We start from the raw sequence: 115,343 nt of genomic DNA on the forward strand, positions 1-115,343 counted from the left end.
CGAGTTTCGCGCCGGGCGGCCGGATACCGGCCTTATCGACCGGGCAATCGATCAATTGACGACGCCTGTGGTGCCGAGTGACGAGGCGCTGGCACTGGCGGCGATCGCCGCCACCGGCGTGCTGCAGCCGATGAAATCCGACGATCCCTGGTCGTCGCTCGGTCACTGGCAGATCTGGGGGGATGCTCATAGAAGCATTGCCGTCGACCACGCCGGCGGGCGATCGGTCGTCACGCTTGCCGCGCGCGGGCGCGATCAGTTCGCAGTGCGGGCTGGCGAAAGCACCTTTCCGGTGCTTGTGCTCGATCGGTTCGACGATGGCGCCCGTGTGGAGATCTCCGGCGAGCAACGCGTCTTCCGCTTCCTGCGCGAGCATGAAACCATCACGCTCTTCGTCAGTGGCGAGACCTTCGTTCTTCGCCTTCCCGATGCGCTCGCCACCGCCCACGCCGGTGAGGCGGCGGAGGACGAGCTTGCCGCTCCGATGCCCGGCATCGTCAAGCTCATCCATGTTCGCGCCGGCGACGTGGTCACGAAGGGCCAACCGCTCGTGGTGATGGAAGCGATGAAAATGGAGCTGACGCTGGCAGCGTCGCGTGCGGGCGTCATCGAGAGCGCGCTGGTAACGCCAGGCGAACAGGTAAGCGCCGGCGCGATCCTCGTCGTGTTGCAACCGGAGCGCAGCGAATGAGCGTGCTGGCGCCAGAACATGTCACACTTGTCGAAATGGCGCCACGCGACGGCTTGCAGAACGAGAAGCGGCTTGTCGACACGAAGGACAAGATCCACCTTGTCGATCTGCTGTCGGACTGTGGTTACCAGCGCATAGAGGTCACGAGCTTCGTCAGCCCGAAATGGGTGCCGCAAATGGCGGATGCGTCGGCTGTCATGGCCGGGATAAAGCGTCGACCGGGTACGCGCTACGCGGCGCTGACGCCGAACATGCAGGGCTTCGATGCGGCTCTGGCGGCCAAGGCCGACGAGGTTGCGATCTTCGCCTCGGCGTCTGAGACCTTCTCGCAGAAGAACATCAATTGTTCGATTGCCGAAAGCATCGAGCGCTTTCGCCCGGTTGCAGAGGCCTGCCGCGCCAGTGCTGTGCCGTTGCGAGGCTATGTCAGCTGCGTTGTCGAGTGCCCCTATGAAGGCGCGATCGCGCCGGAGAGCGCTGCCCAAGTGGCCGCCGCCTTGATGGTGCTTGGCTGTTACGAGATCAGCCTTGGCGACACGATCGGGCGCGGCACGCCCGAGGCGGTCGACGCGATGTTGGCGGCCGTGCTGGCTCATGTTCCGGCCGAACAATTGGCGGGCCATTTTCACGACACGTCCGGGCGAGCGCTCGACAATATCGGAGTCGCGCTCGAGCGCGGCTTGCGTGTCTTCGACGCTTCTGCCGGTGGCCTTGGCGGCTGCCCCTATGCGCCGGGCGCCGCAGGGAATGTCGATACGCTTGATGTCAATGCCTTTGTCATCGGGCGCGGGTTTTCGACGGGGCTGGATGCGGCAAGGCTCGAAGATGCGGCCGCCTTCGCACGATCGCTGAGGAGTGCTGGCTGATGTTCGAAACGATCCGATACGCCGTCGATGCGAAGGGCGTCGCCCGCCTGACGCTGGCGCAACCGCAGAAGCACAACGCGCTTTCCGCAATCATGATCGGTGAACTGACTGAGGCGGCGGAGCGACTGTCAGTGGATGTCACCGTCCGCGTCGTGGTGCTCGATGCCGAAGGCCGCAGTTTCTGCGCCGGCGGCGATCTCAACTGGATGCGCGAGCAGTTCGACGCGGACCGGCCGACCCGGATCGCCGAGGCGACCCGTCTGGCGTTGATGTTCAAGGCGCTGAACGAGATCGCCAAGCCGGTCATCGCACGGGTGCACGGCAATGCCTTCGGCGGCGGCGTCGGCCTCATGAGCATCTGCGATGCCGTCATTGCGTCGTCCGATGCGCGCTTCGGCCTGACCGAAACCCGGCTCGGCCTCATTCCGGCGACCATCAGCCCCTACGTCGTTGCCCGCATCGGCGAGGGCAGGGCGCGGCCTCTGTTCATGTCCGCACGCCTGTTCAGCGCCGAAGAGGCAAGGGATGCCGGTCTGGTGACGGCCATTGCTGCCCCCGATGCGCTTGATGCGGCAATTGCGGCCGAGGTCGAACCCTATCTCCAGACAGCGCCCGGTGCGACCGGACGGGCGAAACGGCTTGCCCGTTCGCTCGGACAGCCGATCACCGAAGAGACTATTGCCGCGACGATCGAGCAGCTTGCCGATTGCTGGGAGTCCGATGAGGCGCGCGAAGGCGTTGCCGCCTTCTTCGAACGGCGCGAGCCCTCTTGGCGACAGGCATCGCTTCCTTGATTTGAGCAGATTTTGAGCCTATTTTGATCAGGTGATGATCAAGATAAGATCGGAATGCGCCATGTCAGCCGTCGGCTTCAACATCTCTGCCTCCCATTTCGGCGAAAGCCAGTCGTCGTTTCTGTCTGCCCGGCTGGTCGCGGATCGTCTGGGCGTGACACTTGCGGAACTGGCGAAGCTGATCGACGTCGCACGCAACACGCTGACGGCGAAGTCGAGCGCGCGCAAGGTCGACGCGGCTCTCAGCAAAGTCGTGCGTATCCTCGCCATGGCTGCCGAAATGGCGGGCGACGAGAGCCGGGCCGTGATCTGGTTCAAGCACCAGCCGATCCCCGGATGGGCGGGCAAGACTGCCTATGATCTTGCCCGAGAGGGCAAGGCAGACAAGGTGCTTGCCTATCTCGAGGCCGTGCGTTCGGGTGTCTACGCCTGATGTCGGAGAGTGAGCCGGTGCGCCTCTGGCGCGCCTATGTGCCCCGCTGGGCCCACGCTCCGCTTTCGGGCGATGGTGCCGCGCGCTTCGGCGGCCGCTGGAACCCGGTCGGCCTGCCGACGATTTACGCGGCGCGCGAACTGTCGACCGCCTGGGCGGAATATAACCAGAGCTTTGTCCAGCATCCCGCTTTGATCGCTCAGCTTGAACTGCGGCATGCGTGGCTGGCCGATATGATGGCGCCGGATGTGCTTGCGGATTTCGGCGTTACTGATGATATCCACCGGGAGGAGTGGCGCGACGCACTGGATCAAGGCGTGGTGCCGGCGACGCACCGTCTGCAGGCGGAGTTGACCAGCCGTGGTTTCGATGGGCTGATCTACCCGTCCTTCATGTCCCCGGGCGGCAGCTGCGTCGCGCTCTGGCGATGGAATGCCGGCGGGGCGGAGTTGACGGTGATCAATCCGGAAAGCCGCTTGCCGAAGACGCCGGCGTCCTGGCTCTGAGGCCGATACGCCCAGTCAAAAAACCTTGCCGGGGTTCAGGATGCCCTTCGGGTCAAGCGCGTGCTTGATCCGGCGCATGACCTCAAGCTCAGCCGCACTTCGCGAATGGCCGAGGAACTCCCGCTTCAAGGTGCCGATGCCGTGTTCGGCGGAGATCGAGCCGCGATAGCGCCGAACGATGTCATAGACGATGCCGTCGACCGCGTGCTGCGTGCTCTCGTCGCTTCCCGGCGTGGAAAAAGCGATGTGCAGATTGCTGTCGGCAACATGCCCGAAGAAGGAGATGTGCGCCTGCGGGAAACGGGCGGCGAGCGCCGCGCCGCATTCGGCCGCGAAACGGCCGATTTCGCCGATCGGCAGGCTGACGTCGAGATTGATCAGCGCCGGCAGCAAGCGGTCCATCGCGTGGCCCTCGCGCACCTGCCAGAAGAGCCGGCTTTCTTTCTCCGACTGGGCGATCAGAGCATTGACGATGACATCGTCTTCCAGTGCGGCGCCGAGGAAGGTCTCAAATTCCTCGCTGTCGGTCTCGTGGCCCTGGACATCCTGTTCCACGATCACCGCAAAGGCGGGGGACGTCTCGAAAAAGCGCTGTCCCTCCGCCTCGCAGTTGAAGTGAAAATAGTCTTCCCACATGGCCTCGAAGGCCGAGAGGCCAGGAAGTCCTCTTTGTGCTCGCGCCAGGAAGGCGACGACCTGGTCATAGGTCTGAAGCGCGCAGAGCGCCGTCAGCCGTCCGGACGGCCGCGGCTTCAACCGCAGGACGGCGCGTGTGATGACGCCGAGCGTGCCCTCCGAACCGATGAAATACTGGCGCAGATCATAGCCGGTGTTGTTCTTGATCATCTTGCTGAGCGACGAGAGGATCGTGCCATCGGCAAGCACGGTTTCAAGCCCCAGGACGTTGTCACGCGTGACGCCATGGCCGATGACGCGGATGCCGCCGGCATTGGTGGCGAGATTGCCGCCGATCTGGCAGGAGCCGCGGGCGCCGAGGTCTATCGGCAGCAGGAAGCCTGCATCGTCGGCGGCGCGCTGGGCGACCTCGAGCGGCGTGCCGGCAAGGACGGTCATGGTTGCGGAAAGCGGATCGATTTCCTCAACGCCGGTCAGGCGTTCGAGCGAGATGGAAATCGCGTCCTCGTCCGGGTTCGCGCCGCCGGCAAGGCCGGTCAGCCCACCTTGTACGACGACCGCCTGGCCATGGGCGTTGCATATGCGGAGGGTCGCTGCGACTTCCTCTGTGTTCGCAGGGCGGATGACGGCCTTCGGAAGATAACGTCCGGTGAGGCTGGCGTCGCTGCGATAGCGCTCGCCGATGTCAGTGCCGGTCAGCACGGCATCGCCGAGTGCCTGTTTCAGATCGTCAATAACGGACATGCGCCTCGTCTCCCGCTTCTCTCACCGCATGAGGTGCTGTAGCGCATCTCGGCAGAAACGGGAAATGGCTTGGAGGCGAGATGAGGATCGGGCGCTGAGAAGCCGTCAGGTCCCGGTGCGTGCCAGTTCGAACGGTTGGACCGGCGCCTCCGCCTCGACGTCTGCGCTTGGCACCTCGTTGCCCGCCTTCTCGTCCCTGAACAACTTCCACTTTGTCGGGCGGAATGCGACCCTTGCGCGGTCCTGTGTTGTGGTGCGTTCGGGCGGCAGTTCGATTTCGGCATGCGGATGGTTGCGGCCGAGGTCGAGTTCGAGATGGCGGGTACCGGCGACGCGGCGGCTGGCGGTGACCAGGCCGGCGAGACAGCCGCCGCAGCCATCGATCAGCTCGATGTCGTGCGGGCGGAAGTAGAGGGTGGCCGGGCCGTCGGGCTCGGTCGGGGCTCTGAGGCCGATCGGCCGGTCCTCGAACCAGATCTCGCCGTTGGCAAGGGTGACGGCAAGCGCGTTCGACTGGCCGATGAAGCCGTAGACGAACGGCGACACCGGATGGTCGTAGATCTCGTCGGGGGTGCCGACCTGTTCGATCGTGCCCTTGCTCATCACCACCACCCGGTCGGCAAGCTCCAGCGCCTCTTCCTGGTCATGGGTGACGAAGATGGTGGTGTGGCCGGTGCGGTCGTGGATCTCGCGCAGCCAGCGCCTGAGTTCCTTCCTGACCTGGGCATCGAGTGCGCCGAAGGGCTCGTCGAGCAGAAGCACGTTCGGCTCGACCGCCATGGCGCGGGCGAGCGCCACGCGCTGGCGCTGGCCGCCCGACAGCTGCGCCGGATAACGCTTCTCAAGCCCGGAGAGCTGGACGAGATCGATGAGATCAAGCGCGCGCTTGCGGATGTCGGCCGCCGGTGGCCGGCGGTTGGCCGGACGCACCTTCAGCCCGAAGGCGACATTGTCGAGCACCGTCATGTGACGGAACAGGGCATAGTGCTGGAACACGAAGCCGATGTTGCGCTCTTGCACGGTCTTTTGCGAGGCATCCTCGTCGCCGAAGAAGATCGTGCCGTCGGTCGGGCTTTCGAGACCGGCGACCAGCCGCAACAGCGTCGTCTTGCCCGAGCCGGAGGGGCCCAAGAGCGCGATCAGCTCGCCCGAGCGGATGTTGAGCGAGACATCGTCGAGCGCCGGAAAGCGGCCGAATTCCTTGCGTATGTTCTGAACGCGGACTTCCATGACGATCCGGACCTTTCAATGCCTGCGGCTGGCGGCGATCTCGGCGCTGTAGCGAAGCTCGAGCGCCGTTTTCAAGACGAGGGTGACCAGCGCCAGCAGCGCCAGCAACGTCGCAACCGCAAAGGCGGCGACGAAGTTATATTCATTATAGAGGATTTCCACCTGCAACGGCATGGTGTTGGTCTGGCCACGAATATGGCCCGAGACCACCGACACCGCGCCGAACTCGCCCATGGCGCGGGCGTTGCACAGGAGCACGCCGTAAAGCAGCCCCCATTTGATGTTGGGCAGCGTCACATGCCAGAAGGTCTGCCAGCCGGATGCGCCCAAGGACAGCGCCGCCTCCTCGTCGCTGGTGCCCTGTTCCTGCATCAGCGGGATCAGCTCGCGGGCAACGAAGGGGAAGGTGACGAAGACGGTGGCCAGCACCAGCCCCGGCACGGCAAACAGGATCTGGATGCCATGGCTCTGCAGCCACGGGCCGATGAGGCTGTGCGAGCCGAACAGAAGCACGAAGACCAGACCGGAGATCACCGGCGAGACCGAGAACGGCAGGTCGATCAACGTCGTCAGGAAGGCCTTGCCGATGAACTCGAACTTGGCGATCGCCCAGGCGGCGGCGACGCCGAAGACGAGGTTGAGCGGCACGGCGATGGCGGCGACAATCAGCGTCAGGCGGATGGCGGAAAAGGTCTCGGCATCGCCAAGCGCCGACAGGAACTCGGCCGGTCCCTTGCGCAGCGCCTCGGTAAAGACGGCGGCCAGCGGCAGCAGCAGGAACAAGGCGACGAAGGCAAGCGCTGCAGCGATCAGGCTTAAGCGAGCAAAGCGGCTTTCCGAGGTGGCGGCGCGCACGTGATGGGCGGCTGTAGCGAGATCAGGCGACATAGACATATCTCCGCCGGCTCCAGGCCTGGATCGAGTTGATGACGAGCAGCATGGCAAAGGAGATCACCAGCATCACCGCGGCAATGGCGGTGGCGGCGGGATAATTAAACTCTTCCAGCCGGATGACGATCAAGAGCGGGGCGATCTCGGAGACGTAGGGCAGGTTGCCGGCGATGAAGATCACCGAGCCGTATTCGCCGACGCCGCGGGCAAAGGCGAGCGCAAAGCCGGTCAGCCCAGCCGGCAGCAGTCCCGGCAACAGCACCCGGCGGATCGTCTGGAAGCGGCTGGCGCCGAGCGTGGCGGCGGCCTCCTCCACTTCCTTGTCGATCTCCTCCATGATCGGCTGCACGGTCCGGACGACGAAGGGCAGGCCGACGAAGATCAGCGCGATGACGATGCCGACGGGGGTAAAGGCGATCTTGATGCCAAGTGGGGCCAGCAGCGCGCCGATCCAGCCGTTCGGGGCATACAGTGTCGCCAGCGCAATGCCGGCGACCGCCGTCGGCAGCGCAAAAGGCAGGTCGACCATGGCGTCGATCACCCGCTTGCCGGGGAAACGATAGCGCACCAGCACCCAGGCGAGGATGACGCCGAAGATCAGATTGACGATGGCGGCGACAAAGGCCGTGCCGAAACTGATCCTGAGTGCATTGAGCGTGCGGGTGTCGAGTGCCAGCGTCATGAACTGCGACCAGCCAAGGCCGCTCGAGCGCCAGATCAGGCCCGACAGCGGAATGAGGATGATCAGCACCAGCCAGAATAGCGTGACGCCGAGCGCCAGACCGAACCCCGGAAGCACGCTCGGCTGACGAAACCGCCAGCGCCTGTTGTGGCCATGCTCTCTCAAATCCAACTCACCTCTCATGCCCAAGGCAAAAAACCCAAGCGGTCCTCAATGATGCCCGCAATCCCCATGTGGGCCCACTGCACAATTTCCTCCTCAAATCGGAAACGGTTTTACGAGGAAATTTGCAGCAAGTTCAAAGCGCTACAGCGTCCCTTTACGCGTCATATTTGACGCGCGGCGCTGTAGCACGGGATCGGCCGGATCGAATGGTCCGGCCGATCTTCTCATGTCATGAACAGGGTCGATTATTGCCCCGGCTTGTAGATCTGGTCGAACACACCACCGTCGCCGAAGAACTTCGGTTGCGCTTCCTTCCAGCCGCCAAAGTCCTCGATCGTCACCAGCTTGAGATCACCGAAGCGAGCGACATCCTTGGGGTCGGCAGCCGCCGGCTTGAACGGGCGATAGTAATGCTTCGCAGCGATTTTCTGGCCGGCGTCGCTGTAGAGGTAACCGAGATAGGCCTCGGCGACCTTGCGCGTACCCTTGGCATCGACATTGCCGTCAACCAGCGCGACCGGCGGCTCGGCCTTGATCGAGATCGACGGCGTGATGATGTCGAAATTATCCGGGCCGAGTTCCTCGAGCGAAAGATAGGCTTCGTTTTCCCAGGCGAGCAGCACGTCGCCAAGGCCGCGCTGGACGAAGGTCGTGGTCGAGCCGCGCGCACCGGTATCGAGCACCGGCACATGCTTGAACAGATCGGTAACGAATGCCTGCGCCTTGGCATCGTCGCCGCCATTGGCCGCACGTGCGTAGGCCCAGGCTGCCAGGAAGTTCCAGCGCGCGCCGCCCGAGGTCTTCGGGTTCGGCGTGATCACCTGGATGTCGTCCTTGACGAGATCGCCCCAGTCCTTGATGCCTTTCGGGTTGCCCTTGCGCACCAGGAAGACGATCGTCGACGTGTAGGGTGCGCTGTTATTTTCGAACTTGGTCTTCCAGTCTGCCGGGATCTTTCCGGTTTCCTTGGCGATCGCGTCGATGTCCGCCTCAAGCGCCAGCGTCACGACGTCGGCCTGCAGTCCGTCGATCACGGAGCGGGCCTGCTTGCCGGAGCCGCCATGCGATGTCTGGATCGTCACGGTTTCGCCGGTGTCCGCCTTCCACTTTTCAGCGAAGGCAGCGTTGAAGTCCTTGTAAAGTTCACGTGTCGGGTCATAGGACACGTTCAGGATCGTCGTGTCGGCAAAAGCCACACTTGCAGCACCAAGCTGCAGGCCTCCGACTACAATTGCCAGTCCCACAATTCCGGTAATTCGTCCAAAGCCCATCTCGACCTCCATCGGTTACCAGATAAAACTATCAATTTAATTGACTGCTTCAACGCAAACTGATGATGCGGGAGGTGGCTATCGGGAAAAGTCCTATCGTTGTTGTGCCTTTTTAAGGAACGGTTTGCCCAACGCCCGTCTGGTCGCCGATCTCCTGTTAGTGGCGAACCGGGCGGAGAATAGCATGAGCCCTTTGACGCGCACATCAAAATTCCGGATGGGCTATGTGATCGGGCGGCCGTATGGACGCGGTTTGGGCACGGGACTGCTAGGGATGCGACCCTTCTGGGACGAAGCGGGGCCTAGGAAAACTCAGCCAAAGAACGGTTGCCGCAGCAACAAACCCGCTAGAGCACGTGGCCACGGGCGACGATCGGCCAGATGGCCTTCGGCTCGTCGCCCTCGACGATATGCACGGCGTCGACCATGTTGGTCACGACGCAGGCATGATTGGGAACGATGCGCAGCTGCTGCCCGACCGTCAGGCCGATCGGTCCGTCGGTCACAAGTCGGCCGTGTTCCTCCGAGAGCTGGTCTATGCGGATGTCGTCGCGGCCAAGCACATGGCCATAGCCGGTGAGGCCTAGGAGGTCGGCGGTCAGAACCTTGCTGCCCGCATCGATGATCGCACGGTGCTCAGAAGGCACCGAGACGACGGTCGCCAGTACGGTGAGGGCGCAGTCGTCCCAGGTTGCGACGCCGCGCGAAACGAGGGAGCGGTCGTTGTAGATATAGGTGCCGGGCCGATATTCGGATGCAATCGGCGCGCCGGCCGAATGCATCATGCTCGGCGTGCCGCCCGAGGTGATCGCAGGCACGGTCAGGCCGTCCGCCTCGATCAGGCGCTTGGCCTCGCTCATGAAGGCCTGAACCTTTGCCTCGCCGGCGATTGGCGGATAGGTCATCAGGCCGGCGAATTCGATACCCTTGGCATCATTGATCAGGCGGGCCAGACGGGCGGCTTCCACGGGCGAAGCGACGCCACAACGGTCCGCGCCGGTGTTGCATTCGACGAACACCCGAAGCGGCTTGCCCTTGGTCGAGAAGTGACGGGAAAGTCCATTGATGACCGTCTCGTTGTCGGCGACGACTGCCAGCGCGATGCGTCCATTAAGGCGCTCGAGCCGGTCGAGCTTGGGCGTTCCGAGAATGTTGTAGGTGATGAGGACATCGTTGATCCGCGCACTACCGTCCACCATCGCTTCAGCTTCGGTCACCTTCTGGCAGGTGATGCCGATGGCGCCGGCGTCGAGCTGCAGCTCGGCCATCTGCGGCAACTTGTGGGTCTTGATATGCGGCCGAACGCGGATGCCGTTGATGTCCGCGTAGTCCTGGAACGTGCGGATGTTGCGCTTGGCGATCTCGATATCGACCAGCACGGCGGGCGTTTCGATCGGCAGGGGCATCGCTCATCACTTCCTTTTGTCGGGCGCGGCACACGGGGAAGCTACATCATCCACCCTTGACAAGTTATGACCGTCGGCATTTCATACGTCAATCCATTATTCAGGATTGTAATACTGTATAATGGAATAATGACGGGAACCCAAAAATGGGAGAATGCAGATGATCAAGACAGTTCTCGCGGCTGCCGCCATCGCAGCCGCCTCCATTACCTTGCCGGCACAGGCGCAGCAGCCAGCGAGCAAACTCGACGAAATTCTCGCGCGCGGTCATCTCGTGCTCGGCACCGGCAGCACCAATGCACCGTGGCACTTCAAGAGCGCCGAAGACAAGCTGCAGGGCTTCGATGTCGACATGGGCCGGATCATCGCCAAGGCGCTGTTCGGCGACCCGGAAAAGATCGAATACGTCAACCAGTCATCAGACGCCCGTATCCCGAACATCACCACCAACAAGGTGGACATCACCTGCCAGTTCATGACGGTGACCGGCGAGCGCGCCCAGCAGATCGCCTTCACCATCCCCTATTATCGCGAAGGCGTCGGCCTGATGCTGAAGTCGGACGGCAAATATGCCGACTATGCGGCGCTGAAGGCGGCGGGTTCATCGGTGACCGTGTCGGTTCTGCAGAACGTCTATGCCGAGGCGATGGTTCATGCGGCATTGCCGGAAGCGACCGTCGATCAGTATGAATCTGTCGACCTCATCTATCAGGCGCTCGAATCCGGCCGGGCCGATACTGTGGCCACCGACCAGTCGTCGCTTGCCTGGTACATGACCCAGAACCCCGATCGCTACAAGGACGCCGGCTATGGCTGGAACCCGCAGACCTATGCCTGCGGCGTCAAGCGCGGGGATCAGGACTGGCTGAACTTCGTCAACACCGCGCTGCACGAAGCCATGACCGGGGTGGATTTCGATTTCTATGCGAAGTCGTTCAAGACCTGGTTCGGCAAGGACCTGACGCCGCCGCAGATCGGCTTTCCGGTCGAATTCAAGTAGGCGCTTCCGTTCGGTCGATCCCGTACTCGTGCGGGATCGACGCCTGTCCTGTCGGCATGGATGGCTGAAGACATGGGTTATCAGTTGAATTTCGCCGCAGTCTGGCGGTCTTTCGACCTTCTGCTCGAAGGTCTGGCTCTCAGTCTCGGCCTCGCCTTCGCGGCGATCCTCGCCGGTTGTCTCATCGGCCTCGTCACCGCCTTCGGGCTGGTGTCGAAGTCCATGGTTCTACGCAAGCCGGCCGGCTTCTATGTGACCGCGATCCGCAACACGCCGATCCTGGTGCTGGTGCTGTTCAGCTACTTTGCCCTGCCGCAGCTTGGCGTCAGGCTAGGTAAGATCGAGAGTTTCGTGCTGACGCTGGCGATCTATTCCGGCGCCTATCTCGCCGAGGTGTTCCGCGGCGGGTTGCTTTCCGTGCCTCCTGGCCAAAGGGAGGCGGGACTGGCGATCGGGCTCACGGAAATGCAGATCCGCACCTCGATTATCCTGCCGCTGATGCTGCGCAATGTACTTCCCTCGCTCGGCAGCACGATGATCTCCCTGTTCAAGGATACCTCGCTTGCAGCCGCGATCGCCGTTCCCGAACTGACCTTCGAGGCGCGCAAGATCAATGTCGAAAGCTTCCGGGTGATTGAGACGTGGATCGTCGCCAGCTGCCTCTATGTCGCCACCTGTTCGCTTCTCGCCGCATTGATGCGCGCGGTCGAGCGCCGACTTGCCGTGCCGAGGTGATCGCCATGGATCTTTCCGCATTCCTCGACCAGCTCTGGATCGCCCGCATCCCCCTTCTCAAGGGTCTCGGCGTATCGGTTTCCATTTCTTTCCTGTCCATCGTTGTCGGGACGGTGCTCGGCGTCTTCGTCGGTCTCGCCCTGACCTACGGCTACAAACCCGTGCGCTTCATCGTGCGCGGCTATACCGACTTCATCCGCGGCACGCCGGTACTGGTGCTGGTTCTCGCCAGCTACTACGTGCTCAGCACCATCGGCATTGATCTCGGGCCGTTCCAGGCCGGCATCCTTGCCCTTTCGGTTTTCTGCAGCTCGCATGTGGGTGAACTGGTCCGCGGCGCGCTTCAGGCGATCCCCAAGGGACAGACGGAGGCGGCCAAGGCGATCGGCCTGACATTCCCGCAGACTTTTGCCTATATCCTTGGTCCTCAGGCTTTGCGGCAGGCCTTGCCGGCCTGGGTGAATACCGCCGCCGAAATGGTCAAGGCTTCGACGCTGCTGTCGATCATCGGCGTCGCCGAGCTTTTGCTGCGCACGCAGGAGCTGATCTCGCGCACTTTCATGAGCCTCGAGTTCTATTTCTTCGCCGGCTTCCTCTATTTTGTCATCAACTACAGCATCGAGCGCTTCGGCCGTTACGTCGAGCGCAAGACAGCCGTCCCATCGTGAGGCACCGGATCCGATGACCCAGGCACTTCTTGAAATCCGCGACCTCCACAAGCGTTATGGCCCCGTCGAGGTGCTGAAGGGCGTCGATTGCACAATGGCGCAGGGCGAGGTCATTTCGATCATCGGCTCCAGCGGCTCGGGCAAGACGACGATGCTGCGCTGCATCAACATGCTGGAGGAGTTCCAGGGCGGGTCGATCCGCATTGACGGCCAGGAGATCGGCTATGACACCGTCGCCGGCGTCAGGCGGCGCAAGCGGGAAAAGGAAATCGCCCGCCAGCGGGCAATGACCGGCATGGCGTTCCAGCAGTTCAACCTCTTTCCGCACATGAGCGCGGCGAAGAACGTCATGCTCGGCCTTATCAAGGTGCGCGGCATGGGGCGGGACGAAGCACTGTCGGTGGCCGAGAAATGGCTCGACCGGGTGGGGTTGCTCTCGCACAGGGATCATTATCCCGGCCAGCTTTCGGGCGGTCAGCAGCAGCGCGTAGCGATCGCCCGGGCGATTGCCATGAACCCGAAGCTGATGCTGTTCGACGAGGTGACCTCTGCGCTCGATCCGGAGCTTGTCAACGAGGTGCTGCAGGTGATCAAGGGGCTGGCGGAGGACGGGATGAGCATGTTGCTCGTGACGCACGAGATGCGGTTTGCCTACGAGGTGTCTTCCCGGGTGATCTTCATGAACCAGGGGCGCATCGGCGAAGAGGGCAATCCGCGGGAGATGTTCCTGAAGCCGCAGACTGAGCGCCTGGCCGAATTCCTGAAAACCTCGTCGTTCAACTGATGCACAAATACCGTTGGCAGGGGCGGTCGTGGCATCCGGGCATGAGGGCCGCGGAACAGTGCTTGCGGCGCCTCCGCCGCAGGTCGACATATCGAACGTCACTTCGCCACTCGCTTTGGGTACGCGATAGGCGCCGGGACCGAGCGAGCCCCTTTCCGCATCAACCGGAAAGCAAGGACCGACCGGTTTCCGGGTCGAACAGATGCAAGGCGCCCTCGTCGAAAGCGAATGTTCGCTCCGCATCGATGGCCAGCTGCGTGCGCGGCGGCAGGCAGGCGGTGATGCGCTGGTCGCCGATGCGCGCCGTCACCACCAGTTCCGGGCCGGTCAGCTCGACAACCTCGACGCGCGCCGTCAGCCGCAGTGCATTGGACTCGGCTGTTGCCAGCCGCAGCGCCTCCGGGCGGATGCCGACCTTGACGCGTTGGCCATTCTGCACCTTGCCATGAAAACGCGCCGGCAGGGCGATCGGCTGGTCGCCGCCTTCCACGCGCAAACTGCTGTCTGATACTTCAGCCTCAAAAATGTTCATCGGCGGCGAGCCGACGAAGCCCGCGACATAAAGCGTGGCCGGGCGATCGTAGATCTCTTCCGGCGTGCCGAGCTGTTCGATGCGGCCGTCGCGCATGACGGCGATGCGCGTAGCAAGCGTCATCGCCTCGATCTGGTCATGGGTGACATAAACAACCGTCGTCTTCAGCAATTGGTGCAGGCGCTTCAGCTCGGTGCGCATCTCCATCCGCAGCTTGGCATCGAGGTTCGACAGCGGCTCGTCGAAGAGGAAAACCTGCGGGTTTCGCACGAGCGCCCGGCCGATGGCGACGCGCTGTCGCTGGCCGCCAGAGAGCTGGCTCGGCTTGCGCTCAAGCAGGTTTTCGATCTGCAGCAGCTTCGCTGTCTCAATGACCGCCTTTTCCCGTTCCGGCGCCGGAACTTTACGCATTTCGAGGCCGAAACCGATGTTGCGGGCAACGCTCATGTTTGGGTAGAGCGCATAGGATTGGAACACCATGGCGATGTCGCGATCCTTTGGGTGCATCCCGATGATCGACCGAGGCCCGATGCGGATATCGCCACCGCTCGGCTCGGCAAGGCCGGCGATGATATTGAGCAGGGTCGACTTGCCGCAGCCCGAAGAGCCGAGCAGCACGAGAAACTCGCCGCTTTCCAGCGCGATGTCGATGCCCTTCAGCGTTTCGACTTCGCCGTAGCGCTTGTGGATGTTGTGGATCTCAAGCGCGCTCATGCGATCGTCTCCTGAAGAAAGGCGGACAAGGGTTTTCCATAGCTGCGCGGCAGCGTCGAGATTGCCTCAGAGGCGATGGTGACGCCGGTGCGAAGGCAGTTTTCCAGCGGCATTCCGGCGGCAAGGGCTGCAAGGAACCCGGCGTTGAACACGTCGCCCGCGCCGATCGTGTCGATCACTTTGACCGTGGGCGCGACGATGGAGACGATGTCTCCGGTCGGGCCGAGGGCAAGGGCGCCGTTCGGCCCGCGCTTGACGACGACGATCGCGTCGGCCGGCATGTGGGACTTGAGCGCGCGCGCTGCCTCTGCCGCATCGACAAGGCCCGTCAGCGTCGTCGTCTCGACCTCGTTGAAGAGCGCGAGCCGACAGCGTTTCAGCCAGCCGATCGTCGCCGCGCAGTTGGCATCCGTCCAGCCGTCGAGCGGCCAGCCGGTGTCGAGTGCCACGGCGATGTCATGCGCCTCGGCCCAGTCGAAGACATCGTCATAGGCGGCGGTCAGCGCGTCGGTGAGGAAGGAGCCGGCAAGCAGCGCCAGACCGCCACGCAGGTGCTCGCCGTCGAGCATTGTCCGGATTTCGTCGAAATTTAAGAGCGGTAGGTGTCCACGGGTGGTGAAGAAGGTGCGCTCGCCGTCCGGATGGGTAATGCCGACCGACAGCGTCGTGCCGACGTTTTCGACCGGCCAGCCACTGGCCCGCTCGGCAAAGGCGTCTTTCAGCCAGGTGCCGAACTGGTCGTTACCGATGTTGGCGGCGATCGCATAATCGACACCGAGCGAATCCCAGGCAAGCGCGCTGTTGCCGGCGCAGCCGCCGACGCGCAGCTCATCGTGATCGACGATGACTTCGGTGCCGGCCTTTGGCCAGGGTGCGGCCGGCCCGAGGATCAGATCGACGTTGACGTTGCCGATGACGACAAGAGGACGCATGCTTCATTCGCTCCGGGTAATCTTGGTCGATCGGACCGGCGTTCCGGCATCGACGACACGCGCCTCGGCAAAGGCGATCATGAACAACTGCGCCACCGGCAGCATCGCAAAGATCGCGGCCATGCCGGCGGCCGGTTTGAAGGAAAGCGTGGTCACGCCAGCGATTGGTGCCTCGCCGGAGGCATCAAAGACGACAACCGGAGAACCGGCTTCGGCTGCGGAAACCGCCATGACGCTGACGAGGCCGGCAGTTGCATCGGCGGCGCGAAACAAGACGACGCCGACCGACGGGCCGAGCATTTCCATTGGCCCGTGCCGCAGCTGCCCGCCTTCGAGCGAGAAGCAGGGCAGCCGGGACAACTCGGTCAGACCGAGCCCGATCGCTTCGGCAAGTCCCTGAAGTTGGCGGCCGGACGTTACCACGGCGCGGACATCCGCAAGCGCTGCGAGCGCCGACGTTGTGTCGGGCGTCTGCGGTGCTTCGATCGCCTGCAGTGCCGCGGATGCGTCGTCTCCGAGGGCGGCAAGGATCGAGAGGTGCAGCGCGAAGCTGATCGTCAGGCTGCGTGTCGCGGCAAATGCCTTTTCGGTGCCACCGACCCCGACCAGCGATGGGGCGCTGCGGGCCAAGAAGGAACCCTCTTCGAGGGTCAGGCCGAAGGTGTCGCCGGTCGCCCCATTGGTCTCGGCGAACCAGCGCAGAACTTCCGCACTTTCACCGGACTGCGATGTGACGAGGATCGTCTTGCCTTCGATCGCCAGCGGCTGGCCCAGCTGTTCGGACAGCGGCAGCGCGATAGCATCGATGCCGTGGGCCCGGTAGAGCGGTTCGAGCGCGCGACCAACCGCATGCGAGCCGCCCATTCCGAGCAGTAGCAGCTTGCCGGTCGATCTGAGCGATGCAGCGATCCTGCCGGTGAGCGCCTGTGCGGCGTGGAACGAGGCGACGGCGTCTGAAGCCTGACGGGCCATTTCACGGTCGATTGCAATGAGCCCGGCCGGGCGGTTTCTGGTATCGCTCATGGTCATCCCTTGACGCCGCCACTGGTGAGCCCGGAGATCAGGGCTTTTTGCATGATGAGGCCGATCAGCACCGGAGGCAGGGCGGCTAGCACGCCGGCGGTCGCAATCAGTCCGTAGTCGGAAACGCGGCCGCCGGCGAGATCGGCGATGGCGACCGTCAGGGTTTTTGCGCGCAGGTCCGAGGTGAACAGCAGCGCATAGAAGAATTCGTCCCAGGCAAGCAGAAAGGCAAAGAGTGCCGAGGTCGCCATCACGGGGGCGGCGAGCGGCAGGGTGATCAGCCTGAGGATCTGATCCAGCCTGGCGCCGTCGATCATGGCAGCGCTCTCGATCTCCTTGGGAATGGAATCGAAGCCGGACTTCAGCAGCCAGGTGGTGAAGGGCGCAAGGATGGTGAGATAGACGAGTGCAAGGCCGAAGACCGAATTCAACAGGCCGAGAGTGGCAAGGCCCATATAGAGCGGCACCGCAAGCGCCACCGGCGGCAGCATGTAGGTGGCGATCACCGCGTAAAGCGACCAGGAGACGGTGGGCGTGCGCGACACGGCCCAGGCCGAGGGAATGGCGACGGCGATGGCGGCAAGCGTCGCCATGCCGGCGACCTTCAGGCTGTTGAAGAGCGAAGCGACGAAGGCCGCGCCGGCGGTGTTTTCGAGCGTGGTCAGCAGCAGCCCATAGCGCGACAGATCGATCTCATCAGGCCACCAGTTGAGCGGCTTTGCCGAAAGGTCGGCCGCAGACGAGATGCTCATGACGAAGAGCCACACAACAGGCGCCAGGATGACGGCCGTCAGCAACAGGGCGCAGGCGTAGATGAAGGCAGTGAACAGTGGGCTCTGGCGTTCCATCAGGTGGCTCCCGCGGCTTTGCGCACAAGTGCGGCATAGGCGACCGCAAGTACGGTCACCAGCAGTGTGACGATCAGCGCCAGCGAGGCGCCGGACCCTGCCCGCTGAAACGAGAAAGCTTCCTGATAGACGAGGATCGACAGCGTGCGCGTGCTGTTGGCCGGGCCGCCGCGTGTCATGACCCAGATGAGGTCGAAGACCTTGAAGGCTTCGATCGTGCGCAGCACCAGCGCCACGAGCAACGGGCCGGCGAGATAGGGCATGATGACATAGCGGAAGCGGTTGAACGGGCCTGCGCCATCGACGAGCGAGGCGGCCGTGATGTCGCGCGGCACCGCCTGGAGAGCTGCAAGCGCGATCAGGGCAACGAGCGGAAAGTTCTTCCAGCAGTCGGCGACGATCAGGGCTGTCAGCGCCGAGCCAGGCTCGCCGAGCCAGGAGCGATAGCTGTCGATCAGGCCGATCTGCGTCAGGGCCGCGTTCAGTGCACCATATTCCGGATTGTAGATCAGCCGCCACAGCGTCGCGTTGACGACCGTCGGCAGCGCCCAGGGCAGGATCATCAAGGCGCGCAATGCCGTGCGGCCGCGGAATTGCTGATTGAGCAGCAGGGCCGCCAGCACGCCGATCACCATTTCGGCGGTCACCGAGACAACCGCAAACCATGTGGTCGTGACCAAGGCCCGCAGGAAGTTCGAACCGCCGAGCACCTTGGCATAGTTGTCGAGGCCGACGAAGCTGCCTTCGGTGCCGACGAGCTTTGCGTCAGTGAACGAAAGCCTGACGGTGTCGACCAACGGCCAACCGATGACAGCGATCATGACTGCGAGCAGCGGCAGCATCAGCAGCCACGCGCGTGTTGTTATCCAGGTACCGGACATGGGATGGAAACCTTTTAGGCCATCTACAGCGCCGCGCATCAGATATGACGCGCAAAGCACGCTGTAGCGCTTTAAACCTGCCGCATAATTCCTTAAGTCGATTCCGATTTAAGGAATTATGCCGTGGGCTCATGCTATTGCCGGTGAAACCGTTCCGGCAAGTCCCGGGCGGCAGGGCCACCCGGGAGGTCGAAGCCGTGGGATCAGAGACCGCTGTTTTCGGCGGCGGTCTTGAGTGCATCCTCGGCGGAGGCCTGTCCAAGCAACGCTTCCTGGATCGCCTGCTGCAGGGCTGTCGAAAGCTCCTGGTACTTCGGCGTCGTCGGGCGCGGATACATGGCGGCAAGGCCGAGCTTGGCGGCGGCGATCAGCTCTTCCTGGCCCTTGGTGACATTGGCGTCTTCATAGGACGAGGCCCAGATCGGCAGGCTCAGCTTGGCATAGGCATTCTGCGTCGGCTGCGATGTCATGTGGACGATGTACTTCCACGCTTCGTCCGGGTGCTTGCTGGTCGAGGTGATGCCGAGGCCCATCGACCCGTTGACGGCCGACACCTCGCTCTTGCCCGCAACACCCGGTGCCGGCACGACGCCGACCTTGCCGGCAACCTTGCTTTCCTTCGGGTCGTTGGCGAGGTTGTACATGTAGGTCCAGTTGAGCGCGAAGGCTGCTTCACCGTTCTGGAAGACCTTGCGAACGTCTTCCTCGAGGAATTCCTTCGAGTTCGGATTTGTCAGGCCCGAAGAATAGCTCGTGACCATGTAGTTGAGCGCGTCGAGACCGCCGCCGGACGTGAAGGCAGGCTTGCCGCCGTCGATGAACTTGCCGCCATAGGCGCTAACAAGCGTGGTGTAGTCGCAGATAGCGGCTTCGGCCTGCGACCAGCTCCAGGCGATAGGCGTTGCGAGCAACCCCTTGTCCTTGATGATCTTGGCCTGTTCCGTCAGTTCGTCCCAGGTTTTCGGCGGCGCCTTGATGCCGGCCTTCTCGAGGATTTCCTTGTTGTAGAACAGGTATTTGGTATCGAGGATCCACGGCATGCCGTAGCGCTTGGCGTCATATTCGACCGTGGTCCAGGCGCCCGGCAGCACGCCGGATTTCATCTCGTCGGTGATCCGGTCGGAGACATCGACCAGCACCTTGTTGGCGGCGTATTCGGCCGGCCAGATCACGTCGAAGAGCACGACGTCGTAACCGCCGCCGGAGCCTTGGGCCAGCACGGTCTTGTCATGCAAGCCTTCGTAAGGAACGAATTCGAGGTTCACCTTCACATCCGGGTTGGCCTTGGTGAAGGCCTCGGTCATCGCACGCACGTCGGCTTCGCTATAGGCCGCCTGCGCCATGAACAGCGCATTGAGTGTGGTTTCAGCATAGGCGTGGCCGGCAAAGGACAAGCCGAGCAAGGTTGCGCTGAGCAACGTGGTTTTAATGGATTTCAACATTCCTGCCTCCAATAACTGAGCGGTTCAGTTTTGCCGATACACCTCCCCGGTGCACCGAATATAAGAAATCCGCCCGCTTGCGGACGGCCGTCGACATATCTATCGGAGCGCTGGTGACGACCTTTGGCCATGACCTTCGTTCCCCTGGAGCTCTTTGCGGCTCTCAATTAAGTCAATTGTCTTGACTTATTTCTTGTTCAATATTCTAACAGTGTCAAGAGGGTTTTGAGGATGAATGATTTACGCCCGATCCGGGCAAAGAGCGGCACCAACCAGGAAGGGGCGAGCGCCCACAACCGTCGTGTCATGATCGACGCGTTGCGGTTGAACGGGCAGCTGTCCCGCGCCGATCTTGCCCGTGCGACGGCGCTGACGAAGCAGACGGTTTCAAACATCATCGAAGAGCTTGAGCGTGACGGGCTGGTTCAGTCGCTGGCAGTCGTTCGCAGCGGCCGGGGACAGCCGTCAACGCCCTATCGTCTGGTTGCCGAGGGCGCCTTCGCGATCGGCCTGCAGATCGACAGGCACGTCACACGCACCATCGCCGTCGACCTGGTGGGGACGGTCCTGGCGCGCCGGGAGGCCAACCTTCCGGCGGGCGGGCCGGCGACCGGCGTGAAAACCATTCTCGACCTGATCGAAAAGACCCGAAGCGACCTGGCGTCGATCGCGCCGCAATCGGAGGATCGCCTCGTCGGGCTCGGTGCGGCGATGCCCGGTCCCTTCGGTATCGACGCCGACGCTGACGATCCCTGGATGATGGCGGCGTGGCAGAATTTCCCGCTGCTCGAAACGCTTGCTGCAGGCACAGGTCTCGATGTCGGCCTGCAGAACGACTCGGCCGCTGCAGCGACGGCCGAGCGCCTGGTCGGCGCCGCCCATGGCGTCGATCACGCGATCTGCATCTATCTCGGCTACGGCCTTGGCGCGGGGCTGATCCTCAACGGCGAGCTTTATCGCGGTGCCAATGGCAATGCCGGCGAGATCGGCATGATTCTCAGCCTGCCGCGCGGTGCTGCCGAGCATGAGCGCACCCCGCTTGAATACCGCGCGTCGATCGCCTCTCTGTGCAAGCTACTCGCGCTCGATCCTGCCGATCCGGACCTCTATGCCCACATTGATGCGGCCGTGGAGAGTGAAGATATCAGGTTGCCCGGTTGGCTGGATGCGGCCGTCTACGAACTGCGCGCGGCTGTCCAGGCACTCGAAACCATCTTCGACCCGCAGACGGTGATCCTGTGCGGCGGGCTTCCGCCCGGCCTGGCGCGGCTGGTCACGGATGCGATGCAACCGCTGCTTCCGTCACTCGCCGATCGCCGTGATCGCAGTCTGCCGCGCCTGCAGGTCGGCTTCACCGATCCCTGGGCGGTCGCGATCGGCGCTGCCGCCGAGCCGATCAGCCGCACATTTGACCCGCGCTTTTCGGCAATCCTGAAGACCCGCGCCGCCGACCATTCCTGAGGCTGCGGCTTGCGGCGCGTCATCGGCGCCGATCAGGTCCCCGGCTCGTCAAGGCGTGCAAGTTCGGCATATTCGGCCGCGAGAAAGTCGAGCAGAGCCCTGACCGAGGGAAGCAGGCCGCGCCGCGATGGAAAGGCTGCGTGAATGATGCCTGATCGGGGCGCCCAGTCGGGCAGCACGTCGACCAGCGTTCCGTCCTTCAGGTCCTGCCTGACGACCATGGTCGGCAGCTGGGTGACGCCGACGCCTTTCAGGGCGGCGAGGCGCAGGGCCACCATATCTTCGGTGACAAGCCGCGGGTGATGGCGGACAATGGCATTGGCACCATCAGGACCGTCCAGACACCACTCATGCTCCTGCCGGTTGGAATTCCATGCCAGGCTCGGAAGGGCCGTGAGATCGGCGGGCTTCAGCGGTCGTGCATCCTGACCGAGCAGTCCGGGGCTGGCGACCAGGCGCTGCCCGCTTTCAGCCAGCCTCTTGATCACGAGATCGCTCTCCTCGAGCGGTGGAAAACGAACGCGGATGGCCACGTCTATGCCTTCGCGCAGCACATCCACTTGCCTATTGGTGCTTTCGAGCACCACCTCGACCTTCGGGCAGCCGGCCATGAAGCGGGCAATCATCTCGCCGACCTGGAAATAGAGGACCGAGGAGGGACAACTGACATGCACGACGCCCTGCGGTTCGGAGCGCATACGGTCGATCACCTCCTGCGCGGCTTCCGCCTCGACCAGCATCGCCACACAATGGCGATAGTACTCCCTGCCGATATCCGTCACGACGAAGTGGCGCGTCGAACGCTGAACAAGGCGGACGCCAAGCTGTTCTTCCAGCAAGCCGATGCGGCGGCTCAGCCGCGAACGCGGCATATTGAGCTTGCGCGCGGCCGCAGCAAAACCGTTCTGCTCGACGACATCGACGAAAAGCTTAAGATCGTTCAGGTCCTGCATGGCGGATGATTGTCCTATTGATAGGACACTATAGTCCGATTTGGCTGTCTACCGCCAGATTTGTCGCGAGAATATGTTCCTCCCAACGTCATCGCTTGCAAGGCGATGCACAAGGAGAAACACCAATGCGCAAGATACTCGGCATTTTTGGAAACGCCCGGCAGCACTGGGTTGGCGATGGTTTTCCGGTCCGTTCGCTGCTGTCCCATGACAGCGTCGGCGAACATGCAAGCCCGTTCCTGCTGCTCGACTATGCAGGCCCGACAGAATTTGCACCGGACAGCCGGCCGCGTGGCGTCGGCGTGCATCCGCATCGCGGCTTCGAGACGGTGACCATCGTCTATCGCGGCGAAGTGGATCATCGCGACTCGGCAGGCAATGGCGGCCATATCGGTCCCGGCGACGTGCAATGGATGACGGCCGGCGGCGGCATCCTGCACGAAGAATACCATTCCGACGCCTTCACCAAACAGGGCGGGACGCTGGAGATGGTCCAGCTCTGGGTCAACCTGCCGGCGCGCGCCAAATCCGCAAAGCCTGGTTACCAGGCGCTGGTCAACGGCGACATTCCGACGGTGACGCTGCCGGAGGATGCCGGGACGTTGCGGGTGATCGCCGGCGCGTTCGACGGTCGCAATGGACCTGCGAAGACATTTACCCCGATCAATCTTTGGGACCTCCGCCTGAAACGGGGTGGCTCTCTTGCACTCGACCTGCCTGAGAGCCATTCGGTCGGCCTGGCGGTGCTACACGGCACCGTGCTGGTGAACGGCAGCGATCTGATCGGCGAAGCCCAGTTCGGCCTCCTCGGCCGCGAAGGCGGCGCCATTACGCTCGACGCCAGCTCCGATGCGACCGTTCTCGTCTTGAGCGGCGAGCCGATCGATGAACCCGTGGTCATGCACGGCCCCTTCGTGATGAACACGGTCGACGAAATCCGCCAGGCCTTCGCCGACTTCCAGAACGGGCGCTTCGGCGCTGTGTCCGAACCGGCACTTTGAGTTCTCGGGGGCTCGGAACTCCGCGCCGAGCCCATGACGGCCGATCAACGGCCAGAGCACGCGGACATGACGAAAGATGAAGGAGTCTTCACTATGGCAAAAACCTACAAGCGTCTTGACAAGGATCAGGCTGCGGTTCTGCTCGTCGACCACCAGGCGGGCCTGCTCTCGCTGGTCAGGGATATCGATCCCGACAAGTTCAAGAACAACGTCCTGGCACTCGCGGACCTCGCGAAATACTTCAAGCTGCCGACGGTTCTGACGACCAGCTTCGAGGATGGCCCGAACGGCCCGATCGTGCCGGAACTGAAGGAAATGTTCCCGGATGCACCGTTCATCCCCCGCCCCGGACAGATCAATGCCTGGGACAATGAAGACTTCGTCAAGGCGATCAAGGCCACCGGCAAGAAGCAGCTGATCATTGCCGGCGTCGTCACCGAGGTCTGCGTTGCATTCCCGGCCCTGTCCGCCCTCGAGGAAGGTTTTGACGTCTTCGTCGTCACTGACGCGTCAGGCACGTTCAACGAGATCACCCGCCATTCGGCCTGGGATCGCATGTCGCAGGCCGGTGCCCAGCTGATGACCTGGTTTGGTCTCGCCTGCGAGCTGCATCGCGATTGGCGCAACGACGTCGAGGGGCTGGGAACGCTGTTCTCCAACCATATCCCCGACTACCGCAACCTGATCAGCAGCTACACCACCACCAAGGCTTCCCGCTAATTGCGGTCTGGCAACAGGAGAATACCCATGACGAACGTCAACAATGTCGCCAACTTCAACGGCGCTCGCCCGGTCATCGATCCCGATGATGCGGTCATGCTTCTGATCGATCACCAGAGCGGGCTGTTCCAGACCGTCAACGACATGCCGATGCCGAAGCTGCGCGCCCATGCGGCAGCCCTTGCCAGCATGGCGACGCTGACGAAGATGCCTGTGATCACCACGGCGTCGGTGCCGCAGGGGCCGAACGGTCCGTTGATCCCGGAAATCCATGCGAATGCGCCGCATGCCACGTACATTGCGCGTCGCGGCGAGATCAACGCCTGGGACAATCCGGACTTCGTGGCCGCCGTAAAGGCGACGGGCCGCAAGACGCTGATCATTGCCGGCACCATCACCAGCGTCTGCATGGCATTCCCGGCCATCAGCGCCGTCCATGAAGGCTACAAGGTCTTCGCCGTCGTCGATGCTTCGGGTACCTACTCGAAAATGGCGCAGGAGATCACGCTTGCCCGCGTCGTCCAGGCGGGCGTTGTCCCGATGGACACGGCGGCCGTCGCATCCGAGCTGCAGCGCACCTGGCATCGTGACGACGCGCAGCAATGGGCCGAGATCTACACCAAGATCTTCCCGGAATATCAGTTGCTGATCGAAAGCTACCTGAAGGCACAGCAGGTCGAGAAAGAGCACGAGCAATTGGATTCAGCCCGCGGCTGAACCAGCACGCACTGAGAAAACGTCGCCGGCGGGAAAATCCCTGCCGGCGACATCTGTCGTTATTTCAGGTCGATCTGCAGTACCGTCTGCAGCAGGACGTCGGTACCGCGCGCGCATTCCTCAGGCGAGGAATATTCCGCCTCGTTGTGCGACAGCCCGTCCTTGGAAGGCACGAAGATCATGGCCGTCGGGCAGATGCCGGCGATATGGGCTGCATCGTGACCGGCACCGGAGACCACTTCGGTTGCGGAATAGCTGAGTGCCTCGGCGCTGGCACGCACTGCATCGACGATATCGGGATCGAAGACAACCGGCTGCTTCGACCAGATGTGTTTGAGCCCGATCTCGGCATCGATCGCTGCGACAGCCTGCTCCAGCGCGGCCTGCATTTGGTTCAGGCCTGCTTCCGAAGGGTGACGCATATCGATCTGCAATTGCACTGTGCCCGGCACGACATTGCGGGAATTGGGGCCGACCGTGGCAAAGCCTGTTGTCCCGACACCGGGCGAATGACGGCGGGCGATGTCGCGCACGGCAAGCACGATCTCTGAGGCCGCGACCAGCGCGTCGTCGCGCTGCGCCATCGGGGTGCTGCCCGAATGCGCCTCCGTCCCGGTAATGGAGACGTCGAACCAGCGCACGCCCTGCACGCCTGTGACGATGCCGATTTCCGTCGCCGCCGCTTCCAGGAGCGGGCCCTGCTCGATGTGGAGTTCGACATAGGCGGCAAAGCCCACATGTCCGACAGGGATTTCGCCGCGATAGCCGATCGTTTCGAGCGCCGTCTTCACGGTCGTCCCGTCCCGGTCAGTCAGGGCCTCGATCGCTTCCAGGCAGGATGCGCCGGAAAAGACGCCGGACCCCATCATCGCCGGCGAGAAGCGCGAGCCTTCCTCGTTCGTCCAGTTGACGACGGTCAGGCCATGCCGCAGCACTGTGCCGGTCTCCTTCAGCGTGCGGATCAGTTCAACCCCGGCAAGAACGCCGAGGACGCCATCGAACCTGCCGCCCTGCGGCTGGGTATCAAGGTGGCTGCCGACGGCGATAGGCGGCAGTGATGGATCTTCGCCGGGGTAGGTGGCGAAGATATTGCCGATCCCGTCGACGTCGATCGTGCAACCAAGCGAGCGGCATTCGCCGACGAACCAGTCGCGGACCTGCCGGTCCTCTTCCGTCAGTGTCAGCCGGGTGACGCCGCCCTTGTCGGTGCCACCGAAGCGAGCGGTCGTGACGATATCAGCCCATAGCCGGTCGCCGTTGATCCGGGGCATGTTGGTGCCGGCGGCCGGGGTTTTGCTTGGCTGTCCCGCCGTGGTCATTTCTGCTCTCCGGTTGCTTCAGCATTCAGGCGGTAGCGGAAATCGCAATGGGACGCGCCCTGCATCACCGTTTGCGTGCGCTCGAGCGTGATGCGCGGATCGTAGCCGGTGCAGAACACGCCGTCGCGGTTGCAGGAAAGCAGGTGGCCGATATGGCCGAGCCCCATCTCGCGATAGGTCTCGGCGTAGCGACAGCGCTTGACGTTGTAGTGGAATTCGTCGTCGGTCGCCTTCGTCACCTCGATCGTCAGGGCATCATCCTGCGTCCAGAGATCCTGCAACTCCTGGAATGTCCGCAGGTTGGTACCGCCAGGCGTTTTCGCCGCAAACGCCTTGCCGGCCTCGATCGCGGCGCGGCTGACGGCCTTGTCGAGAATAGCCTGGGCGCGCTCCTCGCCGATCTCTTCGCGCATTGCCTCATAGATCGGCGCGATAATGCCCGCCTCTATGCGTCGCCGTGCGAGAATGCCCAACTCGCCTTCCATCGCGGCGCGTGATGTCGCCGCGTCCCCGGTCTTGTCCTCGTTTGTCATGAAGATACCCTGCCTCCCTGTCCAACAGATGGTTGGTTCGATTGAGCGACAGAGTATACCGTGACCGCGGAGACAGGGTTGCAAATCCGTCCCATTCACAAGGGCTGTTGCGCAAATATTTCGCGCCCAGCTGCATTTCTCGCGGAATTATTCTTGGTCGGTTGCGGTTGGCAGCGCGGCTTGCAGGTGCCGACGCAGGGCTTGGAGCCGCATCGATCACCTCAGCCAATCGGTCATCGCTGACTGTTTGAAACGAACCATTTGTAATAGGGATTGGCCGGCTCGACCTGCATCAGCAGCTCCATGTCGCGAGCCCATTCGGCGCGGTAGCCGGCATAGGCATTGAGCGAGGCCTGGTAGAAGAGCAGCAGCCGGTTGTGCGCCTCGGCAATCGATGCTTTCGCTGCGGGGTCGGCGGCAAGGAGCGGGAGTTCCGTCCGCAGGGCGATCAGCGCCGGAAGGGTGCGCTGCAACTCGTCGGGGCGCACCCAGCTTGCATATTCGATCCGAGGCTGGTCGTCGGTCACCGGAAGTGCAGAACCCGCGTAACGTTCCAGCCCCGTGCGGTCCATCATCCAGGTCGCCAGCAGATCCGCGGGGCTGGAAATGCCGACCTCGCCGAGGGCTGCGGCAATCGAGCGCTCTTTCATCCGGTCGGCAATTCGTGTCGCGTCGAGCTGTTGCGGTTCGAGCGAGCCGATGAGCAGCATCTCGTGCAGTTCCGTCGACCAGAGCGTAGCTTCGGGGAAGGTGTCGAGGAAGCTCCTGACGAGGGAGCGGGTGTCTTCGTCGTTCTGGGTTGCGATCGGCAGCCATTGCGCGACCATGCCATTCTCAGCCAGGCGGTCGCGCGCGAGGCGGTAGAAGTCCGACGAGTAGAGATTGACGACGCCGGCCGCCGATGGCGGCGGCGGCTCCAGGGTGATGAGGTCGTAGCGTTCCTGGCTGCGCAGCAGTTCGCGGCGCCCGTCGCGCAGCCGGACCTCAAGTCGGGGATCCTTGGCTGCGTCATAATTGCCCTTGAACAGGCTTGTTGCACGCGCAACGGAGGGCAATAGCTCCGCTGCCACGCGGCGTTCCAGCCCGGGATAGGCGAGCAGCGAGCCGGCGGTAATGCCGGTTCCAAGCCCGATCACCAGCGCCGACTTCGGTTCGCCCTTGTGGATGAGGAGCGGCAACAAAGCCTGCAGCCGCATGTAGCGCAGCGACGGCATGGCATCGCCGGTGTTGGAAACACCCTGGATATAGAGCCGGCGGAAGCGGCGGTCGGCTTGCCCCTGCTCGATAACCGCGACCGTGGCGCCGAGGCCCTCTTCGTAGGAAATGATTCTACCGTCGCTGCGCGACTTCGTCAGCAGAGTGGCGAGCCGGTCCGATGGCACGAGGACCGCAAGCAAAAGCGTGAGGGCGCCGAGCACGGGCACGACCAGGCGAGAGCCGGCAAGCACGCTGCCTTTGCCCCTGAAGATTGCGACAAGGCCGATCACGGCGGCGACGACCGCCAATATGGCAAAGCTGCGGATGATGCCGAGTGCCGGGATCAGCAGAAAGCCCGTGACCAGGGTTCCTGCGATGCCGCCGAGCGTGTTGAACGCCAGCACACGGCCGGTATCGCGCCCGACATGGGCGGGGTTGACCGCAAGGCGCAACGCGACTGGAAAGGCAGCACCGAGGATCAGCGTCGGAACGAAAACGATGCTCAGCGCCGCCACGACAAACCGCGCGCTCATGCCGGCAAAGATGCTGCCCGTCATGGCTGCGACCGTAGCTTCGGCATTCGTCTGCCAGGCGGTGAGCCAGGTGCCGAGCACAGCCAGTTCGAAAAGGGCGACGAGGCCGGCGGCGGTAATCAGCAGGCCGAACGCGGTCCAGGGATCGGCAAGCCGATCGGTCCGCCGCGCAAAGAGTGCTGCGCCCAGCGCAAGGCCGGCAAGGTAGGTGGCAAGCACAACGGAGAAGGCAAAGGAGCGGGTGGAGATAAATTGCACGATCGCCTGCGACCAGGCGACCTCGTAGCCGAGCGCGACGCCGCCGGCGAGCGCGTAGAGAACAAGCGCCAGGCGAGACCCACCTTCGCCAGTGGACGATGCCGGCGATGCGTCCGGCGCGGAGACGGCGAAAGCCGAACTGCGCAAGAAGCCGATAGCAGCGGCGGTTAGCCCGAGAGCGGCGGCGGCAAGGCCGGTGGCCTGGACCCCAAGCGCTGGAATGATGACGAAGGAGACGGCGAGGCAGCCGACGATCGCGCCAAGCGTATTGGCAGCGTAGAGGCGTCCGCCTTTGGTCCCGATCCCGCCGGGAGCCGACTGCAGGCCGCGCAGAAGAACAGGCAGCGTGCCGCCCATCAGAAAGGCTGGTGTGGCGACGAGCAGGATCAGCATCCCCCACGCGACAACAGGCAAGCTCGACTCGATCGAGACGAAGAGAGGCGCGATCCGCGCCAGTGCAAATGTGGCGACAACGCCGAGCAGGGCGACGCCGGTCTCAAGCAGCGCATAGAGGCGCAAGGGACGGTGGGCACGATCACCGAAGCGACCAATGGCGAAGCTGCCGAGGGCAAGGCCGAGAAAGAAGGCGCTGACGCCGGCGCTGACCGCATGGACATCGACACCGGTGACGAGCGAGAGTTGCTTGATCCAGAGAACCTGAAAGATCAGCGCGGCCGCGCCGGAAAGGAAAAGCATGAACCCGGCCACTGCGGGGCTGATGGCAAAGGCCCGTTGCTGCATGCCCTGTCTCTCGTTAGCCCCGTCGACATCGACCGAGCGTACGGGCGCGGAACTCTTTGCGGTCAATCCGGCTCACCATAGATTCTAAATGCAAAGAAAGAAAAGGCGGCGCTCGGGTGAGCGCCGCCTTCGTCAGCTTATTGGGCGGCCGGGGCCTTTTTCATGATTTCGTCGATCTTGGCATGCACGCCTTCCTCGACCTGGTCGACCGAGAAGCTCGCTGGCTTCTGGCTCGGCGGATACTCGATGAAGGTTTCCAGGAAGGTTGCGGCCTTCATGGTGGCTATCCCTGCAAGATAGACGTTCTTCGTCCTCCAGTCGTCGTACTGGTCGGAGACGATGTCGGCCCGCTCATAGGGGTCCATGCGCAGGTTGAAGATCTTCGGCACACGCAGGCAGGTGAACGGATCCTGCCAGACGTCGAAGCCACCGGGCTTGCGCATTTCGCAGAAGACCGCTTTCCAGTTGTCCCAGCGAATGGCCACGAGCTTGGCGTCGTCGTTGAAGTAGAAGAACTCGTTGCGCGCGCCCTTCGGCTGCTCGCCTAGAAGGTAGGGAAGCTGGTTGTAGCCGTCGAGGTGAACCTTGAAGTCCTTGTCGCCGAGCTTGGTGCCCGTCAACAGCCGGTCCTTGACGTCCTTGTCACCGGCAGCGGCAAGCAAGGTCGGGAACCAGTCGAGACCGGAAACCATCTCGTTGGAAACACCGGGCTTGATCTTGCCCGGCCAGCGCACCATCGCCGGCACGCGGAAGGCGCCTTCCCAGTTGGTGTCCTTCTCGCTGCGGAACGGGGTTGTCGCCGCGTCCGGCCAGGAGAACTGATTGGGCCCGTTGTCGGTGGCGTAAACGACGATGGTGTTCTCGGCGATCTTCAGGTCGTCGAGTGCCTTCAACAGCTTGCCGACATCGTTGTCGTGCTCGATCATGCCGTCGGCATAGTCGTTGCCCGGCATGCCGCTCTGTCCCTTATATTCCGGCCGGATATGGGTGAACAGATGCATGCGCGTCGTGTTCATCCAGGTGAAGAAGGGCTTGCCTTCCTTGACCTGCTTTTCCATGAAGCCGATGGCTGCTGCCGTGGTCTCGTCGTCGATCGTTTCCATGCGCTTGGTGTTGAGTGCGCCGGTATCCTCAATCTTGCCGTCGGCGAACGAATGCAGCACGCCGCGGGGCGTGGCCGCCTTGACGAAAGGATCATTGGGATCCTTCGGCCAGTAGGGGCGCTCCGGCTCTTCCTCGGCATTGAGGTGATAGAGGTTGCCGAAGAATTCGTCGAAACCGTGCGCTGTCGGGAGGAAACGATCCTGGTCGCCCAGGTGGTTCTTGCCGAACTGGCCCGTCGCATAGCCGAGCGGCTTCAGCGCCTGGGCGATCGTTACGTCTCGGTCCTGGATGCCGACGGGCGCTCCGGGAACGCCGACCTTCGACATGCCGGTACGAAGCACCGACTGGCCGGTGATGAAAGTGGAGCGGCCGGCGGTGCAGCTGTTCTCGGCGTAGTAGTCCGTAAACATCATGCCTTCAGAGGCAAGCCGGTCGATATTGGGCGTCTTGTAGCCCATGACACCCATGGAATAGGCGCTGATGTTGGTCTGGCCGATATCGTCGCCGAAGATGACGAGGATATTGGGCTTGGCCGCATCCTGGGCCATTGCTGGCATTACCGATGCCGATAGCGTCGACATCAGCACGGTGCCCGCAAGCGCAAGCGCTTTCGGCTTGATGGACCTTCGAACTGCTGAAGCAGCCAGCAGTCCGATGGCATTCTTCATATCAATGGGCATCTCATGTCTCCTCGAGGCACGATGGATTGCTTTTAGTCAGGTAGGCAAAGTCTCGGAATGTACCGTTGAACTTTGGGTTGAAGCGGGTGTTACGGGCAAGTACGTAACAGTTACGAAGGATCGTAACGCCCGGTCCGGCAGCGCTAGCGACTGGTTGGTAAATCGGCGTCGAACGCCGGATTGAGATCGGGGAGTTCATTGGCCGGCACCGGCTCGTCGTCGAAGATTTGCTCGAGCCAGCGGCTTCTGGCTTTGCCAAGGCCGGCTCTAAGCGGCAGGAGATTCGGCTTCTGCGCCGCGTCCTGCTGGTCTCGATAAAGCGACTGCTGGTGGTTGGCGAAGGCGGCCCTTGTCTCCGGGTCGGCGAAGCGATCGAGCCACTGGGTCATTGGAACATTCCCCGTCTTGCGCGACCATGCGTCGATCGCCGCCTCGAACCGCTCTGCGTCGCCGCTGCGGCATCCCTCGTCGACGCGATGGAAAGCCGTTGCCTCGGACTGCGCCTTGCGCGTCCGTATTTCGTCAAACCATGCCTGGATACGGCCGGCCATAACGGCGGCAAAGTGGATCAGGAGCGCCAGTGCCACCACCACCAGGCCTGCGCCGACCCACCACTGCCAGTCGAATGGCGCATTCTCCGGCGGCGGGTGCGGCGGGGCAAGGGCGGTCGCATCTGCAGGTGCTGCCACAACCGAAACCTTGGCCAACGGCGCTTCGGCCGTTTGCGTCTTGCCGCGCGACGGATTGAACCACTGCAGGCTGATTGCGGGGATCGTGTAGGTCCCGGCTTTCGCGAAGACATAGGTGGCCGTGTCCTTGCGGACGCCGCCCAGGAACACGCCGCGATCCGACCTATGCTCGGAGAGCAAGGGGTCGTGGACATAGACTTTGACACCCGCCGGTGCTTCGAAGGACGGCTCCGGGATCATCATCGCCGCCAGTCCATCCGCTTCGACGGTAACGGTGCGAACCAGAGCGTCGCCGGCACGCAGGCTTGCCGGATCACGATCAAAGACCTGCGTGATCGTCACTTTCGCGGCGGTGACGCCGGCCTTGCCGTCAGCGCCGCCGGGTACCGCCGTCACTGTCAGCCGCAGCGTCGGCAATTTCACCCGCCCTTGCGTGGTTTCGCCGGGAACGGCCGCATAACCGAACGGGATATCGACAGGCGGCAAAGTGTAGTCTCCCGCCGCCTGCGGGGCGATGACGTAGGTCTTGCGGATACCGGAGAAATCGACACCATCGATTGTCTCGTTGAGGTTCAGACCGCGATCGTCTGGCATCGTCACGATCGTGCCGGGAAGGTCGAACAGCGGAAACTGTGGCGGCGACAGAAAGTAGTTCGGCGCGAAAACGTCGACGTCGACCTCAACCTGCTGTCCGGCGTAGATCGTTCCCTTGGTGGCGAGCGTGGCGCGGGCGAATGGATCGGCTGCCAGCGCGACGTTCGCCAGCGACAGCCAGAGCGCGAAAATCCCCAGGAGAATCGCGTAGATGCGAAGCTTCATGGTTTCGCATCCTTCGCTTCGATCGCGAACTTCCTTGCCAGCAGATCGGCCGGGGAAACCTGGATATTACGCATCCACATCTCGGCGGTTTGCGGCGCTCCCGCCACCGTGCCCTCCTTGCCCTTCTTGCCCTTGTCGTCGAACTGGATCTGATCCGGATCGAGCCCGGCCGCCTCCTGCTGGGCATCCTGATCCTGCTTGTGCTTGTCTGCCTTGCGTTTCTCGGCCACTGCCAGGTTCTGCCTGGCTTCGGGCCAGTCTGGGCGGCGTTTGAGCGCCTGCTGGTAGGCGGCAATCGCCTCCTCAGCCTTGTCGAGATGCATCAGGGCGTTGCCCTGGTTATAGTAGCTTTCGGCCGTATCGCCCTGCGCAAAGGCATCGATGGCATCCTGATAGCGTCCGATACGAAAGAGGGCGACGCCCTGCCAGGCCGGGTCCTGGAAATCGCCGGCCGCTCCCTGGAAATCGCCGCGATCGATGGCCCGCTGGCCCTGCTGGTCCGGGGTGAACCAGAGATCGGCAAAGCTGCGATCGGCTGCCTCGGCCTTTACCCCTGGCAGCACCGTGCCGACGGCTATCAGATAGACCGCCCAACGGACTGTCCAGCCGCGGCGGAACCACAACGCGGCAAGGAGTGCGATCGGGATGGTCAGCCACCAGCCGGCATCGTACCAGCGCGTCAGGCCTTCGGCGGTCTTTTGCGCGAAGCTGCTCTGGATCCGCCTGATGATCCAGCGCACGTCGCTATCGTCGGGCGTGACTGTTGCGACCTGCGCTTTCGACGCCGCCTGCAATGCTTTCAGCGCATCGACGTCGAGTTTGGCACGGACCCGCGCACCCGTCGCGTCGGTGAGGAACTGGCCATCGGCCGTCTTCACCGGGCCGCCATCGGCGGTGCCGATGCCGAGCACCATCAGGTCGTTGCGGCCCTGATATCGCGCAAAGGCGTCGAATGCCGTGCGCTCGACGCCATCGGTCATGAACAGGATCGTGCCCGGTACGGTCTCGCTGGAAAGCGCATCCTCGGCGACCTGCAGCGCCCTGCCGGTGTCTCGGCCGGTTACCGGCATGATGCTCGGCGAGAGGGCGGCCAGATAGGTCTTGATGAGGTTTGCATCGTCGGTGAGCGGCAGCACCATGTGTGCTGTGCCGGCATAGGCAAATAGGGCAGTACGCGCGCCCTTTCGCAGAGAAAGGATATCCTGCACCTTCAACTTGGCTCGCTCGAGCCGCGTCGGCGAGACATCAGTGGCGTTCATCGTTTCGGTCAGGTCGATCGCGATCGCCAGCGGCGCCGTATCCTCGACGAAGGGCGGCTTTTCACGCTGCCATGTCGGCCCGGCAGCCGCAATCGCGGCGATCGCGATCAGCACGGCCGTCAGGTGAACAGGTTGCAGCCGTCGCCTTCCGCCTTTCTCGATCAGCAGGTGGTCGAGAAGATGTGGCGCGATCATGCCCTGCCATTGTGAGCGCACGTCGGTGCGACGGCCGATCAACATCACAAGCAGGGGCGCCGCCAGCAGCGCCAGCAGCCAGAGCGGCCTGAGGAAATGGAAGTCGGCGATCATGCTCCCGCCTCCCTTTCGCGACGCCGGTCTGCGCGGGCCGACAGCAGCCACATGATTGCGTGATAGACGAGGACGAGGATCAACGCCGCGCCCAGCGGATAGTGGAACAGTTCGATGCGCGGCCGCCAGGACAGGGTCTTCTGGTTTTCCGGCGTCAACTGATCGAGAAGCTCGTAGATATTCTGCAGCGAGGCCTGGTCCTGGCCGAAGAAATATCGTCCATGTGTCGCCGTCGCGATCTGTTGCAGGACTGACGTGTCGAGCTTCTGTTCCCCTTGCGCATTGGGATCGCCGATGCCGACCGTGTGGATGACGATGTGTTTTTCGGCGGCAATGCCGGCGGCCTTGTCGGGCGGCATCTTGCTCGCGGTGTCGTTGCCATCGGTCAGTAGGATCAGCACCTTGTCCGGTGCCGTGCTTTGGTCGAACATCTTGATCGCAAGGCCGATCGCATCGCCGATCGCGGTGCGTGGACCCGCCATTCCCGGCAGGCTGTCGGCCAGCATCGCCTTGACCGTCTTGTGGTCGAGCGTGAACGGCACGAGCGGGTAGGGGGCATCGCCAAAGGCGATGAGGCCGAGACGGTCTTCGGGGCGCTTGTCGATAAAATCGGCGACGACCGTGTGCACGGCATCGACCCGGGCCTGCAGATTGCCGGCCGGATCGTGAAAGTCGCGCGTGTCCATCGATTGCGACAGGTCGATTGCCAGCATGAGATCGCGTTGCGGTTCGGTCTTTTCGATCGGCGGCTCGATATATTGCGGCCGCGCCAGTGCCAGTACGATCAGGCCCCAGCAGATCGGCGCAATCAGCTTCTGCCCAAAGTTCGACTTGGGCACGACCGATCCTTCGGTCGCGCCGATGCCCGCCGCTGCGGTGATGTCCTTGAAAAATGGGATCCGGACCGCCGCCGATTGCTCGCGATAGGCCGGAAGCAGCCACCAGATGACGGCCGGAAGTGGCAGCAGGACGAGCAGCCAGGAATGATCAAGGACGTACATGGTGCGCCTCGATCCAATATCGTGCCGCCGCAACATGGGCTTTCGCTTCGGCCTCGGGAACAGATGCCAAAACCACCGGCCCGCGGTACTCAGCCTCTTCGAAGAAATGCGCCGCGGTTGTGGGAAAGACTGGGCCACCGGAATGGGCGTCGAGGAAGCCGGTCCAGCCCTTGCCGCTCAGATTGGCGATCGTCTCGCGTGGCCAGACCGCAAGCGCGGTGCGCTTGAGAAGGGCGGGCAGGGCAGCGAGCGCATCGCCACGTGTTTGAGCAGCACCAATGCGCTGTTCTATCTGGCGAAGCTCGCCAAGCGCCTCGCGGCGGTAACGATTGAGCTCGCGGTGGCGATACCAGCGCCGGAGCGCGAAGGCGATTGCCAGCAGAACAAGTCCGGCGAGTACCGCCCAGGCCCAGGTCTGCGGCAGCATCGAGACGGGCGGTGGCAAGGCGATATCGGCAAGGCCGCGGAGCGCGGCAGCGAGGCCGGGATCGACCGCTGGCGTGGTCCCTTCCATCGCTACCGTCTCCGCTGACGCCAGGCCAACTGGCCGAGCATGGTGCGCAATTGCGGTGCAATCTCTTCCGCCGAGGAAATCGGCAGCATCGGCAGCCCCAGGTCCTCCTGCCATGCCTGAAGCGCGCGGCCGCGCTTGCGCGCGAAGCTGTCGATCGCCTCGCGGACGTTTGCATGACCGAATTGAAGCTCTGCCTGTTGCGCGCCGCCGCTGACGACGATGTCGCCCTTGCGCGGCAATTCCAGCATGAAGGGGTCGTAGATCAGGATGGCGATCACGTCATTATGGGCAGAGAGCTTGAGCAGCATGTCGCGCGTTTCCAGACCATGCCCGTCGAAATCGCTGATGACGATGATCAGATGGTCATGTTTGGCGATGTTGGCAACGGCCGAAAGCACGAGGTCCAGTTGCTCGTCGCCTCTTGCAACCTTGGAGGTTGCGGTGAGTGCGGTGTTGTGGCGAACGATGACGTCGGCAAACCGAATGACGGCCTCGCGGCTGCGATAGGGCCTGATCTCGTCGACGGTCTCATCTCCGAATACAAAGCCGCCGACCCGATCGCCAAGCGCCGTGATGCGCCAGGCGCAAAGGGCGGCCACTTCCGCCGCGGCAACCGACTTCATGGCGCGACGGCTGCCGAAGAACATGTTGATGCGCTGGTCGACGATCACAAGCGCCGGCCGATCCTTCTCCTCGTCATAAACCCGCACGACCGGTTTGCCGGTCCGCGCCGTCACCCTCCAATCGATGGTGCGGATATCGTCGCCAGGCAGGTATTCGCGAAGCTCCTCGAAGGAAAGCCCACGACCACGCATGCGCGATTCATGGCGTCCTGCCAGCAATCGCCGGACCGGCGCCTTACGCAGGAAGGTCAGGTCACGGGCTGTCGCCTCAAGGCCGACCAGTTCGTCGACGGAGGTGTAAGCGCCCGATGCCTCCACCTTCGGAGGATGGGCAATGCCTTTCGACCGGGCGAATGCGGACAGGGATATTGCCATCGGGCCTCTCCATCTCTCAGGCGACAGCGACCTGCTGCACGATCCGGTCTATGACCTGGTTGGCCGTCGTGCCGCCCGCATGGGCTTCATAGGAGAGGACGAGCCGGTGGCGGAAGACGTCGTGCACAGTCGCCTGCACGTCATCCGGCGTCACGAAGTCTCTTCCCTTCAGCCAGGCATGGGCGCGCGAGACCTTGTCGAGACCGATGACGCCGCGCGGACTGATGCCCACCTGGATCCATTTGGCCACGTCCTTGTCGAGCTTGTCCGGGTAACGTGTCGCCATAACCAGGGCTACGATATAGTCCTCGATCGCGCTCGAGACGGTCACTGCCGAGATTTCCTTGCGTGCCGTAAACACCGCATCCTGAGCCAGCTTTTCGTTGGACTTCACTTTCGAGGCGGCAGCCGTTTCTTCCGACCGCACCAGCCGCATGATCTCGGCCTCCGATTTGGCGTCGGGATAATCGACCTGGATGTGCATGAGGAAACGATCGAGCTGCGCCTCAGGCAAGGGGTAGGTGCCTTCCTGCTCGATCGGGTTTTGCGTTGCCATCACCATGAAGAGGTCGGGAAGCTCGTGACTGTCGCCACCGACAGTCACTTGCCGCTCCTCCATCGCCTCGAGCAGGGCGGACTGCACTTTCGCCGGTGCGCGGTTGACTTCGTCGGCAAGGATGAGATTGGCGAAGATCGGGCCTTGCTGAAAGCGGAACTCGCCCTTGCCGCCTTCGGTGAAATAGACCTCCGAGCCGGTGATGTCGGAGGGCAAAAGGTCCGGTGTGAACTGGATGCGTGACAGCTCGGCGTCGAGGTTCTTCGCCATGCTCTTGATGGCCCGCGTCTTGGCAAGCCCGGGCAGGCCTTCGACCAGCAGATGGCCGTTGCTCAGGAGACCGAGTAGCAGGCGTTCGATCATGCCCTGTTGACCAACGATGGCTTCGCCGATCCGCTTGCCGAGCTGTTCGATGTCGTCACGTGTACCCATTGAGATTTAGCCCCTCCCGCCGGCCCGGCGGCGCCAACCCTTGTGAACTCTCATTTGTGAACTCTGAGGGAGATTAAGGTTACATGCGGCCCGTTGGAAAGAACGTAACAGTAACGAAGCGGGCGATTGTGGTTCTCGATCAATCCACGGGCGGGGCAAACGGGCCCGAATTCGATTCGTGCGCCGTCGTAACAGTTACGTACTTTGGAGTCGGAAAGTTTGCGTCTAGACTTCGGGCTATCAGGATGGACGCGACATCCGCCCGGGAGATCGAAGCCGCATGCAAACACTATCCACAAGGCCGACCCTCGACGAAACGCCAATGGCGATCAGCGCGCGCGAGCCGATCTGGATCGAAGGCGGCACCTTCACGATGGGGTCCGACCATCATTACCCCGAAGAGAAACCGGCTCACCCGGTGAAGGTCGACGGATTCTGGATCGACGTCACGCCTGTCACCAACCGGCAGTTTGGTGCATTCGTCGAGGCGACCGGCTACGTCACCGTTGCCGAGAAGGCGCCTGACCCGAAGGAATACCCGGGTGCACTGCCGGAAATGATGCGGCCGGGGTCGGTGATTTTCGATCCGCCGAAGCGCGTCACCAGCCGTGACCCCTCGCAATGGTGGAACTTCAAGTTCGGTGCCGACTGGAAAAGGCCATATGGCCGGCAGAGCAACATTCGCGGCAAGCTCGACCATCCCGCCGTGCAGATTTCCTATGTCGATGCCATGGCCTATGCGAAATGGGCCGGCAAGGATCTGCCGACGGAAGCCGAGTGGGAGTTCGCCGCCAAGGGCGGCCTGAATGACGCGGAATATGCGTGGGGCGCCGAACTTGTTCCGGAGGGCCGCTTCATGGCCAACACCTGGCACGGTGCCTTCCCGACCGAGAACCTGCGCCCTGACGGCTTCGAGCGCACGTCGCCGGTCGCCAGCTTCCCGCCCAGCGGCTATGGCCTTTACGACATGATCGGCAATGTCTGGGAATGGACAAGCGACTACTGGTCGAGCAACCACCCGGAGCCTGCGCAAAAAAGCTGCTGCATCCCCTCCAATCCGCGCGGCGGCGGCGCTGAGGCAAGCTACGACCCACGGCAGCCGGAGATCCTGATCGCGCGGCGGGTGGTGAAGGGCGGATCGCATCTCTGCGCGCCGAACTATTGCCGTCGCTACCGCCCCGCGGCCCGTCACGCGCATGAGGAAAATGCGGCAACGACCCATATCGGCTTTCGCTGCATTCGCCGGCCGTAGACGTCTAACACCGACAGTCTTGTTTCAGTTGAGGAGGACACCCGATGATTTTGAGGGCAGGAGAGTTCGCGTCGATTGATGTGGATACGCATCGGAAGGGCTGGTGGCGGACCTTTATGGGAGTTGCGGCATCATTCGCATTGATGCTGGCCGCGCCGGCGCTTGTGGTGGCCGCTGATGCACCTCCGGCTGGCCTTCCTTCCTGGAACGACGGTGAGGCGAAATCGGCAATCATCGACTTCGTGACGCGGGTGACGACCGAAGGCGGCCCTGATTATGTCACTGAAGTGGACCGTATCGCCGTGTTTGACAACGACGGTACGCTCTGGACCGAGCAGCCGATGTATTTCCAGGGCATGTTCATCAACGATCGCATCAAGGCTATGGCCCCGGATCACCCGGAATGGAAGGACAAGGAGCCGTTCGCATCGCTGCTGAAGGGCGACATTGCCGGCGTGGCTGCGGCCGGCGAGAAAGGTCTTGTCGAGCTCGCGATGGCGACACATGCAGGGATGACGACGGACGAATTCACGAAGATCGTCAAGGATTGGTTCGCAACCGCGAAACACCCGCGTTTCGACCGGCCCTATAACGAGATTACCTACCTGCCGATGAGGGAGGTATTGGATTATCTGCGGGAAAACGGCTTCAAGACCTATATCGTTTCGGGCGGCGGCATCGAATTCATGCGGCCGATGACCGAGCAGATGTACGGGATACCGCCGGAACAGGTTGTCGGCAGCACCATAACCACCAAGTATGAACTTCAAGGTGACACCCCGGTGCTCATGCGCGAACCGAAGGTGGATTTCATCGACGATGGCCCCGGCAAGCCGGTCGGCATCAACAAGTTCATTGGTCGCCGCCCGATCTTTGTCGCCGGCAATTCCGACGGCGACTACGAGATGCTGCGGTGGGTTACCTCTGGCGCAGGGCCGAGCTTCGGGATGATCGTGCACCACACCGACGACGAGCGGGAATGGGCCTATGACCGCCAGTCGCATGTCGGCAAGCTCGACAAGGCGATGAACGAGGCGGAGCAGCGGAAATGGCTTCTCATCGACATGAAAGCCGACTGGAACAGGATCTACGCGTTCGAGAAATAGACAGTGTGCCGGGGACATCACTCGCCGCCAGCACGGCCGCGAGGGATGTCAATTATACCCGCTATTTCGATGTAAGCTGCGTGAAGGCGATGCCATCGATGTGGCCGCCTTTCAGCCGATAGACAAGCATTTGCATGACCGTCGTGTTCTGTTCGCCCTGTTGCTGGTGGGTGTAACGCACCATGCCTTGCTTCGGAGCTGCGCCGAAGCGTTCCTCCAGGGCTTCCGTGCCGTCCATCAAGGTCGGAACCGGCAGCAACAGCGGCGCGAGCGCAACGGTTGGGGTGTCACATTTATCGGCTTCGTCGGCAACTTCTTCGGTGGAGATGAATGTCACCGGTTTCTGGGCGGGCGTGGCTGCGTCAGATCTGTCGTTCGCGACGAACCAGATCCGCCGCGGCAGATCTCCGGTCGCAAGCTCGTAGCACAGCCAGCCGACCGTTATGCCCTCCACCGTCCGGCTGCGGATATTGCCTCCGAACGTGGCCTTGACCTCGTCGAGTGTCGTCTTCTCGAGCGTGATCGCAAGCGAGCCGGCATTGATGAGATTGTTGAAAGGCGTCTCGAACTGGAGTGTCTGCGCTGTCGCCGTCAGCCCACCAAGGACGAGTGAGGGCAGGCCGCTCAATTTGTCGTCGCTTGCCGCAAGCTCGGTGCTCAGCAGCGTCAGGCCGGTCGCGGCGATCCCTGCAGAAAGGAACGCTACCAAACGTCCGCAATGAGATGTCTTGTCCAAGGATCGCATGGAAATCTCTCCGTTGTACTCAGCACGCGATACGGCCTGTCGCCGAATGTCATCGCGGGCATTCTAAGCATCGCAGTATTCCGCATCGAAGTACGTAACAGTTACAATCGGCGATGAACCGCTGTGGAGAAGCGCAATATGTCAGCTGTGTCACCCCGTGGAAGCCAACTGTAGCGCAATGCCCATGCCAAGCAAGCCGTCGCGATTACGGTAAGCTGCACGTCGTTGGCCTGTGGAGTGGCGGTTGCGATTAACGTGCCCTGGCCTGGCTATCAATGCCGGATCCGACGAGGTGTCATCGGTGCGTTTTCGGGGTCTGGATCGCTTCGCCGTCAAGCCCGCGGCGGCAATGTTACTGTTACGTACTTCCGGAAACGGACGGTTCCTGCGATTTTGCGGGGGCAGGAGAGGGATAGGCAGAAGTTGGTCGTCTGCCTGACCCGAGGTTGCATCCGTCAGGTAGGCATATCTCAACGAGACGCTGGCAATCAGAGTACCGGTGGCATTCCGGATCTGTACTGAGGCGCGCGAACGCTATTTTCGCGCGCAGGCGTGGCATGAAGCATCGATCGTCGTTCAAGCGGATAGAGCACAATGCCCAACGAAGCCAAACAACGGGGACTTTTGAAGCTGATGCTCAAGCTTCCGGCGTTGCGCGGCCAGTTGCAACTGCTGAGCGCCAAGAACATGCCGCTCGCCAGCCTTTGCGAGGCATATGACGAGGCAACCTCCATGCTGGATCGACAGCGTCGGCGTGATCCGCAGGATGCGTCGATGGTGGCGGAGTACGAGCTGATCTGTCTAGAGATCGAAGAAGAAGTGATTTCCATCTGCCTCTCCAGTGCAAGCAGTGAATCTAATCCATAGTGATCAGTTGTTCGTTGGTCTGGAATTTTCGGTTTCTATCACTCAGCCCCTGTAATCTTATTGGATTTCCAGTTCACTGGCCGTTTCATTTTGGGGCTGCGGCATTTGTTAGAAAAATGTTTTGTGACTGCCCTACATTTCTCTTTCCGCTCCCGGCTCTGTGATCTAGAGTTCACCTCGCATTTGCACTCTCTCTCGGGTTGTAGGTAAATGGGGGCGCGCTATGAACACAAGAGAAGACGCGGACCGAGCGGCTTACTGCCCAGTTGCCGAGCGCCCGGCGCGAGCCGAACTCGACCGTATGTTGGGCGACCCGCGCTTTCATGGGACAGAGCGACACCGCAAGCTCTTGCGATACCTGGTTGACGAGTTCTTCGCCGGTCGTTCAGCCTCGGTGAAGGCCTATACAATCGCGATCGATGTCTTCGCCCGGCCGAGTTCCTTCGACCCGGCGACCGATCCGATCGTGCGCGTCGAGGCGTCGCGGCTTCGAGCGGCCCTGGCACAATATTACGAGGCGCTTGGCGATGAAGCCGCCCTGCGCATCGAACTCCCCAAGGGCAACTACGTCCCGCTCTTCGTCAGGGCTGACGGAAAACCGTCACAAGCCGTCCTCGCTCCACCGACGATAGCGCCTGATGCCGCCGAGCCACCGCCGCCATCGCCTTCGGCCGTCGCCGTCGGGCGCCGCATCTCCATGGCGAATGTTGCCATTGCGAGCGCCGGGGTTTTAGCGATGGCTGCAGCGTTCTACGTTTCGATGGCCGACCATTTCCCGTGGAAACCGATCCTGTCCGAAAAGCCGACCGTCGTTGTCGACGTGCAGCCGCAACGGGTGAAAGACGGCGAAGAGCAGAGGAAGATTGGCGACTATCTGGTGCATGCCCTGTCGCAGTTCTCGTCGGTACGGACGCTGGCGCAGGAGCAGCCTGCCGGCATCGACGTCGCATCGGTGACAGGTTGGGTTGCACCCAGACCGGCTGTCCGCCTTGCCGGCAGCAAGGAATATAGACTGTCGATCAGCTACAGCATGGCGAACGATGCTCACGAGCTCGCCTGGCAGGTGGTGGACCCACAGAGTAGCGAGGCTTTGCGCTCCGGTGTCTCGAAGCTGCCACTAGAGAGCGGTGATGCCCACCAGATTCAACAAACGCTTCTGGTGAGACTTGCGCGCGCACTTGCGGGCGAAGACGGCGTCATCACCAGCCTGGAGGCTGCACGCCAGGTCAGTGCGCCATCCCTCGGTTATGGCTGCGTGTTGCAGGCCGATATGGCTTTGGCACGAACCGACCCCGAAAATCTCGCAAGCGCGCTTGCCTGCCTCGAGCGGTCGCTTGCCTACAATGCAAACGACGCGGATGTATCGGCAAGCCTGGCAATGATCCTGGTGGTGACGGGCGAAGCGGATACTTCGCCGATCGCTGGCAACAGGGCGTTGAAGCTGGCAGACAAGGCAGTCGCGCTCGCCCCCCAGGCAAGCCAGAGCTATGTGGCGCAGATGATGGCGCGCTTTGCGGCGGGGGATACGGAGGCGGCCTTTCTTTCAGGGCAGCGCGCCAGCGCGCTCAATCCGCTGGACGAGGCCATTCCGGCGAGGTTGGGGCTGTTGCAGTACATCTCCGGCCACTGGTCCGAAGGTGTAAGATTGGCGCGGCTGGCGGAGGCGAATGGGGAGTATGTGCATCACGATGCAGCGCTGACGCTGGCGCTCGACGCCTATCGCGGGCGCCGTTACGAGGAGGCCCTGCTTCGTGTGCGCCAGCTTGCAAACACATCGGACCTGGCCGTCAACCTGCTGCGGCTGGCCGTCGCCGGCCAGCTCGGATTGACGCAGGAGGCGGCCAGCGCTCTTGACGAGGTGCGCGCGCCGACGGGACCTGCGGATATTTCGCTTTTGGCGAAACCGGTGACAAGGAGCTATGCGCCGGAACTGGCAGCGATGATCGAAGACGGCCTCGGCAAGGCCGGTATCCGACCGGCCGAAAATCCCTAAAGCGCGTCGCGATCTTTCAGATTCGCTTGCTGCGCTTTAAGTTCTTGTTTCTACGCAAAACCGGGGCACACTTTTGCGCGACATGCTCCACTGCATGTTTCCTTAAATCGTACCCGATTTATGGACAAAAACATGCAGCAATTCAAAGCGCTACAGCGACCTTTGCGCGTCTGAAAAGACGCGCGGCGCTGTAGGCGGCGACAAAGCCTGGCCGCCGCGCCAGGCGTTAGTTCTCGTCGGCGACGCGAATGACGAGCTTGCCGAAGTTGTGGCCCTCCAGCAGCCCGATGAAGGCTGCCGGCGCATTATCGAGGCCGTCGACGATGTCTTCCCGGTAGCGGATCTGGCCCGATGTAATCCAACCGGCCATTTCCCGATAGAAGTCGGGGCGCTGGTCGACAAATTCCCTTTGGATGAAGCCGCGAATTTGCAGGCTCTTGCTCAAGACGTCACGCATGACGAGGGGCAGGCGGTCGCCGCCCGTCTGTTCGCCGGGGCGGCTGTTGTATTGTGCGATCAATCCGCAGACGGGAATGCGGGCGAAATCATTCAGCAGCGGAAATACCGCATCCCAAACATGTCCGCCGACATTCTCGAAATAGACGTCGATCCCGCCAGGGCAGGCGGCTGCCAGTTGCTCGGGAAAATCGGCTGCGTGGTGATCGATCACCGCGTCAAAGCCGAGTTCGTCGCGAACGAAAGCGCATTTTGCGGCACCCCCTGCGATCCCGACGGCTCGCGCGCCTTTGATGCGGGCGATCTGCCCGACCACCGAACCCACAGCGCCGCTTGCCGCCGCAACCACGACTGTTTCGCCCGGCTTCGGCTTGCCGATCGTCAGCAGGCCGGAAAAGGCGGTAAAGCCGGGCATGCCCAGGACCCCGAGAGCGGTTGACAGCGGGGCCGCCGATGGGTCGAGCTTGCGCAGGGCTGCGCCATCGGAAACGGCGTAAGCCTGCCAGCCGGAATGAGAAAGCACGAAATCGCCCTCGGCGAAATCCGGGTGACGCGAGCGCACGACGCGGGCTACCGTCCCACCCTCCATCACATCGCCGATCTCGACGGGCCTGGCATAGGATTTCCCGGCATTCATGCGACCGCGCATATAGGGATCGAGCGACAGGTAGACGATCTTCAGCAGGACCTGGCCATCGGCAGGTTCCGGGATGGCGGAATGACCGATCCTGAAATTGTCTTGTGTCGGCTTGCCGTCCGGGCGGGAAGCAAGAAGGATCTGGGTGTTTTCGGAGGTCATGGCATTTCCTTTCGCCGCTGGCGCATGCGCTCTGTGGCAGCGTAGCGGGTAAGATGTTTCTGGTTGGCTACCTTCGCGGGCGTCACTCAAGACGGCAAGCCGCGACTTCTGGCCCTAGGCTCGGTGCCGAACTTTCGAAGCTTTGGCCGATAATCGAATATGACAATGGCCCAACCGTTGCCGACGGTTGGGCCATTGAACCCATTGTTGATTTCGCCGGGTTACGCCGCGTCGATCGCCTGCTTCAGGTCGGCGATAATGTCGTCAGGATGCTCGATGCCAACAGACAGTCTGACATAGCCGGGGGTGACACCGGTTCTGAGCTGGTCCACCTCGGAGAGCTGCGAGTGGGTGGTCGTAGCCGGGTGGATCGCCAGCGACCGCGCGTCACCGATGTTGGCGACGTGGTAGAGCAATTGTAGTCCGTCGATGAAGCGGCGTCCGGCCTCGCGTCCCTCCTTCAACTCGAAACCGACCAGTGCACCATAGTGGCCGTTGCGCAGGTATTTCTCGCCGCGTGCCTTGGCGTCGCCGTCCTGAAACTTCGGAAAGATCACACGCGCCACTTTTGGGTGCGCGCGGAGGAAATCCGCGACCTTGATGGCGTTTTCGCTGTGCTGGCGGATGCGCAGCGGCAAGGTTTCCAGCCCCTGAATGAACTGGAACACATTCTGCGGGCTGATGGCAGCGCCGAGGTCGCGCAGGAGAACGGCGCGGGCACGCAAGATATAGGGGTGAAAGTCGATGGCGGCGGCTTTTTCCAGCCAGGTCTTGCCCTGATAGCTCGCATCCGGCTCGTGCAGATTGGGATGGCGCTCGGCGTGTTCGTGCCACGGAAAAGTGCCGCCATCGATGATGGCGCCGCCGATGGAGGTGCCGTGTCCGCCGATATATTTCGTGGTGGAATAGACGACGATAGCGGCCCCGTGATCGAAGGGGCGGATGGTCAGGGGCGCCGCCGTGTTGTCGATAATCAGCGGAATGCCGAACCGACGGCCGATCTCGGCGACTTCGCCGATCGGGAAGACTTCGAGGCTCGGATTGGGAAGCGACTCCGCGTAATAGGCCCGTGTCCTCTCGTCGGTCGCCTTCGCAAATGCCTCCGGATCGGACGCATCGACGAAACGCACCTCGATGCCGAAACTCTTCAGCGTTGAGGCAAAGAGCGCCCAGGTCCCGCCGTAGAGCCCGGCGGCGCTGACGATATTGTCGCCGGATCGAGCAAGATTGAGCACGGCGAAGGCCGACGCCGCCTGGCCGGAGCCAAGCGCGAGGGCGGCGGCACCACCCTCGATTTCGGCGAGGCGCTGTTCGAATGCGTCCTGCGTCGGATTGGACACGCGGGTGTAGAGATGGCCGGCCGCCTCAAGCGCAAACAGCTTGTCTGCGCCATCGGTGCCCGGCAGCTGATAGGACGTCGTCTGGTAGATCGGCACGGCGACGGCGCCGCTCACCGGATCGAAACGGTAGCTGCCGCCATGAAGCGCCAGCGTTTCGGGCTGAAGCGGTCGCGACGTATCGCGCAGGCCGCTCGGAGCCTTGATTTCGACTGCAGGCTCCTCAGGCTTTTGATGGATCGTCATGGATTGCTTCCTTCAGCGTTCGAGTGGTTGCAGTGGGATGGATCAGGCCGGCACCGGCGCCTTCAGCTGCTCGACAAGATCGGCATGGTGGGCAGCGGCGACGTCGGGGTGCGACCTGAGGCGTGATTTCAGGACGTTGCGCCCGACCTCGTGGAACAGCGGGTTGAGCGGGTCCTGCGTCACGCCGCGAACCTCGGCCGCAAGTTCGGGCGGCAGATCGAGCACCGGGATGGTCGAGGCGAGGTTGGCGCCAAGGAAGAAGGCGACCGAGCGGCGATCGCCGCCGGCGGGCGGCGTGATGACGCGGTGGATATTGGCGAGCAGGTAGCCGTTCGATGCCAGTTCCAGCAGTTCACCGACATTGATGACGAAGGTGCCGCGCTTCGGCGGCGCATCGATCCAGCCACCCTTGCCGTCATCGACCTGAAGGCCGCCGACTTCATCCTGAAGCAGGATGGTTACGAAACCGCCGTCCTTGTGTGCGCCGACGCCCTGGTCGCTTTCGGTCTTGTCGCGGCCGGGATAGCGGATGATCTTCAACAGCTGGTTGGGGCCGTCGCGATAGATCGGCTCGAACACGTCGGCGCGCTGTCCGAGCGCCTCGGCGAAAACCTCGATCAGGCGGATGCCAAGTCGGGTCACCGCCTCGATCCAGGCGAGGATCGCCGGCTTCAGTTCGGGCAAGCCGTCCGGAAACTGGTTGGGGCCGACCAAGCGCTTCCACGGTGCATCGTTTGCGTGGATCGCGAGGGGCGCGCGCTCGGGTCCGAAATCCACCTGCTCGCGCCAATCCTGCGTCCCGCGGGTATATTCGAGACCTGCGCGATTGTAGCCGCGAAAGTGCGGCGACTTGCGCATTTCGATCGCCAGCTTGTCCTGTTCCGACAGTGCGAAGAAACGGCGCGAGAGATCGAGGACGCCATCGATCTGTTCCTGCGGGATGCCGTGTCCCTCAAGGTAGAAGAAGCCCACCGAGCGGGCGACGCTGCGCAAGTCTTCAAGCGCCGTCGCCCGCTCGGGATGGTCCGCCGCAAAGCGTTGCAGATCGAGAATGGGCAAGGATGAGTTGGCGTCAGTCAATGGTGGCTCCCTTCATTTTCTAGGCTGCGGCGGGTGGCGATGCCGTCCTCTCCTGTGTGAAGCCGACACGGCGCTGAAATGGCAGGCCGCAGATGCTGAGGGAAGCTTACCTGTCGGCGCCGGTTATTCAATATTGTCTATTGAAAATATAGACTAAATACGGAGCCGCAGGCGCAGAAGCATTTGGGCAACAATCCCATTTGCGAGAATTTCTATTCTGCTCCGGATTGCTGGGGGAACGCCGGCCGTCGCATTGATGCCTCATGACCGGCATTGATCACTGCGATCGCCATGCGCCGGGCGCGGTGGACAAGCGAAAAATGCGACCTCGGCCGTGGTGGAGTGTGGAGAGGGCGGCAGTTCTCTTCAGTCGCATCATTGTGGGAATGGTGTTGGCGTGCTGGGAGCAGCCAATCAGCGGCTGCTCCCAGCGGCTTCGTCAACGCAACGCAAAGCCACCGTCGGGATAGAGCGTCGAGCCGTTCATGAAACCATTCTCCATGAGGTAGATGACGGTATGCGCCACCTCGTCGGTGGTGCCGACCCGTTTCAGCAGCGCGGCCTCGGCGTAGCTCGAGAACGAGGCCTCCCTGATGGCGTCGGGCTGGCGGCGCCATAGGTCGCTATCGATCGTCCCTGGTGAAATGACGTTCACCCGGATCGGCGCCAACTCGACGGCGAGCGCCCGCCCGAGACCTTCGATCGCGGCATTGCAGGCGCCATAGGCGGCACCTTCTGCCGCCGGCCTGACGCTATAGGCGCCCGCCATCAAGGTGACGGACCCGTTCTTGTCGAGATAGGGCAGGGCGTGCTTCACCGCGTAATACTGGCCCCAGAACTTCGATCGGAAGGAGCTTTCGGCGACGTCGTCGGACGCCTTGTCGATTCGGCCGCGCGAATAGGATGCGCCGGGTGTGAAGAGATGATTGATCGGGCCGGATTGTTCGAAGAAACGGCGCAAGGAGTCCTGATCGATATTGTCGACAACGATGGCGCGGCTCTTCGGACCGAGCTTGATCGTTGCGCGCTGCAACCTTTCCGGATCGCGCCCGCCAATGACCACCTCTGCGCCAAGGTCGATGGCGCGCTCGGCAACACGCAGGCCGATACCGGAACTGCCGCCGATGATTGATACTCTCTGCTTTCTCATTCTGTCGGATCCCTGAGATGTGAATGACTGGGTGGCACTATATCCGCGATCAAAAATCGCTTATGAGAACACTTCTCGCAGTACCTGAGATTTAAATTCTGGAGTGTGCCATGCTTCCCGGCGATCATCTCAGTGCTGTCAGGGCCTTCATGCAGGCCTCGCGGTCCTCGAGCTTTTCAGAAGCTGCGGAGCGGCTCGGCCTTTCCACCTCTACGGTGGGCAAGGCGGTTTCGCGGCTCGAGGGGCGGTTGGGCGTGCGGCTCTTCCAGCGCAGCACACGTCACCTTGCGCTGACCGAAGAGGGCAGGGTGTTCCTGGAGGGTTGCGAACGCGCCGCGGCGGAACTGGCCGCCGTCGAGGCGGCGCTCGCCTCGCGCATGGAGGAGCCGGCCGGCCGGCTCAAAGTGAGCTTGCCGGAGCTGCTCGGTCGGCGCATTGCCGCGCCTAGCCTGATCGCGTTGGCAGTCGACTATCCGAAGCTGGAACTCGATATTGCCTTTACCAACCGGCTTGTGGATCTGGTCGAGGAGAATATCGATCTATGCGTGCGCGTCGGCGAGCTCGCTGGTGGGGGTGACGTGATGGTCAGGAAGCTCGGCCAGCAACGCCTGACGGTTTGCGGCGCGCCGGACTATCTGGCAAGGCACGGGACGCCGTCGCGCCCCTCGGAGCTCGCTGCGCATCTCTGCGTAACACAATCCCGAGGGCCTGTAGCCGAGAGCTGGCGGTTTACTGAGTCCGGGCAGACGAGGCACATCAACGTGCGCAGCACCCTCAGCATCGCTGATCACGCATTGATGGCGGACGCCGCCTGCCGTGGACACGGGTTGGTGCAATTGCCGGGCTGGATCGTTGCCGACGCGATCTCAGATGGTCGTCTGGCTCCCGTCCTCGAAGCCTCTGCGCCGACACCTCTTCCCGTCTACGCGCTCTGGCCGCACCGGCTCGGCACGACCCCGCGCTTGCGCATCGCGGTCGACGCATTGGTCGATTGTTTTCGCGATTTCTGAAACGGCGTGGCGGATAAAGCGGTCGCGACGCAAGTCGCCCGGTCCATTCGGTCTTTCTAACCCGAGCATCATTGACTAGGTTTCGGCGATAACCGGGCCCAGATCCCGACGGGCAGATAATGAATGGCTGATACGTCCCACGAAGCGATCGACATCCGGCGAGAAGACCTCCTGCGGCGCATCGCAACGGCAGCGGAGCCGATCGTTGTTCTGGACGCCGTTGCGGGCATGGGGAAATCGACGCTGTTGTCCCAGCTGGCGTCGAAGCTTCAATGTCCCATATGGCGATCGGTGCTTCCGCCTGGCGAAGACACCTTCGGCGAGGTGCTGCTCTGGGACGTGCCGTCGGACGTCCATGAGGCCGAAGTTGCTGCCGGCTGGCAGGACGGGGGCCGACGTGTCGTGATTGCCAAACGACCGCGAACCCGGCTTCTCGGCCTCGATCGGGCGATTGCCTATGGCAAGGCGTTCTGCCTCGGTACTGACGACCTCTGCTTCTCGCTCGACGAACTCGAGACGTCTTATGGTAAGACCGAGGCGGCCCGGCTGCTGGCCGAAACGGGAGGATGGCCGTTTCTGGTTGGGCTGCTGGGCCGGCAATCGCGAGACGAGGCGGCGGTCATTCGCTTTCTGGCAGACGATGTCCTGCGCGAAATGGCAGATTCCGAGCTCGTCCAGCTCAGCCTTGCCCAGCAGGCGCCAAAGCCGTTGGCCAGCGCGGAAGAAGCGGTGCCTGCCTATCTGCAGGCAACCGGTATCGGCGGTGTGCTTGCCGCAGCCCTTGACATGGTGCTGGCCGAACGGCTCAAGGATAGCGCCCGCGTACCAGTGATCTCGGCGGCCTATTCCGCGCACGGCATGCAGACGGAAGCGATCCTTGTCTTGCAGCGCGCCGGGCTTCACGAACTGGCAGTTCGCGCCTTCGTTGCGGCCTTCGGGCGGTATTACATCTTTTTCCACGGTTCCGAGGCGTTCGACCGGGTTCTCGCCGGGTTTCCGGCCGAGCTGGCGGCGCAGAACGAAGGCATCGTGACGGCGCTTGCCATGCAGGCGCTGAAGCGCGGCGAGGTCCTGCGCGCGCAGCGGCTGCTTGCCGATTGTTACGGATCGCGCGCCAACAATGTGCTGAAGGTGCTGAGCGACCGTGCAGCGTTCTCGGCGGCCTTCCGCTCCTTCCGCCTGGTGATGCTCATTTACGAGGATGTCGTGCTTGGCGACGACCTGCTGGAGCAATCGACCACGCTTCTGTCGGAATTTCCGCTCGACGCCGATCTGGAGCGCGGCAGCATCTACAATTCGATCCTGGAGTTCTACATCCGGCGACGGCGGTTCGCTGTCGCGCAGGACATCGCCGACCGTGCGCTCTTCCACTATGAGCGTGCTGGCGTGCCGCTCCTGTGTTTCTACATCAACCTGCACCAGGCGATGATGCATCTGATGAGCGGTGACGCGGTGCGGGCGCGCAAGAATGCTGTCGATGCCGCTGAACAGATGTCGCGCGTACCGTTCGACAGCCCCATGGACAAACGACTGCTGGCACTGCTGGAGGCCTGTGTGGAATATGAGGACGGCAAGCCCGAGCCGCTGGCGCGCTTCCTGACCTCCGAGATGGATGATTTCTCGCATGGGGAGATCTGGCCGAGCCTGATCGAATTCGCGCTTCAATACGGCAGCCAGGCGCTGAGCGAGCATTTTTCGATGATTGCGGCACGAGGCTTCCTCGATCGCTGGCGTGCCTATCAGGTCTACAACAGGCAGTTCCGCCTGATGATCGAGGTCCGGGACGCCGTCATTCTTCAAAACGGCAACCGCTGGCAGGAGGCTGCGGAAAAGCTCGCTTCCGTGCAGGCTCGCATCAACAGAACCTGGGTGGAGGCGGCCGTCGACGAACTGACCCGCCTGCAGGACCGCGACGAGATCGCGCTGGCCGTCGTCTGGCTGCGCCACATCGTCTTCGAAATGCCGGGTCGCGTCCATCTCGACCGACAGCTCTCCGCTATGGCCAGCAATCTCAACCTGACCGGCCGTCAGCGATTGTGCATCGAAGTCTGGCAGGCCTATGTCGCCCGCCGCCGGCGCAATCTGACAAGTGCGCGCTCCATCCTGCAGAAGACCTTCGAGAATGCAGCCCGGCTCGGCACCATCGCGCCACTCTCGGAGGAGCGCCAATTCCTGCGCGAGCTGACGGGCGACCGGCGCATCAGCGATTTCCTGCAGACGACGCCCACCGCGCAGCAGATCATGCGGCGCCTGCGCGATACCGGCCTGCCCAACACGACGCTCGGCGAAAAGAATGGCCTGACTCGACGCGAGACGCGTCTGCTGCTGATGATTGCGGAGGGAGCGTCGAACAAGTTCATCGCCCATGCTTTGGGCTTGAGCGAAGCGACGGTGAAATTCCATCTCGGCAATCTCTATCGCAAGCTTGGCTGCGGTCGTCGGCGCGAAGCGATTACCGCGGCAAAGGCACTCGGCGTCATTTCCTGACCAGGTTGCAGCCGGCATGATATGCGCCATTCCTTCGTGGGCCAGAACAAAACCTATACCTTTCTTTTCAAAACCTATCCTTTCAAGCCGTTGTGCAAACGACCCTTTCGGCTTGAAACTGCCCTCGACCGCAAAAAGCGGCAGACAGGCCGGGCGATAACCGGCCGAGGGGAAAGGGTTGCCAATGGGCAATTATTACGTCGCATTGTTTGCGCGGCGCGCGGTCGGCTTCCTCATGGTGCTGTTCGTGTTGTCGCTGATGATTTTCGTCCTCGCCCGCATCGTGCCGGGCGATCCGGCGCGCATGGCGCTCGGTCCGAGCGCAACCCAGGAGCAGGTCGACCAGCTCCGGCAGCGCATGGGGCTCGATGAGCCACTGGTCACCCAGTATGTGAGCTATGTCAGCCATGCGGTGACCGGCGATCTCGGGCGCTCGATCGTATCCGATCGGGAAGTCAGCGCCGATATCGCCACCTTCCTGCCGGCGACGCTGGAGCTTGTGATCGCCACCATCGTCATCATCTTCGCAGTGGCCGTGCCACTTGGCGTATTGACGGCGCGCTACAGAAACAGCTGGATCGACAATAGCGGCCGCTTCTTCTCGCTCATCGGCGTCACCATTCCGAGCTTTCTCTTCGCGGTTACCCTGCAGATCATTGCCGCGGATCATTTCCCTTCCTGGCCCACTCTCGGCCGGGTCGATTTCCAGCTCGGCGCGCCCGCTGGCCCGACAGGCTTCCTGTTGGTCGACAGCCTGCTTGCCGGCCGCCCGGATGTGTTTCTGAGCGCGCTTCAGCATCTGGTCTTCCCGGCGCTGGCGCTGGCAATGGCCGGTATCGGCCAGATCACCCGCATCACCCGCTCGGCCATGATCGATCATCAGCGTCGCGATCATGTGCTGACGTTGAAGTCCTTCGGCGTGCCGGACCGCGTCATCGTGTTTCGCTATCTGCTGAAGCTTTCGTCGATCGCGCCATTGACGATCATAGGGCTCGAATTTGCCTCGCTGATCGGCAACGCCTTCGTCGTCGAAATGGTCTTCTCCTGGGGCGGCTTTGCCTCCTACGGTCTCGACGCCATCCTGCAGAAAGACCTCAACGCCGTCATGGCGGTGGTCCTCGTCTCGGGTATTTTCTTCATCGCCGCCAATCTCGTCATCGACCTGATCATCAGCATCCTTGATCCGCGGCTTCGCTTCAAGGAGGCCCGCTGATGCAGGATACGACCCGCCTGTCCGCCGGCTACATGACCTGGTACCGGTTCAGCCGAAATCCGGCCGCCGTGATCGGCGCGCTGATCGTGCTCTCGGTCATCGCCATGGCCATCTTCGCGCCGCTGATTGCGCGCTTTCCCGAACATGTCGGCGCCGTCGTCGACTTTCGCAACCGTCATATGCCGCCGGATGTCGACAACTGGTTCGGCACCGACAAGGCCGGTCGCGACATCTTTTCGCGCACGGTCTTCGGCTTCCGGGTGTCGCTGCTGCTCGTCATCGGCGTGCTTGGCGTGGCAGTGCCGATCGGCTCGGCGCTGGGCATGATCGCCGGTTATGCCGGCGGCCTGACGGAGCGGCTCTTAACCGGCTTTACCGATATCATGCTAGCGATCCCTCCGCTGGTGATGGCCCTGGCGATCGGCAACGTGCTTGAGCCCAATCTGGTCAATGCCATGCTGGCGATCACCCTGCTCTGGTGGACCTGGCATGCCCGCCTTGTCTATCGCGTCACGAAGTCGATCGCGGCGGAAGACTATATCGAGGCAGCGCGGCTCGCCGGCGCCAGCCACCTGCACATCCTCGCCAAGGAGATCCTGCCGAACTGCATCTCGGTCATCTCGGTGAAGACGACGCTTGATGCTGCCTTCGTCATCCTCTTCGGCGCGACGCTCTCCTTCCTCGGCCTCGGCGTGAAACCGCCGACACCGGACCTCGGCTCGATGGTTGCCGACGGCCGGCAGTTCCTGCCGGAGAAGTGGTGGGAGGTTCTGGCCCCGGGCTTTGCGATCTTCTACGCCACGCTCGGCTTCAACCTGCTCGGCGACGGGCTGCGCGACATGTTCGATGTGGAGGCCTGAGACGATGAGCACTCCTCTCCTCAAGGTCGAAGACCTCAATATCGCCTTCACCACCTATGGCCGCCGCCAGCATATCCTGAAGGATGTTTCCTTCGCGATCGGCCGGGGCGAGCGCGTGGCGCTGATCGGCGAGACCGGTTCGGGCAAGTCGGTCACCTCAAAGGCGATCCTCGGTACGCTTCCGGACAATGCCCGCATCGAAAGCGGCAACATCGAATATGACGGCAGACGGGTGCTCGATATGCCTGGCCGCGAGCGCGAAGCGCTGAAGGGCACGGCGTTCTCGATCATCATGCAGGACCCGTTGTCTTCGTTCAATCCGGTATTCCGGATCGGCCGGCACCTCGACGACGTCATGTATTACGCCGATCGGCGCGATGGCGTCCGAAGCTCGGCGAAAGACCGCAAGCAGCGCATTTTCGAGGTCCTTCGCCGCGTGCAGCTCCAGGATCCGGAACGGGTCTTCGACGCCTATCCCTCGCAGCTTTCCGGCGGCATGCGCCAGCGCGTGCTGATCGGCCTTGCGCTCCTGCATCAACCGCAACTGCTGATCGCCGATGAACCCGGCACGGCGCTTGATGTGACCACCCAGGACGAAATCCTGAAGCTGATCAACCGGCTGGTCGACAGCGAGGGCCTTTCCCTGCTGATGATCACGCACAATCTTGGTGTGGTCCGGCAAACGGCGGATCGCGTCTTCGTCATGCGTCATGGCGAGATCGTCGAAAGCGGCAATCTGCGCCAGATCTTCCAGGCGCCGCGGCAGCGCTACACGATCGATCTGATCGATGCGATCCCGCCGCTTTACGGGTCAAAGGTGGTTGATCAGCCGGTTTCGTCGAATGCGCCGATCATCACGCTCGAAGGGGCCGGGAAGGTCTATGTCGAAAAGCCCTTCCTCGGCCGCATGAAGCGCCACGAGGCGGTCAAGCCGGTGACGCTGTCGGTGCCCGAGGGCGAGATCTTTGGCCTCGCCGGCGAATCCGGTTCCGGAAAGACCACCATTGCCCGCATGGTGATGGGGCTGATTGCGCCGAGTTCCGGCACGATCAGCGTTGGCTCGCCTGCGCAGGCAAGCGCGTCGCAACGGCTGACCCAGATCGTCTATCAGAATCCCGGCACGTCGCTGAACCCCAAACGCACCGTGACGCAGACCTTGGCCGTACCGCTCAGCCATGTCGGTCTTCGCGGCAAGGCAGCGACAGTGCGGATGGAGGAACTGATGGCGCTGGTCAATCTGCCGTCCGCCCACCTCTCGAAATATCCGCACGAGCTTTCGGGCGGGCAGAAGCAGCGCGTGGCGATCGCCCGGGCGCTTGCGGCCGAGCCGAAGATCATCGTTCTCGACGAACCGACGTCGGCGCTCGACGTCTCGGTGCAGAAGCAGGTCATCGCCCTGCTGCAACGCCTCAGGGACGAGCTTGGGTTGACGTATTTCTTCATCTCCCATGACCTTTCGCTGATGCGCAATTTCTGCAGCCGCATCGCCATCATGCTGAAGGGCGAGATCGTCGAGGAGGGGCGCACGGCGGATGTCTTTGCCGACCCCAAGCATCCCTATACCCGCGCGCTCATCTCGGCGATTCCGGTGATGAGCGACGAGGAGGAAGCATTGAAACCAACGGTAAGCGTCGAGGAGAGAGCGCGCTTCCTGGTGAGATCAACGGCCTGAGGCCGAACGAGTAAACAGGGCCGAAGGCCCGCCAACAAGGAGACTGTCCGTGTATCGATTGGGAATAGATGTCGGGGGTACGAACACCGACGCCGTCATCATGGAAGGACGGAGTGTGCTGTCGGGCGTCAAGGCGTCGACGACGGAAGACGTGACGTCAGGCGTCATCGAAGCGCTGGAAGGTGCGATCGCCAAGGCCGGCATCGATCGCTCCAAGATCAGCACCGTGATGATCGGCACGACGCATTTCACCAATGCGGTGATCGAGCGCAAGCACATCAACCATGTCGCCGCCATCCGGCTCGGCCTCCCGGCAACCGCCTGCCTGCCGCCGATGGTCGACTGGCCGAACGATCTCGCCGAGGCCGTTGGCCATCACACCTATCTCGTGCGCGGCGGCTATGAATTCGACGGCCGTGCCATCGCGCCGCTCGACGAAGAGGAACTGATCCGCATCGCCGCCGACATTCGCCTCAAGAATGTCAAGGCCGCCGCCATCACCTGCGTCTTCAGCCCCATTAACGCCGAGATGGAGCAGCGGGCCAAGGCTGTCATCGAAAAACATTGCCCTGGCCTTCCGATCGTCGTCTCCGGCGACATCGGCCGCATCGGGCTCCTCGAGCGTGAAAGCGCCGCCATCATGAACGCGAGCCTGTTGTCGCTTGCGGCCAAGACGGTGGACGCCTTCGCCAAGGCGCTGAAGGATGCCGGGCTTTCCTGCCCGTTCTTCATCACCCAGAACGACGGCACGCTGATGGCGGCTGCCACGGTCAGAAGCTTTCCTGTCCTGACCTTCGCCTCCGGCCCGACCAATTCGATGCGCGGCGCAGCCTTCCTGACCGGCCGCAAGGAGGCGATCGTCGTCGACATTGGCGGCACGACCTCCGACGTCGGCGCGTTGCACCACGGCTTCCCGCGCCAGGCGGCGACAATTGTCGACGTCGGCGGCGTGCGCACCAACTTCCGCATGCCCGATGTGTTCTCGATCGGGCTTGGCGGCGGCTCGCTGGTGCGCGAACTTGCCAATGGCGAGGTTACGGTCGGCCCGCAATCGGTCGGTTATCGCATCGCCAAGGAGGCGCTGGTCTTCGGCGGCCAGACCCTGACGACGACGGATATCGCCGTCGCACTCGGCAAGGCCGATATCGGCGATGCGTCCAAGGTCGCGCATCTCGACCGGGCGCTGGCCGAAAAGGCTCATGCCCGGATCGTGTCGATGCTGGCAAACTCGGTGGAGCGCAGCCGCGTCTCGTCCGATCCGATCCCGGTCATCGCGGTTGGCGGTGGTTCGATCCTGATGCCGGACAGGCTTGGGGATCTGGAGGTCATCCGACCTGAGAATTTCGCCGTCGCCAATGCGGTCGGTGCGGCCATCGCCCAGATCAGCGGCGAAGTCGATCGCGTCTTTGCGCTCGAAAAGGGTTTGACGCGCGAAATCTGCCTGAAGCAGGCGGAGCAGGAAGCGACGGAACGTGCGCTTTCGGCCGGCGCCATCGCCGAAACGATCCAGGTCATCGAGCGGGAGGACGTGCCGCTTGCCTATCTGCCGGGGAATGCCACCCGCATCCACGTCAAGGTTGTCGGCGAAATGGGAGGCTTCCATGGCTGAGCGTGCACTGAAGGCCCTGAACTACGATCCGTCCGATCTCTGGGTGCTCGACGAAGAGGACCTGGAGGCGCTGGAAATCGGTGCCGGTATTCTCGGCACCGGCGGCGGTGGCAACCCTTACATCGGCAAACTGCGGGCGCGACTGGCGATGCGAAGCGGCTATAGCCTGTCGATCCTGCCGCTCGACCGGCTGGCGGACGATGCGCGCTGCATCTCGCTCGGCGGGATCGGCGCACCGGTCGTTGCCTATGAGCGGCTGAAGGAAGGGCGCGAAGGCCTGCGTTGTGTTCGCGCACTCGAAGAGCATCTCGGTATCGCCATCGACGCGATCGTCTGCGAAGAAATCGGCGGCGCCAATTCGATGGAGCCGCTGATCGCGGCCGCCTTTGCCGGCCTGCCGGTCGTTGATTGCGACGGCATGGGGCGCGCCTTCCCGGAAATGCAGATGACCACCTTCTCGATCTACGGTCATCGCTCGACCCCGAGCGTCATGTGCGACCTGCACGGCAATGTCGTCCTGTTCCAGCACGCGGCATCCGAACTCTGGCACGAGCGAATGGCGCGCGCCTGCGTCGTTTCGCAAGGGGGCGCATCGACACTCGCCTCGGCGCCGATGACGGGTGCCTTCCTCAAGAAGTACTCGATCCCGCATTCCTACACCCAGGCGGTCTCGCTCGGGCGGGCAGTGCTGAAGGCGCGGCGCGAGCACGCCGATCCGGTTGCGGCCATCTGCGCCCAGGAAAACGGCCGACAGGTTTTCTCCGGCAAGATCGTCGATCTCGAACGCCATCTGCGTGGCGGTTTCGTCATCGGTGAAGCCAAGCTTGCCGGCATCGATGCCTTCAACGGCGACACCGCCTCGGTGATGATCCAGAACGAAAACCTCGTTTTCAGCCGCAACGGCGAAGTCGAAGTGTCGGTGCCGGATCTGATCATCGTTCTGGATGTCGACAGCGGCAACGCGATCACCACCGAAATGCTGCGCTACGGCCAGCGCGTCGCGATCGTGGCATTGCCCTGCCATTCGCTGCTGCGCTCGGCTGCAGCGCTTGAGGTGGTCGGCCCGAAAGCCTTCGGCTTCGACGACATCACCTTCAAGCCGATCGAGGAGATGCAGCCATGAGCGAGCGGCTCATTACCGCTGCCGACATGGAAGCGATCGCCATCGGCGGTGCCTATCTCGGCACCGGCGGCGGCGGCGATCCCTATATCGGCAAGCTGATGGCCCGAACTGCAATCGAGGCGAACGGTCCGGTTCGCGTGGTTCAGCCCGATGCCATCGCCGATGATGCGCTCTGCGTCCCCGTCTTCATGATGGGTGCGCCGACGGTAATGGTGGAAAAACTGCCACGCGGCGACGAGGCGCTGGAGGCGCTGCGCCAGCTCGAAAGGTTTCTCGGACGCAAGGCCGATGCCCTGATCTGCGTGGAAGCCGGCGGATTGAACTCGACCATCCCGTTTGCCGTGGCCGCCGCAACCGGCTTGCCGCTGATTGACGGGGACGGCATGGGCCGCGCCTTTCCCGAGCTGCAAATGGTGAGCTTTACCATGCATGACATCAGCGCCACGCCGCTGGTTCATGCCGATGACAAGGGCAACAGCTCGATCATCAATGCGGTCTCGAACCTGTGGACCGAACGGCTGGCCCGCGTCCAGGCGATCCAGATGGGCGGCGCCAGCCTTGTCGCCGCCTATCCGATGACAGGCGCGCAGATGAAGGCCGGGATCCTGCGCGGCACGCTCAGTCTCATCAAGGGTATCGGCGAGACGATCGCGGCCGAGCGCGCCGCCAAGCGCCATCCCGGCATTGCGCTTCGCGAGCAGTTCGACGGTCGGCATCTGTTTACCGGCCGCGTCGTCGATGTCGACCGGGCGACGACCGGCGGTTTTGCGCGGGGGAGGGCCCTGCTCAAGGGCATCGACGGTTTTGCCGGCCGCACCTTCGAAGTCGCGTTTCAGAACGAGTTCTTGGTTGCCCGCGGCGATGGGGGACAGGTCATCGCCTCGACGCCGGACCTCATCTGCGCGCTCGACGCCGATGGCGGGCTGCCCGTTACCACCGAGCAGTTGCGCTATGGCCTGACGGTCGAGTTCACCGGACTTCCCTGCGATCGCCAGTGGCGGACGGCCAAGGGGCTCGAACTCGCCGGCCCCGGCTACTTTGGCTACGACCATGCCTACGAGCCGGTCGAGGCGCTCAATCCGGCCGCCTAAGGGCGACTGATTCGAAAACAACGACAATCAACGAAAAGGGAACTGAGACATGAAGAGAACACTGATCACAGGGCTGCTTCTGGGGCTGGTGCAGACAACGGCACTCACCGCCCCGGCCGCGGCTCAGGAGAAGGTGTCGATCGTCGTTAATGCGACGCAGGAATTCGGCACCATCGATCCCGGCAAGATCAACGACTACACGGAATACATGGCCGCCGTGAACCTCTATTCGGGCCTGACGACAGTCAACCCTGATGGCTCCGTGGTGCCGGAGCTTGCCGAAAGCTGGAGCGTTTCAGACGACGACAAGACCTATACCTTCAAGCTGAAGGAAGGTGCGACATTCCAGGATGGCACGCCGGTCAAGGCCTCCGATGTCGTCTACACCGTCAAGCGCCTGCTGGCGATCAACGAAGCCCCGTCCTACCTTTTCACCGATATCGTCGACCCGGCCAAGCTGAAGGTCGTCGACGACCGGACCGTCGAGATCGGGCTGAAGAAAGTCTACGCGCCGTTCATCAGCAACACGCCACTGATCCTTGTTCTCAACGAAAAGCTGATCAGGGAAAACAGCAAGGAAGAGTGGGGGACGGGCTATCTGGCCGATCACCCGGCCGGCGCCGGGCCTTACATGCTCTCATCCTGGCAGCGTTCTTCGCAGATGGTCGTCAATCGCTACGAGGGCTATCACGGCGGCTGGAGCAAGGGTAAGCCGATCGACGAGATCCGTTTCGTCATCACCCATGACGAAGCAACGGTGAAGGCGCTCGCGGCCAAGGGCGAACTCGGCATGTCGGCGCGCGCCCAGGCAAACGAGACCTTCGAGGCGATCGAGAAGATGCCGGGCTACAAGATCCTGCGCGGCACGACGGCAACCGGCTTCTACATCAAGATGAACACCAAGGTGCCGCCGACGGATGATATTCACGTCAGGCGTGCGATTGCGCTCGCAACCGACTATGAAACGGTGCGCAACGTCATTCATCCCGGCGAACCGATGAACGGACCGCTGGCATCCGTGTTCAAGGACGCCTATCTCAACGACCTTCCTGCCCCGGAGTACAACCTGGAGAAGGCGAAGGAAGAACTCGCCAAGTCGAAATATGCCGGCAAGGGGCCGATCAAGCTCAGCCATACCTATGTCACGGGCTTGGCCTTCGAAGAAGATATGGCGCTGCTGATGCAGGCCAATCTGGAGCAGATCGGCATCGAACTCGACATCAAGCCGGAACCGTGGAACCGCATCACCGAACTGGCGGCCAAGGTCGAGACGACGCCGGCGACCACGCAGGTCTTCTACGGCCCGACCTATCCGTCACCCGACAGCGTCTTCTATGTGCAGTATCACTCCAAGGCGAAAGGCACTTGGGCCTCGATGGAATGGCTGCAGGATCCTGAGATCGACGCCCTGATTGACAAGTCACGCGAGACGCTGGACCCCGCCACGCAAAACGATCTTTATAAGGAGATACAGCGCAAGGTCGCCGATGCACAGGCCGATGTATTCCTGACGGTGGAGTCTCAGCGTTATGCAGCAAGCAAATGCCTGCAGGGTTACGCCTATATCCCGATGCAGAGCTGGGACCTGAACTTTTCGCGCTTCTGGTGGGATTGCCAGGCCGATTAAAATGAAAAGCCCTGCTTTGCGGGAGCGCGAAGCAGGGCCCTTTTCTGTGCCACCAGCGAAATTGAAGTCGACCTCGTCTGCTCAGCAGTTTCCGAGGCTGGCGCGGCTCATGAGTTCGTTGGTCAGCAGTGCGGTCTTGTCGCCGCATTCCTCGACTTCCTTAAGCAGCGCGGCGAGCGCCAGCTCGAGGCAATATTGAACACCTTCGACATTCAGTGTGCGCGAAGAATCGCGCGCGTAGGTGACAAGGCGGGCCAGCGCGAGCAGCTCCTTCTCCTTGTCTTCAGGTTCAAAGGACATGGCGATCGAAGATTGCATGATTTTCCCCAGTTCCCTACGGATCGGCCCGATCCGCTTCAACATGGCAAATCATAGCGTGACTTTTTATTGATGCGCGTGACATCAGCGTGACACACGTTGCATGGGAAATCTGCATTCTTAGGATGAAGCGACAAGTTGATTGAGCAACCGCTTCCAAAGGCTTGTAGAATTGAATGCCCAGCCTCCCGGGGCCTTCGTCTTTTGGGCGGGGGCGGAGCGCATAATGTCGAGCAGATCGAGGGCATCGAGGCGCTTTTGGTCTACCGAGCCGGTTGTGAGAAGCGCCTCTATCCGTTTCAAATCCGTGGTGGGTGGAAGGTTGGCACGCGCCACGATCGCCGACCAGTTGCGGTGCTTGTAAAAGATCTCGGCGGACGCCATCCGCAGTTGCGCGGCAGACGCCGCGTCGATCTGTTGGCGTGCGCGCAAATCTTCAAGGGTCGCCACGACATTGACCAGCGGCAGGGTCAAGGGCAGATAGCCCAGTTCCGCCGGGCCATGGAGAAGGGCGACATCGGCATCGTCCTCAAGCTCGCCCGTCGCATATTGCTGATAGATCCTGCCGACGCCGATCATGCCGAAGGTCGCGCATTCGGCGGCGCGAAGCGCGCCCATACTGGCGGCGCCGTAGATGCGCACACCCTCGGATAACGCGAACAGGATCTCCTTGTGCCACACGGGTGCGACCTGTTCGAAGTGACCGTCGACGAGCCCGATGACAGTGGCGCCGTCCTGCGTGGCGCGCAGGATGTCGCCCTGTACGGCTGGCGGGCGCAACACGATGTCGGTGTCGATGAGCGCTTGCGCGTCCGGCAAGGTCGGGCCGGCAAAGAGGATCTTCATGCGACCTCCAGCGCGCGCGACAGTGCCCTTGCGCCAAAACGGCGCTTGCGTGCTCCGTCCGGATTTTCGAGTTCCGGTACGAAGATTTTTATCACGGAGAACGGTAGCGGCGCGGCGAGTAGTGGAACCGCAACGACAGTCCCGATACCGGCGTGCTTCAGCGCTTCGAGCACGTGCTTGAGCAGCGAGTTGGCTCCGTTGCCAGCGACCGAGGCGAGGGGGTTGTGTGCGCCCGGCGCTGCCTCGAACAGTTGCTGCGTCTCGCGCGGCAGCCTGCGTGTGAAGGTTTCCGGAAAAACATCGTCGCGTGCGCCACTAATATACGTGAGACGCGATTGCGCCGCCTCTGTGATGGCGCGGATTGCGGCACGTCGCGGATCGGGATGGGCGCCATGCCCGACGGTGACGTCATGGTAACGCGGCTCTTTCGCCGCCAGAATGCCCGCATCCGCGATAACGGCGGTCAGGCATGGGATGCCGATGTCACTGGTCATGTCGAACAGGCGGAACGTCAGGCCCGCTGCAGCAATGCGGCGCGTCATGTCGTTAATGATGGGATCGTCGAGCAGATCGGCGTCGATGCAGGTGCGCAGTCGCGCCGTCAGGGACAGCAGCCGCCACAGGGTCTCGGCATCGCGTTCGATCCGCTCCAGCAGGCCGTGCAGAACTGCCTCGCTTTCGGTGTTGCCGGAGGCAAGCCCGTCCGACGACTGCCAGTAGCGGCAGCGCTCGAGCGTGCGATCGAGCAGTACCGCCTGAAGTGGAACGAAGGTCGCCTGTTGATCGAGAAGGTCGAAGCCGCGCAGCCACGCCGTTGCTTCGTCATCGTCAAGATCGGCTTCGCCGGCCGCTACAAGGCCCGGAAGGGTGAGCGCTCTTTCGCCCTTTTCCAGCAATGCACGCCGCGTCGCGTGCGTTGTTGGTGCTGACGGGTTGCAGGCGACCGCGCGCTCCAGCGCTTCCATCGCCGCCGATACCTTCGCGTCGATATCGGTGATGCCTTTGCCCTGGTTGATGACGATCGACTTCGCATTCGGCGAAACCGCGTTCCAGACGGGTATGCCGATGCTATCGAGCCCGGTCAGACGGGCAAGCCTGCTGATGCCGAATGAGGGCAACAGACGAGCGACGCGCGCGAAGGTCTCTTCGGGCGCGCAGACGCGGTCGGAGTAATGATCTGCAATGCAGGGACTGTCTGAAATCGGGCGGCTTTCGCTCGCCCGATCTGGATGTGTGGCCGAAACCATGCGCAAGCGCGCTGAGACTCAGCCGTCCATGAACCCGCCGGACACGGAGCCCGCGGAGTTTGCACGCACGGCCAAGTTGACGCCCTTGACCACCGTGGCGCCGGCATTTCTGTGCTCATTGGCCGAAGCCAGGGCGCCCGTGAGCGGATCTACAATGCGTGTGACAGTTCCCGTCCCGAGATCGGCCAGCCACAGGCCATCGTCGCCCTCAACGCCAAATACAACTACCTGAGTCGTCGTCATCATCTTTCCCCTTGTCCCTCATGTGGTGATGATACTTAGAATCCGGCCTTGCGCAGGCCTTCGCAGTAATGGGTTCGCTGCCATTCCTCGCGGAACGGAACGATTGCAATCCATTTGTCCAGGTTGAAGTCCGGGTGGACCTCAAACGTCTTGCGCACGTATTGTCCTGCCTTCTTGCGATTGCCGAGCATACCCCAACTCGCCGCGGCGAGACGATCGGCCGGGGTGGGATCGCGCATGCGCTCGATATAGTCAAGTGCTTGATCGTATTGAGAAAGTGAGTAGCAGGCGCCGGCGGCGGTCCAGAAATACTCGTCCGGAGCCATCGGGTTGAGATTGATTGCCGCTTCGATCTTGCGCAGGCCGCCATCCGGGCGCGAGGCCTGTACAAGCGTATCGGCGTAGCTGGCAATCACATTGGCATGCTGCGGGCTGAGCGCTTCGGCCCTCTCATGGAATTCGATGCTTTCGTCGAATTGCCGGCTGTAGAGTTTGACGACACCGAGCTCGCGGTAGCCCGCCGCAAGTGTATCGTCGATGGCGATCGCATCACGGGCGTGCTGTTCGGCAAGCGCCAGAAGTTCGCTGTCGCCGCGGGCAGTCAGAAGCCACTCGACGAAATAGCTTCGCGCAAGTCCACTCATCGCCGGAGCCAGATCGGCATTCTGGCTGAGCGCCTCGCGGAAGCTCTTCCGGGCTCGACGGACCTCGGGCAGGTTGAGTTGCTTGAGATAGCGCTGGCCGAGCAGGTAACTGCGATAAGAACTGCCGTTGCTCTCATAGGTCTTGCGCATCGTCTCATTGCGCTCAACCTGGCTGGCAATGGCAAACGCGATCTGTCGCGCAATCACCTGGCGTGACCTCATCAAGCCATCGTCATCGAGCGTAAAACGATCGGCCCAGATCACTTCGTCGTTGGCAAAGAAGATCAGCTGCGTAAACAGTGTCTGTCGGCTGCCTTCGTTCGTCAGGCGCGTATCGAGGATATAGCTGATGGCGTGTTGTTCGTAGGTGCTGGCCTTGTCCGCCTGCAGGCTGATCTGCGCTGCCGTGTAGGGCGCTATCACCGAAACCGAGCGGAGCGCGCAAAGGCCGATGGTCACGTCCTCGATCAGGGAGTGAGCAAACAGCGTGGCAGCAGCGTCGGCATTGCCGGCACCCGGCGGCAGCAGTACCACACGCGGCGGACGGGTTTCGCCCATGGTCTCCAGCAGCTGGGTGTTGGTCAAGCTAGACGGTGGTGCCGCCTTGGCGGTTGCGGCCACCAGTCCGCCGCCCGAAAGAAGGCGCGTGTCATAGTGCCGGCCCTCCAGCGTCAGGACGGTCTTGAGGATTTTGCGAACCTCGTCGTCGTCGGGGTTCTTCTCCAGAAGCTTGACGGCAGCGGACCTGACGAGCTTTCGATCCGGGCCGGTCGCAATCTCGGCCGCATTGATCAGGCACTCGCGCAGCAGGGCTGCGTGATCGGCGCGCCATTGCTCGATCCAGTCGTGAAGCGCTCGGCCCTGCGACTTCAAATCCTTGAGAAAATCGTCACGGAATTTCTCCCCGGCCCATTGGAAGCGCGATAGCGCGTCCTGCTCGGCGTTCCGGCCGATGTCGTCGAGGTCGCTCGCAATCGAATCCGGCTGCATCCGAACAGTCGATGGCGAAAAACTGAGGAACGTGTGGCCGAGTTCTTCCTGACGCGACGTGATGCGGGAGATTGTCTTGCGCAGATTGACCAAGGCCTGGCTCGGAACGACTTCGTTCCACAAGAGCTTGGCGACATCGTTTCGGGATTGCTCGCGATGGCCGCCGGCGATCGCCTGAGCGAGAATGAGCAGACCCTTCTCAGGGAAAGCGACATCGCAGTCGTCTTCGTCAACGAGACGTAATCGCCCGAGGGTCTGCAATCTAAATTTCATCTGGCTATCTCATCGGCAACCGGTGGCGGCTATCCATGCAGGTCTGGGGCGGGCGCAGTGCTGCCGTGGGCTGCGACTGTTTCCGCCTCGGGTGTCTGTGCGACGGCAGCCACCAGCGAGATGATTTTCTTGCGCAGGACCGGATCGGTAATCTTCAGGAAGGCCCGATTGAGCGCAATGCCCTCCTTTGACGAGACGAAGGACGAGATCTCGTTCGGCTCGCGGACATCGCCGAGGCCTGCCCTCGGGGATGCACCCTCTTCGCCTTCCTGGAAGAAGAAGCTCGGATTAACGCCGAGAACGTCGGCGATGGCTTGCAGCCGGCTGGCACCGATGCGATTCGTGCCCTTTTCGTACTTCTGGACCTGCTGGAACGTAATTCCGAGGCCGTCTGCGAGCTTTTCCTGGCTCAACCCGGCCATCAACCGACGCATCCTGACGCGGGAACCGACAAAGACATCAATCTGGCTGGGTGCTTTTGTGTTCACGTGTGTTTCCTCCGCATGTAGGCGTGACCAAATCATACATATGAGTTTGCTCGAATAAATGACTCGATGCAATCACTACGCGCCAAAACACGGATAATTGCGCTGTATGGCACGACTCATTCCCCATTGGATGGCAGGCGTTACGGCCGTTGTTACTGTTACGTACTTGCGCCCGGCCGGGGCAGCGGGTTGCTGTTGAGCAATGTGGGCCATGCCCGCCTGCAACGAAGTCCATTTCGGCAACGTCGGAGATGCGAGATGCGCGGAATAACCTTGACCTTGACGCTACTTTCCATAGCCGCTGCGCCGGCGTTGGCTGGTCCGGCCACGACGACTGCATCGGTCAATTTTCGGGCAGGCCCCGGCACCGGCTTCGACAGCATGGGGAAGATAGATGAGGGCGGACAGGTCGACGTCAAGGAATGTGACGATTCCGGCACCTGGTGCGCCGTCAGCTTTGAGGGGAAGGACGGTTTCGTCAGCGGCAAGTATCTGAACGCTGCCGATCCGAAAGCCCTTGGCTGGCCACGCGCCTACAAGACCGACAAGGGAGCGACGATCACACTCTACCAGCCACAGGTGAACGCCTGGAAGAATTTCGTCGATCTCGACGCCCTGATCGCCGCCGAATACAAGCAGTCCGACGATGCCAAGCCGATTTTCGGCGTCATCGGCGTCACCGGCAAGACCGTGACGGACAGTGGCTCGGACGAGGTCGTCGTCTCCGATATCAAGGTCAACGAGATCAACTTCTCGGTTCTCGATCGTCCGGAACTCGCCGACCTGGCACTGGAAGTCGGCAAGTTGATGCCTGTAGGCACGATAACGCTGTCGGAGGACAAGCTGACCGCGAGCCTTGCCGACTATGAGCGGCTCGGCAATGTCGAAGGGCTGAAAGCAGATCCACCGCCGATCTATGTCAGCAAGGAGCCGGCGGTGCTTGTCCAGACCGACGGCAAGGCGGTGTTTGCGCCGGTCAAGGCCGTCGAGGGTCTTTCCTTCGCCGTCAATACCAATTGGGACTTGTTCAAGCTCGACGCCGACAGCACCTACTACCTTCGCAACGAAAAGGCGTGGCTGCAGTCGAAAGACCTGTCGAGCGGCTGGCAGGCCGCAACGTCGCTGCCGAATATCTTCGGCAAGTTGCCGGATGATGACAACTGGAAGGACGCCAGGGCGGCAATCCCGCTTGCCACCGGTGAGGGCGTGACGCCAAAGGTCATCTATTCCGACAAGCCGTCAGAATTGCTCGTCTTCAACGGTGAACCGAAGCTCGAGGCGGTGCCCGGGACCGGCCTGAAGATCGCGACGAACACCGAGAGCGATGTCTTCTATCTGCCCGCGGATTCGAACTGGTACGTTCTTGTCTCCGGCCGCTGGTTCTCTGCCGCGTCGCTTGATGGTCCCTGGACCTTCGCCACGCCTAACCTTCCACAGGATTTCCAGAATATTCCGGAGGATGCCTCCTATTATACGGTCCGCTCTTCGGTTCCCGGCACCTCGGAGAATGCGGAAGCGCGACTGAAGGCGAGCATCCCCGAAAAGGCTCGCGTTTCGTTGGACGGCTCGGTCAAGGTTGACGTCGCCTATAGCGGAGACCCGAAATTCGAGAAAATCGACGGAACGTCGCTCACCTACGCCGTCAACACCAATGAGACGGTCATCAAGGTTGCCGACAAGTATTTCGTGTTGAAGGATGGAGTGTGGTTTGTCGGCGATACGCCGACCGGGCCGTTCACCGTTGCGAAGGCCGTTCCGGACGAAGTCTACACGATCCCGCCGTCGTCGCCTGTCTACAATGCCACCTATGTCCGGATCTACGAGACCGAGCCGGACGCAGTCTGGTTCGGATATACCATGGGGTATCTCGGCGCGTATCTTGCCTGGGACACGTTCGTCTACGGCACCGGCTGGTACTATGACGACTACTGGGACTACGGCTGGGCCGGTGGCGGCTATTGGCCATATTATCCGCGCCCGGTAACCTATGGCGTCGGCGCATTCTACAATCCGGCGGTAGGCACATTCGGTCGTTACGGCTACGCCTATGGCCCCTATCGCGGCATCGCTGCCGGCGCTGCCTACAATCCACGCACCGGCACCTATATCCGCGGTGCGGCAGGCTATGGACCTGCGGGTGAACGCGGCTTTGTCGCAGCCTATAATCCCCGTACCGGCAACGCTGCAATCGCGCGCGGCGGGAACAATGTTTACGGCAGCTGGGGGACGGCCGCCGTCAAGCATGGCTCGGACTTCGCCCGTATCAGCGGCGGGTCGACCGCTGGCGGCGCCGGTGCGCATTGGCGCACGTCCGATGGCAACCACGGATTTGTCGCAGGAGGCAAGGGCGGCGACGTCTATGCCGGACGCGACGGCAATGTCTATCGCCGCGACGATGGCCAATGGCAGAAGCATACGCCCGACGGATGGCAACCGGTTCAAAAGCCATCGATTCAGGATGCGAAGAAAGCCGGCCAGCAGTTCGCGACCCAGCACCCGGATGCGGCGCAGAACCTGAACAAGCGCATAGACAATCGCGGTCAGATCGGCGACGGCAGCGCGATTGGTGACCGTGCACCCGACCATCTGGCAATCGACCGTGCGGGCCGCCAGATCGGCAATCAGCGTTCATTCGAACATCAGTCCTTCGACCAGCGGCCGTTGAATTTCCCGAGCGGCGGCGGCTTCGGAGGGGGCGGGTTCGATCGCCCCGGCGGATTTGGCGGTGGTGGCGGCGGATTTGGTGGCGGTGGCTTCCACGGCGGCGGCGGTGGATTCTCCGGCGGCGGTGGTTTTCACGGAGGTGGTGGCTTCCACGGTGGTGGTGGTTTCCGGCGCCGTTGACCGCAGAAATGTGCACCGAAAACGGAAGTTGGTATAAACGTCGGGGACTGTGTTAGCGTTTGTGCAAATGAGAACAGGAATCGATCGGCTCTCGCCGGTCGTTGGGGGTATGGTCAGCATGGTCGGTGTCAGTTCGTTGCGTGGATTCTGGGGGCCGATGGCCCGCATTCTCGCTTTCTTGATGGTGTTCCTAGGACTTGCGTCCGCAAGCCACGCGCAGAGCCAAGGCTCCACGTCCGCTGCGGAGCCGGCCAAGGTTCAGCAACTGATCGAGCTGCTCGATGATCCGGAAGTGCGGCAATGGTTGGCCACCAAGCAGCCGGCGGCGCCCGGTGCGACCGCGCCGGCGGCAACGACATCGGCCGATGCCAAGCCGGAGCCCGGATTTGCGGCCCGCTGGACGGCTGAGATCCGCCACCATCTGACCGGCATCACCAACGCCGTGCCGCGCATTGGCCCCGAGTTCGACGCGGCGCGCATCCGCCTCGCTGGAGACATGGAAAACCATGGCTCCGCCCCGATCCTCAAGGGATTCCTCTTGATTTTGCTGGTCGGGTACGGCGCCGAATACGCGCTACGCTATCTTTTGAGGCGGACGTTGCGTTCGGCGGCCTTGACCGGGGCGGCGCGCACGATTCTGGTCAAGGTGCTGCCGCTCCTGGTGTTCGCTATTGCCACGACCGCCGTGCTCGCCGTCGCTGAGTGGCCATCGCGGCTTGAAGAAACCATCGCGCCGCTCCTGGTTGCCTGGATCGGAGCCCGCTTGCTGATCACCAATGGGGCCGCAGTAATGTCTGGTGGAGCGGTCGATGCGACCGATCCATCCGGTCGAGCCGGCTATCTCTCGCTGACGGCTGAGGATGCGCGTTTTTGGTACCGCTCGTCAGTGGCAATCATTTGTGCCGCCGCCGCCATCTGGGGTATCGGCGACGCCATGCAGGCCCTTTCTGTCGCCCCCGACGTTCGCAACCTTGTGGCGGCCGCGCTCGGTCTTATCGTGCTTGCACTTGCAATCATCACCGTGCTGAGGAGACCAGCCGCAACCACAGGATCGCGCCGTGTGGTCGGCAACATTCTGCTGGTCTCCTTCCTGGTGCTGCTTTGGGTGCTGTGGGTGGCCGACATGAGGGTTCTGTTCTGGATCGGCCTTTACTTCATCGGCTTGCCGCCGCTCCTGCGCTTCACCAGTGCCTTTGCCCGCACGATGCTGGATGTATCGGCGGACGACGATATGCGCGTCATGCGCAATGTGCTGATCGAACGCGGCGCCAGATTGGCGATCATTGCCTTGGCGGCCGGATGGCTCGCGCTTGTCTTCCGCGTCAACGCAGCGATGATGGTCCAGGACGACGTTTTCAATCGGATTTTCCGTGGTGCGCTTGCCGGTGTCGTCATTCTGCTCGCGGCTGACTTGATATGGCAGTTGACGAAGAGCCTGATCAGCCTGCGCGTCAAGCACGCTACCGTCGAAACGACTGACCCCTCCGAACGCGCACGCAACACCCGCTTGCTGACGCTGATGCCGATCCTGCGCAATTTCCTTGCGGCCTTCATCCTCGTGGTGGCGCTGCTGATGGTGCTTTCCGGCCTTGGCGTTCAGATCGGCCCGCTGATTGCCGGCGCCGGCGTTTTTGGCGTCGCCATCGGCTTTGGTTCTCAAACCCTGGTCAAGGATGTGATCAGCGGGATCTTCTACATGATGGATGACGCTTTCCGCATTGGCGAGTACATTCAAAGCGGCAGCTACAAGGGGACGGTGGAATCCTTCAGCATACGCTCGGTGAAGCTGCGGCATCATCGCGGTCCGGTCTTCACCGTGCCGTTCGGGTCTCTTGGTGCGGTTCAGAACATGAGTCGCGACTGGGTGATCGACAAGTTTATGATCAATGTGTCCTACGAGGCCGACATCGCCAAGGTGAAGAAGGTGGTGAAGGGCATTGGCGCGGCGCTTCTCGATGATCCCGACTTGGGGCCGACGATTATCGAGACGGTGAAGATGAAGGGCGTCGAGAGCTTCGGTGACTATGGCATCACCTTGAGTTTTGCGATGACGACCAAGCCGGGACATCAGACACAGGTCCGGCGCCGGGCACAGGCGATGATCAAGGAGGCCTTTGACAAGAACGGCATCTCCTTCGCTTCGCCGACAATGCACGTGGCCGGCGACGAACAGAACGCGGCTGCGGCAGCCGCGACGCGCGATGCGATCGCCAAGAAGAATGCAGCGGCAGCGCTCGCCGAGGGTGCACCACCGGAATAGGGTTTTCTCTGGCTGGGGAGGCCATAAATGAGACGCCTCGCATTGTTTCTGCTGTTCTTCGCCGTGGCGGGGACCGGACGTCTATGGGCTCAATCGGACGAAAGTACATTCCAGCCGATCATCGCCCCGCATATGGGTGATCTCGACGTCATGGAGAAGCGGCGGCTGGTGCGGATCATCGTGCCCTTCAGCAAGACAATTTACTTTATCGATCGCGGTCGGCAGCTCGGCACGGCAGTCGAGTTCGGAACGGCGCTCGAAAAAGAGCTGAATGCCGGGCGAAAGAAGGAGATCGAAAAGATAAGGGTCGCATTCGTGCCGATGGCACGTGGGCACCTGTTGACGGCGCTCGAGGAAGGCCTTGGCGACATCGTCATGGGAAATCTCACGATCACCGAGGCACGGCTGGCCAAGGTTGACTTCACCGATCCGTTGTTCAACGAGGCCAAGGAAGTACTGGTTACGGGACCGTCGGCGCCGGCGATCGCCAATCTGGACGATCTGAGCGGCCGGGAAGTCCGGGTTCGTACGTCCAGCAGCTACCACGAGCATCTGGTCGCGCTGAGCGATGGTTTCGTCAAGGCTGGGCGCGCGCCGATCACGATCAAGGAGATGGACGACAATCTCGAAGACGAGGACATTCTCGAGATGGTGAATGCCGGCCTTTTGCCCTGGGCGGTGGTCGACAGATACAAAGGCAGCATCTGGGCTACGGTGTTCACGGATATCAAGATGCGTGACGATATCGTTGTGTCCGATCACGGACAGATTGCCTGGGCGATCCGCAAGGATAGTCCTCGGCTCAAGACCGCGCTCGATGCCTTCGTCAAGACCCACCGGGTCGGCACCACCTTCGGCAACATCCTGAAGAACACCTACTACAAGAGCGACAAGATGCTGAAGCGTGCCTATGCGCCTGAGGACATGGAGCGCTTCCAGCAGCTGGTCGAGATTTTCCGCAAGCACGGCGGTACCTATTCCTTCGACTACCTGATGCTGATGGCGCAGGGCTATCAGGAATCGCAGCTTGACCAGTCCCGGCGCAGCCCGCGCGGTGCAGTCGGCATCATGCAGCTTCTGCCGTCTACCGCCGCCGACAAGGCTGTCGGCATCCATGGCATCGACAAGGACCAGAACCTGAATGTCGAGGCCGGATCGAAGTATCTGAGGTACCTGATCGATACCTATCTCGATGACCCGGCGGTCACGCCGCGCAACCGCATGCTCTTCGCCTTCGCGGCCTATAACGCCGGCCCCGGCAATTTGCACAAGTTCCGTGCAAAGGCAAAGGACATGGGCCTCGATCCGAATTTGTGGTTCGGCAATGTCGAAAATGCCGCGGCCGCGATCGTTGGGCGCGAGACGGTTCAATATGTCAGCAATATCTACAAGTACTACGTTGCCTACGGGTTGCTGGCGGAGCAGGCTCAGGAAGCCACCACAATAAAATCCTCGGCCGCTGCCAATGCCAGTGCGCAGTAGATTTGCATCACGTCGTCTTGAGTGGCCCGAGGCGTTCCTGATGACAGAGACCCGAAAGCCAACTGGACCTGATGGTGCCGACCGGCCTATTGAATGATGCCTTCAATCAATCGGATGAAGGCATTTTTGGGCGAGTGTGAAATGTTGCGGCGACCATGACGTACGTTTTTGAGGCGCTGGATACTGGGTCACGAGCGCCTCGTCCGGGGCCGGCCCGAAGGAGGTTTTGGTGATGGTTGTATCGAGACGCGCGTTCCGTCCCTGCGGGCCATTGGTGCTGCTTGCAGTGTTGGGCCTGGCTCTGGCCGGCTGCACCACTCCGGATCTGGAGCCGATACCGGGAAGCATCACCTATGGCGGCCAGCCGAGGACGAAGCTGACGAAGGCGCCGGTGGGCAGCATGGTGCCGCATACTTTCGTGAGCGGGAACAGCTTTGTCAAAGAGACATACATTATCCAGCCGGATCGATCGCTCAGGCTTGTTCGAAGGGACTATTTCGACATACCTGTCAATTGATCCGGTTAAGGTCCGTGTGCGGCCCGAAGGCCGGCTTGCACTGCCGCTGCCGTTGACAGTGTCAAACGAAGACGCGATAGCTCGATCTGCATGAAAATCGCCTTCTACGCACCGCTGAAATCCCCCAGCCACCCCGTTCCATCCGGTGACCGGCTGATGGCGCGCCTGTTGATCGACGCGCTGCGGCAGGCGGGACATGAAGTGTGGATTGCCAGCGATTTGCGCAGCTTCATGGCGGATGCCAGCGAGGTACAATTCGCGTCGCTGGCGGCAGCCGCGGCCAGCGAAACGGAGCGTCTTCGCACGCTTTGGCAGTCCCTAACGCCACCTGATGTCTGGTTTTGCTATCACCCCTATTACAAGGCGCCGGATCTGATCGGGCCAGGGCTTGCTGCCGAGTTTTCCATTCCCTACGTCACAGCCGAGGCCTCCTACTCCTTCCGCCGCAATGAAGGCGTTCGCGCTGTTGCTCAACGGCATGTACTGCGCGCCATTGAACAGGCCGCGGTCAATATCTGCCTGACGCAGCGGGATCGAGATGGCCTGGTCGAGGCAGCACCCACCTGCCGGCAGGCGATGCTTCCCCCCTTCATCGATACGGCTCCGTTTACACGGGCATTCCGCAGTGCTGCGGATGGTTGTCGCCTCGTCACCGTGGCGATGATGCGCAGCGGCGACAAGATGGAGAGCTATAGTATGCTTGCCAGATCCCTGTCGCTGGTTGTCGATCGGCCGTGGACGATGACCGTTGTGGGTGATGGGCCGTGCCGGCAGGATGTCCACGACGTTTTTTCCACTTTGCCGGCAGACCGATTGATTTGGCTTGGCGAAAAAGATGCGAGCGACATCCCAGGCATCCTCGGTGAAAGCGCGCTTTATCTTTGGCCGGGCTGCGGTGAAGCCTATGGGCTGGCCTATCTCGAGGCACAGGCTGCCGGACTGCCTGTCGTTGCGCAGCGCACAGCGGGCGTGCCCGAGGTGGTGCGGGATGGCGAGACCGGGCTGTTGACACCCGAGGGCGACGTCGATGCCTATGCGGCAGCGATCCGCTGTCTGATCAACACCCCAGAGACCCGCCAACGGTTTGGCGAAAATGCCCGACGTTTCGTCCACGAAGAGCGGTCCTTCCCCGCCGCAGCACGGCGATTGGGCGAGATTTTCAAAGAATTTCTGGAGGAGCCCGCGTGACCATTGATGCCAACTGGCACTTACTCGTCGATGAACTCGATCGCGCGCACGTGCGGGGACGAAAGGTCGACTTCTGGCTGAGGGACGACGATGCCATCGAGCCGAGTGTTCCGCTCGACCGGCTTCTGTTACTTGCCGCAAGCCATGCGGTGCCGGTGACGCTCGCCGTGCCGCCTGCGCCGGCAACCGAAGCGCTGGCGCGACGTCTCGCCGGCCTTGCCGATGTCTGCGTGACGGTGCATGGCTGGGCGCACCGCAATCATGCGCCGCCTGGCGAGAAAAAGCAGGAACTCGGTGCCCACCGGCCGCACGTCTTGATCCTCGATGAATTGCGATGCGGCGTCGAGCGTCTGCAAACGCTCTTTCCCGAACATTTCATCCCGATGCTCGTCCCGCCGTGGAACCGGATCGATCCGGCCCTGCTGCAACGACTGCCCGAGGCTGGATTTGCCGCCCTTTCGGTTTTCGGACCGGAGAAGCCGTCGCCTTTCCCGCTGGTCAACACTCATGTTGACGTCATGGATTGGCGCGGTACGCGCGGATGTCGGGACCACGGGCTTATCATTGCCGATATCGTCTCGCGCACGCGGCAGGTCAGCGGCGACATAGAGGGCAAGGAGCATCAGTCGGGCCGCACGGTCGGTCTCTTGACCCATCACCTCGTGCACGACGAGGCCGTCTGGGATTTTCTCGAGAAGCTCTTCACCGTCACGGCCGGGCACCCCGGTTGCCAGTGGCGTCAGGCGAAAGACCTCATAGATCGATGATCTGACCGTCACGGGCAGCGAACGCACCGGCAAACATGGACTGTACGTCGATTTCCATCGCGTCCAGCTGTGCGTCTGTTCGCGCGGGGTCGTGATGGAACATTGCCAAGCGCTTGACGCCGGCGGCCATCGCAAGGCGCGCGCCATGCATCCCGGTCGAATGACCAAAACCGCGAAAATGCGTCATCTCGCTTTCGAGATAAGTGCAGTCGTAGATCACCAATTCGGCGCCGGCGATGAGCTCAAGGACCGCCGGGTCGAGGATGCCGGGTTCGTGTTCGGTGTCGTAGACGAGCGCCACTGCGCGGCCGTTCCATTCGACGCGATAGCCGACGCAGCCGCCGGGATGGGTAAGGCTCGTCGTGCGGATCGTCACGCTCTCGCGCGGGGTCAGCACGTCTCCGGGCTTGAAGTCGACGCCTTCAAGGCTTGCCTGACAGATATCCGGATCGACGGGGAACCATGGCGGCCGCATGAAATCGCGGATCATTTCCTTGGTCGTCGTCAAGCCGTGCAGATGCCCCGACCAGAACCGCACCGACGACTGACACTTGTAGATTGGCTTGAAATACGGAAGGCCGATGATGTGGTCGTAGTGGCTGTGCGTAAAGAAGAGGTCGTAATTATCGACGCCTTCGGCAATCAAAGAGGCGCCCGCTTCGCGCAATCCTGATCCTGCATCGAAGAGCAACACTTCCTTGCCGCATCGAATTTCGATGCAGGATGTATTTCCCCCATAGCGCAGGAACTGCTCGCCGGATACCGGCAAACTCCCTCTTACGCCCCAGAACCGCACTCGAAAATTGTCTTCTTGCATTCCTGTTTCGGCTTCACGCTGTCCGCGCAAGCCTAGTTGCCTGCGCTTAACTGATAGACAAGCACATATGACCACCCCCCTGCAATGGCATGGGTTATTGTTTAGACATTAACCTTATCAATGCCCACAAATGACGATGGCATATTCGATGTTGTGTCGGGTGGTCCGAAGCCTTGTTGCGGGCAGTGGCCAACGGCCGTTTTGCAACAATCGTCAGGCTTTTCGGGAGCTTATCCGGCACGTGGCCATCAAAGCTGACGCAGCGATTTCTCGCAATCGCCCCGAGGGTCTCTTACGCTGCCGAGGTCGTCGCAACTCCTCTCGATACGCGTATCGGAATTTGAAACTTTTTCTTGCGGTCTCGCGTAGAACATCTATCGACATAGCCAGTGGGTAAAAGCTCGGAGCATCGATGGCAAAGACGAGTGAAACACGATTCTACGACAGCGTGCCGCTCTTCGATGCGTTCGAGGGGGTTGCCGATGAAACGAATTATCGTGCCTTGCCGGACGACTGGATGCTGGCGCTCGCCGATATCGTCAATTCAACCGGCGCGATCGCCGAGGGCCGCTACAAGACCGTGAACATGGCCGGCGCGAGCGTCATCTCCGCGCTGATGAACGGTCTTGACGAGAAATCCATGCCGTTTGTTTTCGGAGGCGACGGGGCACTCGCAGTCCTCCCAGCATCGATGGCGGAACGCGCGAAAGCGGCGCTTGCCGCGGTGAAAACGTGGGTCCTTGAAGAACTCGGGCTCGAGTTGCGCGCGGCGCTGGTGCCGGTCAGGGATATCAGGGCGGATGGTCTCGACATGCGCGTCGCCCGCTTCAAGGCGAGCGAAGAGGTCTCATACGCGATGTTTGCCGGCGGCGGTGCAAGCTGGGCGGAAGCGGCCATGAAGGCGGGGCGTTACCAGGTGGAGGCAGCACCGCCGGGCACTCGGCCCGATCTCACAGGGCTATCGTGCCGATGGAACCCAATCCAGTCACGCCACGGCTCGATCGCCTCGATCATTACAGTGCCCGGCGAAAAAGGCAGCGGACCGGAATTTCAGGCGCTGATCGCCGACATCGTTGCCCTTACCGACGAGGAAGAGCGACACGCGCATCCGGTTCCCGAGCTCGGGCCTGAACCACGCTTTTCCACCCAAGGCATCGAAGCCGAGGCGCGGGCGCGGGCGCCGCATGGAAGGCGGCTTCTGGCGCGCCTGTGGATCACGCTGCAGACATTGGCGCTGTTCATCTGTTTTCGCATGGGATGGAACCTAGGCACGTTCGATACGACCCGTTATCGGCGCGATCTCGCCAACAACACCGATTTCCGCAAATTCGATGACGGCCTCAAGATGACGATCGATATCAGCGCCGCGCGCCTCGCCTTGATCGAGGCGCGGCTGCGTCGGGCCGAGGCGGCCGGCGTCGGCCGCTACGGCCTGCACCAACAGGACTCCGCACTTATGACCTGCATCGTGCCCACCCCGATGAGCCGGGATCACATGCACTTCGTGGACGGAGCCTCAGGTGGCTATGCGGTTGCCGCCAGCAAGCTGAAGGCGGCCTTGGCTAGGCCTTGACGATGTGTGCGCCGGTCAGGCCGTGGCGGTGAAAAACGTTGCGCGTATCGACGATAAGCGGTGAGGCACTAGCAAGGGCGGCGTAATCGACCTGGTCGTGGTCGGTTGCCACCAGCACGACATCGAACTGCCGGATCGACTGCCCGTCGAGCGTCACGGACCGTCTGCCCTTCAGAGCGCTGTATTCGCGCGTCGACGGGATCTCGGCGACATAGGGATCGTGGTACTCGCACCGACCGCCGCGTTCCTCGATCAGTTCGATCAACTTCAGCGATGGGCTTTCGCGAATATCGGGCACGTTCTTCTTGTAGGCGAGGCCGATGACAAGGACCTTCGAACGGCTGAGCGCCTTGCCCGCATGGCGATCGAGCGCCTCGGCGAGCCGGCTGACCACGTGGCGTGGCATCGCCGAATTGATCTCTCCCGCCAACTCGATGAACCGGGTGGGCAATTCGTATTCGCGCGACTTCCAGGTGAGGTAAAAGGGATCGATCGGTATGCAATGCCCGCCGAGCCCGGGCCCCGGATAAAACGGCATGTAGCCGAACGGCTTGGTCTTCGCCGCCTCGATCACTTCCCATACGTCGATGCCCATCGCCTCGAAGACAATCTTCAGCTCGTTGACGAGGGCGATGTTGACCGAACGGAAGATGTTCTCGGTCAGCTTGACCGCTTCGGCGGTGGCGTTGGACGATACCGGTACGACCGTTTTGACGACCGCGGCATAGAAGCGTTCCATCAGGCTTGCCGCGAGCGGCCCGTCGCCTGCCACGACTTTCGGAATGCTGGTCGTCTCGTAGACCGGGTTGCCGGGGTCTTCGCGTTCGGGTGAAAAGCCGACAAAGAAATCAACGCCCGACCTGAGGCCGGTCTCCTCGAGGATCGTGCGCACGACGCCGTCGGTCGTTCCCGGGTAAGTGGTCGATTCGAGCACCACGAGCTGGCTGGCCCTGAGCGTTGCTGCAATCGCACGTGCCGTATTCTCAACGAAGGAAAGGTCGGGATCGCGGTGTTTCGTCAGGGGCGTTGGCACGCAGATGACGATGACATCGCAACTGCCCAGATGTCCGAAATTGGTGGTGGAGCTGAAGCGCCCGGCTGTCGCCTGCTCGGCCAGCACGGCGTCCGGTACGGCTGCGATATAGGATTTGTGCGCGTCGAGCGCGACGATCTTTGCCGGGTCGATGTCGAATCCGGTCACCGAAAAGCCCGCGCGTGCCGCCGCAACTGCGAGCGGAAGGCCGACATAACCAAGTCCGATGACGCCGACATGGGCCGTGCGAGCCGAAATCGACGCCAGCAGTCTTTCGTGATGGGGTGAGGTCAATTTTCGGTTCCAGCTTTTGTGAACGGGAGGCGCCAGCCTGGCGACATGTCGTGGTTTGTTGGATAGAAACAAGGTACAAGTCAAGCGTGGCGCCGATGCCTTCCCCTGACTGCGGTGCATTGGCGTGCCATCAAATCTTCGTGTGGCCGCGGCGCGAAACAAAAAATTCGCGCGCCTCTGGAAATTGCAGAGGGCCATCAATATCTGCAGTATATAAGTGCCGCATTCCGGGTGCCTGTACGTCATCGACGCTGGAATCGGTTGGAGCATTTTCTTAACGGGCACGTATCATCATCAGCCGCCGCGAGCGAACGCCGACACATCGTCGGGCCGTTCGCCCATCGCAATTGGGCATGGTGCTGGACTGTCTGTCACGGTGAGGACGCGAAATGGGCCCGGTAAACGATAACGTATCTGAAATCCTGATCGACAAGGTCGCGGACTGGCTCATGCGGACGTCGCTCAGCGACGAGTCGCTGGAGACGATCGTCAAGGGCTTCTGCGAGCGGCTGGCAGCTGCCGGCCTGCCGTTAATGCGCGTGCACCTTTCCTTTTCCATGCTGCATCCGCTCTATGACGCGCTCGGCTTCACCTGGGCGCGCGGCAAGGGCGTCGAGGTCAGCGGCCTGCGGCACGAGGAACTCGCGCTCAATCCGGAGCGGTTCCTGCGCAGCCCCTACTATTACCTGCTCAACAACAATCTCGAGCATGTCCGTCGGCGCCTCTACAAGGATACGCCGTCCGAGTTCCCGATCTTCGACGAGCTGAAGGAACAGGGGGCGACCGACTACATCGCCTTCATGCAGTCGCTCGGCGCCGATTCCGGCCACGGTATGGTCGGCTCCTGGACGACGGACCGCCACGGCGGCTTCACCGATGACGTCATCGGCGCGCTGTTGCGCCTGCAGAACCATCTCGCTGTTGCGGCCAAGATGGCCGTTCTCGGCAAGCTCGCCGACAACATGCTGACCACCTATCTCGGCTCGAGCGCCGGCCGCCGCGTGATGAGCGGGCAGGTCCGGCGCGGTGACGGAGAGACGGTACGTGCGATCCTTGTCATGGCGGATATGCGCCGCTCGACCATGCTTGCCGAAAAGGAGGGCCGCCAATCCTATATCGAAACGCTGAACGGTTACTTCGATGCGATTGCTGCGCCGTTCAACCGCAACGGCGGCCATATCCTCAGCTTTGTCGGTGATGGTTTCCTGGCAGTCTATCCCTGCGGCCGGCACAAGGAACCTTCCGAATTTGCCGCGCGCGAGGCGTTCGGCGCGGTGCGCGCCGCAACCGCACGCATGGAATTGCTCAATTCCGAGCGGCGCAAGCAAGGGCGTGACCCGATCGGCTATGGCGTCGGACTTCATGTCGGCAATGTAATGTTCGGCAATGTCGGCCTTCGCGACCGGTTAACGTTCTCGGCCTTCGGCTCGGCGGTCAACGAGGTGCAGCGGCTGCAGAACCTGACGAAGAAATACGCTCACAGCGTTGTCGCCAGCGAGGCTTTCGTCAATTATTGCGGCGGCGACTGGACCGCGCTCGGGCAGGAAAAGCTGCGCGGCGTGCGCCAGAAATTCACCATTCTTTACCCGAATGAGGCAGCGCTTCTGCCAAAGCCGGATGAGCGCCTCGATGATGTTTTGCAGGATGGACTTTCGGAAGCAGAGCATGTCATGCTGCTCCATCGCAACACCCGCCCGCTGCAACCGCCGCGTGGCCTTATCGACAAGATGCTTCAGTAAGGACCTCAATGTTCCGAGCAGCCCTCATCGTCGCGAGCTTCTTCATCACTGGCGTTGCAGCAGCGCAGCCGTGGGAAACCAAGCTTTTCGACGGGTTCGAGGGAAAGGATTTCTCGCCGGACGGCGGGCTCTACTACCGGGAGAATTTCGAGCAGAGCGCGGGGACGGCCGAGTTTCAGAGCATCGTCAAGCGCAACGGCAATGGCGGACTCAAGCTGAGCGTCGTGCCGATCTGTCCGGATTCGCTCGACGGCTGCAGTGAGAGAGCGGAAATCTGGGAGAAGACGGCGCTGCGGGTGCCCTACGACCAGGGTATTTGGTACGGGTTCTCCATGAAGTTTGCCGACCCGATCCCCTCAGGTGATCATCGTTATCTCGTGGCGCAATGGAAACGCGAGATCGACCCGGGTGCTGAAGGCGATTTCAGCCCGTTCCTGGCGTTGCGCATGAACTTCGGCAAGTTGTTCGCAACTATCGAGACCAATTATATCGCGCCGGTTTCCACCGGGCCGGACGGGGTCGCCGCCGCCTGCAGGCCGGGTGAAGTGCCGGTATGGGGACGCCCGGGCGTCAACCAGATGCGCATGCTTGTGGCCGCTGATTCCGCGTGGAAGGCGGATGACGGCAATCTGTTCAACGCCTGCACAGATGCGATTACGGTGACGAACCACGGCAATCCATTGCCCGATCCGAAGTCGGGCTGGATCGATTTCGCGATTTATACGAAGCCGGGCGCCGACGGCACCGGACATATCGAGCTCTTTGCCAATGGTAAGCCGATCATCACGGTCAAGGGCCATGTCGGGCATGCTGACAAGGGGCTCGGCCGTAATCAGTATTTCAAGTTCGGCCCCTATCGCGCGGCCGATGCGACCGACTGGACGCTCTATTATGACGATTTCCGTCGATCGCCGCGCTGCGCCGACGTGCTGCCCCAAGAAACTTGCCCTCTTCCCTGAGATCGCGACGCGACCGTAAACTATGCTGTGGTTGCAAGGGGCTAAGCTGGACAGCCCCCTGAAGCTGCGATAGTCTTTTTTAGAGGCGGCGGATACAAGGGCAATGAGGGAAGTGTGTTGTGATGACATCAGGGGCGGACCTGCTTCGAGTTGAAGGTCTGCGGATCACATTCTCGGTGCTCGGCGGTGAAGTTGAAGCCGTCAAGGAAGCGAATTTCAGAATTTTGCCAGGAAAGGTGACCGCCCTCGTCGGCGAGTCCGGTTCCGGGAAATCGGCCATCAGTCAGGCCGTCATGGGTATCCTGCCGAATGTCGCGCGGGTCGGTGGACATGTCCTGTTCAACGATCCGGCGGCCAAGGGCAAGCCGATCGACCTGCTCTCGCTGGAGCGCGAAGGTGAAGAAATACGTGCCTTGCGCGGTACCCGCATCAGCAAGATCTTCCAGGAACCGATGACGTCGCTGTCGCCGCTCCACACGATCGGCAACCAGATCTCCGAAGTCTTGAAAATTCATACGGATGCGGAAAAAGCCGAAAGGCGCGCCAGAACGGAAGAGCTTCTTGGTTATGTCGGGTTTTCGAACCCGAAGCGTGCCTATGATATGTATCCTTTCGAGCTCTCCGGCGGCATGCGCCAGCGTGCCATGATCGCCATGGCGCTGATCTGCCGACCGGCGCTGTTGATCGCCGACGAGCCGACGACTGCGCTCGATGTGACGGTGCAGGCGCAAATCCTGCAGTTGCTGCGCGAGTTGCAGGTCAAGCTCAACATGGCGATGCTGTTGATCACCCACGACCTCGGCGTGGTTGCCAATATGGCTGACGAAGTCGTGGTGATCTATCACGGCCAGATTGTCGAAGCAGGTCCGGTCGATGCGATCTTCCGCAATCCGCAGCATCCCTATCTCAAGGGCCTGATGGCCGCGGTCCCGCATTTCGACATGAAGCCGGGCGAGCGGTTGAAGGCATTGCGGGAGGTGCCGGTCAAGGCTGGGACACTGCTGGGTGCCAAGGCCTCCACTAGGGCGGTTGGCCCCGACGTTCTCCTGTCCGTACGCAACCTTTCCAAGACCTATGGAACGCGCAAGACCTCGTGGTTCGGCAAGAAGGACCCGTCTCGCCATCGCGCGGTGGACGATGTCAGCTTCGATATCCGCCGTGGCGAGTGTCTGGGTCTGGTCGGCGAGAGCGGCTGCGGCAAGACGACGGTCAGCAAGATTTTGATGCGGGCCATCACGCCTGATGGCGGCAGCGTCAGCTTCGATGACGGCGAAGGTCCGATCGACGTGCTCAAGGCGGAAGGTGATGAGCTGAAGACGCTGCGCTCGAAGATCCAGATGGTTTTTCAGGATCCGGTGTCGTCACTCTCGCCACGCATGACTGTCAGGAATATCCTGAGCGAGCCGCTCGAAATCCACGGGCGCGGAACGGCGAAGTCGCGTGTCGAGACGGTGCGCTTGCTGCTGCAGGCCGTCGGGCTCGACCAGCGGTTCGTCAACCGCTATCCGCATAGTTTTTCCGGCGGCCAGCGCCAGCGCATAGGTATAGCGCGGGCGCTCGCTCTGGTCCCGCAACTGCTGATCTGTGACGAGCCGGTATCGGCGCTCGACGTTTCCGTCCAGGCCCAGATCCTCAACCTGCTCAAGGATCTGCAGAAAGAACTTGGGCTTACATGCCTGTTCATCTCGCACAACCTCGCGGTGGTCGACTATATGGCCGATCGGATCGCGGTGATGTGTGCGGGGCGCATCGTCGAACTCGCGCCGCGCGAAGTTCTGATGCGCAAACCGGTGCATCCCTACACGAAGTCGCTGCTCGCTGCCGTCCCCTATCCGGATCTCGATCGTCCGCTGGATTTCGATCTGCTCAAGGCCATTGAGGGGTCGGACATGCGGCGCTGGGGACCGCAGTTCAGCGACGACGGCGAGGAAGGTGCGCTTTTTCCTGCTGACCTTGGTGGCGACCACTATGTTCTCGCGCGCAAGTCAGTGGATGCAAGGGAGTTACGGCCATGATCACTCGCCGAACTGCGCTCGCCCTGCTCGCAACAGTGGCGTTTCCCAAGTACCTTCTTGCAGCGGCAAGCGAGCCGAAATTTTTCGAGGCGCTTGTCGCCGAGGGAAAGCTGCCGCCCGTCAATGAACGGTTGCCGAAGACCCCGCGCGTCATCAACGTTGCGGCCATGGGACGCCAGCCAGGCAAACACGGCGGCACCGTGCAGAGCCTGATCGGCAGCGCGAAAGACATACGGTTGATGACCGTTTACGGCTACTCACGCCTGGTCGGCTACGACGAAGAACTCGAACTGCAGCCGGACGTGCTGGAAAGCTTCGAGACAGTCGAGGACCGGATCTTCACGTTCCATCTGCGCGAGGGACACAAGTGGTCGGACGGAAGCCCGCTTACGACGGACGATTTCCGCTACTGCTGGGAAGATGTTCTGCTCAACGAGAAACTGAGCCCGGCGGGCCTGCCGATGGCGCTGGTGATCGACGGCGAGGCGGCAAAGTTCGAGGTGCTCGACGAGCGGACCGTGCGCTACACCTGGTCCACGCCCAATCCTGATTTTCTGCAAAAGCTCGCCGCACCACAGCCCTTGGTGCTGGTGATGCCGGCGACGTACCTCAAGCAGTTCCACGATAAATATCAGGATGAGGACAAACTCAAGGCGCTTCTGAAGGAGCAAAGGGTCAAGAAGTGGAACCAGCTGCATATGCGCATGGCCCGTTCCTACCGCCCGGAAAATCCCGATCTGCCGACGCTTGACCCGTGGCGCAACACAACATCCTTGCCGGCCGAGCAGTTTGTCTTCGAGCGTAACGCCTTCTATCATCGGGTCGATGAGAACGGGTTGCAGCTCCCCTACATCGACAAGTTCGTGCTCAACGTCAGTTCTCCGGCGCTGATCCCGGCGAAGGCCGGCACCGGCGAGAGCGACCTGCAGGCGACAAATATCGACTTTATCGACTACACCTTCCTGAAAGATGCGGAAAAGCGCTATCCGGTAAAGGTTCTCCTCTGGAAGAAGACGCAAGGCTCACGGGTCGCGCTGCTTCCCAATCTCAATTGCTCCGATGCGGTCTGGCGGTCGTTGCTGCAGGATGTGCGCGTCCGCCGGGCGCTGTCGCTGGCGATCGATCGTTCTGAAATCAACAAGGCCGTCTTCTACGGACTGACCAAGGAGAGCGCCGACACTGTCCTGCCGGACAGCCCGCTGTTCCGGCCGGAGTTCGCCTCCGCCTGGATCGCCTACGACCCGGTGCAGGCCAATGCGTTGCTGGATGAGGCTGGCCTGACGAACCGCGGCAGCGATGGCATTCGTATTCTCCCTGACGGCCGTGCCGCTCAGATCGTCGTTGAGACCGCAGGCGAAAGCACCCTGGAGACCGATGTCCTGCAGTTGATCACCGACTACTGGCAGAAGATCGGCATTTCGCTCTTCATCCGCACGTCGCAACGCGACACCTTCCGCAGCCGTGCCGTCGGCGGTGAGATCGTCATGTCCATGTGGTTCGGACTCGACAATGGTGTGCCGACTGCGGACATGAACCCAGGCCAATTGGCGCCGACTGCGGACGATCAGCTGCAATGGCCGGTTTGGGGGCTCAACTATCTCTCGCATGGTGAGATGGGGCAGGCGCCCGATCTTCCGGCCGTCGTTGAGCTAACCGAGCTTCTGCAGCGTTGGCGGCACTCGGCCGAGGATGCCGAGCGCACCGAGGTCTGGGAGAGGATGCTGTCGATCTACACCGACCAGGTCTTCTCGATCGGCATCGTGAATGCCTCCCTGCAGCCAATTCTCGTTGCCAACAAGATCAAGAATGTCCCGGAAGCAGGGCTCTACGGATTCGATCCAACGAGCTATTTCGGCGTCTACAAACCCGATACGTTCTGGATCGAGCAGGAAGGCTGACATGCTGCGATACATCCTCTGGCGCATCGCGGCGATGGTCCCGACCTTGCTCATCATTTCAGCGCTCGTCTTCACCATCATTGAGCTGCCGCCCGGCGACTACTTCGAGAGTTACGTCGCCGAGATCAGGGCGCAGGGCGAAGGCGTCAACATGGAGCAGATCGAGGCTCTCCGGAAGGAATACGGCTTCGATCAGCCGCCGCTGCTGAGATATGTTCATTGGCTGGGCGGCATGCTGCAGGGCGATTTCGGTTATTCCTTCGAGTACGAGCTGCCGGTCAGCGCCGTCGTCGGCGACAGGATGTGGCTGACGATCCTTGTCTCGTTCGTCACCATCATCTTTACCTGGCTGATCGCCTTCCCGATCGGCATCTACTCCGCCACGCACCAGTATAGCTGGGGCGATTATGGGCTGTCGCTGGTGGGGCTGATTGGCATCGCCATTCCGAACTTCATGCTGGCGCTGATCCTGATGTACTTTGCCAATATCTGGTTCGGCATCTCGATCGGCCATCTCATGGATCAGAAATATCTGGCAGAGCCCATGAGTTGGGCGAAGGCGAAATCGATCCTCGAACATATCTGGATACCGGTCATCATTGTTGGTGCGGCGGGGACCGCCGGCATGATCCGGCGTCTGCGCGCCAACCTGCTTGACGAATTGCAGAAGCAGTATGTCGTGACCGCCCGCGCAAAGGGGCTTTCGCCGATGCGCACGCTGCTCAAGTATCCGCTCAGGATGGCGCTGAACTTCTTCATCTCGGATATCGGTTCCATCCTGCCGGCGATCATTTCCGGCGCGGAAATCACTGCGATCGTACTGTCTCTCGAAACGACCGGCCCGATGTTGATCAAGGCGTTGCAGAGCCAGGACATGTACTTGGCCGGCTCGTTCCTGATGTTCCTCGCATTTCTGACCGTCATCGGCGTGCTGATTTCCGATCTCGCGCTCGCCATTCTTGATCCTCGGATACGGCTGCAAGGCAGGAGCACCAAGTGACGTCATTCCTTCCGGCGCCCGGCGAACCGCTGCCGCACTACGTATCGACAGCACCATTCGATCCCTATTCCGTCGAAGCGATGACGGAAGAACAGGTGCGGGTTAACCAGGCTTCGCAGCTGCGGCTAATGTGGTGGAAGTTCCGCCGGCACAAGCTGGCGCTGATATCAGGCATTTTCCTGGTCGCGCTCTACCTGATGATCGCGATCTGCGAGTTCCTCGCACCCTACAATCTGCACACGCGCAATGTGGATTACATCTATGCGCCGCCGCAGTCTGTTCACCTGTTCCACGAGGGCAAGTTCGTTGGCCCGTTCGTCTACGGGCGGACGATGGAACTCGATATGGAGACGCTGAAGCGCAACTACACCGACAATCTGCAGGACGTCGAGCCGATCCGCTTCTTCTGCCGCGGTGACAGCTACCGCTTCTGGGGCCTGTTCGAAAGCAATGTGCACCTGGCATGCCCGGCAAAGGACGGTCAGCTCTTCCTGCTCGGCACCGACCGGCTCGGCCGCGATGTCCTGTCGCGCATCATCTATGGTGCGCGCATTTCGCTGACGATCGGCCTTCTCGGCATTACGGTGAGCTTCGTGCTCGGCATCGTCATCGGCGGTCTCGCCGGCTACCACGGCGGTGTCTTCGATCTCATCGTCCAGCGCATCATCGAAGTGCTGCAATCGATCCCGAGCATTCCGCTCTGGCTGTCGCTGGCCGCGATCATGCCTGCGACCTGGAGCCCGATCCTGATTTATTTGGGCATCACGATCATCCTCGGGCTTCTCGATTGGACCGGGCTTGCCCGGGCGGTGCGTTCGAAACTGCTTGCGCTGCGTGAAGAGGACTACGTTCTTGCCGCGCAATTGATGGGCGCAAAGAGCGGCCGTATCATCGGTCGGCACCTGGTTCCGGGCTTCATGTCCCATCTCATCGCCACAGCGACCATTTCCATTCCAGGGATGATCCTCGGCGAAACGGCGCTGAGCTTCCTCGGATTGGGGCTGCGCCCCCCGATCACCAGCTGGGGCATCCTGCTGACGGAGGCGAAAAGCGTGAGCGTCATCGCCTTCTACCCCTGGCTGCTATTCCCAACGATCCCGGTCATTTTTGTGATTTTGGCGTTCAACTTCTTGGGAGACGGGTTGCGCGATGCCGCCGATCCCTACAAATGAGGTTCGTTTCGACGCCGGCCGCAAGCCGGCGTCGCGAGTTTTGATTCGTTTTTTACTGAGCGAAAGGTTTCTGGCATGACGCGGCGCTTAGAAGATGCCCGGATACTCATGTACAGCCATGATACTTTCGGGCTCGGCCACCTGCGCCGATGCCGCACGATTGCGCATTCGCTCGTGGAAGATTATCGGGGTTTGAATATCCTGATCATATCGGGTGCGACGATTGCCGGCGCCTTCGATTATCGCGCGCGCGTCGATTTCGTGAAGATTCCGAGCGTCATAAAGCTGCACAACGGCGACTACACGTCTCTCGATCGCCATATCGAGTTGGACGAGACGTTGAAGATGCGCCAGTCGATCATCCGTCACACGGCGGAAACCTTCAAGCCAGACATCTTTATCGTCGACAAGGAGCCGATGGGGTTGCGAGGCGAGGTCGAGGAGACGCTCACCTATCTCAAAGCCCATGGCACGACGCTCGTTCTCGGCCTGCGCGAGGTGATGGATGCGCCGCATCTGCTCGAAGCGGAATGGAAACGCCGCGACACCATGCGCAAGATCGAGCAGTATTACGATACGATCTGGGTTTATGGGCCGCCCGACTTCTACGACCCGCTGACGGAACTCGAGGTGCCGCCCGCCGTGCGCGAGCGCATGAACTTCGTTGGCTTCCTGCAGAGGAGCGTACCGCGCGAGGAATTGCCCGGTCACAAGCCGGAAGGCGACTATATTCTCGTCACCACCGGCGGTGGCGGCGATGGTGCCGACCTGATCCACGATTTTATTCACGCCTACCAGCAGGATCCGGAGTTGACGCATAAGGCGCTTGTGGTCCTTGGCCCCTATATGCCGGTCAAGAAGCGCGAAAAGCTGATCAAAAAAGGAAGCAAGATCCCTTTCATCAAGATCATCGAGTTCGATAATCGCATGGAAGAGCTGATTGCCGGCGCCAAGGGCGTGGTGGCGATGGGCGGTTACAACACCTATTGCGAGATCCTGTCTTTCGATAAACCGGCGCTGATCGTCCCGCGGATTCAGCCGCGCGAGGAGCAACTGATCCGTGCACGTCGTGCCGCCGAGTGGGGTCTCATCGACATGCTGCTGCCCGACGAGGCGGTGGATCCCTTGCGTTTCGCCGCCGCGTTGAAGGCTTTGCCGCAACGCGCGCCGCCGTCGAAAAGTTGTGCCAACGGCCTGCGGCTCGAGGGGCTGGTGCATATCTCCGAAATCGTAGGCGGGTGGCTCGACGAGCAGTCGAGTGAGCACCTGAGTATTGTCAAGAAATCGAGCTGAAGCATTGCCAACGGACCGCAAGATTGCCGTCATTCTGAAGGGATATCCGCGCCTTTCGGAAACCTTCATTGCGCAGGAATTGCTTGGACTTGAGAAAGCGGGGCATGAGCTGGTCCTGATCGCGCTGAGGCGCCCGACCGACGGCAAGCGCCATCCCGTGCATGACGAGATCCGCGCCGACGTGCACTATCTGCCGGAGTACCTGCACGAGGAGCCATTGCGTGTCCTCAAGGGTCTGGTGCGTTCGCTGCCGAAGCCCGGATTCTGGAAGGCGCTTGGGCTGTTTGTGAAAGATCTGGGCCGGGACCTGACGCGCAATCGCTTCCGCCGTTTCGGGCAGGCGCTGGTTCTGGCATCGGAATGGCCGGGCGATCCGCGCTGGCTGCATGCCCACTTCATCCATACGCCGGCTTCCGTCACAGCTTATGCCAGCGTCATCGCCGGTACGCCCTGGACGTGCTCGGCGCATGCGAAGGATATCTGGACGTCGCCGGACTGGGAGCTTTCCGAAAAGCTCGGCCGCGCGCGCTGGACGGTGACCTGCACCCGGACGGGATATGAGCATCTGCAGAGCCTGACCTCGCAAAAGGCCAGAGTGCATCTGAGCTATCACGGCCTCGATCTCGAGCGTTTCCCGCGTTTCGACGGCGAACATTCGAGCCGCGACGGTTCCGATGAGGCAGACCCGGTGCGCATCGTCAGTGTCGGCAGGGCGGTGGGCAAGAAGGGCTACGATGTTCTCCTTCAAGCTCTAGCCCTCTTGCCTGAGGATCTTCACTGGCGCTTCGAGCATATCGGCGCCGGCGAATTGACAGCAAAGCTCAAGGTCCTGGGTAGCGAGCTCGGTATCTCGGACAGAATTGCCTGGAAGGGTGCGCTCGATCAGACCGACGTGCTCGCCCACTATCGCACCAGCGATATCTTTGCGCTCGCCTGCCGGGTGACGGCAGATGGCGACCGTGACGGACTGCCGAACGTGTTGGTCGAAGCGTCAAGCCAGCGGCTCGCCTGTGTGTCTACGGCAATCTCGGGCGTGCCGGAACTCCTGGTCGACGGAGAAAACGGTCGTATTGTGCTCTCCGAGGACGCGAAGGCACTGTCTCTCGCCTTGGAACAGCTGATCCGCGATCCAGAGGGTCGCCGCCGACTGGGCGCTGCCGCCGAGAAACGGGTGAGGGCGCACTTTGACCACCACTCCAGCATCGAACAACTGACGACCCTGTTTGCAAACGAATGGAAAGCGGCGTGATGCGGCAGCGGCGGGTCTTCTTTTATGTCCAGCATCTGCTGGGGATCGGCCACCTCGCGCGGGCAAGCCGCATTGCCAGCGCACTTGCCGCCGATGGTTTCGACGTCACGGTTGTCACCGGAGGCACGGCCGTTCCCGGCTTTCCAAGCGCCGACCTCAAACACGTAGCCCTGCCGCCGGTTGTTGCCGGCGACAAGGGGTTCTCCGGCCTGGCGGACGAAACCGGAAATCCGGTCGATGATGACTTCAAGGACCGCCGGCGGAAGATGTTGCTTGACGCTTTTCGCACCTGCGACCCGGATGTCGTGATCTTCGAGGCGTTTCCGTTCGGTCGCCGCCAGATGCGGTTTGAACTGATGCCGCTGCTCGACCTCATCGAGGCATCGAGCCCGCGCCCACTGGTGGCGACGTCCCTTCGCGATATCCTGCAGGAGCGGACGAAGCCCGGCCGTGCCGAGGAGATGCTGGATCTGGTACAGGAGCATTTTGACCTTGTACTCGTGCATGGGGATCCCGCCTTCGCTCGGCTTGAAGAGACCTTCCCTTACGCGCAGGAGATCGCCGACAAGGTTGCCTATACCGGTCTGGTCGCGGGCGATCCGCCAGCGCCGCCGTTGGAGCGTTTCGATGTGCTGGTCTCGGCCGGGGGCGGCGCAGTCGGCAAGGAGCTGATTGGCGCCGGTCTGGAAGCTGCGAAGCTCCTGCCGCCGGGGCTGCAATGGTGCATGATTACCGGGCCAAACCTTCCGCAGGTCGACTATGACGCATTCGAGGCCGCCGCGCCTGGCAATGTGAAGCTGTTCCGTTTCCGGCAGGATTTTGCCAGTCTGCTTTCGGGTGCGCGGCTCTCCGTCTCGCAGGCCGGCTACAATACGGTGTGCGATATCATTCGCGCCGGTTGTGCGTCGCTGCTGATCCCGTTCACGGCGGGCGGGGAAACGGAGCAATCAACGCGTGCGGTTCGACTGGAAAAGCTCGGGCTTGCCGGTGTCCTGCCGGAGAGCGAGGTAACGCCGGCCCGATTGGCGCGCGACGTTGAAACGCAACTCGCACGTGCCAAGCCCACGATGCCGCCGCTCGACCTCGAAGGCGCCGCCCACACGGCGGCGATCCTGCGTGAGCGGCTTTCGCAAGTGGCGGTCAAACCGTCCCGATCAGCATGAACCTTGTATATTTCTTCGTCGGCAACGCACCGACGAAATCGAGCGTCGCGAGTTTCGCCTGGTCGGCGAAAGCATCGACGGACTCGACGCAGTTGATGTGCGTCGGTTCGCTGAAGTAATCGTTCGACTGCAGGAGAACACGTGTGCCTGATGGGATCAGCGCAAGCCAGCTCCGCAGATCGGCGATGTGCTCGCAACTCGTGTTGACGATCAGGTCGGCGTCGAGGCTTGCGTAGTCGATCGCGTACATGTCGGCCGTGATGGCCCGGAAACGATGGGCAAAGGTCGCGTTGAGGGTGCGGGCGACAGCCTCGACGGAGGCGTCAATGTCGTAGCTCTCAGCCATTGCGATTTCGAAGCGACAATCCTCAAGCAACATCGCCGAAAGAATGCCGTACCACCCGCCGAGAACGACGATCCGCTTATAAGACTTGCCCGCCGCCTCCAGTAGCGTGTCGCGCGCCCAGAGTTTGCAGGCAACCTGCCTATGATTGAAGGCATTGGCTATATCGGCGTCAGGGTGTCTGGCGATCACCTTGGCGATCCCATCGATCAGCGGGCTTCCGGTGTAGGCGGCGATACCGCGCGTCAGGTCGAAAGCGTTTTCGTACCAGTCGCTCGCAGGAGTAGGGGGATGGCTGGTGTGTTTCATGCACTCGTTGTAAGCTGGCAGACAATCGAGTGCAATATGGGCATTTTTCGTTCCCCACGCCTTGATCCGCCGCAGGGAGGCATGACCGCCGATCTTGAAGGTGCGTTCAGGCGTCCATTGCGGTTTTCTCGCGCTCCTGCATAATCTAATAAACCGGATTCGAAACCGGATCAGATTTTTGCCGAAACGCCTTCGCGACCGGCCGGCCGTGGCAGTTCAGTCGGAAAGGACCACAAGCAAGCATATAGTGGCCGGGTATCGGTGGCTGCCCGCGCCGCAAACAACGCAGTGTTCAATAAGGTCTCGTTGCCAGAAACATGGAACCACGCCTCTCCCGCTACATTTGGACTCATACGCGCAAGGACCAGCTCTGGATCCTGTTGGTCGTGGCGTTCTCGATGGTCCCCTACTTCCTGTCCTTCGATCTGCCCAAGCAGATCGTCAACGGACCGATTCAGGGCGACGGTTTTGACAGCCCGGAAGCGACGCAGGCGTTCCTGGCGATCTCCTTTGACTTGCCCTATCTCGGGACGATCAATCTTTTTGACGGCTTCCAACTCGGTCGCGAAGGCATGTTGCTGGCGCTGAGCCTCGTGTTCCTGCTTCTGGTAGTCGTCAACGGCCTCTTCAAATTCTATATTAACACCTTCAAGGGGCGGCTCGGCGAGCGTCTCCTGCGGCGGATTCGCTTCGAGCTTGTCGATCGCGTTCTGAGGTTTCCACCGACGCATTTCAAACGGGTGAAACCGGCCGAGATCTCAACGATGATCAAGGACGAGGTGGAGCCGCTCGGCGGCTTTACCGGCGATGCCTTCGTGTCGCCCGCACTGCTTGGCGGTCAGGCGCTGACGGCGCTGATCTTCATCCTGCTACAGAGCTTCTGGCTCGGGCTGATCGCCTCTGTTATCGTCGCCGTTCAGGCGGTGATCATCCCGCGCATGCGCAAGCGGTTGCTCGTCCTTGGCCGCGAGCGCCAGCTGACTGCGCGCGAATTGTCTGGCCGGGTGAGCGAAATCGTTGACGGCATCGGCACGATCCGCGGCCACGACACCTCCAATCTCGAGCGCGCCGACATCGCGTCGCGGCTCGCGCGCATCTTCAAGATCCGCTACGACCTCTATCAGTGGAAATTCCTGGTCAAGTTCATCAACAATTTTCTCGCCCAGGTGACGCCGTTCATGTTCTATTCGATCGGCGGCTATTTCGCGCTTCAGGGCCGCCTCGATATCGGCCAGCTTGTCGCCGTCATCGGCGCCTACAAGGACCTGCCCGGGCCGCTGAAAGAGCTCATCGATTGGGACCAGGCGCGCCAGGACGTGCAAGTGAAGTACGCCCAGGTGGTCGAGCAGTTCAGCATCGAACCGCTGCTCGATCCCAAGGTCCACGCCCTCGCAGCGGCAAGTCCGGCGCCGCTGAACGGCTCGCTCGCGGCCGTCAACCTGACGGTGACCGATGATGGTGGCGTGACACTCCTCGACCACGTCTCGCTGCAGGTGCAGCCCGGCGAGGCGGTCGCACTCAAGGCCGGCGGGGAAGTTCTGGCAGAGGCCTTCGCTCGACTGATCTGGCCGGCTGGCGGTCGTGTTGTCATCGGTGGTCAGGATATACTGGAGATGCCGGAGTCGGTCACTGGCCGGCGGATTTCCTATGCCTCCTCAGACGTGTATGTGTTTCAGGGCAGCCTTGGCGACAACCTGCTCTACGGCTTGAAGCACGCGCCAATGACCGAGGTCCGGTATGAAGGCGAAAGGGCGGCCCATCGCAAGTGGGAGCTGGTCGAAGCCAAGCTTGCAGGCAATCCATCCTTCGACGTCAACAGCGATTGGGTCGATTACCAGGCAGCCGGGGCGACCGGACCAGACGATCTTCTGATCAAGATCAGGCCCGTCCTTGATGCTGTCCTCCTGACCAATGACGTTCTGGCGCTTGCCGTGCGCTCCACCATCGACCCGAACCGCAATGCGGCCTTTGCCTCTGGTATCGTCGAGATGCGCAGCGCGCTTCGGGAGCGCCTTGAACAGGAAAAGCTCAGCGATCTCGTGGTGTTCTTCGAGCCCGGCTCGTACAACATCGAAGCGACCATCGGCGAAAACTTGCTCTTCGGCACGATTACCGATCAGGTGATGTGGGACGGTGCGCTCGAGGGACACCCGTTCTTCAAGACCGTGCTTCAGCGCGTCGGCTTGCGTGACGTCTTCTACGAAATGGGGCTGGAAATCGCCGAGAACGTCGTCGAACTGTTCCGCGACCTGCCGCCGGATCACCCGTTCTTCCAGCAGTTGACATTCATGACGGCCGAAGAAATTCCTGTTTATGAGGCGTTGCTGCAAAAGGTCCGTGGGCGACCACGCGCGGACGTTGCCGAGGATGACCAAGTCAAGATCATTCGGCTGTGCTTCGGCTACATCGAGCCTCGACACCGCTTTGGTCTCCTGACCGACGAACTGATGGCCAAGATCGTAGCTGCCCGGCGCGAGTTCGACGAGGGCCTGCCGACGGACCTCGCCGGCATGATCGAGCACTATCGTCCGAACCGCTACATCGCGTCCGGCAGCATCATCGACAACGTGCTCTTCGGGCGCATCGGTCACAAGCACGCCGATGGATCGGAGAAAATCCGGGCGATCGTGCGCGATCTTTTCGAAGCCGTTGGCCTCTATAACGAGGTGCTGGCCTTCGGCTTCGAATTCAATGTCGGCGCCGGCGGCAAACGCTTGACCGCAGGCCAGCGCCAGAAGCTTGATCTGGCCCGCGCGCTCATCCGCATCTGCGACTTCTACATCTTCAACCAACCGCTGCTGGCGCTCGACCAACGGGTCCAGGAGCAGGTGGTCCGAAACGTCTTTGCGCTCTTGCGGCAGGGCGGGCGCAATCCGGCAATCGTCTGGGTGGTCGCAAATCCGGCGGTGATGGAACTGTTCGATCGTGTCGCCGTGTTCGAAAATGGCCGACTGGTTCGCGACAACGAAACGGAAGTGGGGGCTAACGAAGGACCCGACTATAAGGAAATGGCATCTTGATGTAATATTAATGTCAGGGCACCAGCATAAGGTCCCGCGGCAACGCGGGAGGCAGGTCGCCCCGGCTGGATACTCGGAGAAACGGATTGTGATGTTGCTCAAGGATGAAGTCGAAATGCTACGCCGGATAACCCTGTTTTCAGGATTGCCGCCTGCAAAATTGAAACTCCTTGCCTTCACGTCTGACCGGGTCATGTACAGCGCCGGGGAGGCCCTTTTCTATCAGGGCGATATTGGCGATGCCGCCTATGTCATTCTCTCAGGCAAGGCCGACGTGCTGGTGACGACTGCAAGCGGGCCGCTGAAGCTTGCGGAAGTGGAACAGAATTCGATCGTCGGCGAAATCGCCATTCTCTGTAACACCCCGCGCACGGCGACCGTGCGCACCACGACACCGCTGGAAGCCCTGCGCATCCGAAAGGACGACTTCCTGAAGCTGCTGGCCGACTTCCCCGAAATGGCGGTGGAAATCATGCGCGTGCTCGCTGACCGCCTCAGCCAGACGACGGCCGAACTTACGGAAGCGCGCAGCCGAAACGAGCGCATGGAAGCGTGAAATCGAACCGGCGGCGCCCGTCGTTGGCATGTCCTGGCCGCATGGAAGACCTTCGCAAAAACGATTCCGCTTGACCGGGATATGGGCTAGAGAAGCGCCATGCGTGCGATCACCTACTTCTGCAAGACCGTCCATTTCCCTGACAAGCCTGAGAAGAAGCGCTTCTTTGCGCGGCTTCAAAGCGGCGAGTGGGAGCCGTGCACATTTCAAAACATCGAGCGGCTGGTCGACGGCAACACGACCTTTGTCGATATCGGCGGCTGGATCGGCGTGACGCCCTATTGGGCAGCTCAGATAGCCGACAACGTCATTACGGTCGAACCCGATCCCGTCTGCTTCGGCATCCTCAAGGAAATGGAACCGCAGAACGAGGGGGAGGTCGCGCTGATCAATGCTGCACTTTCCGAGGATGATGTCCTGGTGCTGAACTCGGTCGGCGGATTTGGTAGCTCGGAGACCTCGGCGCTGATCGCCGATGATACGGGGCAGGCGATCAAGGCGAAAACGATCACGATTGCCGAACTGCAGTCGCTGGCGCGAACCGACAAGCTATGCTTCAAGATCGATATCGAAGGCTACGAATACCGTTCCCTGGCCCAGTTCCGGGATATCGACCGCACGCGGACGACGGGCGTTTTGCTCGCCGTTCATCCGCAGATCCTGTTTGCGTCACTGAGCGGGCCGGCAATCGTCAGGGCATTGCGCACCATCGTTGCCACCCTCGGGCTCGTGCGCAGCCTTCGCGGCTTCCGCCTCGACAATCCATCAGCGATATGGACTGCCCTCAAGAAATCCACTTTCCGGCGTGAATTCCGCGGGTTCGATCTACTCTTTGTTGCTAAGGTCAGCGACCGGTAACGATGCGCGCTGAAGAGAAACAGTCTCTGACGTTTTGAGCCACGGCCGCAGCCAGTACATGCCTTGTGGAAGCAGGACTTAGCTGAAAGTCGCTGCAGTCCACGAATTAACCACGTCTGCAACAAGGTTAATTCTTGGCTTAAGAATGTTACTTCTGCTGGTATAAGCGGCTAGTTTCTATTTTCATTCCTCGGTTTTTCTGCTGTGCCATGAGAGCGGTCAGATGTCCTGGATGTATTTTGTTGGCGCAACCTATTGTATCGCTGCGCTTTTTCTGTTGGCGATGACCTATCTGGAAGGTTTGCAGGCGCACGCGCCCTGGAATGTCTATCGTGTCGCCGGCATTGTGATCTGTATTTTCTGGCCGGTTCTCATTTTCTATCTAATGTTTAAAATTGTAACGAAAAGAAAAATTCCGCAGGGGTAAAGGTATTTCTGTGATGTTTTGATGACGTATTTTTGTCTTCCTGGAGAATTTACCATACAACCAGAAAACGCCGGCGGTTAACCCATGAACTCTTCATGCGGATTATGTTTCGGTTGTGATTGACCCGTGTGAAAGTTCTGAACATGTGCGGTTTTGGCGGCTATTTCGGTTCGGTCCGGGAAGCAGAAACCCTTCTCAAGAGGATGGTGACCGCGATCGCGCATCGCGGACCGGACGAGCATGGCACATTCGTGGCGCCGGAAGCCGGCCTCGGTCATGTCAGGCTCTCGATCGTCGGGCTTGGTGACGGCCAGCAGCCAATGTCAGATGCGACGGGCGAGCTAACAATCGCCTTCAACGGCGAGATCTTCAATTATGTCGAACTACGCGAGGAATTGCGCGCCAAGGGCCGGCATTTCCGGACTTCGAGCGACACCGAAGTTATCCTTCATCTCTACGATGAGATGGGCGAGGACTGCCTGTCCGTCCTCAATGGCGACTTTGCCTTTGCAATCTGGGACGCCCGCCGCCACCGAATGATGCTCGCTCGCGATCGCATGGGCGTGCGTCCACTTTTCTATACGACCAGAGGCGGCACACTCTACTTCGCATCCGAGATCAAGGCGCTGCTTCAGGTGCCCGGCATCGTAGCCGAGATCGACCCGATCGCGCTCGACCAGATCTTCACGCTTTGGGCGCCGATCGCGCCGCGGACAGGCTTTCGTGATATCCACGAGCTGGAACCCGCAAATTTCATGATCGCCGAGCGGGGGCGTCAGACGATCAGGCCCTATTGGCGTCTCGACTATCCGGATCGCGAGGCCACTTCACGCTTCGTCAATGAAGACGAAGCCGCCGACGAATTGCGGGCGCTGTTGAGCGACGCGACGCGGATCCGCATGCGGGCCGATGTGCCGGTCGGCTCCTATCTGTCGGGCGGTCTTGATTCCTCCATCGTCGCGGCGCTGGCGGCGGGTATGGCGCCGCAAGGATTGCGCACGTTCTCCGTCACGTTCGACAGCGTCGAGCACGACGAAAGCGCCTACCAGATGCAGATGGCCGCGGCCCTCGGCACGCAGCACAGCACCGTTGCCTGCCGTGCCGGCGATATCGCCAGGGTGTTCCCGGATGTGGTACGTTTTGCTGAAAGGCCGATCATCAGGACGGCGCCGGCGCCGCTCTATCAGCTTTCGGGCCTGGTGCGCGAACAGGGGCTCAAGGTCGTACTGACCGGCGAGGGGGCCGACGAGGTCTTTGCCGGCTATGATATCTTCAAGGAAGCGCGCGTGCGTCGGTTCTGCGGGCGCCAGCCTGGCTCGCGCATCCGCCCGCATCTGTTCCGCAAGCTTTATCCCTATCTCCCTGGCCTACAGCAGCAGTCGGCTGAATATCTCGCTGCGTTCTTCGGGGCGGGAGACGTTGCGCTCGACGATCCGCTCTTTTCCCATCGCCCCCGCTTCAAGAGCACGGCGGCGACGAAGATCTTCTTCTCGCCCGATCTGCGCGCCAGCCTTGCCGGCTACGACGCGGCAGAGGAGCTGGCGAGCCGTCTGCCTCAGGATTTCGGCCGCTGGCATCCCTTGCATCAGGCTCAGTATCTCGAGGGTCGGTTCCTTCTGCCCGGCTATATCCTTTCAAGCCAGGGCGACCGCATGGCGATGGCGCATGGCATCGAAGGGCGTTTCCCGTTCCTCGATCATCGGCTGGTCGAGTTTGCGTCCGGTCTGCCGCCGGAGATGAAGCTCAAGGGGCTGGTGGAAAAGCACATCCTGCGCGACGCAACCAAGGACCTGATGCCGGAAGCGATCGGCAAGCGCACCAAGCAACCCTATCGAGCACCCGATAGCCTTTCGTTCACCGGCGTCGGTGAACTCGATTACGTCCGCGAGGCAATGAGCCAAGACAGAATTGCCGCGGGTGGTCTCTTCAACCCGAAGGCGGTCACGAAACTCTACGAAAAGTGCCAATCCCAACCGGTATCCGGCTTCCGCGACAATGCAGCGTTCGTCGGAATCCTGTCGACACAGCTATGGCTGAAGACATTCACTGGCACGAGCATCCACGCCGCCGAAGCGGCCTGAACGACTGAGGAAAGGAAAGGAAAAGACATGACGGAGACGATCAAGGACAAGGTCAGGGCCTTTGTCATCGAGAACTTCCTGTTCGGCGACACGTCCTATGACCTTGCCGACACGGCATCGCTGATCGAGAACGATATCATTGACTCCACCGGCGTGCTGGAGCTGGTCGCATTCATCGAGGATCACTACGGCATCGCCATGGCGGACGCCGATATCGTACCGGCGAACCTGGATTCGCTCGCGCGCATCTCGGCTTTCATCGAAGCCAAATCTGGCGCGACGGTAGCGGCGTAAGCGACAACGGGTGAGGTCCACGCAGATGCGGTTCGAGCAATTCCTTATCGACAACGCCGCGGCGCATGCGGCGAAAACAGCATTGATCACCGACCGCAAGCGGCTGCGGTATGACGAGTTCGATCGGCTTTCGAGCCAACTGGCGGCCTCGCTTTCCAGGAACGGTGTCAAGCGCAATGACCGCGTGCTGGTGTTCATGGACAATTGCTGGGAAGCCGCTGTTTCGATCTTTGCCGTGCTGAAGGCAGGCGCGACCTTCAGTCCGATCAATTCGTCGACCAAGGCAGACAAGCTGGCCTACATCATCGGCGATTGCGAGGCAGCCGCCATCCTCACACAGGCAAAACTGATGCCGGTCGTGGGCGATGCCCGTGCGCTTGCCGGCGATGCGATGCTGTTCGTTGCTTCCACGGCGGCGCCCAACGGCCAGGTGCCTGCGGGTGCCACCGCATTCGACACATGCCTGGAAGGCGAGCCGCAGCCGGTTGTCCACGGCGGGATCGATGTTGACCTGGCGATGCTGATCTATACCTCCGGCTCCACTGGGCGCCCGAAGGGCGTGATGATGACACATCGCAATATCGATGCGGCGTCCGGATCGATCACCACCTATCTGCGCAACCAGCACGACGACATCATCCTCAACGTCCTGCCGCTCGCCTTCGACTACGGCCTCTATCAGCTGCTGATGGCGGTCCGGCTCGGAGCGACGCTGGTTCTCGAAAAGTCCTTCGCGTTTCCGCATGCGATCTTCGAGCGCATTCGCGAGGAGGGTGTCACCGGATTTCCGCTCGTGCCGACGATGGCGGCGATGATCTTGCAGATGCGCGATCTGGAGCCGGGTTTTCTACCCAGCCTTCGCTATCTTTCCAACACTGCCGCGGCGCTGCCGCCGGCACATATTGCCCGGCTAAGAGAACTCTTTCCCGGCGCGCGGCTCTACTCGATGTACGGGCTGACGGAATGCAAGCGCTGCACTTATCTGCCGCCCGAAGAACTTGACCGTCGGCCGGGCTCCGTCGGCATCGCCATCCCCAACACCGAGGCCTTTGTGGTCGACGATGAGGGTAAGCGCGTTCCGCCGGGCGTGCCCGGCGAACTCGTCATCCGTGGCCCGCACGTCATGCAGGGCTATTGGCGCAACGATGCCTCGACCGAACGCATGCTTCGGCCTGGACCGCACCCTTGGGAGAAGGTGCTCTACACCGGCGATCTGTTTCAGGCCGATGCGGAGGGCTTCCTCTATTTCGTCGGGCGCAAGGACGATATCATCAAGACCCGCGGCGAGAAAGTTGCGCCGAAGGAAGTCGAGACGGTCCTGCATTCCCATCCAGGCATTGCGGAAGCCGTCGTGCTTGGTGTGCCCGACCCGGTTCTCGGCCACGCGATCGCGGCACTTGTCGTGCGCTCGGACCAGACGCTCAGCGACAAGGACATCATCCGTCATTGCTCGCGCCATCTGGAGGACTTCATGGTCCCGAAGGTTGTCGAATTTCGCATCGAGTTGCCGAAGACGGACACGGGTAAGGTTAGCCGCCGACTTGCGGCCGAGACGATGGAGCCTGCAGAATGAACATTCGCCCGACCCAGGACACGGCTGCGTTTTCGGCCGAAACGCTTGATATCGACCATGCGGCTGAAACCGACCGCATCGTGGCAGGGCTGCGTGAGCAGCTGCGTGGAATGAAGAAGCGCGGCCTCGTGCTAGGTCTTTCCGGCGGCATCGATTCCAGCGTGTCTGTCGCCCTGGCTGTGCGAGCTGTGGGTGCGAAGAACGTCTTTTGTCTGTTCATGCCCGAGAACGACAGCGACCCGGAAAGCCTGAGGCTCGGCCGTCTGGTCGCCGAAACCTTTGGCGTCGATGCCGTGGTTGAGGATATCGGGCCGACCTTGCAGGCAATGGGCTGCTACGAGCGTCGCGACGCCTTCATCCGCCAACTTGTTCCTGCCTACGGCGAAGGCTGGGCATCGAAGATCGTGATCGCCAACGCGCTCGAAGGTGAGGGCTACAACATCTCGTCGCTGGTGGTCCAGGATCCACAGGGCAAACAGACCAAGCTGCGCATGCCGCCGCCTGTCTATCTCGGTATCGTTGCCGCCACCAACATGAAGCAGCGCATGCGCAAGCAGATCGAATATTACCATGCCGACCGGCTGAATTTCGCCGTCCTCGGCACGCCGAACCGGCTGGAATACGACCAAGGCTTCTTCGTGAAGAACGGCGATGGCGCCGCCGACGTCAAGCCGATAGCGCATCTCTACAAATCGCAGGTCTACGCGTTGGCGGCCTCTCTCGGCATTCCCGAGGAAATCCGCCGCCGCCCGCCGACGACGGATACCTATTCGTTGGAGCAGACGCAGGAAGAGTTCTATTTCTCGCTGCCCTACGACCGCATGGATCTATGCCTTTATGGCCTCAACAACGGACTGGCGATCGAGGCGGTTGCGCAGGCTGCGGGCTTGACGCCAACGCAGGTCGATCGCGTCTGGGCGGATATTGCCGCCAAACGCAAGGCGACGCGCTACCTTCATCTCGGGCCGCGACTCGTCCAGACCGTTGAGGAGATTGCTGACTGATTGGCATAGGGTGCGATGGCCAATCCGGCCGCATCGGTCAGTCGAAGCGGCCGCCCATAAGTCGGCTCCAATGTTCGCCGGCCAACCCGTTTATAAACCCTTGCGAATGGCGGAACGCCTGAACGAGTTCGTCGTCGCGCGAGTGGATCACGGTTGACGCCATGTGCACAAAGGCGATGCGACGACCGAGCATGGCCTCAAGGAGAGCTGGCTGCGTCCGACCACGCAGACCCGCGACACCGCGCGCGGCTGCGTGGTCGATCAAACAATCGATGACGGGGCCGGCCTGTCCGGGAAGGGCGAGGATCTGCAGCACGCGGCCGATATCGCCGGAGCGAGCGTGATAGGCAAAGGCGCCGACGACGGTTCCGGTGCGCGCGGTGACGGATGCGAAGATTGCGCTACCCTGATCAGGTTTTTGCACCGCGTCTGCGAGGATGTTGTTGAGCTGCCCTTCCGCCCAATCCGGGCGCAAAGGGAATTGGGCAGTGAGCGGACCGACGAGATCGGCGAAACCGCTTCTGTCGATTTCACCAACGCGAAAATTTGCCTGTCCCGTTCCGCTTTCGGGGACGGCCGACCAGCGCCGCTCCCCGCGACCCATCCTGTTGCGATAGAAACGATCAAACGCATGCGCGAGCGGATTGACCAGCCGAGCGAGCTTGATCCGGTGCTCGGCGACGCTGAGCGTGAATGCCGATGGCCGGATGACACGCACCCAATCAAGACTGTATTGCGGCAGTACGATACCGCGCAGTTTCGTCCACATCTGAGTCGATACTTCGCTTGCGGTCTCGCTGAACGACAGATCCTGTGGACCCGCGAGGAAGGCCTTCAGCAACCGTGCACCCGCCATCGGATCGCTTTCACGATCCTCGGCCATAAGGGAGCCGCATATGGCGGCTCGCAACGGCCGCCCGTTAAACGTCATCGGCAGCGCGTTAACGCCAACGAAACCGGAGATGCGGCCGTCGCCGTTGACGTGGACGAGGGGCCGAATCTCGCGATCGCAGCCAGGTGCGTCCAGGTAGAGCTGCCGCATATAGTCGACGAGCGCAGCTGGCGGCTCCGTCTGATCCTTGCAGAAAACCCTCTGGAACATTCCAGCGATCGCAGGAATGTCTGCGGGTTCAAGCGGCCGGATGTTACTCATCGTTCCTCGTCCCCGGCACCCGCCGCAACGGATGCTTGAGCAACAAGTTTCCTGACGATGGCGACGCGTGGCCGGCCTTCCACATCGGTGGCGAAGGTGACGGCCTCATAGGCCTTGGTGCGGGCGAGAAGGGCGGATGCCTGTCGATCCTGGCCGGCGCCGAACTCGAAGAGCAGCCAGCCGCCCGGTTTCAGGAAAGCCACAGCATCGCGGATGAGGCGCTGATGGATCGAGATGCCGTATGGGCCGCCATCGAAAGCTTCCCGCGGTTCGGCTTCAAGCAGGTGGGCGCTGTCACCTTCGAGCCTGGATGTCGAAATATAGGGCGGGTTGCAGACGATCATGTCGACCGAGCCCTCGAGATTGTCGTCGGCCAGCGCACCAAACAGATCGCCCTGTCGTATGGTGACGCGATCGGCGACGTTCAGGCGAGTGACGTTTCTGCGGGCCAGCGCAACGGTGCTATCGGTCAAGTCCGCACCCCAGACGCGGGCGGAAACGACATCGGCTGCAAGCCCGAGCGCCAGGTTTCCGGAGCCGCAGCACATGTCGATGACGGTTGCGCCGGATGGCCGGTCATGCAGGATCCTTGAAGCCGTGCGTCCGAGCAGCTCCGTTTCTTCTCGCGGCACCAAGACATCGGGTGCCAGTTCGAGTTCGACGTCCATGAAACGGTGCAGACGCGGCGCCACGCCGCTTGCCTGATCATCCTGAAGGGGATTGTTGTTTTGCGGCACGGCCTCTCCTTCATGCGTCGATCGATGGCTGCACGATCCACACTACTGCAATCAGGTAAACGGAAGCTAAAATGCAATTGAAGCGGGAGTGTTAACCGCGCAATCATTTCTAAGTGCTATTCTTTGCGATGATCGGAAGCGTGTGCTCGGCTGTTGCGGCAACGCCCATCCGGCATCGGACGCACATTTCGTCGGATTGTTGTCAAGGGCAGATCGGGATGGCATCGGAAGGTCTCAGAGAACCGGGCGCGCACAAACCGTTCCTGTCGATGATCATGTCCTATGCCGCCTCGGGCGGCAGCCTCATCATTGGATCCGCTGCCCAGCTTCTGACGTTCGCGATCCTCGCACGTTGGCTCGGCGTTCATGAGTTCAGTGTCTTCGTGGCGATCACGGCGGTTGCCAATATTGCCGTGCATCTCTGCGGGTTGGGGGCGATGGAGTGCCTCGTGCGCCGCGTCGCACGCGACCGGAGCATGTACTCTCGCATGCTCGGTCACAACGTCATCTTGACCGCCATCAGCGGCATCGTTCTGGTTTTGCTTGGCGCGATTGCGCTGCCGTTCTTCTTCACGCTGTCAGCTGACCCGGCTACCAACATTGCCGTGATTACGCTGATGCTGGTCACCAACATCATCTTCGTTCGCGTCATCGTGCTGACGGAGCAAATCTTTCTCGCTCACTCGAATTTCGCACCTGCCAACAAGGTTGTCGTCGGCTTCGCCATCGCCCGCACCATCGCCGCGGCGCTCGCCTGTATCGTCTTTGGCGTGGCGACCGTTGCCTCCTGGGCGGTCTGGCAGTTCGTATGCCATGTGCTCGTCGCCATCGGTTGCTGGTATGCCGTAAAAGGCCTTGGCCGGCCCGTCTATGGGATCGTGCGCGAAGAGCTGCCGCAGGGGCTCTACTTCAGCATCCCCTTCATTCTGCGCGCGGTGCGCCAGAATGCCGACCTGCTCGTCCTGAGCCTCGTTGCCTCCGCAGAAGTGATGTCGAGCTATAGCGTCGCGCGGCGCATGCTGGAGAGCAGCTATCTCTCGGTCGAGGCGCTGAACCGGTTGATTTATCCCGGTTCGGCCAAGGCAACGGCCTCCGGCCTGCACCATGCCTTCGAGCGGGTACGCAAGGTGCTCGTTGCTGCCACTTCGATCAGTATTGCGGCGGCGATCGCGGTCTTCGTGCTTGCGCCGGTCCTGCCTTACCTCTTCGGCAAGGACTATGTCTCGTTGGTGTCCTTCGTTCGAATTCTCTGCTGGGTCGTCGTGCCGATTGCCATGTGGTCGGTCGCAATGGAAGCGCTCGGAGCATCCGGGCATCACCCTGCGCGTGCCTCTGTCATGGGCCTTGGCAGCGTCCTTGGCGCTGCGTTGACAGCGTGGGCGACTTGGTATGCGCCACCTGCGGGCACGTTCATCTCCTTCTATGTGATCGAGATCGCGATGGTCATCGTTTCCTGGAGTGTCTTCCTGCGCTTCGTCCGGCGCGACAGGGAGGGAGCGGTTGAGCGCGTCGTCCCGGCGAGGATGGCGCATGAAGGCTGAGGTGAGGGAACTGGAAACTGCCACAGCCATCGGGCATCGCATGCAGCACCCGGGCCGCGTGAGACCGATGGAGCTGGGCGATATCCCTGCAGTTAGCTCGCTCTTCAGCAAGATTTTCCGCAAGCGCGACATTGAGCCAAGTGGTGACCTCCGGCAGTATCTTGAAGCGGTCTTCTTCGGCAGTCCGCTTTACTCTCCCGAGCATGGCAGTATCGTCTACGATGACGGCGACGGCACCATCGCCAGCGCAATCCTGGCATTGCCGATGGAATTCTCGATCCACGGTCGCCATACCGTCGGCAAGCTTCTTTGCGCGTTCATGTCAGACGGCAAGGCGGGTGCCGTTGGTGCGGCATGTCTCGCTCGTACGATGCGCTCCGCGCGCCAGGACATGTGCTTCTCGGATAATTCGTCGCCGGTGAGTGCGGACCATTGGGTTGCCGGGGGCGGGGTCGTGCTTCCGATACAAAGCCTGGAGTGGCAGCGATCGTTTCGACCGGCTACCAGCAGCGCCATTCGTGCCAGCCGTCAATTTCCGGCATTGGGTTCGAAATTGGTGCTCGGTGTCCTTGGTGCATTCGACAGGGTGTTGCGCTGGCGAAGACCATCCGTCAAACCCACCCCGGCTTCAGGATGTATGACGAAGGTGATCGGGGCCGGCGAGTTTCTCGGTTGCGCCCGACCGATGATGGAACGGTTTTCGGTCAGGCCCGTTTGGTCAACCGAGGAGTTCGATTGGCTCGTCGCGATCGCCGGTAAGAACCAAGGCCTCGGTGAAGTGCATTTCCGACAAGTAACGGCGGATGGAAGAGCGATTGGCGTTTTCCTCTTTCTTGGCAGGGCGAACAGGACTGCGACGGTTCTGAATGTGCTTTGCCAACCGGGTCGGGAGTTTGAGGTGACGGCCGAGATGTTTGCCTGCCTCGACCGCGAAGGTTACGCCCAGGCCACAGGCGCCGCACAACCATTTCTGATGAACGCGATCTCGCGCCAACGCTGGCTGACGTTCCGCCACCGTGGCTATTTCTGCATGGTAACGCGCCATGGAGATCTCAAGGACGCGGCATTGCGCAACGACCTCTATATCGGCGGTCTGGCATCCGAAAGCTGGAGCCGGTTGCTGACGGACTTCTAAGCGTCAAGGTAAACGGCTGCCGGGCCGATTAACGGAATTTTCACCGTACAACTCTAATCCTTCATTGGAGATACGAGACGCGCAAGCCGGCGATTTTTGCGTCTTGAAGCGGGCGTGAGGGATGCGGATGTATAGGCCGAACGAGCCCCGACAACAAAGGTCGCCTCAGCCAGCGCACGGTCAACGTGCGATGGTCGGCGGCGGTTCGTTGCTCAACCTTCTGCCGACAGACGACGAGGACGCGCTCCCTCCTTTTGAAGAAAAGCAAGCGCCGCGAAGAGAGCCGGAAGTCCGGCGTTCCCAGGTGGTTGCGCGGGCACAGACCGAGACGCAGCCGACGCCGCATGTCGGTGGCCTGTTCTTCCCGCGGCTTCACCTCGTCAGCCAGATCGGGGTAGACGACGGTATTCGCTGGCTGCGCGACGGTATGCTCTGGATCATCGCCGCAGTGACGATTTGCACATTTGCGGCCCTTGTCTATGCAATGACTGCGTCGCCTCGATACACCGTCTACACGGATATCGTCGTCGACCCGTCCAATCTCAACGTTGTCAGCGACGATGTTTTTACAAGCAATCCGCAGCGTGACGCGCAGCTGTTGGAGGTGGAGAGCAAACTCCGGATCCTGACGTCACGCAATGTGCTGGCGCGGGTGATCGACGAATTGCAGCTCACGCGCGATCCCGAGTTCGTCAAGCCGGCATCCTTTGCATCGCTGCGCAACCTGTTTTCATCGAAGCAGGAACAAGAGGTCAACAACGAGCTTGCAGCCATGCGCGCGCTTTCGGAGCGCGTGGAGGCGCGGCGCGAGGAGCGTTCTTTCGTCGTCGTCATGAAGGTTTGGAGCGAGGAGCCGGCAAAGGCCGTGACCCTCTCGAACGCGATCGTCGATGCCTTCGAGCAGGAGCTGTTTCAGTCGGCGGCCGAAAGTGCAGGGCGTGTCGCCAAGAACCTCAACGCCCGGCTGGACGAATTGCGCCGCAACGTGACCGATGCCGAGCGGGCGGTGGAAGATTTCCGCAGGGTCAACGGCCTGCAGTCGACCAATGGTCAATTGGTCAGCAACCAGCTTTCCGGTGAACTCAACACCCAGGTCCTGGACGCACAGCAGCGCTTCATCCAGGCGGAGACACGCTACAACCAGATGAGTGCGGCAATCGCTCAAGGGAGAACCGCCAGCGCGTCGGAGTTCGAGTCCGAAAACATGACGAACCTGCGCGAGCAGTACAACTTGCTCCAGCAGCAGATTGCCTCGATGCAGCGCACGTTCGGCGAACGGCATCCCCGTCTGGTGTCGGCTCGATCCGAGCGCGCGACGATCGAGGGTGCGCTTGCCGACGAGGCCCGGCGCATTCTGGAGCGGGCCAAGGCGGACATGGATCGCGAGCAGCAGGCGCTTGAAGCCTTGCGCGGTAAGGCAAACGTCGAGAAGTCGAATGTCTTCACCGACAATGAGTCTCAGGTGCAACTGCGCGATCTGGAGCGCGATGCCCGTGCCAAAGCGGCGATTTACGAGACGCATCTTGCGCGCGCCCAGCAAATTACCGAACAGCAGCAGATCGATACGACCAATGTGCGGGTGATCTCGCGGGCGTTGCCGCCCAACGCACGCACGTGGCCGCCACGTACGGTGATCCTGCTGGTCGCCGGCGCTATGCTCGGCCTTTTCCTTGGTGTGTCGGCAGCGATCGCCCTCGGCCTGTGGAGATATATTCGCCGCCCGCAGCCGGCGACTGCCTGACGGGAGCGCGCCAATGACGAGCGCCGCCTACGCCGAAACCAATGCCGCCGAAACGCTGCGGCTGCGTGTCGGCACCGTCCTGTTCATGACGACGTTTCTGTTCTTCTGGATATCGATCACCCCGTTCGTCGACCTGACGGGAGCAGCAGTGCTTGATCCGTCGGCCGGTAATTCGAACCGATTGAACCAGATCGTTTCTCTTTTGTTGTTTACGGGCATGCTCGGTTACGGCCTATGCCATCCGATGCGAAATATCATCCTGCAGCCGCGGCCGCTGCTTGCAGTGCTGTTTACCTGGTTCCTTTTCGTATCGGTGATCTCAGCCCACCCAATGCTTGGGATCAAGGGCACCGTTCTTGCCATCATGGTCACGGTCAATGCCAGCATCTACCTGCTGTTGCCCGCCAGCGAACGGCATTTTGCCAAAATGCTGGGCATCGGTACGCTCATCATGCTCGGCGTTGCCTATTACGGCATCGCCTTTAAGCCGATGCTCTCTATTCATCAGGCGTCAGAACTGCGCGAGCCCATGAATGCGGGTCTATGGCGCGGCCATTTCCCGCACAAGAACAGTGCGGCCGCCGCGATGGTGATCGCGGCCTTCTTCGGGCTTTTCGTCATGAATAGCTGGTCGCGATTGGCCGGGATCGCCATCGTGCTGCTGTCGTTCAACTTCCTCATCCATACCGGCGGCAAGACCTCGACCGCGATGCTGCCGGCGATCCTGTTGCTTGCCTGGATATTCGAGAAGATCCGTCTCCTGCGCATCCCGATCGTCATCGGTGGCGTCGGGCTGTTCAATCTGTTTGCCGTCGGATCAGCCGTATTCATGCCGCTCAGCGAGTTCATCACCGAACTTGGCATCGACGCGACGTTCACCAACCGGGCGGATATCTGGCGCTTCGCGTTCACCGCGCTCGCCGAGCAGCCTATCACCGGCTACGGTTTCAAGGCATTCTGGCAAACGGAAGAGCTGGTCCACAGCGGCGGAGCGATCGAGACCTGGGCGGTGGCGGCTGCCAACGGCCACAATTCCTATCTCGACATCGCCTTGATGACGGGCTTTCCCGGGCTGCTGCTCACGGTGTTGTGGATCCTCATCCTGCCGCTGCGCAATATTGCCCGCATGGCGTCCGCCGAGCAGCATTCACATCTCACGCGGCTCTTTACGCGCGTCTGGCTCTATACGATCTTCAACGCCGGCCTTGAGAGCTTGTTCTACGAGGGCGGCAACCTGCTGTGGTTCACCTTCCTGTTTTCGCTCTACGGTCTGCATTTGCAGGCCCGCGCGGTCCTTGCCTTGCCGTCTCAATCTGCCGAAAAAAGGGGCGTGGCCTATGCCTGAGTTTTTGCAAAAGGTTGACGGCCTTGTCGACCGGCTGGCAAATCGTCTGATCTGGCGCCTTGCTCAGAAGAAGCTCGCCGTTGCGACCGACGTTCCGCTCGTCTCGTTCACCTTCGACGATGTGCCTGACAGCGCCTTGCACCAGGGTGCCGAAATCCTTGAACGGCACGGCGTCCGCGGCACATTCTACATTGCCGGGGGGCTCGAAGGGCGGGTTGAGCCGGATCGAACCTTGATCACGGCTGCGGGTTGTGAGGCTCTCTCCAAGCGCGAACACGAAGTCGGCTGCCACACCTTCGGCCATAGCAAGATAAGGCGCCTCACCGGAGGCGCGCTTGCGCGCGACCTCGACCGAAATGCGGACTATCTGGCAGCCAGTGGCGTCGCGGAGCCGGCAAGGAACTTCGCCTTTCCTTACAATGCCGCCTGGCCGATGGCGCGCAGGGAATTGCGGCGGCGCTACCGTACGTGCCGGGCCGCAGGGGAGGCGATCAACCGCGGTGCGGTCGATCCGCTGATGTTGAAGGCGGTCGAGATCCGCCAGCCCGAAGCACACGCGCTTGCGCTGACCCGCTGGATCGACGATCTCGTCGCGCAGCCGGGATGGCTGGTCTTTTTCACGCACGACATCGCGCCGCGACCGACGCCTTATGGCTGTACACCGGAGACGTTCGAACAGCTCGTGCGATATGCCGTCGAGAAGGGATGCACCGTCCTGCCGGTCGACAAGGCACTCGATCGGCTTGGCGAATGAGGAGAGCGATGTGCCCAACACGGTAGCTGCCGGCAAGCGACTTCTCGCCATCAACAACTACTTCTATCGGCGCGGCGGCGCCGAGGCGGTGTTCTTCGATCATATGAAGATGTTCGCCGATATCGGCTGGGACGTCGTGCCCTTTGCCATGGAGCACGAGGACAATGAACGCTCTGAATGGTCCGAGTACTTCGTCTCGGAAATCGAATTTGGTCGGCAAACGAGCTTTCTGCGGAAAATAGAGCAGGCGGCAAGCGTGGTCTATTCGCGCGAAGGGCAGCGCAACATCGCCAGGCTGATCGACCGCGCGCGTCCGTCGGTTGCGCATGCGCACAACGTCTATCACCACCTGTCGCCGGCGATCTTTTCGACGTTGAAGACAGCAGGCGTGCCGGTTGTCATGACGGCTCATGACCTCAAACTTGCCTGTCCTTCCTACAAGATGCTGCGCGACGGCAAGATCTGCGAGGACTGCCGCGGTGGACGGGTCTACAACGTCCTGCGCCACCGCTGCGTCAAGGATTCGGCGATCTTGAGCGGTGTCGTGCTGGCAGAAACGGTGCTGCATCGTACGCTGGGCCTCTATCGCAACAAGGTCGACCGGATCGTCGTTCCGAGCCGGTTCTACGTGGAGAAGCTTGTCGAATGGGGCTGGCCGCGTGAGCAGATGGTGCACATTCCGAACTTCGTGGATGTGGACGATTACAGCAGCGCCTGGGACGAGGGCGACTATTTCGTTTTCGCAGGCCGGCTTGCGCCCGAAAAGGGCATCGCCACGCTGATCAAGGCGGCGGCACTTTCGAAACAGCGGTTGGTCGTCGCCGGTACAGGCCCCGAAGAGGCATCGCTTCGTCGGCTCGCGAGCGAGCTTAATGCAGACGTGACGTTCACCGGATATCTCTCAGGCGAGAGCCTACACAAATTGATCGGATCATCCAGGGCACTCGTACTGCCGTCGGAATGGTACGAAAATGCGCCCATCAGCTTGCTGGAAGCCTATGCTCTGGGACGGCCGGTGGTCGGTTCAGCCGTCGGAGGCATTCCGGAAATGATCCAGGTCGGGGAAACGGGCATGACGGCAACGTCGGGAGACGCCGAGGATCTGGCAAGGGCGCTGGCCGGCATGACCGCTCTTGGGCCGACAGCGCGCGCCCGCATGGGCGCTGCCGGCAGGGCGTGGATATCCAGGGATTTCTCCGCCAATGCTTATCGCGACAGAACGCTTGATCTCTATGCCGCGCTCGGGGCGACCTAGTTGGGCAGATTTATCCTTGCGTCATTAACCAAGACTTGCGAATATACTTACCGCGGCATTAAATATGTTCGTTTATTGATCGAACAATTAGATATTTAACGATTTAATTACGATCTTATTAAGTATTGTTAACGTAAATGGCCTTGGGTGCGCAATCTTTGAGGCCACGCCATGGGCAGGAAGTTACGAGTCTCGCAAGTTGATCGTCGGCAACAGCCGTCGGTTTCCACTGAGATTGTACAATCTGGAATATTGGAAGGCGTCGACGGGAAGGGCGGTACTGCCCAGCGTGGAGTCCACCTCGTGCACAATCATCGCGAGTTGACAGGCAAAGATCGACGGCTGAGCGCGCGAACCGGACGGCGGCGCGTGATGATGCTGGGCCTGCGCGGAATTCCGGATGTGCAGGGCGGCATCGAAAAGCATGTCGAGATCCTTGCCGGCAAGCTCGCGAAGCACGGCTGGGACGTCGACGTGATCGGGCGGCGCCGATATCTTCCGGCATCTGTCCCCTACAGCTGGAATGGCATTCGTGTCGTTCCGTTCTGGGCGCCGCGCCGGATGGCGCTGGAAGCCATCGTTCACACTTTCATGGGTGTTTGCTACGCGGGCTGGCAGCGTCCCGACGTGCTGCATATCCATGCGATCGGGCCAGCACTGTTCGTCCCGCTTGCGAGAATGCTCGGCCTGAAGGTGGTCGTGACCCATCATGGCTATGACTACGACCGGCAAAAATGGGGTGCTCTTGCCAAGGGTACGCTGAAGCTCGGTGAACGCCTGGGCATGCGCTTTGCAAGCGGGCGGATCGCCATTTCGAAGGATATCGCTGAGACCATGGGCGCGCGGCACAATGTGTCCATGGCCCTTGTGCCCAACGGGGTGTCGGTCACGCCGTCCAGGGGCGAGACCGGCATTCTTGCCGAGTTCGGCCTTGCGCCACGGCGGTACATTCTGCTTGCCGCACGGGTCGTGCCCGAGAAGCGCCAGCTCGATCTGATCCGCGCCTATGCCAAATGTTCCAGTCCGGAGTTCCGGTTGGTGCTGGCCGGCGGTGCGGAATTCGAGACGTCCTACACCGAGGAGGTGAGAAGGCTGGCAGGTGATATCGCAGGTGTCGTTCTAACGGGCTTTCAGTCCGGTGACCGGCTTGCGGAGCTTTTCGGCAATGCGGCACTATTCGTTCTGCCTTCCAGCCACGAGGGCATGCCGATCGCCCTGCTGGAGGCCATGGCCTATGGCTTGCCGGTTCTCGCGAGCGATATCGTTGCCAATGTCGAGCTTGGCCTTGCACGCGACGAATATTTCCCGCTTGGCGATGTCGAGGCGCTGGCATCGGCGATGACGGCGAAGCTTGCCAATCCGCCCAGTGAAAGCGAGATGCGCGCCCGTGCGGCGCACGCCGAAGCCGCCTATAGCTGGACAAGCGTGGCGGAAAAGACCGTCGCGGTGTATAGCGCGTTGGTGGCAAAGTAGATCGCGCGCAATCGCACGCGACATCCCTGTTGCCGTCGGGCTGATTTTTTGCCGTGTTGTGTGCGGTGCGGAGAGACAAGAACAGTATGAATATCAAACGCGCCGCTGGCCTATTTGGCTGGCTCATATTCGCCGTGATCGCCTATTCGACCCTATCACCACTCGATCTGCGCCCGCGTATGGGCACGTTCGTGCATGTCGAGCGGTTCGGCGCGTTCGGGCTGATGGGGCTGCTCTTTGCAATTGCCTATCCCCGGCGGCTCCTGCTTGTCCTCGGGCTCGTTTTGGCCACCGCCATCGGGTTCGAATTGCTGCAGGTGGTGTCGGCAGACCGTCACGCCCGGATCGGGGACCTCGCCATCAAATTGCTTGGCGGTGCATGCGGCGTGGCTTCGGGTTGGGTCCTTATCCGCAATCGGTCGCGTCTGCTGCAATTGCTGGTGCAAATAAACCAAAACTCAAAGTATCGCGGGTAGAACTGGCTGCGCCGGGACGCTTGGCTACTGCATAATTCCTTAAATCGGAATCGATTTAAGGAGAAAATTATGCAGCAGGATTCAAGCGTTACAGCGTCCTTCGCGCGTCATATTTGACGCGCGGCGCTGTAGACGCCCCGGTGATTTTGGAGGCGCGCTTGTCAGTATCCGTCATCATCAAGACGCTGAACGAAGAGAAGCGAATAGCGGCCACGATTGAAAGTGCGCTTGCTGCCCTCGGAGCGACAGGTGGCGAAGTCATCGTCGCCGACAGCGGCTCATCCGACCGAACGGTCGAGATTGCCGCGCAATATCCCGTCGTCATCGCCCAGATCAGCCCGCCGGCGCGGCCAAGCTGCGGCATTGGCCCGCAGCTCGGCTTTCAATACTCCAAAGGCGACCATCTCTGTCTGCTTGACGGAGACATGTTGCTCGACCGTGATTTTCTCGCCGTCGCCGTGGCGTTTCTCGCCGACAATCCTGAGGTTGCCGGCGTTACCGGCCATGTCCAGGAGATGCTGACGTCCAATCTCGAGTTCTCGCGTCGCGTCAATCGCAACTCGCCGGAAAACCGGATCGGATCGATCGACCGGATGAACGGCGGTGGGCTCTACCGGCGCGATGCGATCGAAGCGGTCGGTTACCTCTCCGATCGCAACCTGCACGGATACGAAGAATTCGATCTCGGCATCCGGCTGCGAAGCGCCGGATGGGGGTTGCATCGCCTTGACCGGCGTTTCGTTCAGCACTTCGGACATACTGTCAATTCCTATCGCCTGCTGGTTCGACGCTGGAAAAGCAAATATCTCTTCGGTATCGGCGAACTTCTGCGCGCGTCGCTCGGTCGGCCGTATTTCTTCCAGCTGCTGCGTGAGCTGCCGGAGCTGAAGCTCTGGTGTCTCGTCTATCTGTGGTGGGCGCTCTCGCTCTGTGTGCTTTTGTTCTCGCCGAGCCTGGCTGTCGGCCTGGGCATCGTCTTCGCTGTCCTCGCCGCAGTCATCGTGTTGATGAGCATTCGCAAAGGCAGCTTGAACATGGGGCTGTACACGGTCGTCGCCTGGTTCTTCCACGCCGCTGCACTGCCTGTCGGTTTTTTCGGGCGGCGGCGAAGACCGGAGGTTCCGATCGAGAGCAAGTTGCTTGGAGCGGTAGCTTGATGCGCCAGAGATGTCTGGCTACGGTGCTGGCGCTTGCGGTGATGTGCGTGCCTGCGCGCGCCGCGGATCAATGGGTTCCGGTGAAGGAGATCTCCCTCGAATTGCGACCAGGCAGCCCGCTCGACTTCTCGTCCATCCTGCCCAACGGCCGGATCGATGGCGGTCATAGACTGGTTGTCGGCAAGGAGGGACGTCTCGCCTATGCGAAAGCGCCGGATACGCCGGTCAGGATGTTGTGCGCCTCGCTTGCCTGGAGCCCTGCGTCCGGCGGCTCCCCCGATCATGAAGGCGCGGACCGTTATGCGCGCCAGCTGGCGATGCATGGCTACAACATCGCGCGCCTGCATTTCGTCGACGCAAGTCTGATGTTCGGGCGTGATCGGGATCTCGATTTCGACCCGGAAACGC

General features: G+C 61.7%; 99 protein-coding genes (2 of these 99 only partly in view). 60 read left to right on the plus strand and 39 right to left on the minus strand.

Going from position 1 to position 115,343, the window contains the following annotated elements; genetic code table 11:
• From C6558_RS09805 to C6558_RS09825, 5 genes are all read left to right on the plus strand, one after another.
• Positions 1-691, plus strand: the final stretch of a protein-coding gene (locus tag C6558_RS09805; protein WP_107027254.1) for an acetyl/propionyl/methylcrotonyl-CoA carboxylase subunit alpha. The gene continues 1,298 nt to the left of window position 1, outside the view; only the last 691 of its 1,989 coding nucleotides appear in the window; its start codon lies off the left edge, out of view; it ends in the stop codon at positions 689-691.
• Positions 688-1,557: a hydroxymethylglutaryl-CoA lyase gene (locus tag C6558_RS09810; protein WP_057208936.1), complete on the plus strand. Its 870-nt coding sequence runs from the start codon at positions 688-690 to the stop codon at positions 1,555-1,557. Before C6558_RS09805 ends, C6558_RS09810 begins: the two co-directional genes overlap by 4 nt.
• Complete coding sequence (locus C6558_RS09815; protein WP_025428463.1) at positions 1,554-2,351, plus strand: crotonase/enoyl-CoA hydratase family protein; 798 nt, start codon at positions 1,554-1,556, stop codon at positions 2,349-2,351. The genes C6558_RS09810 and C6558_RS09815 overlap by 4 nt, the downstream gene beginning before the upstream one ends.
• A 61-nt stretch (positions 2,352-2,412) precedes the next feature.
• Positions 2,413-2,784 (plus strand): MbcA/ParS/Xre antitoxin family protein, encoded by a 372-nt coding sequence (locus C6558_RS09820; RefSeq protein WP_084815340.1) that lies wholly within the window; start codon positions 2,413-2,415, stop codon positions 2,782-2,784.
• Complete coding sequence (locus C6558_RS09825) at positions 2,784-3,290, plus strand: RES family NAD+ phosphorylase (protein ID WP_107027178.1); 507 nt, start codon at positions 2,784-2,786, stop codon at positions 3,288-3,290. The genes C6558_RS09820 and C6558_RS09825 overlap by 1 nt, the downstream gene beginning before the upstream one ends.
• A gap of 15 nt (positions 3,291-3,305) precedes the next feature.
• On the opposite strand, the gene C6558_RS09830 is transcribed toward C6558_RS09825, so the two are convergent.
• The 6 genes from C6558_RS09830 to C6558_RS09855 form a co-directional block, all read right to left on the minus strand.
• On the minus strand, positions 3,306-4,670 hold the full coding sequence (locus tag C6558_RS09830; protein WP_057208938.1) for an FAD-binding oxidoreductase: 1,365 nt from the start codon (positions 4,668-4,670) through the stop codon (positions 3,306-3,308).
• A 105-nt stretch (positions 4,671-4,775) separates the two neighbouring features.
• Complete coding sequence (locus tag C6558_RS09835) at positions 4,776-5,900, minus strand: sulfate/molybdate ABC transporter ATP-binding protein (protein ID WP_107027179.1); 1,125 nt, start codon at positions 5,898-5,900, stop codon at positions 4,776-4,778.
• A gap of 15 nt (positions 5,901-5,915) precedes the next feature.
• Positions 5,916-6,788, minus strand: a complete 873-nt coding sequence (cysW, locus tag C6558_RS09840; RefSeq protein ID WP_025428467.1) for a sulfate ABC transporter permease subunit CysW — start codon at positions 6,786-6,788, stop codon at positions 5,916-5,918.
• Entirely contained in the window at positions 6,778-7,644 is an 867-nt protein-coding gene (gene cysT, locus C6558_RS09845) for a sulfate ABC transporter permease subunit CysT (RefSeq protein WP_225968517.1), read from the minus strand. The genes cysW and cysT overlap by 11 nt, the downstream gene beginning before the upstream one ends.
• Before the next feature lie 239 nt (positions 7,645-7,883).
• Complete coding sequence (locus tag C6558_RS09850) at positions 7,884-8,921, minus strand: sulfate ABC transporter substrate-binding protein (protein ID WP_371412252.1); 1,038 nt, start codon at positions 8,919-8,921, stop codon at positions 7,884-7,886.
• A gap of 335 nt (positions 8,922-9,256) precedes the next feature.
• A complete protein-coding gene (locus C6558_RS09855) occupies positions 9,257-10,315 on the minus strand; it encodes a D-TA family PLP-dependent enzyme (RefSeq protein WP_057211367.1) in 1,059 nt (352 codons plus the stop codon).
• 160 nt (positions 10,316-10,475) lie between these two features.
• On the opposite strand from C6558_RS09855, the gene C6558_RS09860 reads away from it, so the two are divergent.
• The 4 genes from C6558_RS09860 to C6558_RS09875 all read left to right on the plus strand — a co-directional run bounded on the left by C6558_RS09860 (position 10,476) and on the right by C6558_RS09875 (position 13,502).
• Positions 10,476-11,315, plus strand: coding sequence for a transporter substrate-binding domain-containing protein (locus tag C6558_RS09860; protein WP_025428471.1), 840 nt, complete (start codon positions 10,476-10,478; stop codon positions 11,313-11,315).
• A gap of 72 nt (positions 11,316-11,387) precedes the next feature.
• Positions 11,388-12,050, plus strand: a complete 663-nt coding sequence (locus C6558_RS09865) for an amino acid ABC transporter permease (RefSeq protein WP_025428472.1) — start codon at positions 11,388-11,390, stop codon at positions 12,048-12,050.
• 5 nt (positions 12,051-12,055) lie between these two features.
• Complete coding sequence (locus C6558_RS09870) at positions 12,056-12,718, plus strand: amino acid ABC transporter permease (RefSeq protein WP_057211365.1); 663 nt, start codon at positions 12,056-12,058, stop codon at positions 12,716-12,718.
• Between the two features lie 13 nt (positions 12,719-12,731).
• Positions 12,732-13,502 (plus strand): amino acid ABC transporter ATP-binding protein, encoded by a 771-nt coding sequence (locus tag C6558_RS09875; protein WP_057211363.1) that lies wholly within the window; start codon positions 12,732-12,734, stop codon positions 13,500-13,502.
• 160 nt (positions 13,503-13,662) lie between these two features.
• On the opposite strand, the gene C6558_RS09880 is transcribed toward C6558_RS09875, so the two are convergent.
• The 6 genes from C6558_RS09880 to C6558_RS09905 all read right to left on the minus strand — a co-directional run bounded on the left by C6558_RS09880 (position 13,663) and on the right by C6558_RS09905 (position 19,874).
• Positions 13,663-14,748 carry an ABC transporter ATP-binding protein gene (locus C6558_RS09880; RefSeq protein ID WP_025428474.1) on the minus strand — a complete coding sequence of 362 codons (1,086 nt, stop codon included), beginning with the start codon at positions 14,746-14,748 and terminating at the stop codon, positions 13,663-13,665.
• A complete protein-coding gene (locus C6558_RS09885; protein ID WP_025428475.1) occupies positions 14,745-15,680 on the minus strand; it encodes a PfkB family carbohydrate kinase in 936 nt (311 codons plus the stop codon). The genes C6558_RS09880 and C6558_RS09885 overlap by 4 nt, the downstream gene beginning before the upstream one ends.
• A 3-nt stretch (positions 15,681-15,683) precedes the next feature.
• Positions 15,684-16,709, minus strand: a complete 1,026-nt coding sequence (locus C6558_RS09890) for an SIS domain-containing protein (RefSeq protein WP_025428476.1) — start codon at positions 16,707-16,709, stop codon at positions 15,684-15,686.
• On the minus strand, positions 16,706-17,551 hold the full coding sequence (locus C6558_RS09895; RefSeq protein WP_025428477.1) for a carbohydrate ABC transporter permease: 846 nt from the start codon (positions 17,549-17,551) through the stop codon (positions 16,706-16,708). The genes C6558_RS09890 and C6558_RS09895 overlap by 4 nt, the downstream gene beginning before the upstream one ends.
• The gene (locus C6558_RS09900) at positions 17,551-18,432 is read right to left on the minus strand and encodes a carbohydrate ABC transporter permease (RefSeq protein ID WP_025428478.1); all 882 of its coding nucleotides are present in this window, start codon (positions 18,430-18,432) and stop codon (positions 17,551-17,553) included. The genes C6558_RS09895 and C6558_RS09900 overlap by 1 nt, the downstream gene beginning before the upstream one ends.
• Before the next feature lie 203 nt (positions 18,433-18,635).
• Complete coding sequence (locus C6558_RS09905) at positions 18,636-19,874, minus strand: extracellular solute-binding protein (RefSeq protein ID WP_025428479.1); 1,239 nt, start codon at positions 19,872-19,874, stop codon at positions 18,636-18,638.
• Between the two features lie 231 nt (positions 19,875-20,105).
• Here C6558_RS09905 and C6558_RS09910 point away from each other — a divergent pair, with 231 nt between their 5' ends.
• Complete coding sequence (locus tag C6558_RS09910; RefSeq protein ID WP_025428480.1) at positions 20,106-21,335, plus strand: ROK family transcriptional regulator; 1,230 nt, start codon at positions 20,106-20,108, stop codon at positions 21,333-21,335.
• Between the two features lie 32 nt (positions 21,336-21,367).
• Here the strand turns inward: C6558_RS09910 and C6558_RS09915 are convergent, their stop codons facing one another.
• Positions 21,368-22,288 (minus strand): LysR family transcriptional regulator, encoded by a 921-nt coding sequence (locus C6558_RS09915; protein WP_057211361.1) that lies wholly within the window; start codon positions 22,286-22,288, stop codon positions 21,368-21,370.
• A gap of 125 nt (positions 22,289-22,413) precedes the next feature.
• Between C6558_RS09915 and C6558_RS09920 the strand changes: the two genes are divergently transcribed.
• From C6558_RS09920 to C6558_RS09930, 3 genes are all read left to right on the plus strand, one after another.
• Positions 22,414-23,289 (plus strand): pirin family protein, encoded by an 876-nt coding sequence (locus tag C6558_RS09920; RefSeq protein WP_107027184.1) that lies wholly within the window; start codon positions 22,414-22,416, stop codon positions 23,287-23,289.
• Positions 23,290-23,382: 93 nt separating this feature from the next.
• Positions 23,383-24,009, plus strand: a complete 627-nt coding sequence (gene ycaC, locus C6558_RS09925; protein WP_025428483.1) for an isochorismate family cysteine hydrolase YcaC — start codon at positions 23,383-23,385, stop codon at positions 24,007-24,009.
• A gap of 27 nt (positions 24,010-24,036) precedes the next feature.
• Positions 24,037-24,726 carry an isochorismatase family protein gene (locus C6558_RS09930; RefSeq protein ID WP_025428484.1) on the plus strand — a complete coding sequence of 230 codons (690 nt, stop codon included), beginning with the start codon at positions 24,037-24,039 and terminating at the stop codon, positions 24,724-24,726.
• Positions 24,727-24,785: 59 nt separating this feature from the next.
• On the opposite strand, the gene C6558_RS09935 is transcribed toward C6558_RS09930, so the two are convergent.
• The 10 genes from C6558_RS09935 to C6558_RS09980 form a co-directional block, all read right to left on the minus strand.
• Entirely contained in the window at positions 24,786-26,045 is a 1,260-nt protein-coding gene (locus tag C6558_RS09935) for a Zn-dependent hydrolase (protein WP_038577813.1), read from the minus strand.
• Positions 26,042-26,578, minus strand: coding sequence for an L-2-amino-thiazoline-4-carboxylic acid hydrolase (locus C6558_RS09940; protein ID WP_025428485.1), 537 nt, complete (start codon positions 26,576-26,578; stop codon positions 26,042-26,044). The genes C6558_RS09935 and C6558_RS09940 overlap by 4 nt, the downstream gene beginning before the upstream one ends.
• Positions 26,579-26,811: 233 nt before the next feature.
• The gene (locus tag C6558_RS09945) at positions 26,812-29,373 is read right to left on the minus strand and encodes a fused MFS/spermidine synthase (RefSeq protein WP_234907894.1); all 2,562 of its coding nucleotides are present in this window, start codon (positions 29,371-29,373) and stop codon (positions 26,812-26,814) included.
• Between the two features lie 71 nt (positions 29,374-29,444).
• Positions 29,445-31,079 (minus strand): arylsulfatase, encoded by a 1,635-nt coding sequence (locus C6558_RS09950; RefSeq protein WP_371412254.1) that lies wholly within the window; start codon positions 31,077-31,079, stop codon positions 29,445-29,447.
• Positions 31,080-31,234: 155 nt separating this feature from the next.
• Complete coding sequence (locus C6558_RS09955) at positions 31,235-32,599, minus strand: BatD family protein (RefSeq protein WP_107027185.1); 1,365 nt, start codon at positions 32,597-32,599, stop codon at positions 31,235-31,237.
• Positions 32,596-34,167, minus strand: a complete 1,572-nt coding sequence (locus C6558_RS09960; RefSeq protein ID WP_057211356.1) for a VWA domain-containing protein — start codon at positions 34,165-34,167, stop codon at positions 32,596-32,598. Before C6558_RS09960 ends, C6558_RS09955 begins: the two co-directional genes overlap by 4 nt.
• Positions 34,164-35,168, minus strand: coding sequence for a VWA domain-containing protein (locus C6558_RS09965; protein WP_057211354.1), 1,005 nt, complete (start codon positions 35,166-35,168; stop codon positions 34,164-34,166). The genes C6558_RS09960 and C6558_RS09965 overlap by 4 nt, the downstream gene beginning before the upstream one ends.
• The gene (locus C6558_RS09970; protein ID WP_057211353.1) at positions 35,155-35,682 is read right to left on the minus strand and encodes a DUF4381 domain-containing protein; all 528 of its coding nucleotides are present in this window, start codon (positions 35,680-35,682) and stop codon (positions 35,155-35,157) included. The genes C6558_RS09965 and C6558_RS09970 overlap by 14 nt, the downstream gene beginning before the upstream one ends.
• A gap of 2 nt (positions 35,683-35,684) precedes the next feature.
• Positions 35,685-36,680 carry a DUF58 domain-containing protein gene (locus C6558_RS09975; RefSeq protein WP_084814332.1) on the minus strand — a complete coding sequence of 332 codons (996 nt, stop codon included), beginning with the start codon at positions 36,678-36,680 and terminating at the stop codon, positions 35,685-35,687.
• Between the two features lie 16 nt (positions 36,681-36,696).
• On the minus strand, positions 36,697-37,668 hold the full coding sequence (locus tag C6558_RS09980) for a MoxR family ATPase (RefSeq protein ID WP_057211349.1): 972 nt from the start codon (positions 37,666-37,668) through the stop codon (positions 36,697-36,699).
• Between the two features lie 322 nt (positions 37,669-37,990).
• Here C6558_RS09980 and C6558_RS09985 point away from each other — a divergent pair, with 322 nt between their 5' ends.
• A complete protein-coding gene (locus C6558_RS09985) occupies positions 37,991-38,920 on the plus strand; it encodes a formylglycine-generating enzyme family protein (RefSeq protein ID WP_057211348.1) in 930 nt (309 codons plus the stop codon).
• 143 nt (positions 38,921-39,063) lie between these two features.
• Positions 39,064-40,026 (plus strand): HAD family phosphatase, encoded by a 963-nt coding sequence (locus C6558_RS09990; protein ID WP_057211405.1) that lies wholly within the window; start codon positions 39,064-39,066, stop codon positions 40,024-40,026.
• A 61-nt stretch (positions 40,027-40,087) separates the two neighbouring features.
• Here the strand turns inward: C6558_RS09990 and C6558_RS09995 are convergent, their stop codons facing one another.
• The gene (locus C6558_RS09995) at positions 40,088-40,771 is read right to left on the minus strand and encodes a hypothetical protein (RefSeq protein ID WP_057211346.1); all 684 of its coding nucleotides are present in this window, start codon (positions 40,769-40,771) and stop codon (positions 40,088-40,090) included.
• Between the two features lie 594 nt (positions 40,772-41,365).
• Here C6558_RS09995 and C6558_RS10000 point away from each other — a divergent pair.
• Together C6558_RS10000 and C6558_RS10005 are read left to right on the plus strand one after the other, a co-directional pair.
• Entirely contained in the window at positions 41,366-41,638 is a 273-nt protein-coding gene (locus tag C6558_RS10000) for a hypothetical protein (protein WP_107027186.1), read from the plus strand.
• A 223-nt stretch (positions 41,639-41,861) separates the two neighbouring features.
• Positions 41,862-43,631, plus strand: a complete 1,770-nt coding sequence (locus C6558_RS10005; RefSeq protein ID WP_146160876.1) for a hypothetical protein — start codon at positions 41,862-41,864, stop codon at positions 43,629-43,631.
• 226 nt (positions 43,632-43,857) lie between these two features.
• Here the strand turns inward: C6558_RS10005 and C6558_RS10010 are convergent, their stop codons facing one another.
• The 4 genes from C6558_RS10010 to C6558_RS10025 form a co-directional block, all read right to left on the minus strand.
• Positions 43,858-44,886, minus strand: a complete 1,029-nt coding sequence (locus C6558_RS10010) for an NADP-dependent oxidoreductase (RefSeq protein WP_107027188.1) — start codon at positions 44,884-44,886, stop codon at positions 43,858-43,860.
• Positions 44,887-45,107: 221 nt separating this feature from the next.
• Positions 45,108-46,469, minus strand: coding sequence for an O-acetylhomoserine aminocarboxypropyltransferase/cysteine synthase family protein (locus C6558_RS10015; RefSeq protein ID WP_081788924.1), 1,362 nt, complete (start codon positions 46,467-46,469; stop codon positions 45,108-45,110).
• 42 nt (positions 46,470-46,511) lie between these two features.
• Positions 46,512-47,549 carry an isopenicillin N synthase family oxygenase gene (locus tag C6558_RS10020; RefSeq protein WP_057211339.1) on the minus strand — a complete coding sequence of 346 codons (1,038 nt, stop codon included), beginning with the start codon at positions 47,547-47,549 and terminating at the stop codon, positions 46,512-46,514.
• Positions 47,550-47,988: 439 nt separating this feature from the next.
• Complete coding sequence (locus tag C6558_RS10025; RefSeq protein ID WP_057211337.1) at positions 47,989-48,699, minus strand: SDR family oxidoreductase; 711 nt, start codon at positions 48,697-48,699, stop codon at positions 47,989-47,991.
• Between the two features lie 110 nt (positions 48,700-48,809).
• On the opposite strand from C6558_RS10025, the gene C6558_RS10030 reads away from it, so the two are divergent.
• The 9 genes from C6558_RS10030 (at position 48,810) to C6558_RS10070 (ending at position 61,391) form a co-directional block, all read left to right on the plus strand.
• Entirely contained in the window at positions 48,810-49,709 is a 900-nt protein-coding gene (locus tag C6558_RS10030) for a LysR family transcriptional regulator (RefSeq protein WP_107027189.1), read from the plus strand.
• 123 nt (positions 49,710-49,832) lie between these two features.
• Positions 49,833-52,196: a LuxR family transcriptional regulator gene (locus tag C6558_RS10035; RefSeq protein ID WP_107027190.1), complete on the plus strand. Its 2,364-nt coding sequence runs from the start codon at positions 49,833-49,835 to the stop codon at positions 52,194-52,196.
• Between the two features lie 184 nt (positions 52,197-52,380).
• Positions 52,381-53,409, plus strand: a complete 1,029-nt coding sequence (locus tag C6558_RS10040; RefSeq protein WP_107027191.1) for an ABC transporter permease — start codon at positions 52,381-52,383, stop codon at positions 53,407-53,409.
• A complete protein-coding gene (locus C6558_RS10045) occupies positions 53,409-54,269 on the plus strand; it encodes an ABC transporter permease (RefSeq protein WP_025428505.1) in 861 nt (286 codons plus the stop codon). The genes C6558_RS10040 and C6558_RS10045 overlap by 1 nt, the downstream gene beginning before the upstream one ends.
• Before the next feature lie 4 nt (positions 54,270-54,273).
• Entirely contained in the window at positions 54,274-55,941 is a 1,668-nt protein-coding gene (gene nikE, locus C6558_RS10050; RefSeq protein WP_025428506.1) for an ABC transporter ATP-binding protein, read from the plus strand.
• 49 nt (positions 55,942-55,990) lie between these two features.
• The gene (locus C6558_RS10055; protein ID WP_107027192.1) at positions 55,991-57,550 is read left to right on the plus strand and encodes a hydantoinase/oxoprolinase N-terminal domain-containing protein; all 1,560 of its coding nucleotides are present in this window, start codon (positions 55,991-55,993) and stop codon (positions 57,548-57,550) included.
• Positions 57,543-58,673: a DUF917 domain-containing protein gene (locus C6558_RS10060; protein ID WP_025428508.1), complete on the plus strand. Its 1,131-nt coding sequence runs from the start codon at positions 57,543-57,545 to the stop codon at positions 58,671-58,673. The genes C6558_RS10055 and C6558_RS10060 overlap by 8 nt, the downstream gene beginning before the upstream one ends.
• Complete coding sequence (locus C6558_RS10065) at positions 58,670-59,764, plus strand: DUF917 domain-containing protein (protein WP_025428509.1); 1,095 nt, start codon at positions 58,670-58,672, stop codon at positions 59,762-59,764. The genes C6558_RS10060 and C6558_RS10065 overlap by 4 nt, the downstream gene beginning before the upstream one ends.
• Before the next feature lie 49 nt (positions 59,765-59,813).
• Positions 59,814-61,391 carry an ABC transporter substrate-binding protein gene (locus C6558_RS10070; protein ID WP_107027193.1) on the plus strand — a complete coding sequence of 526 codons (1,578 nt, stop codon included), beginning with the start codon at positions 59,814-59,816 and terminating at the stop codon, positions 61,389-61,391.
• An 81-nt stretch (positions 61,392-61,472) separates the two neighbouring features.
• On the opposite strand, the gene C6558_RS10075 is transcribed toward C6558_RS10070, so the two are convergent.
• The 6 genes from C6558_RS10075 to C6558_RS10100 form a co-directional block, all read right to left on the minus strand.
• On the minus strand, positions 61,473-61,754 hold the full coding sequence (locus C6558_RS10075) for a hypothetical protein (RefSeq protein ID WP_128090383.1): 282 nt from the start codon (positions 61,752-61,754) through the stop codon (positions 61,473-61,475).
• Positions 61,755-61,829: 75 nt separating this feature from the next.
• Complete coding sequence (locus tag C6558_RS10080) at positions 61,830-62,555, minus strand: TfuA-like protein (protein WP_025428512.1); 726 nt, start codon at positions 62,553-62,555, stop codon at positions 61,830-61,832.
• Complete coding sequence (locus tag C6558_RS10085) at positions 62,552-63,802, minus strand: YcaO-like family protein (RefSeq protein WP_082523808.1); 1,251 nt, start codon at positions 63,800-63,802, stop codon at positions 62,552-62,554. The genes C6558_RS10080 and C6558_RS10085 overlap by 4 nt, the downstream gene beginning before the upstream one ends.
• 18 nt (positions 63,803-63,820) lie before the next feature.
• Positions 63,821-64,045: a hypothetical protein gene (locus C6558_RS10090; RefSeq protein ID WP_025428514.1), complete on the minus strand. Its 225-nt coding sequence runs from the start codon at positions 64,043-64,045 to the stop codon at positions 63,821-63,823.
• 35 nt (positions 64,046-64,080) lie between these two features.
• Complete coding sequence (locus tag C6558_RS10095) at positions 64,081-65,952, minus strand: SARP family transcriptional regulator (protein ID WP_146160877.1); 1,872 nt, start codon at positions 65,950-65,952, stop codon at positions 64,081-64,083.
• 29 nt (positions 65,953-65,981) lie between these two features.
• Positions 65,982-66,440 carry a helix-turn-helix domain-containing protein gene (locus C6558_RS10100; protein WP_025428516.1) on the minus strand — a complete coding sequence of 153 codons (459 nt, stop codon included), beginning with the start codon at positions 66,438-66,440 and terminating at the stop codon, positions 65,982-65,984.
• A 258-nt stretch (positions 66,441-66,698) separates the two neighbouring features.
• Here C6558_RS10100 and C6558_RS10105 point away from each other — a divergent pair, with 258 nt between their 5' ends.
• The 6 genes from C6558_RS10105 to C6558_RS10130 all read left to right on the plus strand — a co-directional run bounded on the left by C6558_RS10105 (position 66,699) and on the right by C6558_RS10130 (position 75,498).
• Entirely contained in the window at positions 66,699-69,284 is a 2,586-nt protein-coding gene (locus tag C6558_RS10105; protein WP_107027195.1) for an SH3 domain-containing protein, read from the plus strand.
• A gap of 118 nt (positions 69,285-69,402) precedes the next feature.
• Complete coding sequence (locus C6558_RS10110; protein ID WP_371412255.1) at positions 69,403-71,544, plus strand: mechanosensitive ion channel family protein; 2,142 nt, start codon at positions 69,403-69,405, stop codon at positions 71,542-71,544.
• 27 nt (positions 71,545-71,571) lie between these two features.
• Positions 71,572-73,026 carry a lytic transglycosylase F gene (locus C6558_RS10115; protein WP_025428519.1) on the plus strand — a complete coding sequence of 485 codons (1,455 nt, stop codon included), beginning with the start codon at positions 71,572-71,574 and terminating at the stop codon, positions 73,024-73,026.
• A 232-nt stretch (positions 73,027-73,258) separates the two neighbouring features.
• The gene (locus C6558_RS10120; RefSeq protein ID WP_051509226.1) at positions 73,259-73,543 is read left to right on the plus strand and encodes a hypothetical protein; all 285 of its coding nucleotides are present in this window, start codon (positions 73,259-73,261) and stop codon (positions 73,541-73,543) included.
• 90 nt (positions 73,544-73,633) lie between these two features.
• Positions 73,634-74,731 (plus strand): glycosyltransferase family 4 protein, encoded by a 1,098-nt coding sequence (locus C6558_RS10125; protein WP_107027196.1) that lies wholly within the window; start codon positions 73,634-73,636, stop codon positions 74,729-74,731.
• Positions 74,728-75,498, plus strand: coding sequence for a polysaccharide deacetylase family protein (locus tag C6558_RS10130; protein ID WP_057211321.1), 771 nt, complete (start codon positions 74,728-74,730; stop codon positions 75,496-75,498). Before C6558_RS10125 ends, C6558_RS10130 begins: the two co-directional genes overlap by 4 nt.
• On the opposite strand, the gene C6558_RS10135 is transcribed toward C6558_RS10130, so the two are convergent.
• A complete protein-coding gene (locus C6558_RS10135) occupies positions 75,485-76,315 on the minus strand; it encodes an MBL fold metallo-hydrolase (RefSeq protein ID WP_025428523.1) in 831 nt (276 codons plus the stop codon). The genes C6558_RS10130 and C6558_RS10135 overlap by 14 nt on opposite strands.
• 412 nt (positions 76,316-76,727) lie before the next feature.
• Between C6558_RS10135 and C6558_RS10140 the strand changes: the two genes are divergently transcribed.
• Positions 76,728-77,888, plus strand: coding sequence for a DUF3095 domain-containing protein (locus C6558_RS10140; protein WP_107027197.1), 1,161 nt, complete (start codon positions 76,728-76,730; stop codon positions 77,886-77,888).
• Here the strand turns inward: C6558_RS10140 and C6558_RS10145 are convergent.
• Complete coding sequence (locus C6558_RS10145) at positions 77,878-79,215, minus strand: nucleotide sugar dehydrogenase (RefSeq protein WP_162771106.1); 1,338 nt, start codon at positions 79,213-79,215, stop codon at positions 77,878-77,880. The genes C6558_RS10140 and C6558_RS10145 overlap by 11 nt on opposite strands.
• 389 nt (positions 79,216-79,604) lie before the next feature.
• Here C6558_RS10145 and C6558_RS10150 point away from each other — a divergent pair, with 389 nt between their 5' ends.
• From C6558_RS10150 to C6558_RS10190, 9 genes are all read left to right on the plus strand, one after another.
• Positions 79,605-80,954 carry an adenylate/guanylate cyclase domain-containing protein gene (locus C6558_RS10150; RefSeq protein WP_107027199.1) on the plus strand — a complete coding sequence of 450 codons (1,350 nt, stop codon included), beginning with the start codon at positions 79,605-79,607 and terminating at the stop codon, positions 80,952-80,954.
• Positions 80,955-80,962: 8 nt separating this feature from the next.
• Positions 80,963-81,913 carry a polysaccharide lyase gene (locus C6558_RS10155; protein WP_107027200.1) on the plus strand — a complete coding sequence of 317 codons (951 nt, stop codon included), beginning with the start codon at positions 80,963-80,965 and terminating at the stop codon, positions 81,911-81,913.
• A 122-nt stretch (positions 81,914-82,035) separates the two neighbouring features.
• Complete coding sequence (locus C6558_RS10160) at positions 82,036-83,928, plus strand: ABC transporter ATP-binding protein (protein ID WP_057218198.1); 1,893 nt, start codon at positions 82,036-82,038, stop codon at positions 83,926-83,928.
• Entirely contained in the window at positions 83,925-85,826 is a 1,902-nt protein-coding gene (locus tag C6558_RS10165) for an ABC transporter substrate-binding protein (protein ID WP_057218195.1), read from the plus strand. Before C6558_RS10160 ends, C6558_RS10165 begins: the two co-directional genes overlap by 4 nt.
• A 1-nt stretch (position 85,827) precedes the next feature.
• Positions 85,828-86,826, plus strand: coding sequence for an ABC transporter permease (locus C6558_RS10170; RefSeq protein ID WP_057218193.1), 999 nt, complete (start codon positions 85,828-85,830; stop codon positions 86,824-86,826).
• Positions 86,823-87,998, plus strand: coding sequence for an ABC transporter permease (locus C6558_RS10175; protein WP_025428532.1), 1,176 nt, complete (start codon positions 86,823-86,825; stop codon positions 87,996-87,998). Before C6558_RS10170 ends, C6558_RS10175 begins: the two co-directional genes overlap by 4 nt.
• Before the next feature lie 75 nt (positions 87,999-88,073).
• Positions 88,074-89,291, plus strand: a complete 1,218-nt coding sequence (locus tag C6558_RS10180; RefSeq protein WP_025428533.1) for a glycosyltransferase family protein — start codon at positions 88,074-88,076, stop codon at positions 89,289-89,291.
• 4 nt (positions 89,292-89,295) lie between these two features.
• Entirely contained in the window at positions 89,296-90,540 is a 1,245-nt protein-coding gene (locus C6558_RS10185; protein ID WP_025428534.1) for a glycosyltransferase family 4 protein, read from the plus strand.
• Positions 90,540-91,703, plus strand: coding sequence for a glycosyltransferase family protein (locus tag C6558_RS10190; protein ID WP_107027259.1), 1,164 nt, complete (start codon positions 90,540-90,542; stop codon positions 91,701-91,703). The genes C6558_RS10185 and C6558_RS10190 overlap by 1 nt, the downstream gene beginning before the upstream one ends.
• Here the strand turns inward: C6558_RS10190 and C6558_RS10195 are convergent.
• On the minus strand, positions 91,681-92,355 hold the full coding sequence (locus C6558_RS10195; protein ID WP_107027201.1) for an SAM-dependent methyltransferase: 675 nt from the start codon (positions 92,353-92,355) through the stop codon (positions 91,681-91,683). The two genes, C6558_RS10190 and C6558_RS10195, sit on opposite strands and share 23 nt — an antisense overlap.
• Positions 92,356-92,672: 317 nt before the next feature.
• Between C6558_RS10195 and C6558_RS10200 the strand changes: the two genes are divergently transcribed.
• The 8 genes from C6558_RS10200 (at position 92,673) to nadE (ending at position 102,168) form a co-directional block, all read left to right on the plus strand.
• Complete coding sequence (locus tag C6558_RS10200) at positions 92,673-95,375, plus strand: ABC transporter ATP-binding protein (RefSeq protein ID WP_107027202.1); 2,703 nt, start codon at positions 92,673-92,675, stop codon at positions 95,373-95,375.
• A gap of 91 nt (positions 95,376-95,466) precedes the next feature.
• Positions 95,467-95,931 (plus strand): cyclic nucleotide-binding domain-containing protein, encoded by a 465-nt coding sequence (locus C6558_RS10205; protein WP_025428538.1) that lies wholly within the window; start codon positions 95,467-95,469, stop codon positions 95,929-95,931.
• Between the two features lie 99 nt (positions 95,932-96,030).
• A complete protein-coding gene (locus C6558_RS10210) occupies positions 96,031-96,789 on the plus strand; it encodes an FkbM family methyltransferase (protein WP_107027203.1) in 759 nt (252 codons plus the stop codon).
• A gap of 223 nt (positions 96,790-97,012) precedes the next feature.
• Complete coding sequence (locus C6558_RS10215; protein ID WP_025428540.1) at positions 97,013-97,216, plus strand: hypothetical protein; 204 nt, start codon at positions 97,013-97,015, stop codon at positions 97,214-97,216.
• Positions 97,217-97,359: 143 nt separating this feature from the next.
• Entirely contained in the window at positions 97,360-99,297 is a 1,938-nt protein-coding gene (gene asnB / locus C6558_RS10220) for an asparagine synthase (glutamine-hydrolyzing) (protein ID WP_107027204.1), read from the plus strand.
• 27 nt (positions 99,298-99,324) lie between these two features.
• Positions 99,325-99,591: an acyl carrier protein gene (locus C6558_RS10225; RefSeq protein WP_025428542.1), complete on the plus strand. Its 267-nt coding sequence runs from the start codon at positions 99,325-99,327 to the stop codon at positions 99,589-99,591.
• Positions 99,592-99,616: 25 nt separating this feature from the next.
• Entirely contained in the window at positions 99,617-101,164 is a 1,548-nt protein-coding gene (locus C6558_RS10230) for a class I adenylate-forming enzyme family protein (protein ID WP_025428543.1), read from the plus strand.
• Positions 101,161-102,168, plus strand: a complete 1,008-nt coding sequence (gene nadE, locus C6558_RS10235; protein WP_107027205.1) for an NAD(+) synthase — start codon at positions 101,161-101,163, stop codon at positions 102,166-102,168. Before C6558_RS10230 ends, nadE begins: the two co-directional genes overlap by 4 nt.
• Before the next feature lie 37 nt (positions 102,169-102,205).
• Here the strand turns inward: nadE and C6558_RS10240 are convergent, their stop codons facing one another.
• Positions 102,206-103,321 (minus strand): hypothetical protein, encoded by a 1,116-nt coding sequence (locus C6558_RS10240; RefSeq protein WP_025428545.1) that lies wholly within the window; start codon positions 103,319-103,321, stop codon positions 102,206-102,208.
• Positions 103,318-103,989: a HemK/PrmC family methyltransferase gene (locus C6558_RS10245; protein ID WP_081789000.1), complete on the minus strand. Its 672-nt coding sequence runs from the start codon at positions 103,987-103,989 to the stop codon at positions 103,318-103,320. Before C6558_RS10245 ends, C6558_RS10240 begins: the two co-directional genes overlap by 4 nt.
• A gap of 287 nt (positions 103,990-104,276) precedes the next feature.
• On the opposite strand from C6558_RS10245, the gene C6558_RS10250 reads away from it, so the two are divergent.
• The 10 genes from C6558_RS10250 to C6558_RS10295 all read left to right on the plus strand — a co-directional run.
• Complete coding sequence (locus C6558_RS10250) at positions 104,277-105,599, plus strand: lipopolysaccharide biosynthesis protein (protein WP_057218178.1); 1,323 nt, start codon at positions 104,277-104,279, stop codon at positions 105,597-105,599.
• The gene (locus tag C6558_RS10255; protein ID WP_057218177.1) at positions 105,589-106,734 is read left to right on the plus strand and encodes a hypothetical protein; all 1,146 of its coding nucleotides are present in this window, start codon (positions 105,589-105,591) and stop codon (positions 106,732-106,734) included. The genes C6558_RS10250 and C6558_RS10255 overlap by 11 nt, the downstream gene beginning before the upstream one ends.
• Positions 106,735-106,861: 127 nt before the next feature.
• Positions 106,862-108,475: a GumC family protein gene (locus tag C6558_RS10260; RefSeq protein ID WP_057218175.1), complete on the plus strand. Its 1,614-nt coding sequence runs from the start codon at positions 106,862-106,864 to the stop codon at positions 108,473-108,475.
• 13 nt (positions 108,476-108,488) lie between these two features.
• Positions 108,489-109,820, plus strand: a complete 1,332-nt coding sequence (locus C6558_RS10265; RefSeq protein ID WP_057226712.1) for an O-antigen ligase — start codon at positions 108,489-108,491, stop codon at positions 109,818-109,820.
• Entirely contained in the window at positions 109,813-110,574 is a 762-nt protein-coding gene (locus C6558_RS10270; protein ID WP_107027206.1) for a polysaccharide deacetylase family protein, read from the plus strand. The genes C6558_RS10265 and C6558_RS10270 overlap by 8 nt, the downstream gene beginning before the upstream one ends.
• 10 nt (positions 110,575-110,584) lie before the next feature.
• Positions 110,585-111,829, plus strand: coding sequence for a glycosyltransferase family 4 protein (locus C6558_RS10275; RefSeq protein WP_025428552.1), 1,245 nt, complete (start codon positions 110,585-110,587; stop codon positions 111,827-111,829).
• A 372-nt stretch (positions 111,830-112,201) separates the two neighbouring features.
• Complete coding sequence (locus tag C6558_RS10280; protein ID WP_244445466.1) at positions 112,202-113,302, plus strand: glycosyltransferase family 4 protein; 1,101 nt, start codon at positions 112,202-112,204, stop codon at positions 113,300-113,302.
• Positions 113,303-113,388: 86 nt separating this feature from the next.
• Positions 113,389-113,778, plus strand: a complete 390-nt coding sequence (locus C6558_RS10285; protein ID WP_025428554.1) for a VanZ family protein — start codon at positions 113,389-113,391, stop codon at positions 113,776-113,778.
• A 158-nt stretch (positions 113,779-113,936) separates the two neighbouring features.
• Entirely contained in the window at positions 113,937-114,935 is a 999-nt protein-coding gene (locus C6558_RS10290; RefSeq protein WP_025428555.1) for a glycosyltransferase family 2 protein, read from the plus strand.
• A protein-coding gene (locus C6558_RS10295) for a glycoside hydrolase (protein ID WP_107027207.1) crosses the window boundary here: on the plus strand, positions 114,935-115,343 show its 5' portion. 1,757 nt of this gene lie beyond the right edge of the window; 409 of the gene's 2,166 nt are visible here — the first part of the coding sequence; it begins with the start codon at positions 114,935-114,937; its stop codon lies off the right edge, out of view. Before C6558_RS10290 ends, C6558_RS10295 begins: the two co-directional genes overlap by 1 nt.

This window comes from Ensifer sp. NM-2 (genome assembly GCF_003024455.1).
In the GTDB taxonomy this organism is placed as follows: domain Bacteria; phylum Pseudomonadota; class Alphaproteobacteria; order Rhizobiales; family Rhizobiaceae; genus Ensifer; species Ensifer canadensis.

Coding starts and splice junctions, on each gene's coding strand:
- C6558_RS09810 (WP_057208936.1), top strand. CDS start 688: ATGAGCGTGCTGGCGCCAGAACATGTCACACTTGTCGAAATGGCGCCA.
- C6558_RS09820 (WP_084815340.1), top strand. CDS start 2,413: ATGTCAGCCGTCGGCTTCAACATCTCTGCCTCCCATTTCGGCGAAAGC.
- C6558_RS09825 (WP_107027178.1), top strand. CDS start 2,784: ATGTCGGAGAGTGAGCCGGTGCGCCTCTGGCGCGCCTATGTGCCCCGC.
- C6558_RS09830 (WP_057208938.1), bottom strand. CDS start 4,670: ATGTCCGTTATTGACGATCTGAAACAGGCACTCGGCGATGCCGTGCTG.
- C6558_RS09835 (WP_107027179.1), bottom strand. CDS start 5,900: ATGGAAGTCCGCGTTCAGAACATACGCAAGGAATTCGGCCGCTTTCCG.
- cysW (WP_025428467.1), bottom strand. CDS start 6,788: ATGTCGCCTGATCTCGCTACAGCCGCCCATCACGTGCGCGCCGCCACC.
- C6558_RS09850 (WP_371412252.1), bottom strand. CDS start 8,921: ATGGAGGTCGAGATGGGCTTTGGACGAATTACCGGAATTGTGGGACTG.
- C6558_RS09855 (WP_057211367.1), bottom strand. CDS start 10,315: ATGCCCCTGCCGATCGAAACGCCCGCCGTGCTGGTCGATATCGAGATC.
- C6558_RS09860 (WP_025428471.1), top strand. CDS start 10,476: ATGATCAAGACAGTTCTCGCGGCTGCCGCCATCGCAGCCGCCTCCATT.
- C6558_RS09865 (WP_025428472.1), top strand. CDS start 11,388: ATGGGTTATCAGTTGAATTTCGCCGCAGTCTGGCGGTCTTTCGACCTT.
- C6558_RS09870 (WP_057211365.1), top strand. CDS start 12,056: ATGGATCTTTCCGCATTCCTCGACCAGCTCTGGATCGCCCGCATCCCC.
- C6558_RS09875 (WP_057211363.1), top strand. CDS start 12,732: ATGACCCAGGCACTTCTTGAAATCCGCGACCTCCACAAGCGTTATGGC.
- C6558_RS09880 (WP_025428474.1), bottom strand. CDS start 14,748: ATGAGCGCGCTTGAGATCCACAACATCCACAAGCGCTACGGCGAAGTC.
- C6558_RS09885 (WP_025428475.1), bottom strand. CDS start 15,680: ATGCGTCCTCTTGTCGTCATCGGCAACGTCAACGTCGATCTGATCCTC.
- C6558_RS09890 (WP_025428476.1), bottom strand. CDS start 16,709: ATGACCATGAGCGATACCAGAAACCGCCCGGCCGGGCTCATTGCAATC.
- C6558_RS09895 (WP_025428477.1), bottom strand. CDS start 17,551: ATGGAACGCCAGAGCCCACTGTTCACTGCCTTCATCTACGCCTGCGCC.
- C6558_RS09900 (WP_025428478.1), bottom strand. CDS start 18,432: ATGTCCGGTACCTGGATAACAACACGCGCGTGGCTGCTGATGCTGCCG.
- C6558_RS09905 (WP_025428479.1), bottom strand. CDS start 19,874: ATGTTGAAATCCATTAAAACCACGTTGCTCAGCGCAACCTTGCTCGGC.
- C6558_RS09910 (WP_025428480.1), top strand. CDS start 20,106: ATGAATGATTTACGCCCGATCCGGGCAAAGAGCGGCACCAACCAGGAA.
- C6558_RS09915 (WP_057211361.1), bottom strand. CDS start 22,288: ATGCAGGACCTGAACGATCTTAAGCTTTTCGTCGATGTCGTCGAGCAG.
- C6558_RS09920 (WP_107027184.1), top strand. CDS start 22,414: ATGCGCAAGATACTCGGCATTTTTGGAAACGCCCGGCAGCACTGGGTT.
- ycaC (WP_025428483.1), top strand. CDS start 23,383: ATGGCAAAAACCTACAAGCGTCTTGACAAGGATCAGGCTGCGGTTCTG.
- C6558_RS09930 (WP_025428484.1), top strand. CDS start 24,037: ATGACGAACGTCAACAATGTCGCCAACTTCAACGGCGCTCGCCCGGTC.
- C6558_RS09935 (WP_038577813.1), bottom strand. CDS start 26,045: ATGACCACGGCGGGACAGCCAAGCAAAACCCCGGCCGCCGGCACCAAC.
- C6558_RS09940 (WP_025428485.1), bottom strand. CDS start 26,578: ATGACAAACGAGGACAAGACCGGGGACGCGGCGACATCACGCGCCGCG.
- C6558_RS09950 (WP_371412254.1), bottom strand. CDS start 31,079: ATGAAGAATGCCATCGGACTGCTGGCTGCTTCAGCAGTTCGAAGGTCC.
- C6558_RS09955 (WP_107027185.1), bottom strand. CDS start 32,599: ATGAAGCTTCGCATCTACGCGATTCTCCTGGGGATTTTCGCGCTCTGG.
- C6558_RS09960 (WP_057211356.1), bottom strand. CDS start 34,167: ATGATCGCCGACTTCCATTTCCTCAGGCCGCTCTGGCTGCTGGCGCTG.
- C6558_RS09965 (WP_057211354.1), bottom strand. CDS start 35,168: ATGTACGTCCTTGATCATTCCTGGCTGCTCGTCCTGCTGCCACTTCCG.
- C6558_RS09970 (WP_057211353.1), bottom strand. CDS start 35,682: ATGGAAGGGACCACGCCAGCGGTCGATCCCGGCCTCGCTGCCGCGCTC.
- C6558_RS09975 (WP_084814332.1), bottom strand. CDS start 36,680: ATGGCAATATCCCTGTCCGCATTCGCCCGGTCGAAAGGCATTGCCCAT.
- C6558_RS09980 (WP_057211349.1), bottom strand. CDS start 37,668: ATGGGTACACGTGACGACATCGAACAGCTCGGCAAGCGGATCGGCGAA.
- C6558_RS09985 (WP_057211348.1), top strand. CDS start 37,991: ATGGCGATCAGCGCGCGCGAGCCGATCTGGATCGAAGGCGGCACCTTC.
- C6558_RS09990 (WP_057211405.1), top strand. CDS start 39,064: ATGCTGGCCGCGCCGGCGCTTGTGGTGGCCGCTGATGCACCTCCGGCT.
- C6558_RS09995 (WP_057211346.1), bottom strand. CDS start 40,771: ATGCGATCCTTGGACAAGACATCTCATTGCGGACGTTTGGTAGCGTTC.
- C6558_RS10000 (WP_107027186.1), top strand. CDS start 41,366: ATGCCCAACGAAGCCAAACAACGGGGACTTTTGAAGCTGATGCTCAAG.
- C6558_RS10005 (WP_146160876.1), top strand. CDS start 41,862: ATGAACACAAGAGAAGACGCGGACCGAGCGGCTTACTGCCCAGTTGCC.
- C6558_RS10010 (WP_107027188.1), bottom strand. CDS start 44,886: ATGACCTCCGAAAACACCCAGATCCTTCTTGCTTCCCGCCCGGACGGC.
- C6558_RS10015 (WP_081788924.1), bottom strand. CDS start 46,469: ATGACGATCCATCAAAAGCCTGAGGAGCCTGCAGTCGAAATCAAGGCT.
- C6558_RS10025 (WP_057211337.1), bottom strand. CDS start 48,699: ATGAGAAAGCAGAGAGTATCAATCATCGGCGGCAGTTCCGGTATCGGC.
- C6558_RS10030 (WP_107027189.1), top strand. CDS start 48,810: ATGCTTCCCGGCGATCATCTCAGTGCTGTCAGGGCCTTCATGCAGGCC.
- C6558_RS10035 (WP_107027190.1), top strand. CDS start 49,833: ATGGCTGATACGTCCCACGAAGCGATCGACATCCGGCGAGAAGACCTC.
- C6558_RS10040 (WP_107027191.1), top strand. CDS start 52,381: ATGGGCAATTATTACGTCGCATTGTTTGCGCGGCGCGCGGTCGGCTTC.
- C6558_RS10045 (WP_025428505.1), top strand. CDS start 53,409: ATGCAGGATACGACCCGCCTGTCCGCCGGCTACATGACCTGGTACCGG.
- nikE (WP_025428506.1), top strand. CDS start 54,274: ATGAGCACTCCTCTCCTCAAGGTCGAAGACCTCAATATCGCCTTCACC.
- C6558_RS10060 (WP_025428508.1), top strand. CDS start 57,543: ATGGCTGAGCGTGCACTGAAGGCCCTGAACTACGATCCGTCCGATCTC.
- C6558_RS10065 (WP_025428509.1), top strand. CDS start 58,670: ATGAGCGAGCGGCTCATTACCGCTGCCGACATGGAAGCGATCGCCATC.
- C6558_RS10070 (WP_107027193.1), top strand. CDS start 59,814: ATGAAGAGAACACTGATCACAGGGCTGCTTCTGGGGCTGGTGCAGACA.
- C6558_RS10075 (WP_128090383.1), bottom strand. CDS start 61,754: ATGTTGAAGCGGATCGGGCCGATCCGTAGGGAACTGGGGAAAATCATG.
- C6558_RS10080 (WP_025428512.1), bottom strand. CDS start 62,555: ATGAAGATCCTCTTTGCCGGCCCGACCTTGCCGGACGCGCAAGCGCTC.
- C6558_RS10085 (WP_082523808.1), bottom strand. CDS start 63,802: ATGGTTTCGGCCACACATCCAGATCGGGCGAGCGAAAGCCGCCCGATT.
- C6558_RS10090 (WP_025428514.1), bottom strand. CDS start 64,045: ATGACGACGACTCAGGTAGTTGTATTTGGCGTTGAGGGCGACGATGGC.
- C6558_RS10095 (WP_146160877.1), bottom strand. CDS start 65,952: ATGAAATTTAGATTGCAGACCCTCGGGCGATTACGTCTCGTTGACGAA.
- C6558_RS10105 (WP_107027195.1), top strand. CDS start 66,699: ATGCGCGGAATAACCTTGACCTTGACGCTACTTTCCATAGCCGCTGCG.
- C6558_RS10110 (WP_371412255.1), top strand. CDS start 69,403: ATGGTCGGTGTCAGTTCGTTGCGTGGATTCTGGGGGCCGATGGCCCGC.
- C6558_RS10115 (WP_025428519.1), top strand. CDS start 71,572: ATGAGACGCCTCGCATTGTTTCTGCTGTTCTTCGCCGTGGCGGGGACC.
- C6558_RS10120 (WP_051509226.1), top strand. CDS start 73,259: ATGGTTGTATCGAGACGCGCGTTCCGTCCCTGCGGGCCATTGGTGCTG.
- C6558_RS10125 (WP_107027196.1), top strand. CDS start 73,634: ATGAAAATCGCCTTCTACGCACCGCTGAAATCCCCCAGCCACCCCGTT.
- C6558_RS10135 (WP_025428523.1), bottom strand. CDS start 76,315: ATGCAAGAAGACAATTTTCGAGTGCGGTTCTGGGGCGTAAGAGGGAGT.
- C6558_RS10140 (WP_107027197.1), top strand. CDS start 76,728: ATGGCAAAGACGAGTGAAACACGATTCTACGACAGCGTGCCGCTCTTC.
- C6558_RS10150 (WP_107027199.1), top strand. CDS start 79,605: ATGGGCCCGGTAAACGATAACGTATCTGAAATCCTGATCGACAAGGTC.
- C6558_RS10155 (WP_107027200.1), top strand. CDS start 80,963: ATGTTCCGAGCAGCCCTCATCGTCGCGAGCTTCTTCATCACTGGCGTT.
- C6558_RS10160 (WP_057218198.1), top strand. CDS start 82,036: ATGACATCAGGGGCGGACCTGCTTCGAGTTGAAGGTCTGCGGATCACA.
- C6558_RS10165 (WP_057218195.1), top strand. CDS start 83,925: ATGATCACTCGCCGAACTGCGCTCGCCCTGCTCGCAACAGTGGCGTTT.
- C6558_RS10170 (WP_057218193.1), top strand. CDS start 85,828: ATGCTGCGATACATCCTCTGGCGCATCGCGGCGATGGTCCCGACCTTG.
- C6558_RS10180 (WP_025428533.1), top strand. CDS start 88,074: ATGACGCGGCGCTTAGAAGATGCCCGGATACTCATGTACAGCCATGAT.
- C6558_RS10190 (WP_107027259.1), top strand. CDS start 90,540: ATGCGGCAGCGGCGGGTCTTCTTTTATGTCCAGCATCTGCTGGGGATC.
- C6558_RS10195 (WP_107027201.1), bottom strand. CDS start 92,355: ATGAAACACACCAGCCATCCCCCTACTCCTGCGAGCGACTGGTACGAA.
- C6558_RS10200 (WP_107027202.1), top strand. CDS start 92,673: ATGGAACCACGCCTCTCCCGCTACATTTGGACTCATACGCGCAAGGAC.
- C6558_RS10205 (WP_025428538.1), top strand. CDS start 95,467: ATGTTGCTCAAGGATGAAGTCGAAATGCTACGCCGGATAACCCTGTTT.
- C6558_RS10210 (WP_107027203.1), top strand. CDS start 96,031: ATGCGTGCGATCACCTACTTCTGCAAGACCGTCCATTTCCCTGACAAG.
- C6558_RS10215 (WP_025428540.1), top strand. CDS start 97,013: ATGTCCTGGATGTATTTTGTTGGCGCAACCTATTGTATCGCTGCGCTT.
- asnB (WP_107027204.1), top strand. CDS start 97,360: ATGTGCGGTTTTGGCGGCTATTTCGGTTCGGTCCGGGAAGCAGAAACC.
- C6558_RS10225 (WP_025428542.1), top strand. CDS start 99,325: ATGACGGAGACGATCAAGGACAAGGTCAGGGCCTTTGTCATCGAGAAC.
- C6558_RS10230 (WP_025428543.1), top strand. CDS start 99,617: ATGCGGTTCGAGCAATTCCTTATCGACAACGCCGCGGCGCATGCGGCG.
- nadE (WP_107027205.1), top strand. CDS start 101,161: ATGAACATTCGCCCGACCCAGGACACGGCTGCGTTTTCGGCCGAAACG.
- C6558_RS10240 (WP_025428545.1), bottom strand. CDS start 103,321: ATGAGTAACATCCGGCCGCTTGAACCCGCAGACATTCCTGCGATCGCT.
- C6558_RS10245 (WP_081789000.1), bottom strand. CDS start 103,989: ATGGACGTCGAACTCGAACTGGCACCCGATGTCTTGGTGCCGCGAGAA.
- C6558_RS10250 (WP_057218178.1), top strand. CDS start 104,277: ATGGCATCGGAAGGTCTCAGAGAACCGGGCGCGCACAAACCGTTCCTG.
- C6558_RS10255 (WP_057218177.1), top strand. CDS start 105,589: ATGAAGGCTGAGGTGAGGGAACTGGAAACTGCCACAGCCATCGGGCAT.
- C6558_RS10260 (WP_057218175.1), top strand. CDS start 106,862: ATGTATAGGCCGAACGAGCCCCGACAACAAAGGTCGCCTCAGCCAGCG.
- C6558_RS10265 (WP_057226712.1), top strand. CDS start 108,489: ATGACGAGCGCCGCCTACGCCGAAACCAATGCCGCCGAAACGCTGCGG.
- C6558_RS10270 (WP_107027206.1), top strand. CDS start 109,813: ATGCCTGAGTTTTTGCAAAAGGTTGACGGCCTTGTCGACCGGCTGGCA.
- C6558_RS10280 (WP_244445466.1), top strand. CDS start 112,202: ATGATGCTGGGCCTGCGCGGAATTCCGGATGTGCAGGGCGGCATCGAA.
- C6558_RS10285 (WP_025428554.1), top strand. CDS start 113,389: ATGAATATCAAACGCGCCGCTGGCCTATTTGGCTGGCTCATATTCGCC.